This is a genomic window from Ruegeria sp. HU-ET01832 (genome assembly GCF_040371315.1).
In the GTDB taxonomy this organism is placed as follows: domain Bacteria; phylum Pseudomonadota; class Alphaproteobacteria; order Rhodobacterales; family Rhodobacteraceae; genus Ruegeria; species Ruegeria lacuscaerulensis_A.
In genome coordinates this window covers 1-115,343 of the sequence record NZ_BAABWL010000003.1, presented here as the reverse complement: position 1 = coordinate 115,343, position 115,343 = coordinate 1, and the positions used below count along the sequence as shown (strand labels likewise).

The 115,343-nt window shown below is 57.4% G+C and carries 96 protein-coding genes and 1 pseudogene (1 of these 97 running past the window's edge); 71 read left to right on the top strand and 26 right to left on the bottom strand.

The features are described 5' to 3' along the window. Positions 1 to 2,280: the 5' portion of a response regulator gene (locus tag ABWV79_RS10535; protein ID WP_353391819.1), read on the bottom strand. 747 nt of this gene lie to the left of the window's left edge; 2,280 of the gene's 3,027 nt are visible here — the first part of the coding sequence; the start codon lies at positions 2,278 to 2,280; the stop codon falls past the left edge of the window. A 259-nt stretch (positions 2,281 to 2,539) separates the two neighbouring features. Next, a complete protein-coding gene (locus ABWV79_RS10530; RefSeq protein ID WP_170754403.1) occupies positions 2,540 to 3,313 on the bottom strand; it encodes an IclR family transcriptional regulator in 774 nt (257 codons plus the stop codon). Positions 3,314 to 3,586: 273 nt separating this feature from the next. On the opposite strand from ABWV79_RS10530, the gene ABWV79_RS10525 reads away from it, so the two are divergent. From ABWV79_RS10525 to ABWV79_RS10495, 7 genes are all read left to right on the top strand, one after another. Beyond that, a complete protein-coding gene (locus ABWV79_RS10525) occupies positions 3,587 to 4,336 on the top strand; it encodes an SDR family oxidoreductase (RefSeq protein ID WP_170754405.1) in 750 nt (249 codons plus the stop codon). Positions 4,337 to 4,352: 16 nt separating this feature from the next. Then, on the top strand, positions 4,353 to 5,198 hold the full coding sequence (locus tag ABWV79_RS10520; protein WP_353391818.1) for a fumarylacetoacetate hydrolase family protein: 846 nt from the start codon (positions 4,353 to 4,355) through the stop codon (positions 5,196 to 5,198). Next, positions 5,195 to 5,878: an enolase-like domain-containing protein gene (locus tag ABWV79_RS10515; RefSeq protein WP_353391817.1), complete on the top strand. Its 684-nt coding sequence runs from the start codon at positions 5,195 to 5,197 to the stop codon at positions 5,876 to 5,878. Before ABWV79_RS10520 ends, ABWV79_RS10515 begins: the two co-directional genes overlap by 4 nt. After that, positions 5,842 to 6,477: an enolase C-terminal domain-like protein gene (locus tag ABWV79_RS10510; RefSeq protein ID WP_353391816.1), complete on the top strand. Its 636-nt coding sequence runs from the start codon at positions 5,842 to 5,844 to the stop codon at positions 6,475 to 6,477. The genes ABWV79_RS10515 and ABWV79_RS10510 overlap by 37 nt, the downstream gene beginning before the upstream one ends. A gap of 67 nt (positions 6,478 to 6,544) precedes the next feature. Beyond that, positions 6,545 to 7,519, top strand: a complete 975-nt coding sequence (locus ABWV79_RS10505; protein ID WP_353391815.1) for a sialic acid TRAP transporter substrate-binding protein SiaP — start codon at positions 6,545 to 6,547, stop codon at positions 7,517 to 7,519. Positions 7,520 to 7,576: 57 nt separating this feature from the next. After that, positions 7,577 to 8,119: a TRAP transporter small permease gene (locus tag ABWV79_RS10500; protein ID WP_209197677.1), complete on the top strand. Its 543-nt coding sequence runs from the start codon at positions 7,577 to 7,579 to the stop codon at positions 8,117 to 8,119. Continuing rightward, positions 8,110 to 9,390 carry a TRAP transporter large permease gene (locus ABWV79_RS10495; protein ID WP_353391814.1) on the top strand — a complete coding sequence of 427 codons (1,281 nt, stop codon included), beginning with the start codon at positions 8,110 to 8,112 and terminating at the stop codon, positions 9,388 to 9,390. Before ABWV79_RS10500 ends, ABWV79_RS10495 begins: the two co-directional genes overlap by 10 nt. Before the next feature lie 57 nt (positions 9,391 to 9,447). Here ABWV79_RS10495 and ABWV79_RS10490 read toward each other — a convergent pair whose 3' ends face one another. Together ABWV79_RS10490 and ABWV79_RS10485 are read right to left on the bottom strand one after the other, a co-directional pair. Further along, positions 9,448 to 11,340 (bottom strand): DEAD/DEAH box helicase, encoded by a 1,893-nt coding sequence (locus tag ABWV79_RS10490; protein ID WP_353391813.1) that lies wholly within the window; start codon positions 11,338 to 11,340, stop codon positions 9,448 to 9,450. Between the two features lie 273 nt (positions 11,341 to 11,613). Further along, positions 11,614 to 12,366, bottom strand: coding sequence for a TetR/AcrR family transcriptional regulator (locus tag ABWV79_RS10485; RefSeq protein ID WP_353391812.1), 753 nt, complete (start codon positions 12,364 to 12,366; stop codon positions 11,614 to 11,616). 139 nt (positions 12,367 to 12,505) lie between these two features. Between ABWV79_RS10485 and ABWV79_RS10480 the strand changes: the two genes are divergently transcribed. The 8 genes from ABWV79_RS10480 to ABWV79_RS10445 all read left to right on the top strand — a co-directional run bounded on the left by ABWV79_RS10480 (position 12,506) and on the right by ABWV79_RS10445 (position 21,873). Beyond that, positions 12,506 to 13,612: a sugar ABC transporter substrate-binding protein gene (locus tag ABWV79_RS10480; protein WP_353391811.1), complete on the top strand. Its 1,107-nt coding sequence runs from the start codon at positions 12,506 to 12,508 to the stop codon at positions 13,610 to 13,612. A gap of 88 nt (positions 13,613 to 13,700) precedes the next feature. Then, on the top strand, positions 13,701 to 14,666 hold the full coding sequence (locus ABWV79_RS10475; protein ID WP_353391809.1) for an ABC transporter permease: 966 nt from the start codon (positions 13,701 to 13,703) through the stop codon (positions 14,664 to 14,666). Positions 14,667 to 14,676: 10 nt separating this feature from the next. Then, the gene (locus ABWV79_RS10470) at positions 14,677 to 16,185 is read left to right on the top strand and encodes a sugar ABC transporter ATP-binding protein (protein ID WP_170356331.1); all 1,509 of its coding nucleotides are present in this window, start codon (positions 14,677 to 14,679) and stop codon (positions 16,183 to 16,185) included. Between the two features lie 10 nt (positions 16,186 to 16,195). Beyond that, the gene (locus ABWV79_RS10465; RefSeq protein WP_170356332.1) at positions 16,196 to 17,137 is read left to right on the top strand and encodes an ABC transporter permease; all 942 of its coding nucleotides are present in this window, start codon (positions 16,196 to 16,198) and stop codon (positions 17,135 to 17,137) included. Further along, a complete protein-coding gene (locus ABWV79_RS10460; RefSeq protein ID WP_170356333.1) occupies positions 17,134 to 18,168 on the top strand; it encodes a zinc-dependent alcohol dehydrogenase in 1,035 nt (344 codons plus the stop codon). The genes ABWV79_RS10465 and ABWV79_RS10460 overlap by 4 nt, the downstream gene beginning before the upstream one ends. A 24-nt stretch (positions 18,169 to 18,192) precedes the next feature. Further along, positions 18,193 to 18,750: a cupin domain-containing protein gene (locus ABWV79_RS10455; protein ID WP_170356334.1), complete on the top strand. Its 558-nt coding sequence runs from the start codon at positions 18,193 to 18,195 to the stop codon at positions 18,748 to 18,750. Between the two features lie 22 nt (positions 18,751 to 18,772). Beyond that, complete coding sequence (locus ABWV79_RS10450) at positions 18,773 to 20,275, top strand: aldehyde dehydrogenase family protein (RefSeq protein ID WP_353391807.1); 1,503 nt, start codon at positions 18,773 to 18,775, stop codon at positions 20,273 to 20,275. Beyond that, positions 20,275 to 21,873 carry a GMC family oxidoreductase gene (locus tag ABWV79_RS10445; RefSeq protein ID WP_353391806.1) on the top strand — a complete coding sequence of 533 codons (1,599 nt, stop codon included), beginning with the start codon at positions 20,275 to 20,277 and terminating at the stop codon, positions 21,871 to 21,873. The genes ABWV79_RS10450 and ABWV79_RS10445 overlap by 1 nt, the downstream gene beginning before the upstream one ends. Before the next feature lie 54 nt (positions 21,874 to 21,927). On the opposite strand, the gene ABWV79_RS10440 is transcribed toward ABWV79_RS10445, so the two are convergent. Then, positions 21,928 to 22,746, bottom strand: coding sequence for an aldo/keto reductase (locus ABWV79_RS10440; protein WP_353391805.1), 819 nt, complete (start codon positions 22,744 to 22,746; stop codon positions 21,928 to 21,930). 146 nt (positions 22,747 to 22,892) lie between these two features. Here ABWV79_RS10440 and ABWV79_RS10435 point away from each other — a divergent pair, with 146 nt between their 5' ends. From ABWV79_RS10435 to ABWV79_RS10425, 3 genes are read left to right on the top strand one after another with little or no spacing between them, the layout of a single operon-like run. Next, a complete protein-coding gene (locus ABWV79_RS10435) occupies positions 22,893 to 24,473 on the top strand; it encodes an acyl CoA:acetate/3-ketoacid CoA transferase (protein ID WP_353391804.1) in 1,581 nt (526 codons plus the stop codon). Further along, positions 24,473 to 25,237 carry an enoyl-CoA hydratase/isomerase family protein gene (locus ABWV79_RS10430; RefSeq protein WP_353391803.1) on the top strand — a complete coding sequence of 255 codons (765 nt, stop codon included), beginning with the start codon at positions 24,473 to 24,475 and terminating at the stop codon, positions 25,235 to 25,237. Before ABWV79_RS10435 ends, ABWV79_RS10430 begins: the two co-directional genes overlap by 1 nt. A gap of 24 nt (positions 25,238 to 25,261) precedes the next feature. Further along, positions 25,262 to 25,573, top strand: a complete 312-nt coding sequence (locus ABWV79_RS10425) for a Dabb family protein (RefSeq protein WP_353391801.1) — start codon at positions 25,262 to 25,264, stop codon at positions 25,571 to 25,573. 20 nt (positions 25,574 to 25,593) lie between these two features. Here the strand turns inward: ABWV79_RS10425 and ABWV79_RS10420 are convergent, their stop codons facing one another. The 4 genes from ABWV79_RS10420 to ABWV79_RS10405 are packed head-to-tail and all read right to left on the bottom strand — an operon-like array spanning position 25,594 to position 29,530. After that, entirely contained in the window at positions 25,594 to 26,454 is an 861-nt protein-coding gene (locus ABWV79_RS10420; RefSeq protein ID WP_353391800.1) for a sugar phosphate isomerase/epimerase family protein, read from the bottom strand. 5 nt (positions 26,455 to 26,459) lie between these two features. Further along, a complete protein-coding gene (locus ABWV79_RS10415) occupies positions 26,460 to 27,608 on the bottom strand; it encodes a dihydrodipicolinate synthase family protein (RefSeq protein ID WP_353391799.1) in 1,149 nt (382 codons plus the stop codon). Between the two features lie 9 nt (positions 27,609 to 27,617). Further along, on the bottom strand, positions 27,618 to 28,388 hold the full coding sequence (locus tag ABWV79_RS10410) for a 3-ketoacyl-ACP reductase (protein ID WP_353391797.1): 771 nt from the start codon (positions 28,386 to 28,388) through the stop codon (positions 27,618 to 27,620). After that, positions 28,385 to 29,530, bottom strand: coding sequence for an acyl-CoA dehydrogenase family protein (locus ABWV79_RS10405; protein WP_353391796.1), 1,146 nt, complete (start codon positions 29,528 to 29,530; stop codon positions 28,385 to 28,387). The genes ABWV79_RS10410 and ABWV79_RS10405 overlap by 4 nt, the downstream gene beginning before the upstream one ends. 158 nt (positions 29,531 to 29,688) lie before the next feature. Here ABWV79_RS10405 and ABWV79_RS10400 point away from each other — a divergent pair, with 158 nt between their 5' ends. The 3 genes from ABWV79_RS10400 to ABWV79_RS10390 are packed head-to-tail and all read left to right on the top strand — an operon-like array spanning position 29,689 to position 31,585. Continuing rightward, positions 29,689 to 30,705 carry an aldo/keto reductase gene (locus ABWV79_RS10400; protein WP_353391794.1) on the top strand — a complete coding sequence of 339 codons (1,017 nt, stop codon included), beginning with the start codon at positions 29,689 to 29,691 and terminating at the stop codon, positions 30,703 to 30,705. Further along, positions 30,702 to 31,154, top strand: coding sequence for a MaoC family dehydratase (locus ABWV79_RS10395; RefSeq protein WP_353391793.1), 453 nt, complete (start codon positions 30,702 to 30,704; stop codon positions 31,152 to 31,154). Before ABWV79_RS10400 ends, ABWV79_RS10395 begins: the two co-directional genes overlap by 4 nt. Before the next feature lie 11 nt (positions 31,155 to 31,165). Further along, positions 31,166 to 31,585 (top strand): GlcG/HbpS family heme-binding protein, encoded by a 420-nt coding sequence (locus tag ABWV79_RS10390; RefSeq protein WP_170527740.1) that lies wholly within the window; start codon positions 31,166 to 31,168, stop codon positions 31,583 to 31,585. 60 nt (positions 31,586 to 31,645) lie between these two features. On the opposite strand, the gene rtcR is transcribed toward ABWV79_RS10390, so the two are convergent. Further along, complete coding sequence (gene rtcR / locus ABWV79_RS10385) at positions 31,646 to 33,214, bottom strand: RNA repair transcriptional activator RtcR (protein ID WP_353391792.1); 1,569 nt, start codon at positions 33,212 to 33,214, stop codon at positions 31,646 to 31,648. Between the two features lie 173 nt (positions 33,215 to 33,387). Here rtcR and ABWV79_RS10380 point away from each other — a divergent pair, with 173 nt between their 5' ends. Continuing rightward, positions 33,388 to 34,944: a vWA domain-containing protein gene (locus ABWV79_RS10380; protein WP_353391790.1), complete on the top strand. Its 1,557-nt coding sequence runs from the start codon at positions 33,388 to 33,390 to the stop codon at positions 34,942 to 34,944. 479 nt (positions 34,945 to 35,423) lie between these two features. Next, positions 35,424 to 36,836: an RtcB family protein gene (locus ABWV79_RS10375; RefSeq protein ID WP_353391789.1), complete on the top strand. Its 1,413-nt coding sequence runs from the start codon at positions 35,424 to 35,426 to the stop codon at positions 36,834 to 36,836. A 155-nt stretch (positions 36,837 to 36,991) separates the two neighbouring features. On the opposite strand, the gene ABWV79_RS10370 is transcribed toward ABWV79_RS10375, so the two are convergent. Continuing rightward, complete coding sequence (locus ABWV79_RS10370; RefSeq protein WP_170356350.1) at positions 36,992 to 37,324, bottom strand: YegP family protein; 333 nt, start codon at positions 37,322 to 37,324, stop codon at positions 36,992 to 36,994. A gap of 144 nt (positions 37,325 to 37,468) precedes the next feature. Continuing rightward, entirely contained in the window at positions 37,469 to 38,092 is a 624-nt protein-coding gene (locus tag ABWV79_RS10365) for a TetR/AcrR family transcriptional regulator (protein WP_170356351.1), read from the bottom strand. Positions 38,093 to 38,220: 128 nt separating this feature from the next. Here ABWV79_RS10365 and ABWV79_RS10360 point away from each other — a divergent pair, with 128 nt between their 5' ends. The 5 genes from ABWV79_RS10360 to ABWV79_RS10340 are packed head-to-tail and all read left to right on the top strand — an operon-like array spanning position 38,221 to position 42,674. Beyond that, on the top strand, positions 38,221 to 39,273 hold the full coding sequence (locus tag ABWV79_RS10360; protein WP_353391788.1) for an extracellular solute-binding protein: 1,053 nt from the start codon (positions 38,221 to 38,223) through the stop codon (positions 39,271 to 39,273). Positions 39,274 to 39,275: 2 nt separating this feature from the next. Continuing rightward, complete coding sequence (locus ABWV79_RS10355; RefSeq protein WP_353391787.1) at positions 39,276 to 40,121, top strand: ABC transporter permease; 846 nt, start codon at positions 39,276 to 39,278, stop codon at positions 40,119 to 40,121. Then, positions 40,118 to 40,891, top strand: coding sequence for an ABC transporter permease (locus ABWV79_RS10350; protein WP_353391786.1), 774 nt, complete (start codon positions 40,118 to 40,120; stop codon positions 40,889 to 40,891). The genes ABWV79_RS10355 and ABWV79_RS10350 overlap by 4 nt, the downstream gene beginning before the upstream one ends. Then, a complete protein-coding gene (locus ABWV79_RS10345) occupies positions 40,888 to 41,937 on the top strand; it encodes an ABC transporter ATP-binding protein (RefSeq protein WP_353391785.1) in 1,050 nt (349 codons plus the stop codon). The genes ABWV79_RS10350 and ABWV79_RS10345 overlap by 4 nt, the downstream gene beginning before the upstream one ends. After that, entirely contained in the window at positions 41,937 to 42,674 is a 738-nt protein-coding gene (locus tag ABWV79_RS10340) for an MBL fold metallo-hydrolase (RefSeq protein ID WP_353391783.1), read from the top strand. Before ABWV79_RS10345 ends, ABWV79_RS10340 begins: the two co-directional genes overlap by 1 nt. 5 nt (positions 42,675 to 42,679) lie before the next feature. Here ABWV79_RS10340 and ABWV79_RS10335 read toward each other — a convergent pair whose 3' ends face one another. Continuing rightward, a complete protein-coding gene (locus tag ABWV79_RS10335; RefSeq protein ID WP_353391782.1) occupies positions 42,680 to 44,338 on the bottom strand; it encodes an amidohydrolase in 1,659 nt (552 codons plus the stop codon). 15 nt (positions 44,339 to 44,353) lie between these two features. Further along, positions 44,354 to 45,136, bottom strand: coding sequence for a carbon-nitrogen hydrolase family protein (locus ABWV79_RS10330; protein WP_353391781.1), 783 nt, complete (start codon positions 45,134 to 45,136; stop codon positions 44,354 to 44,356). On the opposite strand from ABWV79_RS10330, the gene ABWV79_RS10325 reads away from it, so the two are divergent. The 9 genes from ABWV79_RS10325 (at position 45,135) to ABWV79_RS10285 (ending at position 52,747) form a co-directional block, all read left to right on the top strand. Further along, a complete protein-coding gene (locus ABWV79_RS10325; RefSeq protein ID WP_353391780.1) occupies positions 45,135 to 46,175 on the top strand; it encodes a LysR family transcriptional regulator in 1,041 nt (346 codons plus the stop codon). The genes ABWV79_RS10330 and ABWV79_RS10325 overlap by 2 nt on opposite strands. A gap of 93 nt (positions 46,176 to 46,268) precedes the next feature. After that, a complete protein-coding gene (gene speB / locus ABWV79_RS10320; protein ID WP_353391778.1) occupies positions 46,269 to 47,231 on the top strand; it encodes an agmatinase in 963 nt (320 codons plus the stop codon). Between the two features lie 22 nt (positions 47,232 to 47,253). Continuing rightward, positions 47,254 to 48,330: an ABC transporter substrate-binding protein gene (locus ABWV79_RS10315; RefSeq protein ID WP_353391776.1), complete on the top strand. Its 1,077-nt coding sequence runs from the start codon at positions 47,254 to 47,256 to the stop codon at positions 48,328 to 48,330. Positions 48,331 to 48,402: 72 nt separating this feature from the next. Continuing rightward, the gene (locus ABWV79_RS10310) at positions 48,403 to 49,461 is read left to right on the top strand and encodes an ABC transporter ATP-binding protein (protein ID WP_353391774.1); all 1,059 of its coding nucleotides are present in this window, start codon (positions 48,403 to 48,405) and stop codon (positions 49,459 to 49,461) included. 9 nt (positions 49,462 to 49,470) lie between these two features. Beyond that, on the top strand, positions 49,471 to 50,310 hold the full coding sequence (locus ABWV79_RS10305; protein WP_353391773.1) for an ABC transporter permease: 840 nt from the start codon (positions 49,471 to 49,473) through the stop codon (positions 50,308 to 50,310). Next, entirely contained in the window at positions 50,307 to 51,092 is a 786-nt protein-coding gene (locus tag ABWV79_RS10300; protein WP_170755832.1) for an ABC transporter permease, read from the top strand. The genes ABWV79_RS10305 and ABWV79_RS10300 overlap by 4 nt, the downstream gene beginning before the upstream one ends. Before the next feature lie 7 nt (positions 51,093 to 51,099). After that, positions 51,100 to 51,687 (top strand): nitrile hydratase subunit alpha, encoded by a 588-nt coding sequence (gene nthA, locus ABWV79_RS10295; protein WP_353391771.1) that lies wholly within the window; start codon positions 51,100 to 51,102, stop codon positions 51,685 to 51,687. Positions 51,688 to 51,696: 9 nt separating this feature from the next. Continuing rightward, the gene (gene nthB, locus ABWV79_RS10290; RefSeq protein WP_353391770.1) at positions 51,697 to 52,359 is read left to right on the top strand and encodes a nitrile hydratase subunit beta; all 663 of its coding nucleotides are present in this window, start codon (positions 51,697 to 51,699) and stop codon (positions 52,357 to 52,359) included. Beyond that, a complete protein-coding gene (locus tag ABWV79_RS10285; RefSeq protein WP_353392380.1) occupies positions 52,352 to 52,747 on the top strand; it encodes a nitrile hydratase accessory protein in 396 nt (131 codons plus the stop codon). Before nthB ends, ABWV79_RS10285 begins: the two co-directional genes overlap by 8 nt. A gap of 54 nt (positions 52,748 to 52,801) precedes the next feature. Here ABWV79_RS10285 and ABWV79_RS10280 read toward each other — a convergent pair whose 3' ends face one another. Genes ABWV79_RS10280 through ABWV79_RS10260 form a run of 5 tightly spaced genes read right to left on the bottom strand, consistent with a single transcriptional unit; the run spans position 52,802 to position 56,346 of the window. After that, positions 52,802 to 54,178: a DUF4384 domain-containing protein gene (locus tag ABWV79_RS10280; RefSeq protein ID WP_353391768.1), complete on the bottom strand. Its 1,377-nt coding sequence runs from the start codon at positions 54,176 to 54,178 to the stop codon at positions 52,802 to 52,804. Continuing rightward, positions 54,175 to 54,585, bottom strand: coding sequence for an ExbD/TolR family protein (locus ABWV79_RS10275; protein WP_209197571.1), 411 nt, complete (start codon positions 54,583 to 54,585; stop codon positions 54,175 to 54,177). Before ABWV79_RS10275 ends, ABWV79_RS10280 begins: the two co-directional genes overlap by 4 nt. Continuing rightward, entirely contained in the window at positions 54,582 to 55,010 is a 429-nt protein-coding gene (locus tag ABWV79_RS10270) for an ExbD/TolR family protein (RefSeq protein ID WP_170356370.1), read from the bottom strand. The genes ABWV79_RS10275 and ABWV79_RS10270 overlap by 4 nt, the downstream gene beginning before the upstream one ends. 10 nt (positions 55,011 to 55,020) lie before the next feature. Further along, positions 55,021 to 55,641 carry a MotA/TolQ/ExbB proton channel family protein gene (locus tag ABWV79_RS10265; RefSeq protein ID WP_170356371.1) on the bottom strand — a complete coding sequence of 207 codons (621 nt, stop codon included), beginning with the start codon at positions 55,639 to 55,641 and terminating at the stop codon, positions 55,021 to 55,023. 3 nt (positions 55,642 to 55,644) lie between these two features. Continuing rightward, the gene (locus ABWV79_RS10260) at positions 55,645 to 56,346 is read right to left on the bottom strand and encodes a hypothetical protein (protein WP_353391766.1); all 702 of its coding nucleotides are present in this window, start codon (positions 56,344 to 56,346) and stop codon (positions 55,645 to 55,647) included. A gap of 97 nt (positions 56,347 to 56,443) precedes the next feature. Between ABWV79_RS10260 and tssA the strand changes: the two genes are divergently transcribed. The 22 genes and pseudogenes from tssA (at position 56,444) to ABWV79_RS10150 (ending at position 85,645) form a co-directional block, all read left to right on the top strand. Further along, positions 56,444 to 57,490, top strand: coding sequence for a type VI secretion system protein TssA (gene tssA, locus ABWV79_RS10255; protein ID WP_353391765.1), 1,047 nt, complete (start codon positions 56,444 to 56,446; stop codon positions 57,488 to 57,490). A gap of 67 nt (positions 57,491 to 57,557) precedes the next feature. After that, positions 57,558 to 58,073 carry a type VI secretion system contractile sheath small subunit gene (tssB, locus tag ABWV79_RS10250; protein WP_353391764.1) on the top strand — a complete coding sequence of 172 codons (516 nt, stop codon included), beginning with the start codon at positions 57,558 to 57,560 and terminating at the stop codon, positions 58,071 to 58,073. A gap of 3 nt (positions 58,074 to 58,076) precedes the next feature. Further along, positions 58,077 to 59,573, top strand: coding sequence for a type VI secretion system contractile sheath large subunit (gene tssC, locus ABWV79_RS10245; protein ID WP_170356374.1), 1,497 nt, complete (start codon positions 58,077 to 58,079; stop codon positions 59,571 to 59,573). A gap of 96 nt (positions 59,574 to 59,669) precedes the next feature. Continuing rightward, complete coding sequence (locus ABWV79_RS10240; protein WP_353391763.1) at positions 59,670 to 60,164, top strand: Hcp family type VI secretion system effector; 495 nt, start codon at positions 59,670 to 59,672, stop codon at positions 60,162 to 60,164. 79 nt (positions 60,165 to 60,243) lie between these two features. Next, positions 60,244 to 61,065: a type VI secretion system accessory protein TagJ gene (locus ABWV79_RS10235; RefSeq protein ID WP_353391761.1), complete on the top strand. Its 822-nt coding sequence runs from the start codon at positions 60,244 to 60,246 to the stop codon at positions 61,063 to 61,065. Further along, complete coding sequence (tssE, locus tag ABWV79_RS10230; protein WP_170356377.1) at positions 61,058 to 61,552, top strand: type VI secretion system baseplate subunit TssE; 495 nt, start codon at positions 61,058 to 61,060, stop codon at positions 61,550 to 61,552. The genes ABWV79_RS10235 and tssE overlap by 8 nt, the downstream gene beginning before the upstream one ends. A gap of 4 nt (positions 61,553 to 61,556) precedes the next feature. Beyond that, on the top strand, positions 61,557 to 63,434 hold the full coding sequence (gene tssF / locus ABWV79_RS10225; RefSeq protein ID WP_353391759.1) for a type VI secretion system baseplate subunit TssF: 1,878 nt from the start codon (positions 61,557 to 61,559) through the stop codon (positions 63,432 to 63,434). Further along, entirely contained in the window at positions 63,398 to 64,465 is a 1,068-nt protein-coding gene (tssG, locus tag ABWV79_RS10220) for a type VI secretion system baseplate subunit TssG (protein ID WP_353391758.1), read from the top strand. Before tssF ends, tssG begins: the two co-directional genes overlap by 37 nt. Positions 64,466 to 64,470: 5 nt before the next feature. Further along, entirely contained in the window at positions 64,471 to 67,188 is a 2,718-nt protein-coding gene (gene tssH, locus ABWV79_RS10215; RefSeq protein ID WP_353392378.1) for a type VI secretion system ATPase TssH, read from the top strand. 62 nt (positions 67,189 to 67,250) lie between these two features. Next, entirely contained in the window at positions 67,251 to 68,486 is a 1,236-nt protein-coding gene (locus tag ABWV79_RS10210) for a hypothetical protein (RefSeq protein ID WP_170356380.1), read from the top strand. A 67-nt stretch (positions 68,487 to 68,553) separates the two neighbouring features. Continuing rightward, positions 68,554 to 69,408: an ion transporter gene (locus ABWV79_RS10205; protein ID WP_170356381.1), complete on the top strand. Its 855-nt coding sequence runs from the start codon at positions 68,554 to 68,556 to the stop codon at positions 69,406 to 69,408. Further along, a pseudogene (gene tssB, locus ABWV79_RS10200) lies at positions 69,401 to 69,877 on the top strand (type VI secretion system contractile sheath small subunit); the annotation flags it as partial. The gene ABWV79_RS10205 and the pseudogene tssB (ABWV79_RS10200), both read left to right, overlap by 8 nt. A 51-nt stretch (positions 69,878 to 69,928) precedes the next feature. Continuing rightward, positions 69,929 to 73,219 (top strand): type VI secretion system contractile sheath domain-containing protein, encoded by a 3,291-nt coding sequence (locus ABWV79_RS10195; protein WP_353392376.1) that lies wholly within the window; start codon positions 69,929 to 69,931, stop codon positions 73,217 to 73,219. A gap of 34 nt (positions 73,220 to 73,253) precedes the next feature. After that, positions 73,254 to 75,383, top strand: coding sequence for a type VI secretion system Vgr family protein (locus ABWV79_RS10190; RefSeq protein ID WP_353391757.1), 2,130 nt, complete (start codon positions 73,254 to 73,256; stop codon positions 75,381 to 75,383). 11 nt (positions 75,384 to 75,394) lie between these two features. Next, positions 75,395 to 75,985 carry a DUF6931 family protein gene (locus ABWV79_RS10185; RefSeq protein ID WP_353391756.1) on the top strand — a complete coding sequence of 197 codons (591 nt, stop codon included), beginning with the start codon at positions 75,395 to 75,397 and terminating at the stop codon, positions 75,983 to 75,985. 2 nt (positions 75,986 to 75,987) lie between these two features. Next, the gene (locus tag ABWV79_RS10180) at positions 75,988 to 76,293 is read left to right on the top strand and encodes a PAAR domain-containing protein (protein WP_170356385.1); all 306 of its coding nucleotides are present in this window, start codon (positions 75,988 to 75,990) and stop codon (positions 76,291 to 76,293) included. Between the two features lie 10 nt (positions 76,294 to 76,303). Beyond that, positions 76,304 to 77,767 carry a type VI secretion system-associated FHA domain protein TagH gene (gene tagH, locus ABWV79_RS10175; protein ID WP_353391755.1) on the top strand — a complete coding sequence of 488 codons (1,464 nt, stop codon included), beginning with the start codon at positions 76,304 to 76,306 and terminating at the stop codon, positions 77,765 to 77,767. A gap of 36 nt (positions 77,768 to 77,803) precedes the next feature. After that, the gene (gene tssK, locus ABWV79_RS10170; protein WP_170356387.1) at positions 77,804 to 79,144 is read left to right on the top strand and encodes a type VI secretion system baseplate subunit TssK; all 1,341 of its coding nucleotides are present in this window, start codon (positions 77,804 to 77,806) and stop codon (positions 79,142 to 79,144) included. Between the two features lie 93 nt (positions 79,145 to 79,237). Continuing rightward, on the top strand, positions 79,238 to 80,671 hold the full coding sequence (tssL, locus tag ABWV79_RS10165) for a type VI secretion system protein TssL, long form (RefSeq protein ID WP_353391754.1): 1,434 nt from the start codon (positions 79,238 to 79,240) through the stop codon (positions 80,669 to 80,671). Then, positions 80,668 to 84,240, top strand: coding sequence for a type VI secretion system membrane subunit TssM (gene tssM / locus ABWV79_RS10160; RefSeq protein ID WP_353391753.1), 3,573 nt, complete (start codon positions 80,668 to 80,670; stop codon positions 84,238 to 84,240). Before tssL ends, tssM begins: the two co-directional genes overlap by 4 nt. Then, positions 84,240 to 84,926, top strand: a complete 687-nt coding sequence (gene tagF / locus ABWV79_RS10155) for a type VI secretion system-associated protein TagF (RefSeq protein WP_353391752.1) — start codon at positions 84,240 to 84,242, stop codon at positions 84,924 to 84,926. Before tssM ends, tagF begins: the two co-directional genes overlap by 1 nt. Continuing rightward, positions 84,923 to 85,645: a PP2C family protein-serine/threonine phosphatase gene (locus tag ABWV79_RS10150; RefSeq protein ID WP_170356391.1), complete on the top strand. Its 723-nt coding sequence runs from the start codon at positions 84,923 to 84,925 to the stop codon at positions 85,643 to 85,645. The genes tagF and ABWV79_RS10150 overlap by 4 nt, the downstream gene beginning before the upstream one ends. An 8-nt stretch (positions 85,646 to 85,653) precedes the next feature. Here ABWV79_RS10150 and ABWV79_RS10145 read toward each other — a convergent pair whose 3' ends face one another. Both ABWV79_RS10145 and ABWV79_RS10140 read right to left on the bottom strand, forming a co-directional pair. Continuing rightward, positions 85,654 to 87,837 carry a serine/threonine protein kinase gene (locus tag ABWV79_RS10145; RefSeq protein ID WP_353391751.1) on the bottom strand — a complete coding sequence of 728 codons (2,184 nt, stop codon included), beginning with the start codon at positions 87,835 to 87,837 and terminating at the stop codon, positions 85,654 to 85,656. A 36-nt stretch (positions 87,838 to 87,873) separates the two neighbouring features. Further along, the gene (locus ABWV79_RS10140; RefSeq protein WP_209197444.1) at positions 87,874 to 88,449 is read right to left on the bottom strand and encodes an OmpA family protein; all 576 of its coding nucleotides are present in this window, start codon (positions 88,447 to 88,449) and stop codon (positions 87,874 to 87,876) included. A 205-nt stretch (positions 88,450 to 88,654) separates the two neighbouring features. Between ABWV79_RS10140 and ABWV79_RS10135 the strand changes: the two genes are divergently transcribed. The 4 genes from ABWV79_RS10135 to ABWV79_RS10120 all read left to right on the top strand — a co-directional run bounded on the left by ABWV79_RS10135 (position 88,655) and on the right by ABWV79_RS10120 (position 96,861). Further along, the gene (locus tag ABWV79_RS10135; protein WP_353391750.1) at positions 88,655 to 89,455 is read left to right on the top strand and encodes a M15 family metallopeptidase; all 801 of its coding nucleotides are present in this window, start codon (positions 88,655 to 88,657) and stop codon (positions 89,453 to 89,455) included. Between the two features lie 174 nt (positions 89,456 to 89,629). Continuing rightward, the gene (locus tag ABWV79_RS10130; protein WP_170356395.1) at positions 89,630 to 91,369 is read left to right on the top strand and encodes a ShlB/FhaC/HecB family hemolysin secretion/activation protein; all 1,740 of its coding nucleotides are present in this window, start codon (positions 89,630 to 89,632) and stop codon (positions 91,367 to 91,369) included. Continuing rightward, complete coding sequence (locus ABWV79_RS10125; protein WP_353391749.1) at positions 91,296 to 94,907, top strand: two-partner secretion domain-containing protein; 3,612 nt, start codon at positions 91,296 to 91,298, stop codon at positions 94,905 to 94,907. The genes ABWV79_RS10130 and ABWV79_RS10125 overlap by 74 nt, the downstream gene beginning before the upstream one ends. Before the next feature lie 19 nt (positions 94,908 to 94,926). Continuing rightward, positions 94,927 to 96,861 (top strand): caspase family protein, encoded by a 1,935-nt coding sequence (locus ABWV79_RS10120; protein ID WP_353391747.1) that lies wholly within the window; start codon positions 94,927 to 94,929, stop codon positions 96,859 to 96,861. 5 nt (positions 96,862 to 96,866) lie between these two features. Here the strand turns inward: ABWV79_RS10120 and ABWV79_RS10115 are convergent, their stop codons facing one another. Beyond that, complete coding sequence (locus ABWV79_RS10115) at positions 96,867 to 97,922, bottom strand: OmpA family protein (protein WP_353391745.1); 1,056 nt, start codon at positions 97,920 to 97,922, stop codon at positions 96,867 to 96,869. A gap of 150 nt (positions 97,923 to 98,072) precedes the next feature. On the opposite strand from ABWV79_RS10115, the gene ABWV79_RS10110 reads away from it, so the two are divergent. Next, positions 98,073 to 99,536: a caspase family protein gene (locus ABWV79_RS10110; protein WP_353391744.1), complete on the top strand. Its 1,464-nt coding sequence runs from the start codon at positions 98,073 to 98,075 to the stop codon at positions 99,534 to 99,536. Positions 99,537 to 99,540: 4 nt separating this feature from the next. On the opposite strand, the gene ABWV79_RS10105 is transcribed toward ABWV79_RS10110, so the two are convergent. The 4 genes from ABWV79_RS10105 to ABWV79_RS10090 all read right to left on the bottom strand — a co-directional run bounded on the left by ABWV79_RS10105 (position 99,541) and on the right by ABWV79_RS10090 (position 103,372). Then, positions 99,541 to 99,945 (bottom strand): hypothetical protein, encoded by a 405-nt coding sequence (locus ABWV79_RS10105; RefSeq protein ID WP_353391743.1) that lies wholly within the window; start codon positions 99,943 to 99,945, stop codon positions 99,541 to 99,543. An 11-nt stretch (positions 99,946 to 99,956) separates the two neighbouring features. After that, positions 99,957 to 100,658, bottom strand: a complete 702-nt coding sequence (locus ABWV79_RS10100; protein WP_353391742.1) for a hypothetical protein — start codon at positions 100,656 to 100,658, stop codon at positions 99,957 to 99,959. Next, entirely contained in the window at positions 100,628 to 102,187 is a 1,560-nt protein-coding gene (locus tag ABWV79_RS10095; RefSeq protein ID WP_353391741.1) for a caspase family protein, read from the bottom strand. Before ABWV79_RS10095 ends, ABWV79_RS10100 begins: the two co-directional genes overlap by 31 nt. A gap of 294 nt (positions 102,188 to 102,481) precedes the next feature. Next, a complete protein-coding gene (locus ABWV79_RS10090) occupies positions 102,482 to 103,372 on the bottom strand; it encodes a LysR family transcriptional regulator (protein ID WP_353391740.1) in 891 nt (296 codons plus the stop codon). A 286-nt stretch (positions 103,373 to 103,658) separates the two neighbouring features. On the opposite strand from ABWV79_RS10090, the gene ABWV79_RS10085 reads away from it, so the two are divergent. The 7 genes from ABWV79_RS10085 to ABWV79_RS10055 all read left to right on the top strand — a co-directional run bounded on the left by ABWV79_RS10085 (position 103,659) and on the right by ABWV79_RS10055 (position 115,336). Then, positions 103,659 to 105,284, top strand: a complete 1,626-nt coding sequence (locus ABWV79_RS10085) for an AMP-binding protein (RefSeq protein ID WP_353391739.1) — start codon at positions 103,659 to 103,661, stop codon at positions 105,282 to 105,284. Between the two features lie 195 nt (positions 105,285 to 105,479). Next, a complete protein-coding gene (locus tag ABWV79_RS10080; RefSeq protein ID WP_170356405.1) occupies positions 105,480 to 107,135 on the top strand; it encodes a BCCT family transporter in 1,656 nt (551 codons plus the stop codon). Between the two features lie 116 nt (positions 107,136 to 107,251). Further along, positions 107,252 to 108,058: a crotonase/enoyl-CoA hydratase family protein gene (locus tag ABWV79_RS10075; RefSeq protein ID WP_353391737.1), complete on the top strand. Its 807-nt coding sequence runs from the start codon at positions 107,252 to 107,254 to the stop codon at positions 108,056 to 108,058. A 198-nt stretch (positions 108,059 to 108,256) separates the two neighbouring features. After that, a complete protein-coding gene (locus ABWV79_RS10070) occupies positions 108,257 to 109,756 on the top strand; it encodes a CoA-acylating methylmalonate-semialdehyde dehydrogenase (RefSeq protein ID WP_353391736.1) in 1,500 nt (499 codons plus the stop codon). A gap of 16 nt (positions 109,757 to 109,772) precedes the next feature. Continuing rightward, positions 109,773 to 111,428: a GMC family oxidoreductase gene (locus tag ABWV79_RS10065; protein WP_353391735.1), complete on the top strand. Its 1,656-nt coding sequence runs from the start codon at positions 109,773 to 109,775 to the stop codon at positions 111,426 to 111,428. Between the two features lie 100 nt (positions 111,429 to 111,528). After that, positions 111,529 to 114,042 (top strand): CoA transferase, encoded by a 2,514-nt coding sequence (locus tag ABWV79_RS10060; RefSeq protein ID WP_353391734.1) that lies wholly within the window; start codon positions 111,529 to 111,531, stop codon positions 114,040 to 114,042. 592 nt (positions 114,043 to 114,634) lie between these two features. Beyond that, entirely contained in the window at positions 114,635 to 115,336 is a 702-nt protein-coding gene (locus tag ABWV79_RS10055) for a response regulator (protein ID WP_353391733.1), read from the top strand. Positions 115,337 to 115,343 lie beyond the last annotated feature (7 nt).

Below are 115,343 nucleotides of genomic sequence, written 5' to 3'. Positions count from 1 at the left end.
CGGAGCGTTCGGATCAATGTTCGGATCGTTTTGGGAGAAGTCCGAGACCTTTAGCCGATCAATTGACGGATCTTGGCAGATGCGCGGCAGTCTAATTGTAAAAGTGGAGCCTTCGCCCAAAGCGCTGGTACAATGAACGTCGCCCCCCAACTGTTCACAGAACACCTTGGTAATCGACAAGCCCAAACCAGTCCCGCCATAGTTTCGTGTCGTTGAAGAGTCCGCTTGGGTGAATGCCTCAAAAACCCGGTCGACTTGCTCTGGCGTTATTCCGATCCCGTGGTCAATAACTGAAAACTCAATTAAATCAGCCTCGCTCGACGGTGTAACCGACAACACGACGTCTCCGTTCTCGGTGAATTTGCAGGCATTGGACAACAGATTGAGAAGCGCCTGACGTATCTTAGTCAGGTCGCAGACCATGTCACCTATGCCTTCGGAGCATTGAATTTTCAGCGTATTTCGGTTTTTTTCGGCCAGCGGTTGCATAGTAGTGCCGACATCATTGACCATCTGGGCGACGTCGAAGGATTCGAGATTGAATTCCATCTTCCCAGCTTCGATTTTGGACAAATCAAGGATGTCGTTGATCAATGCGAGCAAGTGTTTGCCAGCCGACTGAATCTTACGAAGATCGCTCAGGTTTGCTTCGTCATTCTGGTCGATGGCTTCTTCCAGCATCAATTCGCTATAGCCGATAATCGCGTTCAGCGGCGTGCGAAGCTCGTGGCTCATATTTGCAAGAAAGGTGCTTTTGGTTTTGTTGGCAGTTTCCGCGATGTCACGGGCCACACGCAACTCACGTTCCGCTTGCTTTTGGGTGGTTATGTCACGGCCATAAATGTTTGCGTACCCGCCTTCCGCAATGGGCCACAGCAGAAGGGAATAGATGAGGCCGCCCGCTTCATACTCGAAGTCTTGTCGTTCATCATATTGCAAACCCTTGCTAACGCGTTTGCGCCAGCCGGTCCCTACGCGATCCCCGACTTTTAGTTGCAATGCGTTGATCAAAGGGGCGCTTGCTTTGTTTGCATAGATTAACTGACCCTGACTGCTGATGCGCAGTACAGGATTTGGATTTTCTTCCGGGATACGCGCCAATTCTCGCATCCGGTTTTCGGCTTGCTTCAGTTGCGTGACATCCCGGCCATACAGATTGACGTGTTCAGCGTCGGGAACCGGCCAGAGCAGCAAGGTATAGACCATACCGCCTGCTTGGTATTCAAAGTCTTGCCGTTCATTTTCTCGCAGGCCCATTTCAACACGCTGCATCCAATCCGGGCCAACCTTCGTTCCCACTTTCAGGCTTAGCGCGTCCAACATCGGCTTGCTGGCTCTGTTGGCGTATATCAAAGTACCATCGCTACCGATGCACATCACCGGGTTGGGGTTTTCCTCGGGTATCTGTGCCAGCTCGGCATTGCGTGCTTCGACTTTTTTTAGCTCGGACACGTCGCTGTAAATCGCGACTGTGGCGTTGTCGCGGGTTTTGCGTTCGCTTATTTTTATCCACCCCCCGGATGTTCGGCTTTGCATCTGGGTGCCTTCGGGATTGGCGTGGCGTTTCAAGCGTTGCACCAGCCATTCTTCTTCGCGCCCGACCGCATCAGCAATCACGTTGAGCGAAAGAGCTTTTCGAACAACCTGTTCAAAGCTCATACCTGGTTTGACCAGATCTTCATGCCCTGGATACAGCATCTTTCGATAGGTCTTGTTCGCAAGCACCAACCGGTCTAGGGAATCGTACAGAGCGAAACCTTCTGGAATTGTGTTTATTGCATCGACGAGTCCGTCCAGTTGTTGATCTGGTCGCGAAACACGTAATTGTCGGTCAAGAAACGCCGTTGCACAAAGGATCGCAGCGCTGTGTGCGACGTTTGTGTCGGTCTCACTGAATTCGGTCGCCCGCTCGCCTTTAAGCAGGATGGCGCCAATAACTCGTCCAAGAGATTTGACAGGCAACACCATCGTGGCGACGGAGGTCTTGCTGTCATTTGCGCTATCTCGCTCTGGTGAAGCAAAGTGTACTTGTCGGTTGCCGGTAGTCAGCGCGTTGCCGATAAAGTCTTCGGCGATTGGGATTTGCTCAGAGCTCCAGACAATCCAATCCTTGTTGGCTTGTGCGGTAGTGCCTTCCAAATAGAAATCACCACCTGGACTGAGCAAAGCGAACGCGCATTCGTCCATGACCAACAAGGTCTTCAGCTTGAGTGCGACTTGAAAAAGAAGGTGATCGGGATCAGGTGTTCTTTCAACTATGGACGCAATCTCTTCCAACATGGCTTGTCTGGCAGCGTCTGATTGATGTTCATGACGGCTTTTGGACTGATTCATGTCGCGCTCTCCATTTGGCGAGATCAGCGCATCACCGAAACACTGTTCTTCAGGTTTCCAAACTCGAAAACAGTTGAACGGAAGTCGGAAAGCAAAACAAGGTTGATTTCGCTTTGTTCTGGTGCGGGCGGAACGTCCGAGGCTGTCGCTGTAGCTTGGCGGCGTAGGACCGGCGGCAGGGGAATTTGGCGGTAGGCGTTACTATTCAACGACCCGAGAAATAGGCCGAAAGCTCTTTAGATAAGTCGAGGAATAGCTGATGCACCTCGTCTATCGAAGGTACGTCCAACTGATCGATGCGTTCGACATACGGGCAGTTAATGGCGCAAATAGCGGTGCCTTCGTGATCGAAGACAGGATAGGCTAGATTGGTAACACCAACTGCAGTTGCGGATGGCATCCTTTCGTAGCCAACTTCTCTGATGCGGGCTACATGTTCCATGAACTCGCCCCGGTCAAGTTGTGGTTCGCCTCGCGCTAGCCGATGGATGTCCAGAAGAGCCTCAATCTGTTGATCGGTGCGAAAGGCGGCCATGACCCGACCTGTCCCGGTGTTGCCCAACCCCATAACGGTACCCACGCGCAACGAAAACACCCAGTCACCTGGTGCCGCAACCGAGGCCACCACAACGATGTCACCATTGCTTTCCATACTCAGGTGGCAGGATTGCCAGGCGCGTCGTGTCGTCACGCGCATTTTGGGTGTGGCAACTTCCAACAACCGCTCGACCGGTGGGTGGCGTTGCGACAGCGCAAACATCTTTAGGCTCAACGAATACAGGTCGTCGTCTTTGGAACGAATGACGTAACCGCGCCGGACCAGGGTGGACAGCATTCGGTAGATTTCGCTTTGCGACCGATCTAGAGCGCGGGCGATATCACCTTGTGTCAGTCCATCCCCGTGGAGTGACAAAAGCTCAATAATATCAATGCCTTTTTCGAGTGCTGGCGCACGATACTTTTCGGTTTGTTCCACCACGTCTTCCTCCTAGGGCGAATGCATAAAGCATCGTTTTGCCGACTGCAAAATGTCAATGTTGATTTATTAATGAATACCTGATTTAAATATGAACATAGGTGGAGGAATCAAGCGCGTCGGAGTTTTAGGAGGCCCGGCGCCTGCCAAGCCTGAGATTGCGAAATATTGCTGACCCAATGAGGTTAGAAGCCGTATGGCTGAGAGTTGGCTAAGCAATTGCGCGTTTTGGGGAATGTGCCTTGTTGCATGACTAAAATTTTGGGACCGAGGAAAATGAAGCCAAGAAAAGGCCGCCTGGCCGGAAAAAAAGCGCTTGTTACTGCGGCGGGGCAGGGGATCGGCCGCGCAAGTGTTGAACAATACGTGGCCGAAGGCGCTGAAGTTATTGCTTGCGACATCAACGAGGATACGCTGGCCGAACTTGAGGCTATCGAACGCGTCTCGGTGGTCAATCTGGATGTAACGGATGCTGACGCGGTGGCCGAAGCAATTGCATCTGCGGGTGAAGTGGATGTTCTGTTCAACTGTGCTGGATTTGTGGGCTCCGGAAACATTCTGGAATGCGACGACGCACAATGGGATTTCAGTTTTGATCTGAACGTCAAGGCAATGTTCCGGCTGGCCAAGCTGGTTATCCCCGGAATGGTTGCCAGGGGCGGTGGTTCAATCGTCAACATGTCGTCGGTGGCGTCTTCGATCAAAGGGGTGCCAAACAGGTTTTCCTACTGTGCGTCCAAGGCCGCAGTGATCGGGCTGACCAAATCAATCGCGGCGGACTTCATTACAGACGGCATTCGTTGCAACGCGATTTGCCCCGGCACCGTAGACAGCCCCAGCTTGCACGATCGCCTGCGCGCGATGGGTGATTACGATCAGGCGTTGAAGGATTTCGTCGCGCGGCAACCTATGGGCCGGATTGGCCATGCAGACGAGATTGCAGCATTGGCGACCTATCTGGCCAGCGATGAAAGCGGATTTACTACAGGGCAGACTTTCGCCATCGACGGCGGCTGGACTGTGTGAGCAAGGAGAGACTTAGATGAAACTGCTGCGCTACGGACCCACGGGTCAAGAAAAACCGGGGTTGATGGATGGAAACGGCGCGATCCGTGATTTGTCGGGCGAAGTCGGTGATATCGCAGGCGCCGCGCTGAGTGATGACAGCCTCGCACGTCTGCGCGCGATCGACCCTGCAACCCTGCCGCTGGTCGAGGGCGACCCGCGCATCGGCGCCTGTGTGGGCCAGGTTGGCAAGTTCATTTGCATTGGCCTCAACTATGCCGATCACGCGGCTGAATCGGGCATGGACCTGCCCGCCGAGCCGGTGATTTTCTTCAAGGCCACATCCGCCATTATCGGCCCCAATGACACGGTCGAAATCCCCCGCAACTCGGTCAAGACCGATTGGGAGGTCGAGCTGGGCGTGGTGATCGGAAAAGAGGCCAAATACGTCTCGGAAGAGGACGCTCTGGACCATGTGGCGGGCTATTGCGTGGTCAACGATCTGTCCGAGCGTGACTTTCAGCTGCACCGCTCGGGGCAATGGGTCAAGGGCAAGTCGGCGGATACGTTCGGCCCCATCGGCCCGTGGCTGGTCACACGTGACGAGGTCGCGGACCCGCAAAACCTGCCGATGTATCTTGAGGTCAACGGACACCGCTATCAGGACGGCTCGACCAAGACGATGCATTTCGGTGTGGCGACTGTGATCTCGCACCTGTCGCAGTTCATGTCGCTGCAGCCGGGGGATGTGATCTCGACCGGGACGCCTCCGGGCGTGGGCATGGGGCAAGACCCGCAAACCTATCTGAAACCCGGCGACAAGATGGAACTGGGGATCGAGGGACTGGGCGTGCAGCGGCAGGATGTAAAGGCCAGCGCATGACCCGCATCACCGGCATCCGAACCGAAGACCTGCGCTTTCCGACCTCGGACAGTCTGGACGGATCGGATGCGATGAACCCCGATCCCGACTATTCCGCCGCGTATGTGGTGCTGGAAACGGATGGTGCGCATGAGGGCCACGGCCTCACGTTCACCATTGGGCGCGGCAATGAGATCTGCGTGGCCGCGATCAAAGCGCTTGGCGCGTTGGTCAAGGGGTTGGAACTGGATTGGATCACCGAAGATATGGGCCGCTTCTGGCGTCATATCACCGGAGACAGCCAGCTGCGCTGGATCGGGCCGGACAAGGGTGCGATCCATCTGGCGACTGGCGCGGTGGTGAATGCCGCGTGGGATTTATGGGGGAAAGAGGCGGGGAAACCCGTCTGGCAGCTGGTGGGTGACATGTCCCCCGAAGATATCGTGCGCCTGATCGACTTTCGCTATCTGACCGATGCGATCACCCAAGACGAGGCGCTGGCCATGCTGCGCGCAGCCGCGCCGGGCAAGGCCGACCGCATCGCCAAGCTGAAAGCTATCCCTGCTACACGACTTCGGCCGGTTGGCTGGGCTATCCCGACGACAAGCTGCGCCGCCTGTGTCAGGAGGCCAAGGACGCAGGTTTTACTCACACCAAATTCAAGGTGGGCCGCGACATTGACGATGACATCCGTCGTTTGACCATCGCCCGCGAGGTTCTGGGCGAAGACATGAACATCATGATCGACGCCAATCAGGTGTGGGAAGTGGATCAGGCCGTCGAATGGGTCAAGGCCCTGTCCTTTGCGCGCCCGTACTTCATCGAAGAACCCACCAGCCCCGATGATGTATCTGGCCACAAGGCGATCCGCGAAGGGGTCGCGCCGGTCAAGGTGGCGACGGGCGAGATGTGCCAGAACCGCATCATCTTCAAACAGTTCATCAAGGAAGGCGCGATCGACATTGTTCAGATCGACAGCTGCCGGATGGGCGGGCTGAACGAGGTTCTGGCCGTCATGCTGATGGCCGCGAAATACAACTTGCCCGTCTGGCCCCATGCCGGGGGTGTGGGTCTGTGTGAATACGTCCAGCATATGTCCATGATCGATTACATCGCGATCTCGGGTGAGAAAGACAGCAAGCGGATCGAATATGTTGATCACCTGCACGAGCATTTCGTCGATCCCTGTGTGGTGAGGAACGGGGCCTATATGGCGCCGGAAAAGCCAGGGTTCTCGATCGAAATAAAACCCGAAACCATCGAAGACTTCCGCTTTTCAGAGGAACTGGCGGCGGAATGAAACAACAGCCTGACCGGGCTGAAGAAACCGGCGGGCATCTTAAATCAACCTGGAGGAACTACCCTAAATGTTTAACTTTGGAAAAACGGCCTTTGGGGCCGCCTGTATTTTTGCGCTTAGCGCAACGGCTGGTCTGGCACAAGAGACCCTGCGGTTTGGCCACGTCTATGAAGCTTCGACGCCTTATCACGCAGCAGCTGTACGTGCGGCCGAGCTGTTGGAAGAAAAGACCGACGGACGCTACAAGATGGAGGTCTTCCCGGCTTCGCAACTGGGCAAAGAGGCCGCGCTGAACGAGGCGCTGTCGCTGGGTACGGTTGACGCGATCTATACCGGCGTGGCGTTTCTGGGTCAGTCCTATGGCCCGATCAGCATCTCGGACTATCCGTTCACCATGCGGTCCTATGATCACTGGAAAGCTTATGTGAACTCGGATCTGTTCAATGAAATGGCGGCAGAATACAAAAACATTTCGGGCAATACCGTTGCCGCGATGACCTATTACGGCGCGCGTCACGTGACCTCCAACAAGCCGATCCTGGCGCCCGCAGATATGGACGGGCTGAAAATCCGTACTCCGAACGCGCCTGCCTATCAGATGTTCCCCACGGCCACCGGCGCAAACCCGACACCCATGGCCTTTGCCGAAGTCTATCTGGCCCTGCAGCAAGGTGTTGTAGACGCACAGGAAAACCCGCTGCCCACCATTCAGTTCAAAAAGTTCTACGAGGTGCAGTCGAACATCAACCTGACCGGACATATCACCAACTCGCTTGCGGTTGTGGTGTCACCTGTGACGCTGGGCAAGATGGGCAATGACGGGCAGGCGCTGCTTGACGCATTGGCCGAAGCGGCCTCGAACACATCGGATGAAATTGTTCAGTCCGAGGCTGAACTGGCTGATTGGTTCCGTGAACAGGGTGTAACCGTGAACGAGGTGGATCGCGCAACTTTCATGGCCGCCGTCGCGCCGCTGTTGACGGGCAATGACGTGCCTTGGGATGCTGAGACGTTCGAACGTCTTCAGGCAATCCAGGACTAATCAAGACTGTGCCCGGCCTCGCGCCGGGCGCATTCTGACCGCACAAGGTGGCCCCGAATGACCCAGACCGAAACCCCGCCCGAGATCGACTTTGACGCGCTGGCCGCCGAAGACGACGCTCATTTCCAGAATTTCCGCATCACAATCGGAGACTACGGACTACTGGCCCTGTTCGGGTTGCTGTTTGGTGTGGTCTTTTTGCAGTTTTTCACGCGCTATGTGCTGAACGATTCAGTCGCGTGGACGGAAGAGGCCGCGCGATATCTGCTGATCCTTCTGGGCTTCGCTGGGGCGATCCGGTGTCAGGTTGTCGGCAGCCACATCGTTCTTGAATTTGTCGACAAATACTATGGGTTCCGCCTGCGTTGGGTCCATATCTTTGCGCTGGCGGCAACCTTCGTTTTGTTTGCCGTGATCATGTGGTCCGCGTGGGAGCTGATCCAGAGGACATCGTTCCAGCAAATGGTCTCATTGCCTTTCCCGAAATACTACCTGCACGCATGCGTCATGGCCTTAGCCGGGGCAAACCTGTGCGTCGTCGCCTGGCAGATTGTCTCGCGTTTGAAGCAGATTGCAAAAGGTGAAGACAAATGGGTCTGACTATTCTGTTCGTTTCGCTGTTTGGCCTGATGCTGCTGCGGGTGCCGATCGCGTTCTCGCTCGCGCTGTCCTCGTTTGCTTACATTCTGTATTCTGGCCTGCCACCGGTTCTGTTGATGCATAACATGGTCAATGGCATGGACAGCTTCCCGCTGCTTGCCATTCCTTTCTTTATCCTCGCGGGCGCATTGATGAACTCGGCGGGGATCACCGCGCGGATCTTCGGTTTTGCCCGTGCCATCGTCGGCTGGATGCATGGCGGGCTGGGCCACGTGAATGTGGGCGCCAGCATCATCTTTGCGGGCATGTCCGGCGCGGCTGTCGCAGATGCGGGTGGGATTGGCGCGATCGAGATCAAGGCCATGCGTGAGGCCGGCTATGATGACGATTTCAGCGTCGGTGTCACTGCCGCTTCGTCGACCATCGGGCCGATCATCCCGCCGTCCTTGCCGCTGGTGATCTTTGGCGTCATGGCGTCGGTGTCGATCGGCAAGCTGTTCGTGGCCGGGATCGTTCCGGGGTTGTTGATGGCAGCGGCGCTGTCGGCGATGATCTGGTGGATGTCGCGCACACGCAACTATCCGCGTGATGTCAGCTTTAGCCGCTCGGTCATCGCCACCCGGTTTCGGGCCGCGTTCCTGCCGCTGATGACCCCGGTCATCATTGTGGGCGGCATCGTCTCGGGGGCGTTCACCCCGACCGAGGCCGCTATCGGGGCTGCCGCCTATGCGCTGTTTCTGGGCACCATCGTCTATCGCACCCTGACTCCGCGCAAGCTGGCGGTGATCTCGCTGGAAACCATCGAGACGACGGCTGCGATCATGATGATCGTCGGCGCCGCCTCGGTGTTCGCATGGATCCTGACCGCCAATCAGGTCGCCGCGCATTTCGCAGAATTTGTGCTGTCCTTTACCGACAGCAAGGCCGTTGTGCTGCTGTTGATCATGGCGGTTGTGCTGGTCGTGGGCCTGTTCATGGAGACCATCGCGGCGATTTCGATCCTCGTGCCGGTGCTGATGCCGGTGGCGGCGCAGTTCGGGATTGATCCAGTGCATCTGGGCATCATCGTCATACTGAACCTGATGCTGGGTCTGCTGACCCCGCCGGTGGGCATGGTGTTGTTCGTGCTGTCGCGCGTCTCGAAGGTGCCATTCGAACAATGTGTCCGCGCCACGTTACCGTTTCTGGTGCCGTTGTTGGCGGTCTTGCTGTTGCTGACCTTCGTACCTTCGCTGGTTCTGTGGTTGCCAAACCTTTTGTACGGCTCGTAGGGAACGTTCAGGCGTTTGAGCAAGTTTCGAGCCGGTCATTGGTTGCCGGCTCGAACTTTACTTGGACCGCCTTGGCATCGCATTGCCGCCTTTTGCCGCTGCAGCGCGCGCGCGATTTTTCTTGCTGCTCGGTTTGCCCTTTGGTGGCGGCGGGCCTTTTGGGCGACGCGGAGGTTTGGCCGCCTGATCGCCAGCCTTGCCAGAGTCGCGCTTGGGTTTAGCGTCGGTTTTCGGCGTGTCAAAGGTTTTTCGCTCGGGCTTTTTCCAGGCTTTGGCCGGTTTAGGCTCGACGCTGCGCGGGGGCTTTTTGCCGGTTTTGGCAAATCCCTTCTTGTTCTTTTCGCCTCGCTTTAGGCCGGGTTTGCCCGTTGCGTGGAAATCGGGGGCGGCGTTCAGCTGAACGATTGCCTTTGTACCCTCAATCGTCATCTCGGGACCGATTGCCTCCAGAAAACCCGCAACGCTGCTTTCGCGGATTTCGATATATGTCTCGGTCTCAGCGATGCGGATCGCTCCGACGTCCGATTTGGTAATGTTTCCAGCTTTGCAGATCATCGGCAGCAGGTATCTTGGAGACGCGTTTTCGTTGCGTCCCTCGGATAATGCAAACCAGACGCTCGGGCCGAACGGAGCGCTTGGTTTGGGTCCGGCTTCTTTGACTTCGTTTAGTTCCTCGGGTGCAGAATGCTGTCGCGCGTATTGACGGACATAAGCCGCGGCAAGTTGTTCTGGTGAGAACTTCGACAGCAATTCATCCACGGAGTTACGTTCAGAGTCGGAGATGTCCAATTGCCAGTCGTCTGAGTTGAACATTCTCTGCAGGTCTTGTGCGTTCACCTCTTCGGCGGAGGGTGCGGCGCCCCATTCAGCTGTCAGCTTGGCGAATTTGAGCAGACGCTGAGCCTTTTTAAATGCAGCCGGGGGCACGATTAGTGCGCTGACGCCTTTGCGCCCCGCACGCCCGGTCCGGCCAGAACGGTGCAATAGGGTTTCATGACTGTTTGGCAGTTCAGCATGGATCACCAGATCCAGGTTCGGCAGATCAATCCCGCGCGCGGCAACATCTGTGGCGACGCAAACACGGGCGCGTCCGTCGCGCATGGCTTGCAGGGCATTGGACCGTTCACTCTGTGTCAACTCGCCTGACAGCGCGACTACGGGGAACCCGCGGTTCGACAATCTGGCGGTCAGACGGCTAACCATGGCACGCGTGTTGCAAAAGACGATTGCGTTAGGGGCTTCGTGATACCGCAGCACGTTAATGATGGCGTTTTCGCCGTCGCGTGGGGCGACGCTCATGGCTTTGTATTCGATATCGGCGTGTTGTGTACGCTCGCTGACGGTGCTGACACGCTGAGCGTCTTGTTGGTATCGTGTTGCCAAGCTAACGATGGCGCGTGGCACGGTCGCAGAGAACAAAAGGGTCTGACGGTCGGTTGGGGTTTGCTCGAGAATGAACTCCAGATCTTCGCGGAACCCGAGGTCCAGCATCTCGTCAGCTTCGTCCAGAACTACGGCGCGGACGCTCGTTAGATCTATCGAGCCGCGCATGATGTGGTCCCGCAAGCGCCCCGGTGTCGCCACCACGATATGCGCGCCTCGGGACAGGGCCCGGCGTTCATCCCGCATATCCATGCCGCCAACGCAGGACGTGATGTAGGCACCGGCATCCGCGTAAAGCCACCCCAGCTCTCGCTTAACCTGCATTGCAAGTTCTCGGGTCGGTGCGATGACCAATGCCAGGGGCGTATCCGCTGTGTCAAACGCCTGCGCATCGCCCAGAATGGTTGGGGCAATCGCCAAACCGAATCCGATGGTTTTACCCGATCCGGTCTGTGCCGATACCAACATATCTCGCATCTGCAGTTCGGGCGCCGTGACGGCCTGTTGGACGGGGGTCAGAGTGTCGTATCCCTTGCGCTTCAGCGCAGTTTCTAGCGTTTGTTTCATGGTTCAGCTTTCCTGGGTGATGCTGTCACCCTCAGAGCGTCCAACACACGGATCATAATCGAAGCGCTGCTCATACCGACAGAAGCTGAGGATGTATAGAGCGGAAAACGTACGGCCCGACCGCTTGCGAACCTCCGAGCCTGTTTGCACAACAGGTGGGTTTTCGCAGTCACAGCGGGTTGGTCACTTTTCAAAGTGATTGGCAAGAACCTGTTTCTTCCAGGCCGCACTGCAAAAGATTTAAGGCCGAAAGCGACTAGTCAAAAGCGGTTCTCAATTCCCCTGTGAGTCAGCTCGAACCAATCTCAAAACAGTTTCAATGTTGAAGGCCAAACGTTCGTCCAGCGCCTTTTCTTCCATAAGATCGCGCCCGAACAGAAACGAGCCCGTATGCCGGTTTGTCAGGTAATAATAGCCGATCGCCGCGATCGTGATATTCAACTGAGCAGCGTCGATGCCGCTTCTGAATTCACCTGTAGCCTGTCCCTTGACCAGGATTTCGTCCACCATTCCAACCAGACCGCGCATGGTTTCTGGCAGGTTATCAAGCGACTTTATGTGTCGCGCGCCATGCAGGTTTTCGCTGTTAATCAGTGTAATAAATTCAGGATTATCAAGGTAATACTGCCAAGTGAACCGCACCAGGGTTTCCAGTGCATCAGTCGGGGACAAATCTTCGAGGTTCAATTCCCGCTCGGCCTTGCGGATATCCAGGTAGGCTTCCTCCAGTACGGTTCGAAACAGGTCTTCCTTACTGCCAAAGTAGTGGTACAGCATGCGTTTGTTGGCTTCCGCCAGTTCGGCGATTTCATCAACGCGTGCGCCACCCAGACCCCGTTTGGCAAACTCACTCTTTGCGGCCATCAGGATTCTGGACTTGGTCGCCTCGGCGTCTCTTTTCTTTTTTGTTTTCGGTATTTCGGCCACGGCTAAACCCTTCTGATGAACCTTTCTATTACTCTGATGAGCCGCAGAGGTGTAGCCACATCTGTTTTGAATGAGCGATTGCCCCCTGTTTTCCATCATTCTTAACGCTTGACACATCATTTCGTAAAGAAGTAACTAGTTAGTGCATTAAAGACGTGCATAGCCGCGATCAATGCCGCGCGTCCGAACCGGGTCATCAATCGCGGACCCAAGGTGCAGATCGTAATGGGAGGAAAATATGTCGTTCATCAAAAACTATATCGCGCAGGAAACGATAACCCGTCGTAACCTGTTGCTGGCATCAGCGTATGGTGTTGGCGGTGCAGCAATCTCTAGCATGTTGGGTGGTATGGCGCGTGCTGCCATCACGGACCCAACTGTTGCTTGGTCTTATCGCAATCGCACGAACCCATATTGGAATGAGATCGTGTCCGGCGGCGAGGCTTTTGTCGAAAGCCTGGGTAAACCCAAGGATTTCCTGACGCACCTGATCAACGAAGGCTCATCTGAGAAATCGCTAGCGGATGTAAAAGCGCTTTTGTCCAAGACAAATGGCGAACTCGCGTTGGCCATCGACACCAATGATGCTCCGAATGCGCGTCCGGTTGTGGAATCCTGTGTCGAAGCAGGGGCCTATGTTTCGACCCTGTGGAACAAGACCGACGACCTGCACCCCTGGGATTTCGGCGACAACTATGTCAGCCACATGAGCTGGTCCGACGAAGGCCCGGCCGAGCAAACCGCGCGCATTCTATTGGATGCCATGGGCGGTTCCGGTGGCGTTGTTCATCTGGGCGGTATCGCCTCGAATAACCCAGCGATCGAGCGGCTGGCCGGTCTGAAGAACGCGTTGAAAGACTACCCGAATGCCGAGTTGCTGGCGGCAGAGCCCGCCGACTGGGATACGCAGAAAGCCAATCAGGTCATGAGCGCGTTCCTCACCCGGTATGGGGATGACATCAAGGGTGTTCATTGCGCCAATGACACCATTGCTTACGGCGTGCTCGAGGCCCTGCGCGCGGAAGGCATCGAAGATATGCCCATCGTATCCTATGATGGTAACCCGCAGGCGGTTGAGCTGGTGGGCGAGGGCAAGATCCTGGCCACCGTCTTCACCAACCCGCACTGGGGTGGTGGTATCACGGCGGCATTGGCGTATTACGCGGCCACGGGTCACTTCAAACCCTCTGACGAACCAAACGAGCACCGCGAATTCTATGGCCCGACCATCATGGTCCGCCCAGAAGACGCCCAAACGTTCAAGGCCGAGTATCTGGACAGTGTACCGACCTATGACTGGAAAGATTTCTGGTCCACGTCGAACGGTCAAATTCAATACAAATAATGTGATTGCGAGCCGGTCTCAGAGCCGGCTCGTACATTCAGGTCCGACTTGATCGACCACCACCAGTTCACTCAGTGGGAGGAAGCACGTGAGCAATGTGCTGACACGGGATGTTCTGATCAAATGGGCGCCCCTGATCGTCCTTTTGGTTTTGGTCCTGTTCTTTACGGCGATGGAACCGCGCTTTTTTTCACTGCGCAACTTTGCGCGGATCGGAATTTCTTCGGCGCCGGCGCTGATGGTAGCTATTGGCGTGACATTCATCATCATCATGGGATCGATCGACTTGTCGATGGAAGGCACGGTTTCGGTTTGTGCCGTGGTGTTTGCTTTTGCTTTCATTGCTTTGGGTGGCACGTTGGCGTCCTGGGCGTGGCTTGCCATCCCTCTGGCCTTGCTTGTCGGCGGGGCAATCGGGTTAGTGAACGGGCTTGTGCATGTCTTGCTGAAGATACCATCGTTTATGGCGTCTCTGGCAATGGGTTTCGTCGGCACTGGTTTCGCGCTGCTGCTGACAGGGGGCGACCGCATCCGAGTGGAGGACGACCTGTTCCGTTCGCTGCTGACCGAGCGTTGGTTCGGATTTCCCATCATGTGCTTTGTCGCACTTCTGTTTCTACTGATCGCTTGGTTCATCCAGTCCCGCACGACACTGGGCCGTAACTTCTATGCTGTTGGCGGGGGCGAGGAACTGGCTCATGCTTCGGGCCTAAACGTCAACCGCGTGCGGATCATGGGATTTGCACTGGCCGGAGTGTTCTATGCGGTGGGTGCACTGTTGGCTGTTGGCCGGATCGGGATTGCGGAAACGGCGACGGGGTCGAATTTCATGTTCGTGTCGATCACCTCGGTTGTGGTGGGTGGAACTGCTCTGTGGGGCGGGATCGGCGGTGTCTGGAATACGCTGATCGGTGTGTTGATCGTGAATGTCATTAACAACGGCATGGTTGTGATCGGGTTGCCCGGCTACGTGCAAGACGGTGTTCTGGGCATATTGGTCATCGCCGCGGTGGTTCTGTCGACCGACCGCAAATCCGTAACCTTCGTGAAATAGGGGCGGGCAGATGTACGAACTGATCAATGTCGACAAGAAATTCCCCGGCGTCCATGCTCTGAAATCCGTGGACTTCAAGATCGGGCGTGGCGAGATCGTGGGCCTCGTTGGCGAAAACGGTGCGGGCAAATCCACCCTGATGAAGGTCATCTATGGGGCATACCAACCCGACGGCGGCGACATCACCATCGACGGCACTAAGGTTCGGTTCCAGAACCCGCGTCAGGCGATGGATCACGGTATCGGCATGGTGTTTCAGGAACAATCGCTGATAACCAACTTGACCGTGATGGAGAACATCTTTCTGGGGTTCGAGCAGCAATTCGTGAGCTACGGCGTTATCAACTGGAAAGCCATGGCAGAGGCCGCGCGCAAGCAACTGGCTAAGGTCAAACTGGACATCGATCCGGCGATGACAACGTCGAAACTATCCTTTGCACAGCGCCAGCTGGTGGAACTGGCCAAGGTGCTGACCCTTGAAGAACGGATCGACGGCGATCTGGTCATCCTGCTGGACGAACCAACCTCAGTTTTGGCAAAGGAAGAGGTCGAGTTGTTGTTCTCGCTTGTGCGTGAGCTGACAAAACGGGCGTCGTTCATCTTTGTCAGCCACCGAATGGACGAGGTTCTGGACCTGTCCGACCGTATTTATGTGATGAAAGACGGCGAAGTTGTAGACGTCGTCGCCCATGACGATGCGAATGTTGATGCGATCCAACACAAGATGGTCGGGCGCGATGTCGACAAGGAATATTACCGCGAGCAGAAGCAAAAACCTTATCAGGTTGAGGAACAGCCGCTGGTTGCCTTCCAGAACGTGACTGCAACGGGAAAGTACTCGGACATTTCATTCGATCTGCGCCCCGGCGAGGTTTTGTGTCTGGTCGGTACCGAAGGCTCGGGACGCGAGGCGATCTTGCGCACGATCTTTGGGCTCGAAACTCCATCTACCGGTGCCGTAAGCATCAAGGGCGTGCCCGTCAGCAAATTCAACGCGCAAGTCGGGGTCGCAAACGGCGTTGGTTACATCCCTCGCGAACGCAAGGTTGAAGGGATCGTCGCAGGAATGAGTGTTTACGAAAACATGACGCTCAGCCAGATGGGAAACTATGCCAATTCGGGCGTGTTGCGGATTGGTGAGGAAAAAACGCTGGCTCGCCAATGGATCGATCGTTTGGCGATCAAGACACCAGATGTCTACAAGGATTGTGGCGGGTTGTCGGGCGGCAACCAGCAAAAGGTTGTGCTGGCCAAATGGCGCTCGGCCGGGTCCGATATCATCCTGCTGGATCACCCGACGCGCGGTCTGGATATCGGCGCCAAAGAAGATGTCTATGACATGGTACGCGAGATGTCGGATGACGGCGTCGGCATCATTCTGGTCGCTGACACTTTGGAAGAGGCCATTGGCCTCAGCCACACGATCATCGTCCTGAAGGACGGTATCGCCCAGAAACGTTTCGATTGCAGCCCAGGGGACAAACCGTCGCTGTATGACCTTGTCCATCACATGATCTGAGGGCGAACACATGAGTTTTGAACGTATCAAACCGCATTTGCCCTGGATCACTCTGTTGGTTCTGGTTCTGGTTGTCGGGGCTGCAGATTCCAACTTTTTGCGCCCTTCCAACTTGATTTCGATGGCGGCGGATATCGTGCCGCTGTTCATCATGGCGCTTGGCATGACGTTCGCGATCTATATCGGCGGGATAGATTTGTCTGCGCAGTCGGTTGCCAACATGACCACAGTCGTGGCCACGATTGCCTTGCCAACCTTTGGCATTGGTGCCGCGTTGATCTGCATTCTAGCCGGTGTGGTTCTGGGCGGGGTTTCGGGCTTTGTCACGACGCGTCTATTTGTGCCGTCCTTTATCTCGACCCTTGCGGTTGGCGGCATCGCCTTTTCCGCCGCACAATACATGTCAGGGCAGCGCGCGCTGTTCATGGACGCTTCGCTTCGGGATTCGACCTTTGGTTGGATGACCGGATCGCTGGCGGGCATCCCCAGCGAATTGTTCATCGCCGCCGCGTTGGTTCTGGGTGCATGGTTCCTGCAATCACGCACCACCTTTGGCCGTGCGCTCAAGGCTGTGGGGGCGGGGGAACCTGCCGCCGTGGCCTCGGGCCTGAATGTCAATCGCATCAAGATCATGGCGTTCGCTCTGTCCGGTGGACTGGCGGCGATTGCGGGCTTGCTGTTTGCGGTGAAATTGTCCGGAGGCTCTCCCACTCTGGCAAACGGGTTCCTGCTGCCTGCGATCGTCGCGGTTTTGGTGGGTGGGACACCGCTGACAGGTGGTGTGGGCGGAGTGATCAACACCCTGATTGGCACTCTGATCGTGGCTGTGATCCGGTCTTCGATGCTTTATTTTGAGGTCGACGCGACGCAACAGCAGATGGTGTTTGGCCTTATTCTGATTGTGGCCATCGCACTGACCATCGACCGAACCAAGCTGAGGGTTGTGAAATGACCCCGACCATGCGAGCGGCGGTGCTGACCGAACCCGGTCGGTTCGAGGTCACTGACGTCGCACGCCCCAACCCAGGCCGGGGTGAAGTTCTGGTTCGCATCATACGGGTCGGGATTTGCGGGACCGACATGCATATCTTTAACGGCCACTACGCGGCCGACAGCCTGCCCCTGATACCCGGTCATGAATTTACGGGCACAATTGCCGAGTTGGGCGAAGGCGTAGCCGGCCTGACGGTTGGTGCGCCGGTTGTGGTCGATATGAATATCGGTTGCGGCACATGCTATTGGTGCCGCCGGAATGAAATCCTGAACTGCCCCGAGATGCAGCAGATGGGTATCACCATGGATGGCGCCTTTGCCGAATACATCTGCGTCCCCGCGCGCCTTGTTATTCCAGCTCCGCAGGACACAGCTGCCGAAGTGTTGGCGTTGACCGAACCTTTGGCCTGTGTTGTGCGCTGTGCTCGTAAAGCCAACATCACATTCGGCCAGTCGGTCGTGGTGCTGGGCGCGGGCCCCATCGGTAACCTGCACGTACAACTCTTGCGCACGATCGGGGCGGCGCCGATCATCGTTGCGGATTTGTCCAAGGCGCGTGTGAACATGGCGCTCGAGGTCGGAGCGGATGTTGGTGTCACCGATCCAGACCAACTGGAACAGGTGGTCAGGGATCATACGGATGGGCGCGGTGCTGATGTGGTGATCGAAAGCGTTGGCCTGCCTGCTCTTTATAAACAGGCCACCAAACTGGCTCGAAAAGGGGGTCATATCGCGGCCTTTGGACTGACTGGTGCAGGAGAGACCCTGCCTGTCGATATCCTGCAAACCATCCTGCAAGAGAATTCGATCAAAGGTTCTGTCGCTGGGATGGGGCAGGATATGCATGACGCGCTGACCCTGTTGACCCACGGTCGGATAAAAACTGAACGCTTTATCCAAGCGATTTATCCGCTGGATCGCATTCAGGAAGCCTTCGACAGTTTCCAGGATCGTCCGACTGATCTGAAAACCCAAATAACGATGACGTAAACGCCAGAGAGGGAGGAGCTCAGCATGACCGTCGAAGTCTATACATCCAAACCAGAAGGCATGATCCCAAACAGCCGTTTTCCCCTGCTGATCCATCGAGGAGCGATCCCAGGTGGCGGCGTGGATGCCGTCAAGGCCCGGTTCCGCGCAAATGGCTGGGGCAACAACTGGGAATACCCGGGCGTTTACGAGTACCCGCATTTCCATTCGACATCTCATGAATGTCTGGGATGTGCGCAAGGCTGGATGGAGTTTAACCTATCTGTGGAAGGTTGGACTCGGGTCCGGATCGAGGCTGGCGATGTTATCGTCATGCCTGCGGGTGTCAGTCATGAGATGGTCGGACGATCCGACGACATCATGATGTGTGGCGGTTACGCCGGGGGCCGCGACTGGGACAATATTCAAGAGGCTTTTTTGACTCCGGAAATGTTCCAGGCGGCCGCCAAACGGATCATGATGCTGCCGATTCCGGATAAAGACCCTGCGACCGGTGAAATTCTGCACCAATGGCATGACGCGCCGTCCTCGGTGGATGGTGGGTGGAACGATTTCCGCGATGGCCTGGACGCCTCAGCCTGACGCATTTTTCGGAGCCCCAACAATGGACCAAAACGCACAGATACTTACACCGCCTTCCGAGCCCCGTGAATTTGGGTTCTTCATGGACGGCAAATGGGTTCCCGCCGGTGATCGCGACGTGTTCGAGCGGTCCTCGCCGGGTCATGGCGTGCCGGTCACGCGCATCCCGCGCTGTACCGAGGATGATCTGAACGAGATCGTCGCATTGGCGCGCACGGCGTTCGATGATCGCCGCTGGTGCGGGTTGTCCGGGTCGGACCGCGCGGCTGTTTTATTGAAAGCGGCCGATCTGATCCGCCAGCGCACCGATGAGATCGCCTATTGGGAAACGTTGGAGAACGGCAAGCCCATCGCGCAGGCGCGGGGCGAGATTGGCGGTTGCGTTGGTATGTTCGAATTCGCTGCCGGTCTGGCGCGAGCTTTGCATGGGGAGAGTTTCAACAACAGCGGCGATGGCGCGTTGGGCATTGTCACCCGTGAGCCGGTTGGCGTTGTCGGTCTGATCACGCCTTGGAACTTCCCTTTCCTCATCCTGTGCGAGCGGGTGCCGTATATTCTGGCCTCTGGTTGCACCATTGTCGCAAAACCCTCTGAAGTGACAAGCGCAACGACTCTGCTGTTGGCCGAAATCCTGTCCGAGGCGGGCTTGCCGGATGGTGTGTTCAATGTGGTCACCGGATCAGGCAGCGTGATCGGCCAGAAGCTGGCGGAACACATGGATGTGGATATGCTGTCCTTTACCGGCTCGACCGCTGTTGGCCGCTCGGTCGTTGCGGCGGCGGGGCAGAGCAATTTTAAAAAGCTGGGGTTGGAACTGGGCGGTAAGAACCCGCAGATTGTCTTTGCTGATGCGGACCTTGAAGATGCAGCCGATGGTGTGGCCTTCGGCATCGCGTTCAACACCGGCCAGTGTTGCGTTTCCGGTGCGCGCCTTTTGGTCGAACGCTCGATTGCAGAAAAGTTTGCAGGCATGGTCGCTGACAAACTGCGCAAGGTTCGCGTGGGCGATCCGTTGGACGAGCGCACCCAGGCGGGCGCGATCACGACAGACGCGCAGAACCGCACCATTCTGTCCTACATCGCCAAGGGTCAGGAAGAGGGCGCGACCCTGCTGATCGGGGGCGGAACGCCCGAAATCTCGGGCGGGCAATATATCGACCCGGTGGTATTCACTGATGTGACCAACGGCATGGCCATAGCGCGCGAAGAGATTTTCGGCCCGGTTCTGGTTGTGATCCCGTTTGATACGATTGACGAAGCGATCTCGATTGCCAACGATACTGAATACGGTCTGGCGGCAAGTGTTTGGACCAAGAATATCGACAAGGCACTGACCATCTCTCGTCGCGTTCAGGCCGGACGGTTCTGGGTCAACACAACTTTGGCTGGGGGGCCCGAACTGCCGATTGGCGGGTTCAAAGCATCTGGTTGGGGCCGAGAGGCTGGGATGCACGGCGTTGAGGAATATACGCAGATCAAGTCGATCCATGTCGAGATCGGCAAGCGGTCGCATTGGGTAGAGTAATGGCAAACGGATTTGACTATATCATCGTTGGCGGCGGATCAGCGGGCTGTGTTTTGGCCAATCGCCTGACCGAAGACGGCGCCGTCAGGGTGCTGCTGCTGGAGGCCGGCGGAAAGGACAATCACCCGTTGATCCACATGCCTGTGGGCTTTGCCAAGATGACGGACGGGCCGCATACGTGGGGTTTTAACACCGTCCCGCAAGTCAACGCCAATAACCGCGAGATCCCCTATGCTCAGGGCCGGGTGATCGGTGGTGGAAGCTCGATCAATGCCGAGGTGTTCACGCGCGGCAACCCGGTCGACTATGACCGTTGGGCCAATGAGGAAGGGTGCGAAGGCTGGGCCTTCAAGGACATCCAGAAGTACTTCATTCGGTCCGAACGCAATGCAATCCTGTCCGGAGACTGGCACGGGACCGAAGGGCTTTTGGGTGTGTCCAACATCCCGGACCCGCAAGAGATGACCCGCGCCTTTGTACGCTCGTGCCAAGAGGCAGGCATCCCGTATAACCCCGACTTCAACGGGGCGGTTCAGGAAGGTGCAGGCGTTTACCAGACGACCACTTGGAATGCTAAACGATGCTCGGCTGCTGTGGGATATCTGAAACCGGCGATGTCGCGCGGGAACCTGACGGTCAAGACAGGATGTCAGGTGCATCGGATTGTCATCGAAAATGGGCGGGCGACCGGAGTGGAATTTGATCAGGGCGGACAGGTTGAAACCGCATCGGCGGATCAGGAGGTGCTGGTCACTTCGGGCGCGATCGGAACACCCAAGCTGATGATGCTGTCGGGTGTCGGCCCCGCCGTGCATCTGCGCGAGCACGGGATCGAGGTTAAACAAGATTTGCCCGGAGTGGGTGAGAACTTGAATGACCATTTCGGCATCGATATCGTGGCCGAACTAAACGGGCATTATAGTCTGGACAGGTACAACAAGCCTCATTGGGCGGCTTGGGCAGGAATACAGTATTACCTGTTCGGATCGGGGCCAGTGGCCTCGAACGTGGTTGAGGGCGGGGCGTTTTGGTATGGCGACGACACGGCCCCCGTGCCGGATTTGCAATTTCATTTCCTTGCAGGTGCCGGTGCCGAGGCCGGGGTGCCCAGTGTGCCCAAGGGCAGCTCAGGCATCACGCTGAACTCATACACTGTGCGTCCCAAGGCCCGTGGGACAGTGCGCCTGCGGTCAAACAAGGTCGAGGATATGCCGCTGGTCGATCCCAATTTCCTGGGTCACCCGGATGATCTGAAAATCTCGGTCGAAGGGGTGAAACACAGTGTCGAGATTTTCCGGCAGAAGAGTCTGCAAAACTATATTCGTAAGATCCACTTCCCGGATGACACTGTGAAAACACAGGCCGAGTACGAGGCCTATGCCCGCCAATATGGCCGGACGTCTTATCACCCGACATGTACCTGTAAAATGGGTGTGGATGAGATGGCTGTCGTTGACCCGCAAATGCGGGTGCGCGGGATTGACGGGCTGCGGATCTGCGACAGTTCAGCTATGCCCAGCCTGATTGGGTCTAACACGAACGCACCGACGATCATGATGGCCGAAAAAGCGGCGGACATGATCCGGGGCAATCACTGAAATCGATTTACCTCCCCGAACTGGCGGCGCCTTGAATGGGCGCCGCTTTTTTCTTTAGTCCCAATCGGGGGCCCAAGGCACCAAGTCCTCGGTGACGATCCGATAACCTACCTGGGTCATGGCGTCGATCCGATCCATATCGACGTTGGACAAGATGAAATCCATCACGTCAAAATTGGCCTGAATGTTGGCGCGTTTTGTAGACATGGTGTTGATCGGAACACCCTTTTGCAAAATCCAACGCAACACGACTTGTCCGGCGGTTTTTCCGTAGCCTTGACCGATCTCGGCAAAAATCGGGTGCTTGAAAACCTCTCCACGCGCCACTGAGCAATAGGACGACAAAGGGATGCCCGTTTCAGAGGCGGCTGCCAGAAGCACATCTTGGTTCAGCAGCGGGTGAAATTCGACCTGATTGGACACGATCGGTGTTTCGATTATCTTGACTGCGTCTCGCATCATCTGCGCGGTATAGTTTGAGACGCCGATGTTCTTTGCCAGACCCTTTGCATGAGCCTGTTCAAGCAATTTCAAAGATGGCGCGATGTCACCCCCTATAGGTGGCCAGTGCAGCAGCAGGACGTCCACGTAATCAAGGCGAAGCTTCTTCAAGCTTTCTTCCACGGATGGCAGGAACGCGTCGTCACTGAAATTGTCCGGATGCACTTTGGTCGTGACGCACATTTCATCTCGTTTCAGGCTAATTTCGGCCAGCGCGTCACCGGTTTCCTTTTCATTTTCATACATTTGAGCGGTGTCAAAGGACCGATACCCGATCTCGGCTGCAATCGCCATCGAATCGCGAAGTTCTGCTCCGGTCAGGGGGAATGTGCCGAAGGTACGCTGATAAGTGTTTTGAAAATAGATGTTCACGGTGATCCTCCCAAAGAACAAACTCAGTAAGTAACTTATTAGTTACTTGAGGTTCGGTCAATTCCCTTGTTTTGGTTATTTTTGTTGCTTTTCGGTGCACCTGAAGGCATAACTTATAACCAATTAGTTACTTTCGTGAGGATCGCATGAGCAAGCAGATGACGGCACGCGAAGCGGCAAATCTTGTACCCGATGGTGCGACGGTCGCGGTGAATTCTTCAAGTGGTTTGTGTTGTCCGGATGCAGTTCTGAAAGGCCTTGGCGAGCGCTTTGATGAAGAGGGTGCGCCAACAAATCTGACGACCATTCATCCCATAGCTGCAGGTGACTTTTTTGGCACGAAGGGGGTAGATCATATTGCCAAACCGGGTCTGCTAAGTCGGATCATTGGTGGTTCTTACCCATCGGGGCCGAGCAATGCGGAACCGCCGCTTGTCTGGCAGATGATCACGGGCGAACAGGTGCGCGCGTATAACGTACCGTCGGGTATTATCTTTGATATGCTGCGCGAGGCTGCCGCCAAACGTCCGGGTGTCCTGACCAAAGTTGGTATGGAAACCTTTGTTGACCCCGAGATCGAGGGCTGCGCAATGAACGCCGCTGCCCGTGCCGAGCCCATCGTGAAACGGATGGAGTTCGAAGGCGAAGACTGGCTGTATTTCAAATCAATGGCGCCGAATGTGGCGATTATTCGGGCTACCACAGCCGATGAAAAAGGTAACCTGAGTTTCGAACACGAGGGGGCCTATCTGGGCGCGATGGAGATGGCCCTGGCGGCGCGCAACAACGGTGGCGTGGTGATTGCTCAGGCCAAACGCATCGCGGCGGCAAGAAGTATCCGACCACATGACGTGCACGTACCCGGTATTTTGATCGACGCGATTGTCGAAGCGCCCGACCAGTTACAGACCACGGCTACGGAATACGACCCGGCAATTTCGGGCGAATTGACCCGCCCGATCGAAAGCTTTCGAACGGCCGATTTCAATGTCGGGAAAGTCATAGCGCGCCGCGTTGCGAAAGAGTTGAAGGATGGTTGGGCCGTAAATATCGGGTTCGGCATCTCGGCCAACGTTCCGCGTATTCTGGTCGAAGAGGGTTTGCATGGCTCGGTCACATGGATGATCGAGCAGGGCGCGGTTGGCGGGGTTCCATTGTTGGATTTCAAATTTGGCTGTTCCGCCAATGCCGAGGCCTTTGTGCCGTCGCCACATCAATTCTGTTATTTCCAGGCGGGCGGGTTTGATGCCTCGCTGCTGTCTTTCCTCGAGGTGGACAAACACGGCTCGGTCAACGTCTCGCGTCTGTCAGCCATTCCGCACCGGACCGCCGGAGCAGGAGGGTTCGTGGATATCACAGCGCGGGCGCGCAAGATCGTTTTTTCTGGCAACTTCAACGCAGGAGCCAAGATGACAATTGAGGATGGTCAGCTGAAAATTCTGAAAGAGGGGAAAGTGGCCAAGTTTGTGGATGAGGTCGATCAAATCTCATTTTCAGGTAAGCGGGCACAGATGCAGGGGCAGGACGTGACATACGTGACCGAGCGCTGCGTGATCAAGCTGACCGAAAAGGGCCTCATGGTGACCGAGATCGCGCCCGGGCTGGACCTGCAACGCGATATTCTGGATCAGGCGGCGACACCCTTGTTAGTTTCAGATGACCTTGTCCGGATGGACGCGGCCCTGTTTGACCCGGCCCTGATGGGCCTGCAACTCGCGGCGGGCTAATGGAGCATTTCCTTCTGGATATTCGGGACGGCATCGCGCGGTTGACCCTTAACCGCCCCGAGCGCCTGAACGCCATGGATGAGGCGATGATGGATGCGCTCATGGCGCTGTGCCGTCAGATCGAACACACCCAGGACGCGCATGTTGTGATCCTGACCGGTGCGGGAAAGGCGTTTTGCGCAGGGGGCGATATCGACGCGTGGTCCAGCCAATCGGCGGACACCTTCGGCCGCCATTGGCTCCGCGATGGGCATCAGGCGCTGGATGCCCTGACGCGGCTGCGACAGCCTGTGATTGCGGTGTTGAACGGGCATGTTTTGGGCGGTGGTCTGGAACTTGCGGCGTGCGCCGATTACCGCATTGCCGAGGATCACATTCAGATCGGACAGCCTGAACCGGGGCTGGGGATCATTCCCGGCTGGTCCGGCACTCAGCGCGCGGTCCGGCGGTTCGGTGCCCAGCTTGTCCGGCGCATGGCGCTGTTCGGCGAGCAGCTCTCGGCCCATGATGCGTTGACCGCGGGGATTGTGGATCAGGTCGTCGAAAAAGGGCACGGCCTTTCCGCTGCGGATGAGCTGGCCAACCGGATGCGCCATCGAGGGCCGGTGGCGACAGAGCTTGTAAAAATGCTGATCAACGCCGCTGAGGGCGAGGAACGTGAGCGTGTTTTCGAAGCGCTGGCAGGTCGGATCGCCGCCGTCCAACCCGAGTTGAAAACCGGTTTGGCCGCGTTCAAGGATCGCAAAAAACCTGATTTCTGGTAAGCATCAAATCATGAGGGCCTAAATATGATACGTCACCTTGTTCACCTGCGCTTTGAGGACGACGTGTCCGACGAAGAAAAGGCCACGCTCTATCGGGATCTGGCCGGTCTTTCGGGTCATATCGAGGGCATTCTGGATTTTCAAAGCCGAAGCAATGTGTCGGTCGAGACCGATCTGGTGCGGGGCTTCAATGACATGTTCTGGTTTGACTTCCGCGACGAGTCCGTGCGCGATGTTTATCTGGTCGACCCTGCGCATCAGGAGGTCGGAGGCCGGATCGTGGCCAAAACAGTCAATGGCCCGGACGGTGTATTCGTGTGTGATATCGAGGTGTAGAAGACGCGGCTAAACCAAGGTCAGCAACAGGTGCGGAACCGGTCCACGATTACGTCCAATACCTCGTTTGGGTCGCGTTTCCACCAGTTGCCGGCCGAGAAGATCTCGACTTCGCACAACCCTTTGTAGCCTGCGTGTTCTACAGCGGAGCGTAGGGCCCGAAGATCCGCGACACCGTCGCCCATCATGCCGCGATCCAGCAGGATATCCGTGGTATCGGCCAGCCAGTCACACAGGTGATAGCCCAGAATGCGCCCGTTCGCGCGTCGCGCCAATGTATCGGCCAGTGTGGTGTCCCACCAGACATGATAAACGTCGACGGCAATGCCCACATTCGGTGCGCCTATCGCATCGCAGACATTCAAAGCATCTGCTGCTGTCATCAGGCAAGTGCGGTTGCCCGCGGTGGCGGGGTTCAGCGGCTCAAGCGCCAGGTTTACGCCGCGGTCGGCCGCATAAGCTGCGGCCCGTGCGACGCGGTCCGCCAGGATTTTCTGGCTGTCCAGAACGCCCTTGGTGCCAGGCTCTGGTCCGCCCGTGACAATGGTTAGGACATCCGTGCCAAGCCCTGCGGCCTGATCGATGGAGAGGTAAAAGTCATCCATGATCTGCTGGTCCGAGGGCAGCGCCAGTGGTCCGGTCAGGAACGGAGTCCGGCATAGGCCAACCACTTGCAGCCCGGCAGCGCGGACCCTGTCGCCGATCTCGGCCTCGCGTCCGCCCAGTTCTCGCCGCCAGAAGGTGATGCCTCCATACCCACGCGCGGCACAGGCGTCGATGATCTGCTCGGGTGACCATCCCGCACCAAACCCGTCCAGATTATGGCCCAGCGTCGCGGTATTCAGCGCGAGTGCAGAATGATCCTGCGAGAAATCGCGCATCTGGATCAGACCCCGTAGAGTTTCAGCATGTGGCGCATCCGTTCGACTGCCAGATCGGGATCGCGCAGCAAACCGCATTCGTCAGCCATTTTAAAACAGTCAGTAAAATAGGGCAGAGACCGCGTTGCCTGCGCCCCATTCAGCATGATGAAGTGATCCTGAAACCCGTTCAGCCAGGCCAAGAATACTACGCCCGTTTTATAATATTGTGTGGGTGCCCGAAAGATATGACGCGCTAGCGGCACAGTGGGGTCCAGCGTGGCGCGAAAGGTTGCCGCGTCACCTTCGCTCAGTTTGCTGACCGCATAGGCGGCCGCTGGGGCAAGTGGATCGAAGATTCCAAGCAAGGCATGAGAATATCCCTGATCATCACCTTCGATCAGTTCGGGGTAATTGAAATCGTCGCCGGTATACATCCGAACGCCAGCGGGAAGGCGGCGACGCATGATGACCTCTTTTTCAGCGTCTAGCAGCGAGATTTTGATCCCGTCCACCTTGTCTGCATTTGCGCTGATAACGGTCAAAGTGGTGTTCATCGCATCTTCAAACGCGTCGGAACCCCAGTACCCGGTCAGTTGTGGATCAAACATCTCTCCCAACCAGTGCAGGATGACCGGTTCGTCACAGGCGGCCAGAACATCGCTGTAGACCGAGATATAGTCCTCTGCACCCCTGGCAACCCTGGCCAGCGCACGCGATGCCATCAGGATAATGCGACCGCCAATCTTTTGGATAGCTTCGACCTGCTGCAGGTAGGCGCGGCGCACGTCGTCCAACGTCTTGGCATCTGCAGGATCAAGGTGGTCGGTGCCGCACCCATTCCCAACCAAGGCATCCGGCAGTTCCTCTTTGGTGCGCCGGATCAGTTCCAATGCGCCTGTCCAGTCCAGACCCATGCCGCGTTGGGCGGTATCCATCGCTTCGGCAATGCCCATCCCCATATCTGCAAGATAGCGTCTGAACTCCAACGTCTTTTCCCAGTCCACATGGGCTGGACCCGTGGGGTCGTGGTCGCCGAACGGGTCTGCAACCACATGCGCCGCAGAATACAGCACCCGTGCGGAATTCGGCGTCAGTTTCGAGGGCGCAACCGGCGTGCCTGTCAGGTGATAGTCCTGCAAAGCGCCGGTTGTATCGGGAAGCTGAATTTTCATCGAAACACCTTAGAACCGAGGGACCAGCATACCGGCATCCGCCGAGATCGCCTGTCCGGTTGTGTAGGGAAGCTTGCCGCTGGCCAAAGAGGCTATGATGCGCCCCATATCTTCGGGCTGGCCGACGCGGGGAAACAGGGTCAGGCCATCTTTGGCGCGCTGATCATACATCTCGATCACCGGTGCGGTCATATCGGTTGAGATCAGCCCGGGCTGCACGTCATAGACCGCGATATTCTCTTGGCCCAATCGCACTGCAAAGGTTTTCGAGATCATCGCAGCGGCTGCTTTCGAGGCGCAGTATTCCGCACGCGGGGCCGCCACCGCCACGGCGTTGGATGAGGTGACATTAACGATGCTGTGGAACGCGTCGGCGTCACGCGTGCGGCTTAGCAGCCGCTTGGCGAAGGCTTGCGACAGAAAGAACATCGCTTTGGTATTCACAGCCATGCAGCGATCATAGCTTTCTTCGGTCACTTCAAGAAGATCACCGCGTTGCATAACACCAACGCCTGCATTGTTTACCAAGGTCGTAAGCGGGCCGATTTCTGCCTCGATATCCGCCAGCTTGCTATCGTGCAAGCCGATATCGGACACGTCGAAAGGTGCCGTGACGACCGGTACGCCCATGGCGCGAATGGTTTCTGCGGCAGCTGCAAGTTCGTCATCCGCCACGGGGCTGTTCAGGGCGATCGAGAACCCCTCCTGCGCCAGTGCAACCGTAGCGGCCAAACCGATCCCACGGGACGACCCGGTCACAAGTGCGGCCTGAGGTGTCATGCTGCGGCCCCTTTCGCCAATAGCTCTCGTGCGATGATCATACGCTGAATTTGATTTGTGCCTTCGTAAATTTGCGTGATCTTGGCGTCCCGGTAAAGGCGCTCGACTTCGAACCCCCGGATATAACCTGATCCGCCAAACACCTGCACCGCGTCCGACGATCGTTGCACGGCCATATCCCCAGCAAAACACTTGGCCATCGAGCACGCCTTGGTCGCATCCAGCCCAGCGTCGATCTTGTAAGCAGCTGAATGTACCAGCAGCCGGGCCGCTTCAACATCTTTGGCAATATCGGCCAACAGCCATTGAACGCCTTGGAAATCCGCAATTTGCTTGCCGAATTGCTTGCGTTGTTGGGCATAATCAGTGGCGGCCTCCAAGCCAGCCTGACCAATCCCAACGGCCAACGCAGCTATGCCGACGCGACCCTTGTCCAGCACGCTCATCATCATGTGGAACCCGCGCCCCTCAGTGCCCAACAATGCGTCGGCGGGTAGTCGGACATCGTCAAAGGACAAGGGGCCAACCTGACTGGCGCGCTGGCCCATCTTGATCTCTTTCGGTCCCCGCGTCACACCTGCTGCGTGAAGATCGACGACAAAGATCGACATGCCGCGATGACCGGCTTCGGGATCCGTTCTTGCAAGGACAAAGCCCAGATCAGCCACGGGCGCGTTGTGAATCCAGATTTTACCGCCATTCAGAACCCAGCTGTCCCCAGTGCGTACGGCGGTTGTTCGGATGCCGGACACATCCGTGCCAGCCTCCGGTTCCGTGATACAGTAAGCGGGGCGCAATTTGGCAGTCAGCAGGTCAGCCAACCACTTACCCTGTTGGTCCGCGGTGCCGTGGCGCACCAGCAAGGTGGTGACCAGCTCCAGCAATCCACACTGATCCGCAATGGACGCATAGCCGCGCGAAAGCTCTTCCATCACCAGTGCGTAGGTGATCGTGTCAAAGCCGGGTCCGCCCATTTCTTCTGGAACGCAGATTCCAAACAGGCCCAGCTCGGCCATTTGGTCGTAGATTTCGGCTGGAAAGCGGGAATCCCGATCCAGCTCTTCGGCCAGTGGTCGGATCACATTGTCGGCGAACTGGCGGGTCATGTCCCGGACCTGAATGTGGGTTTCCGTGAGAAACATAGTTGCGCCCCATAATGTAACTAATCAGTTACTAATATGCGTTGCACCCCTGCTGCGTCAAGTGGGTTGATCGCGTCAGTCGATTGCGATAAATAACCAAACAGTTACTTATTTGAAGTGCAGTTGGGCGGGCGTAGGCTTGCTTTAAGGAGGCTTGCATGAATCCGTACACAAAAAACAAATTTGGCCGCGTCGATCTGGAGGTTACCGCATTTGGCTTTGGTACCGCGCCCATCGGGAACATCTTTCGTGAGATCGACGAAGAGACTTCGGATGCGATGATCCAGCATTCGTGGGACAAAGGCGTTCGGTATTTCGACACCGCGCCAATGTATGGCCACGGACTTTCGGAGTTGCGAACAGGCCAAAGCCTGCGCTGGAAGAACCGGGACGATTATGTGTTGTCATCCAAAGTTGGCCGCGTTCTGAAACCGGCCAAACGCAGTGATATCAATTTTGAACCGTGGACCAATGCGGCCCCATTCACGATGCATTTCGATTATACCTATGACGGTGTCATGCGATCCTTCGAGGACAGCCTGCAGCGCATGGCGCTGGAGCGGATGGATATTTGCTTCATCCACGATATCGACGTCTTTACCCGCGGCGACGAACAGCCTGAGGTGTTCAGACAGGCGATGGATGGGGCTTGGAAAGCACTGGATTCTTTGCGCGATCAGGGTGTCGTCAAAGCCATTGGCGTTGGGGTGAATGAATGGGAGGTCTGCCACGCCGCACTCGAGCAGCGAGACTTTGACTGTTTCCTGTTGGCCGGGCGCTACACGCTGCTAGAACAGGATGCATTGGATAAGTTCCTGCCTTTGTGTGAACAACGTGGCGCTGCCGTGGTTGTAGGCGGTGGTTTCAACTCGGGCATTCTGGCAACGGGCGCCAAAGACGGGGCCAAATATAACTACGCTCCAGCCCCGGTCGAGATTATGGAAAAAGTTCGCAAGATCGAGGCGGTCTGTGCAGACTACGACGTGCCATTGCCCGCCGCTGCATTGCAATTTGTTGTAGCGCACCCGGCAGTTCCCACCTTTATGGCAGGCACCCGCACGGTCGAACAACTGGACCAGAATCTCAACTGGTTCAGCCACAACATTCCGGCTGCCTTCTGGGCGGATCTGAAAGCCAAAGGGTTGTTGCGCGAGGACGCGCCTGTTCCACAATGACCAAAGGGCTTTCAGCGGGGCAATACGGGTATAACGACCTAAAGGTCGGCGACGTGATGAAAACCGGTTCTGCGACTATCACGACGGACTTGATATCGTCCTTTGCTGACCTGACCGGAGACAGATACGCCTTGCACATCGACGACGACGTGGCGCGCGGGCTTGGGTATAAGGCCCGCGTTGCTCATGGGCTGTTGGTGCTATCGGTTGTCGATGGGCTCAAGTTTCAATCGGATGCGAAGCCGGCAGGTCTGGCGTCGCTTGGGTGGAACTGGCGTTTTGAGCAGCCTGTTTTTGCCGGAGATGAAATCAGAGCCGAGTTGACTGTAACCGCGAAACGCCTGACGTCATCGCAAAGCCGTGGCATCATCACGTTTCAGTTCAGTGTGTTCAATCAGCACGATCAAATAGTGCAATCGGGCACCAATGATCTGATTTTTGACCTGTAGGTGGAGGCGATATGGTTGTTTCGATCCCTAGGCGCGTAATTTCCCAGATGGCGGCAAATAAGGCTGTCCAAACGGCCTTGGCGTTTGCTGATGAAAACGGGTGGAATGTCGCTGCGATCGTGGTCGACCTGAACGGGGATATGATCGCGGCGGGCCGCATGGACAAAACCCCCGCAGCCGTTATGGCTTTCGCAATGGATAAGGCCCGAACAGCTGTGTTGGGGAAACCCACAACCGAATTCGCCAAGCGTATGTTGTCCAGCGCCGAATTGAACCTTGGCATGGTCAACCGTCCGGGTCTATGTGCTTGGGACGGTGGCTTGCCGATCCGCGAGGATGGCGAGTTGATAGGTGCAATCGGTGTGTCGGGGGCGGCCGGACCTGACGATGTTAAATGCGCCACAGCGGGCTTGGCGTCTATTGGGCTATAATTCGGCAGTGTTTGCACGCAGGACATTCACGAACAAAAGAGTCACGGGCACGTCTGTCTTTCACGCCGATAATGCGTCCCATTCCAAACCGAACTTTTGCAGGTATTTGCGTAAACGATCTGCGTCGTTTTGGGTTGTCCTCTTTTGACGGGATACGGCAAATAGTGTGCGGCCTGCCGCGCTGAGGCTAGGCGAATTGCGGCATGTTTGAATTACCTTGGCCAGTTGGGCCAGATCGAACGGATCGATATCGTCGACCGCCGGTCCCAGAAGATCCCTGACCAATGCAAACTCGGCATCCTGCGCCGAGGCGCGCCAGTCAGATTGCAGGGTCCGGATTTCCTCGGTCACCATGGAACGCGTTATGCGCCCTCTGGGCGCTAGGGTGCACAACCGTTTCACTGAACTGCTAAAATCGCGGAAGTTTCCCGGCCACGGAGTCGCGGGGTTGGTGGCGAACCGGACGAAAGCGTCGCGTGCGTCGACATTGAAGCCGACCTGAGTACCCATTGACCGTTCAGCCCGCCCCAGTTCGAAAGCAAGATTGGCCTCGACATCTTCGCGGCGGTCGCGCAACGCAGGCAACGTGAAGCTCCACATATTCAGACGAGCCAGCAAGTCAGAGCGAAAAGCGCCTTCGGCGGACAACCCTCGCAGATCTCGGCTTGCGCCTGCTATGACCTGAAACCGGGTGGACACCTCGTGATCCGAGCCCAAAGGATAGAACCGCCCCGTTTCAATTGCATGCAACAGGATTGATTGTTCGTTCCATCCAAGTTCGTCAATCTCATCCAGAAACAGAACACCCCCATCCGCTTCACGCAATAGCCCGCTGCGTTCTGTTCCTGCCTGACCCGTAAAACTGCGCCGCTGCCCAAACAGTGTTGCCATGGCATCGGGGCCATTCAATGTGGCGCAATTGACGTGAACCATCCGGCCCTTGACCCGCCGCCGATCCAATTTGAGGTTATAGATCCGCTGGGCCAGTTCTGTCTTTCCGGTGCCGGTTTCTCCTAGCAACAGGATGGGTTCGTTCGAGTTGCTGGCGATCAGCTCTATCCGGTCAATCAGCGCGTTATATCGCGGATTGCACGTTTCAATTCCGCCCTTCAATTGGTCGCTGTATTCGCGTGACAATTGGTCGAAGCGCTGCTGCAGGGCGTTGTACCTGCTGAGGTCAAGGTCAATGATGTCGAACTTAGGGATGGCGTCATCCGGTCCGGGTGGCCCGGTCTGGATCAGTCGCGCGGGGATATGGCGACTTTCAGTAAGCAAAAACCAACAGATTTGTGCCACGTGGGTGCCGGTGGTCAGATGGACGTGATACTGCTCGCGATCTTCGTCGAACCCATAGGCGCGGGCAAAGTCGAAAAGCTTGCCGTAGACCTCCTGAAAATCCCAAGGATCGGCCAGGTCCATACGACGCAACAGAACCTCGGTTTGGGGTGACAGCTCTTCGATCTCGCGTTTTACCTGATGGGCGAGGCGATTGAACTTGTGGTCGTGCAGCAACTCAAGCCGATCGACGTTGAATTGGTCATGGATGGTCAAGCTGGGCGTCGGTTTCCAGCGCCGCTTCTTGCCCATGTCCAGCTGCGTTCCTAGGAATCCAATGACAACGTTTTTCATAGTCTATCTAAATTTATATCTTACGATCTTGTTGTATCGTAACGCTGGTTGTCTATTTCATCAATAGTCATAAATATTAATTAAAAACAATAAGATACGACGTTTTTCTTTTCTTTTCTTATCGTGAGCCGTTCCGTGCCAAAACATCCTCACAAACCAATGAGGATAAGGAAATGGCGAACAAATCCGTGTTTGCATCGTTGAAGGGCCGGTTGCTGCCAAAGGCAACTGCAGTGAACGCTCATGGCGCTCCGGCTTATGCGTATTCCGATGCCCATGCTCTGGCACAGGTCGCCGTGACCGGGACCTTCGGAGGCATGTTCTATCAGTCGCCGCAGGAAGAACTGGAATACGTTCTGGATGTGGCTGTAACCGTTGAGCCAAAGTACCTGGCGCAGGCTGCGATCTATGCCCGTCAGTCGGGATATATGAAGGACATGCCCGCTGTCTTGCTGGCTGTTCTGGCCCGGCGTGATCCGGTTCTGTTTCGGGCAGCTTTCGCTCGTGTGGTCGATAACGGCAAGATGCTGCGCACGTTCGTGCAAGTTATCCGGTCGGGTCAAACGGGGCGTAAATCTCTGGGGTCGGCACCGAAAGCGATGGTGCAGACCTGGTTGAACACAGCGTCTGACCGAGCGCTGCTGAATGCCAATATCGGGAATGACCCGTCTTTGGCGGACGTGATCAAAATGGTGCACCCGAAACCGGCCTCGGCCGAGCGGGAGGCGCTGTTTGCCTGGATCGTCGGGCGGCCGTGCAATCTGGCACGGCTGCCGCAGGCCCTGAGGGATTGGATCGCGTTTCGGGAAACCGGCAAGGGTCCGTTGCCGGATGTGCCGTTTCAGATGTTGACGCAACTGGAGCTGACGCAGGCCCAATGGGCGCGGATTGCGCGCAAGGGCTCGTGGCAGATGGTGCGGCAGAACCTGAACACGTTCCAGCGTCACGGCGTTTTCGACGTGGCCCTCAACGTGGATCACGTGGTTGCTTTGTTGCGCGACCCAAAAGCCATCGCCAAGGCACGGGCCTTTCCGTACCAATTGATGGTGGCCTCGCAAAACGTGGTGCCGGAAATGCCGCGCCTGATCGCGGACGCGCTGCACGACGCGATGGAGATCGCCGTGCAGAACGTGCCGCAGGTTGCGGGGCAGGTGGTTGTGTGCCCGGACGTGTCGGGTTCGATGACGTGGTCCGTGACTGGGTATCGTCCGGGGGCGACCTCGGCCGTGCGGCATGTGGATGTGGCGGCGCTGGTGGCGGCGTCCTTCCAACGGATGAACCGCGGGTGTCAGGTGTTGCCGTTCGATTTCGACGTGCGTGATGTGCGTCTGGAGCCGCGCGACACGATCTTGACCAATGCCGAGCGTCTGGCCGCACTGGCCGGAGGTGGGACGAACTGTTCCGCGCCGCTGGCCTGGCTGAACAAGCGTGGTCGCGCACCGAACCTGGTGGTGTTCGTGTCTGACAACCAGTCGTGGGTGGATGCCCGCGCTGGTGGTCAGGCCACGCCGATGTTGAAGGAGTGGGAGGTGATCAAGCGTCGCAACCCGAAGGCAAAGCTGGTCTGCATCGACATCGCCCCATACGGGACCACGCAGGCGCAGACGCGTGCCGATGTGTTGAATATCGGCGGGTTCTCGGATGCGGTCTATGGACAGATCGCGGCTTTTGCCAGCGGTCAAAGCGGCACGGATCATTGGGTCGCTGAGATCGAAAAGATCGACATATAAACAAGGCTCGGGCAGTGCGCTGCCCCGGCCATCAGAACAACATCAGGCAGAATGCCGGTGGGACTACATCGCTGTTACCGATCCGCGCCCGTTGAGGGCGCTGTCTCACCACCCCTTGTCTGTCTGACCCGAACAAATGGACGTGTCTCGGCGAATGCCGGTGGAACTACAGATTATGAATCTCCAGGTCGCGGGTTCGAATCCCGCTCGTCCGAGCCCCACGGGGGACGGACGGTAGCTCAGTCGGGTAGAGCAGGGCGTTTCACCAAACTCTTGTCGTCGAGACCCAAAACGAAAGGACACCCTCGGCGAATGCCGAAGGAACTACATGGCTCTAACCAGGGATAGGTCGAGTGGGTTCAACTCCCCTCCGTGCCGGCGCCCAGACGGCAAACGCATCTGCCCATTCAGATGCGGGGCGGGCCTCCCGAACTGTTTCTTCCCCACTTGTCGCCGGGGCCTGAATTTGAGTGAATATGATGATGGAAAACACATTTGATCCCGTAACGGGCGAACACCTGAAAGACTGGGGACATCGCCCGAGCAAGCAATTCCCCGCCCTGCTGGCGCGCGCGAATGAGATGCGGGCCGAAGGCTTCGGTCTGGTGCGCATCCGGCAGGAGCTGGAGGGCGAGATCCCTCCGATCCCGCCAACTATGGACCTGCGCGCGCCCGGTGAGGTGCAGTTTCACGAGAATATCGACGCCAGTGACCCGGATGAGGAAGACAATGTCGACAAAGTCCGCGAAACGATGACCGCGCTGATGCGGACCCCGACGATTGAGGCCGGGGCGATTATGCCCGATGCCTGTCCGGCCGGTCCGATCGGCACGATCCCGGTTGGCGGCGTCGCGGCGTCGCGCAATGCGATCCATCCCGGGATGCATTCGGCCGACATTTGCTGCTCGGTCATGATCACCGATCTGGGGAATGCTGACCCAAAGGCCGTGCTGGATGCGGCGCAGTCAGTGACGCATTTCGGACCAGGCGGTCGACCGCAGGGCAAGCGCTTCACAACCTCGCTAAAGCTGCTGGATGCGTTCCGTGAAAATCCGTTTCTGGACAACCCGAAATCGCTGCGCATGGCGCAGGAGCATATGGGGACGCAAGGCGACGGGAACCATTTCCTGTTTGTCGGCCGGTCGCGCAAAACCGGGCGGACGGCGATTGTGACCCATCACGGCTCGCGCGGGCCGGGGGCAGTTCTGTATAAGAACGGCATGGCCGCCGCGCATCGCTTCCGCAAGGAGCTGTCGCCGGGTACGCCGAAGCAAAACGCCTGGATTCCGGCTGACACGCAGGAAGGGCGCGACTATTGGGATGCCCTGCAACTGATCCGCAAATGGACCAAAGCCAACCACAACGCGATCCATCAAGCAACGGTTGAGGTCGCGCGTGTGGGCGATGTCGGGGACCGGTATTGGAACGAACACAACTTCGTCTTCAAACGGGGCGATCTGTTCTATCATGGCAAGGGCGCAACCCCAGCGTGGGGTGATTATGCCGCCGATGCGACCGGGCTGACACTGATCCCGCTGAACATGTCCGAGCCGGTGCTGGTCGTGCGCGGCAAGGATGCGGGTCACGGTCTGGGCTTCAGCCCACATGGGGCGGGGCGGAATTTCTCGCGTTCCGAACATAAGCGCCGGATGGGGTCCGTCACGCCGGATGAGATGCTGAAGGCGGAAACCGAAGGTCTGGATATTCGCTTCCATGCCGGCGGTGTGGATGCCTCGGAACTGCCGTCCAGCTATAAAAGCGCGGACAGCGTTGTGGCCCAGATCAAATCCTATGATCTGGCCGAGATCGAGGACTATATCGACCCCTACGGCTGTATCATGGCTGGTGATGTGCCGCCTTTCTGGATGAACAGGAAGAAAGGCCGCAGGTAGCTGCGGCCTTCGTCATTTGTACGCGTTGGTCGGGATTTTGATGAAGCCCTCATTTGTATCTAGCTCGGTCGTTCCCGAAAGCTCTAGTCAGCTATGCTTAGCCAGCTGGTTGGGGTAATAACCAGCCCGGCCAACGTCTGCGGGTCGCAGTTGATTTAGGTTAAATCCTCAACCCGTGCGTCAGGTGCATTTCGTTTAACGGATTCGATCCCGTTGTCGCGTGCAGAGGTGGTTGTGTAGCTTTCGCTTGTGCCGATTACCTGACCATTGCTGGCTTTCAGATTGAACATATGGCCACCGGATTTGGTTTCCTTGCGTTCGAATCTTTCGTCGCTTGGTGCGTTTGTCTTGACGGATGAAATACCGTTCTCGGCGCTTGCTTTCTGGACATAGCCTTCGCTGGCCAGAATGATCTCACCGTTTCCGGCTTTCAGCCGAAACCTGAACTCTCCAGCCTTGTCTTTGTAAATCTCAAATTTGCCAGCCATGTGATATCCCTTAATACTATTGCAATCCTTGCTTGCGATGTTGCTACGTTTGCAACGCGGCAACAAGAGTTTTCAGGATATTCAGGGTTTGCACGTGACTAGAGCCGAGATTCATCAAAGACGAGCCGCGATTGCATTGCCCGTCTAATCAGAATTTACCGCAATCAAATGAGCGATTGGTAGGATTTGCGCCGCGATTTGATCTCTGAGTTGCGCGAGTGTCATATCGTCATTCTTGACGAACTCGACGAAAGCCTGATTCAGGGCATTGAAGATCAGCGCACCCAAGTCCGACGCAACAAGGCTTTGGCGCACTTGGCCCCGGTCTTGCAGGGCGGCGATCAACTCGGTCACTTGTGCCGCGAGGCGGCGATCCTGCTCGGCATAGCGCCGACCGCTTGGCGTATTGGGGTGCTCGATTGAGTGCGCGATCGCCGTACGCCACATCTCTTTCGAGAGATATTCGAGGGAGTGGTCGTAATACTGGTAAATCAGACCTAGGATCGCGTCCTCGACGCGTAAAGGTGGATTCGCCAGGATCGGCGCGCCCGCTGTGATGACCTCTTCGACCTCCATGGCGACCGTGGCGATCAGGATGTCCCCTTTGGTTTCATAGTAGTTGTAAACAGTGCCGACCGAGACCTCGGCCATCTCAGCCAGATCTTCGATTTTCACGGACCGATACCCGTGTGACCGGAATTTCGCAGACGCAGCTTCCAGGATGCGCCGCTCGCGCGCCGCCTTTTGCCGCTCTCTTAATCCTGCCATTTGGAAAAACGACCTCGTTTGGCATAAATCTAAGTTTAGAGTTGACTACAAAGGTGAGGCTGTTCAAGTTTTTTGTGACAGACCCGGAAAAAAACAGGGCAAACCGAAATCAACAGGAGATGAAACGAATGCAAATTGGACGTAAAATCCTTGGTGCGTCGGCGCTGGCCCTGATGGCTGGTACGGCCTGGGCCGAAGGCGAACTGAATGCTCTGGTGTGGTGCGACCATACCGATCCCGAACTGATCGCTCCGTTTGAGGCGACGCACAACGTCAAGGTCAATCTGCGGGAATACGAGGGAACGGGGGCGGCACTTGCGCTGCTGGAGCAATCCAGACCCGGCGACTGGGACGTGCTTGTGGTCGACGGGATCGATGTGTTCCGCGCAGTCGAGGCCGGTGTTCTGGCCCCGCTGCCCGAGGGCGCGGTCTCGACTGCGGATTACTTCCCCGAAGTTGTCATGGCCGAAAACAACACAGTTGACGGCGTGACCTATGCCGTGACTGAGAAATTTGGCTACAACACGATCTCGTACAACTCGGCCAAGGTCGATCCCGCAGATATGGAAAGCCTGAGCACTGTCTGGTCCGAGAAATATGACGGGCGGATTTCGATCTATGACTACTACCTGCCCGTGATGGGGCTGGCCGCCATTGCCGAAGGCATTGCAACGGACGCAATTGGCGCGGGAGATTTGGCAAAGATCGATGGTGTCCTTTCAACCATGCGAAGCCGAGCTGCCTCGGTCGCGGGGGTGGTTGCGGCGCAAACGGCACTGGCGACAGGCGAAGTAGATATCGTTGTGGGTGGGGGTGAGTGGCTGACGGCCGTGCTCGCCTCGGAACAGCCGGAACTGACATGGACCATCCCCAAGGAGGGCGCGGTTCGCTGGGCGCAATCCATCGGCGTGGTCGAGGGGGCCAGTAACCCCGATCTGGCGGTTGAGTTCATCAAGTACATCACCAGCCCCGAAGGGCAGGCCCGTCTGGCGACGTCTTCGTGCTTTTGGGGAATGCCCGCAAATGCCAAGGCCGGAGACGTTCTGACCGACGCACAAAAAGACATCCTGCGCTGGGATCAACAGCCTGACTATCTGGCGTTGACACAGCTTTACCCTGCACCGGATGCAGATCTGGACATCGAAATGCAGGATCTGTGGCTGGAAACTCTGCAGCAGTGAACATGTCCAAGGACCAGGTCCGCGGCTGGGGCTTTGTAACCCCGGCCCTGCTGTGGACCATCGCCTTTTTCATCGTGCCTTTCGTTGTGATGGGCGCGATGAGCCTTGCTTCGCTTGAAGGGCGAACGCTTGTTTGGGATCTGTCACTGGCCAACTACGCCATGCTGCTTGAAAAGAAATATCTATGGCGGGCGATCCTGGTTTCGCTGGAAATCACACTGACGGTGACGGTGATCTCGGTCGTGCTGGCATATCCGCTAGCCTGGATCATTGCCTTTCGTGTGTCACCGCGCTGGCAGCGTCTTGCCCTGCTGCTGGCAATCCTGCCGTTCTGGACATCTTATGTGGTGCGATCCTATGCGTGGCTGCTGGTACTGGCACGTGAGGGTGTGGTGAACGAAACGCTGATGTGGATCGGAGCCATCGCCGAGCCGATCACGCTGGCCAATACGCGCTTTGCTACGGTGACTGGCTTTGTACATTTCTTTGTCATGCTTCTGACCCTGACGATCTATGCCAACCTGATCCAGCTGTCCCCGAACTATCGCCGGGCGGCAATGGACCTTGGCGCCAACGCGTTTCAAACCTTCCGGCATGTGATTTTGCCGCTGACCCTGCCCGGTATCGTCACCGGAGCATTCTTGACCTTTGTCCTGTGTATCGGCGACTACGTCACGCCGCAGATTCTGGGCGGCAATACCGAATTGACCGTGCCACAGGTCATCATGGTGCAACTGGGACGGCGTGCGGATTTCCCGCTGGCTTCGGCGCTGGCCATTGTCTTGATGAGCATCGTTGCGCTGGCCTATCTGCTGTCCGCCCGCTGGTTAAGGCTTGACCGGTTATGATGCGCTTTCTGCCCTGGGCGTACCTGATCGCCGCTTTTGTCTTTATCTACCTTCCGGTGGGCGTGCTGGTCCTGTTCTCGCTTCAGGAAGGATCGCTGCCTGTGCCACCGTTCAACGGGCCGTCCCTGCAGTGGTACCAGACCATTCTTGGGGACGAGGATTTGATGGCAGCGCTGCGCAATTCGATCCTTGTCGCGTTCGGGTCGTCTGCGGTTGCCGTAGCGCTTGGGTTTCTGGCGGCATACGGGCTTGCGCGGCACGTTCTGCCGGGATCGGCCCTGATCCGAGGACTGCTGATCGCCCCCCTGACGGTCAGTTACCTGATCGTCGGGCTGGGCCTGCTGATCGTTCTGACGCGCTCGGGTTTTGGCGTTTCGCTTTGGACCGCAGCGATCGGGCATGTGGTCATCAACTTGCCGCTGGCTTTCGCCATCATCTATGCCTCGATGGGAGCGCAACAGCAAAACGCCGAACGCGCCGCCCGTGATCTGGGCGCGTCCGAGCCCAAGGTGATCGCGTTGGTGACAATACCGATGTTACTGCCCTCGATTGCGGCAGCCTTTTTCTTGTCGGTCACACTGAGCTGGGATGAGTTTATTATCTCCTTCCTTCTGACCCGTTTTGACGTCACCTTGCCGGTTGAAATCTGGTCGCTGCTCAGGTCGGGCCTGTCGCCGCAACTGAACGCAATCGGCAGCTTTGTCTTCTTGATTTCAGTTGCGGTTGTGCTGCTGCTGGAACTCACCATCTTTCGGAAAGGCTGCCAATGACCGCGTCTGTCACGTTTTCGCGTCTCAATCACTGGTTCGGTCAGTTTCACGCGCTGTCCGGGATCGACCTGCAGATCGAGGCCGGTGAATACGTGACTCTGCTGGGCCCGTCCGGCTGCGGTAAGACCACTCTTTTGTCGATCCTAGGGGGGTTTCTTGAGCCTACCCAGGGCCGCGTGCTGATCGGCGGTCAGGATATGACCCGTGTAGCGCCGGTCAAACGTCCCACGACCACGGTGTTTCAGGATTATGCCCTGTTTCCGCACATGTCCTTGCGCGACAATGTTGGCTTTGGCCTGCGTATGAGCGGTATGGGTCGGAAAGACCGCCACGCACGCGCCGAACAGATGCTGGATCTGGTTGGCCTGAAGGATGCGGCGCTCAAACGTCCGCATGCCCTGTCCGGTGGGCAACGACAGCGCGTCGCCCTAGCGCGGGCGCTGGCCGTCAACCCGGACGTTCTGCTGCTTGACGAACCGCTGGGCGCGCTGGACCTTAAGCTGCGGCGATCCATGCAGGATGAGTTGAAAAGCATTCAGCAACAGATCGGCACAACTTTTGTCCATGTTACCCACGATCAGGAGGAAGCCATGGCGATTGCCGACCGGATCGTGGTCATGAGCCGGGGCCGGATCGAAGATCACGGTACCCCGGACCGGGTCTACCGCTATCCGGCAACCCTGTTCACGGCGGATTTCATGGGCGAAAATAACCACATTTCAGGTGTGAAATCCGGGGCGGGTGTAGAAACACCGTTTGGACTTTTGCCAACCCTGAACGCCCCGGCCTCGACCAAAGCCGCAATCTGCCTGCGCCCCGAGGATATCCGCGCCGACGATCAAGGCTCGTTCCCGATAGGGCAGGCTACGGTGACGGCGGCGGCGTTTTTCGGAACCTATTGCCGGGCGCATCTGTCGCCGGCCTGTGCCCCTGACCTGAGCCTGACGGCCTATCTGGCCCCTGACCGCCCTTGGGCGCAGGGCGATGTGGTGTCGTTGTCCGCAGATGTCGAGAATTTTCGCCTGTTCGAACCGGAGACCCCCTGATGCAACGCGCGCAACCGCAGGATTGGTACCGCACCACCCGCAAAGGTGAAGACGTCACCTTGATCGATGAGCCTTTCATCACGCCTTTCTATCGTTGCAACATGTGGCATGTGCGCGGGCGCGACCGCGATATACTGGTCGATAGCGGCATGGGCGTTGTGTCACTGCGGACATGGGTGCCTCTGGTGACCGAACGTGCGTTGACGGCGGTCGCAAGCCACACCCATTTCGACCATATCGGCTGTCATCATGAGTTCGAGGATCGCGCGGTCCACAGGGCCGAGGCCGATATTCTGGCCAACCCGACGCGCGTCGCTACGCTGGCCGACCCCTACGTGACGGACGAGATTTTCGACTGCCTGCCGCCCTTGCCCTACCGATCCGACACATATGCGGTCAGCGGTGCGCAGGCGACGCGACTGCTGGACGATGGCGATATCGTCGATCTTGGGGACAGGCATTTCGAGGTGATCCACACGCCGGGTCATTCGCCGGGCGGAATTGCCTTGTGGGAGGCCGCGACGGGCATCCTGTTCTCGGGCGATATTGTCTATGATGGCGAGTTGATCGAAGACACCTATCACAGCAATGCCCAGGACTACTACCGCTCGATGGTGCGCTTGTATGATTTGCCGGTGGAAACCGTGCATGGGGGTCACTTCCCCAGCTATGGTCGAGACCGCCACCGCGAAATCATTCGCGCGTGGTTGGATGGAAAGAACGCGACGACGGCGTAAGGCTTTCAGTTTTTCGCCATGTAGGTCACGACCCCGTTGCAGATCGTAGCCTCAACGGCGGTGTCGCCTGCGTTTCTATCCGTCAGCACCCGGTCCAGAACTACGATATCAGCTAGCATGCCGGGGGCCAGACGCCCGAACTGATCATCGCGGCGGCAGGCATACGCCCCTTCGCTGGTATAGGCGGCTAGGGTATCTTCAAAACTCAGTCGCTCGTCCTTTTGATCGGCGTCCCAGACCTGCCGGGTTAGGGCGATGTCAATGCCGGTCAGAGGTGGCAGGGCGGCAATCGGCCAATCGCTTGAGAAACAGACCCGCGCACCCGCCTCTTTGAGCGTCCGCCACACATAGGCGTCAGGCCATTGGTCCCAGCCGATGATCGAGGCCAGAGGCTCTAGCGGGAAATCCCCGCATCCCGGCGGATGCGGCGGCATGAACGAGGCGACCACATCAAGCGCGGCAAAGCGGGGCCGGTCTGCAGGGTCTAGCAACTCGATATGTTCTATCCGGTGCCGATTGCCCTGCGGGCCGTTGGCAGAGCGGGCGGCCTCATAACCGTCCAACACCACGCGCACGGCCCCATCCCCAATGGCATGAACCGCGATCTGGAACCCGCGCTTGTCCAGTTCCACCGCCAGATCGGAAAATCGGGCCGGGTCATGCAGCGGCGCACTTTTGTGGCCGGGTGTATCGGGGTAGTCCCGCACCCGGTATCCGGTGTGCGCATCCAGCGTGCCGTCCATGAAAAATTTGACCCGGTTGCACCACAGCATCGGGCTGTCCAGCTTACGCCACATCTGCTCGGCAATCTCGATGTTTTCGACGGGTTCGCCGGGCGTGAAGTGATAGGGCAGCTCAAGCCGGCAACACAGATCGCCCTCGGCCTCGATCTCTTGTAGAAGACTGGCCTGATAAAGGTTGCCGTCCATATTGATGATTGTCGTGATACCGTGCTGGGCGCAGTGTTGCAGCCCTTCGCGCATCAATGCCTTGTCGGCCTCGCGCTGAGCTTGCGTCACTTCTTGGGCCGGTTCGACCCCCTCCAGCCCCAGAACCTCGCGCCCACCATGGCGGCCAAGCGCCTGTATCGTGGCAACGGCCGGAGGCTCAATCAGCGTGCCAGTGGCGATCCCGTCCGCGTCCAATTCAATATGCGAACCCGGTCCCAGATCGCGCCCCCGCAACACATCTGCAGCCTGTAGCGCGGCGGTATTTACCCAGCCGTTGTGAAAATCCGCGCTTTGCAGCAACAGCGGGCGATCGGGGTATATCGCGTCAAGAATATGCCGGTCTGGGTTTTGACCACCGTCAAAACTCGCATAGGCCAGACCCTGTGCCACAAGCAAGCTGTCATCTGGGTTTTGTGCGGCGAACTCCCGAATGGCGCGGGTCAGGGCTGCAGTGCCCGTGATCGCCTCAAGCCGTAATACCTTCAGGGAATAGGCGCCGAAAAACAGATGCATATGGCTTTTGATAAAGCCCGGCAGAACCGTTGCGCCCTCGGCGTCGAGGACCCGAGTTTCGACGGTACATAATGCCTTGATCTCTTCCGTTGATCCAACCGCTGCGACCCGATCCCCCGACACGAATATCGCCTGCTGTCGAGGGCCACCGGGCTCCATCGTGCGCAGATCGGCATTCACGATTGCAAGCGAAGAGGTCATGCGCGCGGCTTTCGACTAAGGGTGGGCAAGGTTCAGTGTCACGGCGTCCGACAAATAGGGGTTCTCGTCGCGCGATTGGGCATAGGCATCTGGATCAATCGAAGCCGAGATCACCTGTCCGCCTTCCCCCGCAAAACCCAGCTGCTGACCGTCCGGGGCCACGATCGAGGACATACCCTGATAGGCATAGTTTTCGTCAGAGCTTGCGTGGTTGGCGTAGACGACAAAAACCTGATTTTCAAAGGCGCGCACCGGCACAACCTGTTGCGTGATGAACGCTCCGGCTGGGCCTTCGGCCATCGCTGTTGGCACAATGATCACCTGCGCCCCGGCATGCGCCAACCGACGCACGTTTTCAGGAAATTCGATATCGTAGCAGATCAGAAAACCAAGGGTCAGACCGGCCATTGTGGTCATCACCAAGGACCGCTCGGGCGTCTGGAAGATACCTTTTTCATAGGGGCCATACAGACAGTTTTTGCGATAGATCAGCGGACTATCAGGGTCATCACGGTTGATGATCAAGGCGCTGATATAGCGGGCGTCGCCATCGGCCTCGGGAAAACCCGCGACAAGGCTGACGCCGCTGTCGCGTACGGCTTGGGTCATCCGTTGCACCCATGGCCCATCCTTCGGTTGCGCCAGATCGCGCAGAACTGCACCTCGCCCGTATCCGGTGATGGCAAGTTCGGGCGCAACCAGCAGATCGGCATCCGAATCGTGCAGGGCCTGTTCGATTTGGGCTAACCGATCCTCGGTGCTGCCTCCGGCTTGCATCTGAAATGCGGCGATCTTCATGGCACTCGTCCCTATGTTCCGGCGCAGTTCGATCAAATTTTCAGCGCCCGCGGTCGCGACCGTATTCAGCGCGCCCGATTTTGCAAATAGTGCGTTGCAAAACGATACATTTCTCTGGCTCAATGCAAGGATGAAAATCACGGGTTCAGATATCCATCTTTTGACCGTTTTCGACAGTGTTGTTCGGAACCGGGGCTTCTCGGCGGCGCAGGTCGAGCTGGGCCTCAGCCAGCCCACGATCTCGAACCACATAACCGCGCTTGAAGAACGTCTGGGCGTGCGTCTGTGCCAGCGCGGGCGGCGCGGGTTTCTGCTGACTGAAAAAGGGCGGATGGTGCATCAGATCGGTCTGGCACTGATGGACTCGCTGGATCAGCATTCGACCCATCTGGCCGAGTTAAAGGGCAATCTGGTTGGGCGTCTAAAACTGGCCGTTGTGGACGCCACCACAACCGATGAGGCATTCAAGCTGCCGCAGGCGATCAAACAGTTCACCGAGGCTGCTCCGGCCGTGCGTATCGACCTTGTGATTTCCGAACCGCAAGATATTCAGCAAGGTGTACTGGACGGTACCTATCATATCGGGTTTGGTAGTTTTGACAATGTAAGCAATGGCTTAAGTCTGACCGACCTGTATCGCGAACATCACGCACTCTATTGTTCGGACACTCATCTGTTGTTTGGGGTTCCGGAACACGCCCTTGGTGATGATGCCATTGCCCAGCAGGCTTGGGTCCACCGCGGGTATTGGAACCAGCAAAGGCAAAAGTCCCAGCATTCCTCGGACCGAGACCTTTTTGCGCAAGAAATCGAAGCGCAGCTGATCCTGATCCTCAGTGGGGCATATATCGGGTTGTTGCCGCTGCATCTGGCCTCGGGTTGGGAAAAGCAGGGGCGGTTGCGGCGCTTGCCCAACAGCAGCCGTGATTATTCTTGTCCCATGCAGATCGTCACACGGTCCGGAGCTGTACCTAAGGTAAATGGACTGTTCATCCAGACCCTTCAACAAATGTATGAGGGGGAATACATTGTTAAATGACAATGTAAGGGTTTGCGCATCGCTATTTTTTGGCCCAACCGAGCCAATTAGGGTCAAAAGGACTTTCGTATGACCTCAGCCGCAGGAACCATAATGCCAGACACGACCGCGCCGCGTTACAACCAGCCTTTGGGTGGCAACGACATGCCCCGTTTCGGAGGCGGCACGACAATGATGCGCCTGCCAGCGCAGGAAACCGCCGCCGGGCTGGACGCTTGTTTCGTGGGCATTCCGATGGATATCGGCACCTCGAACCGGACGGGAACGCGTCACGGGCCACGTGCGATCCGCGCCGAAAGCTGCATGTTGCGGCCCTTCAACATGGCCACGGGCGCGGCACCTTTTGCCAAGATGCAGGTTGCCGATATTGGTGATGTGGCGATCAACACGTTTGATCTGAAGAAAACCATGGACATCATCACCGAGGCCTATGATGAGATACTCAGCCACGATGGGGTTCCGATCACACTGGGCGGTGATCACACGCTGACCTATCCGGTGCTGCGCGCGATCGCCCGCAAACACGGTCCGGTGGCCTTGATCCATGTGGATGCGCATTCGGACACGAATGACGAAATGTTTGGCGAAAAGATCGCCCATGGCACTCCGTTCCGCCGCGCGGTCGAAGATGGGCTGTTGCAGAATGACAAGGTGTTCCAGATCGGTCTGCGGGGGACGGGATACGCGCCCGATGATTTTGACTGGGGCCGTAATCAAGGCTTTACTGTCATTCAGGCCGAGGAGTGCTGGCACAAATCCCTGACCCCCCTGATGCAAGATATCCGCGCGCGGATCGGGGATGTGCCGACCTACCTGACCTTTGATATCGACAGTCTGGACCCGGCCTACGCGCCCGGAACCGGGACGGTCGAAATGGGCGGGCTGACCAATATTCAGGCGCTCGAAATCGTGCGCGGTTGTGCCGGGCTGAACCTTGTCGGAACCGATCTGGTCGAGGTCTCGCCGCAATATGATGTCAGCGGCTGCACTGCGCTGATCGGGGCCAATCTGGCCTATGAAATGCTTTGCGTCCTGCCCAAGAACCGGGCCAACTGAACAAAACCAACAGGAGATCACAATGCCAACCACCCTTTCACGTCGCCGATTTCTAGGTACCGCCGCCGCAACTGGGGCTGCCACGCTAGCTGCGCCGGCCATCGTTCAGGCGGCGCAGCCGCTCAAGGTTGGAACCTATGGTGGGTTCTTTGAAGACAGCTTCAAGCAGTTCATCTTCCCCGAATTCACCAAGGCCACCGGGATCGAAGTGAACTCGGTCGCCGTTCCTACCGGCGAGACATGGCTGGTTCAGATCAAGAACGCTGCCCGCGCGAAGACTGCCCCGGCAGATGTGTCGCTGATGGCGGGTATTCCGCGTAGTCAAGGGGCGGATCAGAAAGTGTTCAAGGCGTTGGACGATTCCAAAATCCCGAACCTTGCCAACATGTCCGACACGTTCCAGGACAGATATGACGACGGAAACCTGTTCGGTGTTGGCGCGGTGTCTTGGTATATCACGCTGTGTACCAATTCGGACGAAATCCCGCAGGCTCCTGACAGCTGGGCCGCGCTATGGGATGAGACATACAAGGATCAGATTGGTCTTCTGGGTCTGGCCTCGAACTCGTACATGCTTGAGGTAACGGCGACGACCTTCTTTGGTGGAACGGACATTCTTGATACCAAAGATGGCATCCAACAAGTGTTCGACAAGCTGTCCGAAGTAGTGCCCAATGTGCGGCTTTGGTACAAGGACGAAGGCGCGTTCCAGCAAGCGCTGCAGGACGGTGAGATTCCGATGGGCCAGTACTATCACGACGTGGCCGGTCTGGCCGCTGCCGAAGGCTTCCCGGTTGTCTCGACTTTCCCGAAAGAGGGTGGGATCGTAGACTCGGGCTATTGGATTGTGCCTGAACACGCCAAACCGTTGGATGAGATCCACGCATTTATCGACTTCATCGCGGCGCCCGAAACGCAAGCTTTGTTGTCGCGCAATGTCGGCACCGCTCCTGTGATCGATCCGAGCCTGACCGATCTGACCGCCGAAGAACTCGCCGCGGTGAGTAGCCCCGAGGCTCCGATCGTTCCGCGGTATGATGTCTACAAAGAGCATGCCAACTGGATTTCCGACACCTGGAACCAGATGATCGCGGGCTAACACCACTCACGACACTGGCCCGCCCCGCGCAGGTGGGGCGGGCCATTTCCCTTGTTGAAAGAAAAGAGCCCAATGCCCGGTTTAAGCATCGAAAACGTCACCAAGAAATTCGGCACTGTGACGGCCGTTAAAGATGTGAACCTTCAGTTCAATACAGGCGAGATGATCTGTTTTCTGGGCCCGTCTGGCTGTGGCAAGACCACTCTCCTACGGATGATCGCCGGGCTGGACGAACCCACGCAAGGCACGATCCGGTTCGAGGATCAAGACCTGACCAGAGTGCCTGTGCATCAGCGCAATATTGGCATGGTGTTTCAATCTTTTGCGCTGTTTCCGCATCTGAATGTGGGTGAAAACATCAGCTATGCGATGCGCATTCGGGGCCATTCCCGGTCGGAATGCGAAGACCGCGCGCGGCAGTTGCTGGATATGGTTCACCTGCCAGGGCTTGAGGACCGCAAGGTCTCGCAATTGTCGGGCGGTCAACGTCAGCGCGTGGCGATCGCGCGGGCCTTGGCGCTGAACCCGCAGGTTTTCTTGTTGGATGAGCCGATGTCGGCGCTTGATGCCAATCTGCGCGAGGTCATGCAGATTGAGCTGCGCAAGCTGCAACAAGAGCTTGGGATCACCACTGTCGTCGTCACTCATGACCAGACCGAGGCGATGACGATGGCCGATCAGATCGTGGTCATGGGAAAGGCGCAGGTGCTGCAGACCGGCACCCCGATGGAGATTTACAAGACCCCGGTCGACAAATTCGTGGCCGGTTTCATCGGCACCAGCAACCTGCTGCCTGCCAAGATGTCAGGGCCTGACCGTGTACATGTGAACGGGGTCAATCTGACGGTGGACGGCAACACTGGAACCTTCACCAAGGGTGATGACGTTCTGCTGATGACCCGCCCCGAAGAGGTGTTCGTGCATCATCCCTCGGACGTGGATGTGGCCAACTCAGTCACCGGCACGGTGACATTCGTGCGCGATATCGGCGCCACGATCGAGATTTTGGTGGATTGCGCCGGGCATGAGGTGATCTCGGTCCTGACACCAAAGGACTGGCCCAATGTGAAAGTCGGCGATCAGGTCCATGTTGAAATGCCTGCTACGGCCTGCAGCGTGTTGGCGGTATAGGAGGGAGAAATGCAGACAAGCGCGCTTTCCCGCTATATCGGGCTGATCCCGTCCTCGGTGATGATCGGGGCGTTTTTTGTGATCCCCTTCGTCCTGATCCTGCTGACCAGTGTGTCCACGCCTACCGATGACGGAGGTTATGCCACCAGCTTTGACCTCCAGCATTTTGAACGATTTCTGACCTGGTTCTATATCGAACGGGCGTTGTTCTCAGCAGGTCTGTGCGCGCTGATCGCAGTGCTGAGCCTGCTGATCGCGTATCCCTTCACCTATTTCCTGACCACTTTCCCTCCGCGCTCGCAGACCCTTTGGTTGATCTACATTCTGGCGCAGCTGTCCCTGTCCGAAGTGCTGATCGCCTTCAGCTGGCAAATCCTTTTGTCCCGCACCGCAGGCGTGGCCAACATACTTGTCTGGATCGGGGTGATTGAGAAAAGCTTTGCCATGACCCCCTCGGCAGGCGCTGTGGTCGCCGCGCTGGTCTATCTGACCGTACCGTTTTCGGTTCTGCTGCTGTTTCCCGCGCTCAGCCGATTGGACAAAAGCTTGATCGAGGCATCGCGCACGCTTGGGGCCTCGCCTTTGCGGACGTTTTTCACGGTGATCATTCCCGTTACGCGGCCTGCGATCATCTCGGGCGGGGTGACGGTGTTCGTGCTGACGCTGGGGGCCATCATTGTGCCGCAGGTTCTGGGTAAGCCCGAACACTGGACGCTGTCGGTGCTGATTACGGATCAGGCGATATTCAATTTCAATATGCCCTTTGCCTCAGCGCTGGCGGTGGTGTTGCTGGTTCTCAGCGCGACGGTGATTTGGCTGGTCACGAAATTCTCGGGGAAAAAGACATGAGGGCGCTGCGCAGTATCTATCTGGCGCTGTTCGCGCTGTATCTGATCGGGCCGATCCTTGTGATTGCGGCCGTTTCGTTCAACGCCAAAAAGTTCCTGGCCTTCCCGCCGCGCGGCTTTTCTTTCCGCTGGTATGCCGAGGTTTTCGTGGCAAATGACTGGTTCACGGCGCTGAAAAACTCTTTGTTCATCGCCTTCGCCTCGGCCAGCCTTTCGGTTCTGATCGCGATGCCGGTGGCCTATTTCGCATGGCGCTATGGGCTGCGCTATGCCAAGGCGCTGCTGGCGCTTGGGGTGGCACCGTTCATCCTGCCGCCCGTCATCATGGCGCTGGCCTTCCTGTTGTTCTTCACCGGGATTGGGCTGAACGGGCTGATGATCAACGTCATCATTGCCCATGCGGTTTTCCTGCTGGCGCTGCCTTTGGTCACGATCTCGCTGGGTTTGGAAAGCGTCGATCACGCGCTGATCGAGGCCAGCCAGACCATGGGCGCCTCAAACGCCGTTGTCTTCCGCACGGTGATCCTGCCGATTGCCGCCCCCTTTGCCTTTGCGGGGTTTGCGTTCTGCTTTGTCCTCAGCCTGAATGAATACATCATCGCGCTTATGACCGTGGGCTTCTCGGTCGAGACTCTGCCGATCAAGATTTTCAATGCCCTGCGCTATGGCTACACGCCGGTTATTGCGTCGATTGCGGTGATCTTCATGGTGATAAATATCGTGATTTTCGCCCTGATCGCACGGTTTTCAAACTTGGCTCGTATTCTCGGCGCGATGGAGTAACCGACCCATGCCCCATGATCACGATCCTCTGGAAGAAGGCCCCGCCCTGCGCGTGCGCGCGCTGGAGGAGCTGATGGTGGCCAAGGGGTTGGTCAAACCCGAAACGCTGGACAGCATCGTTGAATATTATGAGCGCGAAACCGGCCCGCGCAACGGCGCGGCTGTGGTGGCGCGTGCGTGGACGGATCCGGAATACAAAGACTGGCTACTGCGCGACGGGTCCGCGGCGATCAATGCGATGGGGTTCAGCGGGTTCCAGGGCGAACATATCCGGGTGGTCGAAAACACGGACGCGGTTCACAACGTCATCGTTTGCACCTTGTGTTCCTGCTATCCGTGGCCGGTTTTGGGCTTGCCGCCCACATGGTATAAAAGCCCCGCCTACCGGTCGCGTGTGGTGCGTGAACCCCGCGCGGTTTTGGCGGAATTTGGTGTCAGCCTGCCTGAAGAGGTGCAGATCAAGGTTTGGGACAGCACGGCCGAGATCCGCTATCTGGTTCTGCCACGCCGCCCCGACGGGACCGAGGGGCTTTCCACTGCAGAACTGGCTGATCGTGTCACCCGCAACGGCATGATCGGCACGGCTTTGGTTTAGGGGCAGGGGATGGATGGCATTCATGATATGGGCGGGATGCACGGGTTTGGCCCGGTTCCCTGCGATCAGGATCGGGCTTTTGACCACGACTGGCAAAAGCGGGCCTTTGCCTTGACCGAGGCTTTGGCGTGGTCGGTGCCTTTCTGCGCCGATGAACACCGCGCCGCAATCGAACGGATTGCCCCCGCGGATTACCTGCGGTTGGATTACTTTGAAAAATGGACCGTGGCCGCGACTGCGCTGGTACAAGCTGCGGGTCTGGTTGACCCGCAGGAAGTCGCGTCGGGTCTGAAACGGTTCGACATCCCGCAGGGTGATCATCCGGCGGTCGGTCCGGCTGACATATTGGCGGCCTCCAAGGCAGGGGCCGAGATGACATTCCCCCCAACCACCGCCACGCCACGCTTTGCCATCGGTCAGTCAGTGCGCGTTCTGGCCAACAGTCCCGTTGGTCACACGAGGGTGCCTCGTTATGTGCGCAACCACGTCGGGAAGGTCATCGCCGATATGGGGGTGTTTCAGTTCGCCGACTCGATGGCAAGCGGGCAAGGCCCTGATCCTCAGCATTGCTATACGGTTGAATTTTCGTCCAAGGATTTGTGGGGCAGTGCTGCAGACGCCAATGGTTGCGTCTGTCTTGATCTTTGGGAGAGTTATCTTGACGATGTGTGACGCCCATGACGTGGCGTTGCAAAACGTCCGCCGCTCGATCCCCGGGCTGGATGAAAACGGCCCTTTGTTCCTTGCTCCATGGCAGACTCGGATATTTGCTCTTGTCGTGGCCATGGTCCAACAAGGGCATTTCCCTTGGACGACGTTCCAATCCCGCCTTTCGGCCCTGATCACTGAAATGGAAAGGCGCAACAGTGCAGGTACGGCACGGGCCGTGGAAACGGCTTACTTCGATTGCTGGCTGCGCGCTGTAGAGGATACCTTGACCAGTGAGGGTTCTCTGAATGCCCCGGAATTGGAAAACAAAATTTTGGATATTCAGCAAACAGTTGCCAAGATCAGAGCGGCACAGTCTGCGGAGATCCAAAGTTCCAGCGTTCAGGATTAGCATCGGGGTAAAGGCAGCAGCTCCTTCTGCTTGGATCACGGATTTGATGCGTCTCTAACGCTCGGCTGTGGTGATAAAGAAATAGACCCACTCTCCTTTGAAGTCGGGGTTAACGGCCCGAGCTTCGGCGACGCGAGATTTGAGGAACTTAAGGTAAGCATCTGCCGGTTCGATTAGTGGGCGATCCTCTTGGTATAGCGGATCTGACGCAGCAAAGGCGACGGCGATTTCCTGTCCGTAAGGTGGACCTATCGTGATGAAAAGGCCGGGATCACCCGGCGCGGCCGCGCCCACGCGCAATGCGGACTTTGCGAGTGTCGGCTGCATTGGGGTCGATGCATTCGGTCGCAAATGGATGACTTGCCCTTGGGCATCAAAGTAGTCGACATAGACGTATGCGTCGTAGTCTGCTCCGGTCAGGTCAAGAACCAGTTGTTGACCGTTCACATACCGAAACGCGCGGGCATGGACATCTTCCCCGATCAATAGTGGATTGGTGATCTGGTCCGTTGATTGCGGCAAGCCAATATCGGCTATTCCGCTGAGTGCGCCGCATTGCGGGCGCGGCAGGATGCGCAACTTGTCCTCGACCTGGATGTTGGTACCCATCTGCGTCTGAAGGGCGGCCAGAACAGGATTGCGCAATCCATCCTCGGGGATATGTCCAATAAGCTGCAAAGTGTTTGTGTCTGGCTGAAACTGAACCTGCAGCCGTGCGCAGGGGACTTGCGCCAATAGTCCATCGATCCCGTCGCGCAGGTTCTCGGCCGATTTTCCGGCATCTTCCGGCTGCATAAAGCTCTGGATTGCGGCTAATGAGACCGGGTCTATCGGTCCGTCGCCAGAGGTGGAAAACACCTCGGATGCGGCAGTTTGCGGGATGTCGGGAACCGTTTGTGTCAGGACGACGGGTTGGAGTTGCACGGATTGTGAGACGTCCGCAGTGGGTTGCGCCGGAGGCACGGTTTGCGCCAGCGGTTGCTTCAATGAGACCGGATTGGCCTGTACCGCGGCAGAGACCAACTGCGAAACGGGTAATGTTGTCGCTTGCAGTGGCTGAGATGTGGCGGAAACGGACTGCGCGGGTTCTAGCTTTGCCTCAGACGCTGACAAAGTATCGGTGTCCGGAATAGTCACTGCAACCAGCTGCTGGGGAAGCTGAGCGGCAGTCGCTGTTGACTGTCGGATCGTGCTTTGGCCCAGCTGCGCGCCCGAAGCGTCCTCGGTTTGAGCGGTTTCTGAGTCTGGTTGGGATTCAACGGCCTCGCTTTGTTTTACCTGGTGGGCCGACAGCTGCATTTGTGTTTCGGGAACCTGCTGTTCAACAACCGGTTCGGGCTCGACGCTCCAAATCAGGGCGATGGCGCCTCCGACATGCAGGGCGAGTGAAACGACCAGCCCGATACCCCATAAGGCGGCACCCCGGATCATTGCGCCGGTCCCGGAGGGGTTACGACCAACACCACATCGCGGGCGCCCATAGCCTCAAACTGAGCAATACGGGGCAGGATTGATCGTAACGTTGCTTCGCGATGCGCATTGATGCGGATCAGAATGTCTGGTTGGGCCACCAGCAATGACTGAACGCGACGCTCGATGTCTTCCGGCGCTACGGTCTCACCGTCCAATGCGATTGTGCCATCTGCTGCTACCGAGATTGTGATGCCGCCTGCGGGCATGTCCGCACCGGTCACCGCGACAGGCGGAGCCACGTCAAAGGGTGCCGTGGCATCCATACGTCCGATCAGCATGAAGAAGACCAGCAAAAAGAAAACAACGTCGATCAGGGCAATGATCGTTTCGGGGTGGTGGCGTGGGGCAGGGCGGGTGATTTTCACGGGCTAGCCTCCAGTCGAACCACGCGCATGTTCACTGTCCCGGCCTGGGTGACTGTATCCATGACCGATACAAGAGATTGTAGCCTGGCCCCTCCGGTAGGCAGCACGATGACCTGAAGACCGGGGTCTCGGCTTAGGCGTCGGGTCAATAGGTCGGACAAATCATCATGAGATACCGCTTGGCCCTGATGAAACGGGGCTCCGTCCGTGCCTATGCGGATCAGTAACGTTTCAGCTGTGCCCTCTCCGGTCGTCCCTTGTGCGGGGCTGTCGCGTTGCGCCAGCGCCGGGATCATGTCGAGGTTCAAATACGTCGACGTAACCATGAAGAACACCAGCAAGATCAACATGACGTCGATCATCGGCACCAGCGAGATCAATGGCCGGGTTGGCTTGCGTCTGTTCAGGCTGAGATCGCTGTCCATCGACACCTTCCTAATGCGCGCCGCGCTCCTCCAATACCATGAGTTGGCCGACTGCGTTTTCGATGGATTGCGCGCCGGCTTCGGCCCGCCCTGACAGTAACGAAGCCCCAATCGCGGCTGGAATGGCGACCACTAACCCTGCTGCAGTCGTCAAAAGTGCTTGCCAGATACCACCTGCCAGAACCGAGGCGTTGGCAGCGCCCTGTGCCAGCTCAAGCTCTTGAAAAGACTGGATCATGCCGGTCACTGTACCTAGCAAACCCAGCAGGGGTGAGATCATTGCAATCAATTCCAGCACGCGAATCCAGCTGTTCATTGTGGCAAATTCCAAATTTCCGCGCCGTGTCAGCTCGGCCATTAAGGCGGGGCCTTTGAAGCCGTCGATAAGCCCCTGCATCGCGTAGGCACACACCCTGTCCGCTGGGGATTTGCCCGCAGCGACAGCCTGATGCGCTGCTTGCCGTTCGCCCTTGGACCATTGAACAAAAGCTGCGTCCCTTACTGGTCCGCCCGAATTGACAGGGGCCAGTTTAATCACTTTGACGACGATTACGGTCAGAGACAGCAGGGATAGCAGCCCCAGAATGGCGATGATTGGGCCTCCGGTGCCCAAGTTTTCCAAGCCCGGCATGACTTATTGCGCCAGATTGGCAGCGGTCTTGCTGTCCAGCGCCAGAAGCGGGAAGCAATCGACAGGGTCGGAATTCTGCGGTTTGCATGCAGGCAGGTCGTGCAGCAGAATTTCAGAAATATCCGAGCACTCAATTTCGGGGATTTCGAACAGTTTCAGAGTGGTCCGCTGAACGGGCAGAGGGGCGGCGTCAATCGACAGAAGCCGGTCTATCACGCCATCTTTATCAAGGATCGCAAGCGACATTTCAAATTCTTCGAAACTATTGTCTGTCTGATTGCGAAAAAGAAAAAATGCGCGGCAGCCTCCTGCTTCGCCGGGTTCGAATTTGTTAAGCTCGATTGAAAGCCTGCTTTCGTCCGCCTGCGCCATTAAAGCTGCACATGAAAGCGCGATGGCTGCAATAAGTCTTGTTCTCATTCTTCTCCCCATTCCCGATTGGCGGCCTTGCGCCGTAGTTCCGAAACACCGCGTCGTCCGACTTTGAGCAATCATTGCAGCATTGAACCGCAGGCAAGAAGAAAAAAATACATTGCAACTACATCTAAATCTGTCAGCCAAAAGAAAAATCGCTGTTGCCCACCGTAGCGGCCAAGCAATGTCGTAAAAAAAACGTATTTTTAAGGTTTGACTTTGTGCCGGGTGTGCGGCTGATTCAACACAATGACTGGGCTTAAAACGTGAAATGTGTGCAAGTTTTGTCACTCTGTGAAATAGTTCATATTGGTAGTCGGGAACATCACGTTAAGCGGTGCCAACAAACGAAAAAGCGGTTCTCAACCGCCACGTTATTGGGGAGAGTATGAATTTATCGTCTTATCTGGAGCCCAGAAACGAAGACCAGCCGAGCGGCGAAAACCTGGAATATGATCCGGCGTTTACCGATCTGGAAATAGCCGCGCAGCCCGGCGAAGAACGGCAAATGGGTGACGAGGTCGTCGCTGCCGAAGAACAGGACTGGGGCGATGTCGAGTCCAAAGCGCTGGCGATCATGGAGCAAAGCCACGACCTGCGTGCCGCAGTTTATCTGGCCGAGGCCGTATTGCACACCAAGGGCCTGCCTGCATTTGCGACCTCTCTGAATTATATCAAATCCCTGCTCGAAGATTTCTGGGAGACATGTCACCCCGAGCTGGACGAAGATGATGGCGATGCGACAATGCGGATCAACGCGGTGCGTGGTCTGGCTTCGTCGGATCGCATGGTAAAAGCGCTGCGTCGCACGGGTCTGACGGACAGCCGTATGTTTGGGCGCATGACTCTGCGTCACTTGGACGTTGTGGATGGTCGGATCAATATGCCCGCCGATCTGGACGACATCCCGGACGCCAACAGCGTTGCTGCAGCTTTCAAAGACACCGATGATGAGGTGCTGTCTGCAAATGCCGATGCGGTTTCGTCAGCGCTAGAGGATGTCAGCGCGATTGACGCTGTGTTCTCGGACAAGACGCCAGGCGAAGGCCCCGATCTGGATCCTTTGATTGTAGCGCTCAAGAGCATCAAGCAAGCACTGGCACAATATGCCGATGTTGGTGAGATTTCTGCCGATGACATGGTAGATGCAAGCGTTTCAGCGCCTTCTGTGGCCCCGACTGGTGGTGCGGCAGCGCCGGCACCTGCGGGCGGTGGTGCGATCAATTCGCCCGACGATGTGACCCGGATGCTGGATCGCATTATGGACTACTATGCGCGGTGCGAGCCATCCAGCCCGCTTCCCATTTTGCTGGAGCGGGCCAAGCGCTTGGTCAATGCCGACTTTCTTACGATCATCGAGGACATGGCCAAGGAAGGTCTGGACGAAGTACGCCAGATTGGCGGCCTGAAAGATGATGATGACGATGGATTTTAATCCGCGCCCGGCAGCGCCGGGGCGGGGACCGAAACAAAAAACTGACGGATGAATCGAGGAGCAACAGATGGCTGACAGTTCACAAAAATTCATAGCTCGGAACAGGGCTCCGAGGGTTCAGATCGAATATGATGTGGAGCTTTACGGAGCCGAGAAAAAGGTGCAGCTGCCCTTCGTTATGGGCGTCATGAGCGATTTGGCCGGTAAGTCCGAGGTGGAACAGCCTGCCGTCGCTGACCGGAAATTCCTGGAGATCGACGTCGACAATTTCGATGACCGGATGAAGTCGATGGCGCCGCGTGCAGCGTTTACCGTGCCGAACACGCTGACCGGTGATGGTAATTTGGCGGTGGATATCACTTTCGAAAGCATGGACGATTTCAGCCCTGCTGCCATCGCCGCCAAGGTTGCTCCGCTGAAAGAGCTGCTGGATGCGCGGACGCAGCTGTCCAACCTGATGACGTACATGGATGGCAAAACCGGGGCCGAGGATCTGATTTCGAAAATCATGCAGGACCCCAGCCTGCTGAAAACGCTTGCAGCCCAGCCCAAACCGGGCGGCGATGCTGCCGAGGAGGAATAAAAGATGGCCGATCAAGAAGCCAATGTAGAAGCCGCCGAAGGCGCAACAGCGTTTGGATCCTCAGAATTCGAAGCGCTGCTGACCAAGGAATTCCGTCCGAAATCGGACCAGGCGAAAACGGCTGTGGAAAGCGCGGTTAAGACGCTGGCCGAACAGGCGCTGGCCAATACCGGCCTGATTTCGGATGACGCTTTGCGCTCGATCGAAGGGATCATTGCCGAGATCGACAAGAAACTGACCGAACAGGTCAACCTGATCTTGCACCACGAAGAATTCCAACAGATGGAAAGCGCGTGGCGCGGCCTGCATTATCTGGTGAACAACACCGAAACCGACGAGATGCTGAAAATCCGCGTGATGAACATCTCGAAGAAAGACATGCACAAAACCCTGCGCAAGTTCAAAGGTACCGCATGGGATCAGTCGCCGATCTTCAAGAAACTCTATGAAGAAGAATTCGGCCAGTTCGGGGGCGAACCCTATGGCTCGCTGGTGGCGGATTACCATTTCGACCACAGCCCGCAGGATATTGAGCTGCTGGGCGAGATGTCCAAGATCGCCGCCGCAGCCCATGCCCCTCTGATCACCGGGGCCAAGCCCAGCCTGTTCCAGATGGACAGCTGGTCGGAACTGGCCAACCCGCGCGATCTGACCAAGATCTTCCAGACGCCGGAATACGCCGCATGGCGCTCCTTGCGGGAAAGCGAGGATTCCAAATATGTCGGTCTGGCGATGCCGCGCTTCTTGGGGCGTTTGCCTTACGGTTCCAAAACCGAACCGGTCGAGGCATTTGCGTTTGAGGAAGACACAAGCGGTGCCAACAGCGACAGCTATAGCTGGGTGAACGCGGCCTATGGCATGGCGGTCAACATCAACCGGTCGTTCAAGGAATATGGCTGGTGCTCGCGTATTCGCGGGGTGGAAAGCGGCGGTACGGTCGAAGGCCTGCCCGCGCATACCTTCCCAACCGACGATGGCGGCGTGGATATGAAGTGCCCGACCGAGATTGCAATCTCGGACCGTCGCGAGGCTGAACTGGCCAAAAACGGCATGATGCCCCTGATCCACCGTAAGAACAGCGACTCGGCGACGTTTATCGGCGCGCAATCGCTGCACAAGCCTGCGGAATACGATGATCCGGATGCAAGCGCCAACGCAAACCTTGCCGCGCGCCTGCCGTATCTGTTCGCGACCTGCCGTTTTGCGCATTACCTGAAATGTATGGTGCGCGACAAAGTCGGGTCGTTCAAAAGCCGTCAGGACATGGAAAGCTGGTTGCAGGACTGGATCAACCAATATGTTGACTTCAACGCCGACATTTCCGCTGAAGCAGAAAAAGCGCGCAAGCCACTGGCCTCGGCCGAGGTTGTGGTCGAAGACGTGGAAGGAAACCCCGGATATTACACGTCCAAGTTCTTCTTGCGTCCCCATTACCAGCTGGAAGGTCTGTCCGTATCCCTTCGACTGGTATCCAAGCTACCGTCTGAAAAAGCTGGCTAAAATTGAGAAAGATCGGCGGCGAGTGAAGTGCTTCACTGCCGCCGATCCAAACCTCAAATATCTCAGTGCTATCTCTAATCTCCAAAGGAAACGAAAATGGAAAACATCTTTATCAAAATGGACTTCCCGGGTGAAGCCCGCGAAAAACAGCACACTGACTGGATCGCTTGTAAAGAGGTCAGCTGGGAAGTTTCGCGCACATTGGACATGGGCGACATGGGCACCACCCAACGCGGCTATGCGAATGCAAACTTCGGCAAGGTTTCTCTGCAAACCGAACTCAGCAAAGCGTCTGCCAAGTTGATGACTTATGCTGCATCGGGCAAAGCCAATGGTGAAATGACCATTCACCTGTGCCGCTCGGGCGATGACGAAAAGAAAGGCATGGAGCCTTATCTGATTTTCACTCTGCGGGACGCCATTGTGGACAGCTACTCGGTTACGGGCGGTGAGGAAACGATCCCGTCGGAAAACTGGACCGTCGCCTATCGGGGTATCTCGATCAAGTACAAGATCGCCGATTTCAAATCCGGCAAGCTCAGCGATTGCAACGAGTTCAAGTGGAACTTGGAAACCGGCGACGTCAGCTGATTTTCACCACGATCCGGGCTTTGGCGGCGCATGTCGCCCAAGCCCTCTTTAACTATTATCCTGACGACGCGAGGCCCGCATGACGCCGGAAGACCATCTAAGAACAGGCGATCTGACTGCCACGCTTACTGCGCTGCAAGACAAAATCCGCGCCAATCCCGCAGATGCCAAACTGCGGATTTTCCTGTTTCAGCTTTTGTGCGTTATGGGCGACTGGAAACGCGCAATCACGCAGTTGAAACTGAGCGCCGAAATGGATGAGGCGGCCACGATGATGGCCAAGACCTACCGCGAGGCGATCATCTGCGAAGTGTACCGCGAAAAGGTCTTTGCAGCCGAAAAGACTCCCATGGTTTTCGGCGAGCCCGAAGAGTGGCTGGCCCATCTGATCGAAGCGCAGAAACTGACTGCCGGAGGTAATTTCGAGCAAGCTGCCGAAATGCGGGCGAAAGCCTTTGATGCAGCCCCTGCAACTTCGGGAACTGTCAACGGTGAGGCATTTGAATGGATCGCTGATGCAGATATGCGTCTGGGTCCGGTTCTGGAAGTTATTGTAAACGGTCGTTATTTCTGGCTCCCGTTTTCTCAAGTTGCCCGGTTAGAGATCGAAGCCCCCAGTGATCTGCGCGATGCCGTCTGGACGGCGTGCACATTGACTGTCGCCAGCGGCGGAGAAGTCGCTGCGCTGATCCCGACACGGTATCCCGGTACAACCCAGCAGGGTGATGATGCAGCACGTTTGGCGCGGGCGACAAGTTGGATGGATGCGGGCTCTGATACATTTGTGGGCGTGGGTCAGCGTCTGCTGACAACAGATCAATCCGATGTCGCCTTGTTGGATGTGCGCGAACTGGTACTGAACGTGGCCACCGAGGCCGGGGAAACGGCAGGAGATGGCTGAGAAGACCCTTGCCGAACGCCTGCAGCCTTCGCTTCTTGATCGGCTGACGGACGATGCGCCGGACCAGCAAAAAGAGGGTCGCGACGCACGTGTGATCGACGTCGGAAGGCTTAGGGAAATCATCCAGCGCGATTTGTCTTTGCTTCTGAACACCACTGATCAGTCCGATCTGATCGATGAAGACGTTTACCCGCACGCGGCGAAATCTGTCCTCAACTATGGCATTCGCGAGACGTCGGGCGCCTTTTCCACATTGCGGCAAGCGCAACGTATTCAGCGTTCGATTTCCGATTCCATCGAGGTTTTTGAGCCACGGATCGTTAAGGGTTCAGTTGCAGTGGATTTGCGTTCTGAAAAAGGCTCGGGTGAAATGCATGTTGAATATGACATCCGTGCCGTCATGTGGGCGCAACCGATGCCCTTGGAACTCTATTTGCGCAGCCGTGTAGATATAACGACCGGCGAAGTCGCAATCGAGCGGAGTTGACGTAATGGACACCCGTTTGCTTAAGCACTACGAAACCGAACTGGCCTTTCTGCGCGAAATGGGGGCCGAGTTTGCGGCCGCTTACCCCAAGATCGCGTCGCGTCTGGGCATGGAGGGGATTGAGGTCGTCGATCCCTATGTAGAACGGTTGCTGGAAGGCAGCGCCTTTCTGGCGGCCCGGGTTCAGTTGGAACTGGACATGCAGTTCCCAGCCTTTACCTCGAACCTTCTCGAAATCGTGTATCCGCATTATCTGGCCCCTACGCCCTCGATGATGATTGCCCAATTCGAGCCTGACATTGGCAATGCTGCGTTAAAAGAAGGTTATGAAATTCCGCGTGGTACGACGCTGCGTTCGCATTTGGCCGAAGGCGAACAGACAGCATGTGAGTTCACGACCTCAGCCGATATGACGCTGTGGCCCATCGAGATTACCGAGGCCGAGTATATCGACGGTCGAGGTGAACTGGTCGCAGCAGGGGTCGCAAAAGAAACTGACGCACGGGCTGGTATAAGGCTTCGTCTCAATCGGACCGATGGCGAGCCCATGTCAGAGCTGGCGTTGGACAGGCTTGTACTGCATCTGGACACTCAAAGCGGCAAAGCTTGGGCGCTGCACGAACTTCTGGCGACACAATGTGTCGGTTTGACAGGACGGTCGACGGATCGACGTGCTGACTGGACCGTTCGCTTGACTGGAGCGGATACGGTTCCCAAAGGGTTTGAACGGGAAGAGGCCCTTTTGCCGACGCCGCGCCAATCCTTTGATGGCTACCGGTTGCTTCAAGAATATTTTTCAATGCCTGAACGGTTTCTGTTCGTAGAGCTGACAGAGTTGCGACCAGCGTTGCGGCAATCAACGGGTACCGATGTCGACATCTACGTTCTGTTGCGCGACGGGATGCGTGATGTTGCTCCGGCGGTCGCACCTGCAGCGTTCGCGTTGAATGCTGTTCCTGCCGTCAACTTGTTCCGTCGCAGATGCGACCGGGTGCACATTACCCAAATGGATATCGAACATCACGTCGTTCCTAACCGAACAGCAGGGCTGGACTTTGAGATTTTCGCGATAGACCGGGTAACTGGAATTCAGTCTGACGAGGAAGGGGACATCCCGTTTCGTGCCTTCTACAGCGAAACTGATTTGACGGCTGCGGGCGATAATCATTCGGCCTACTACACGATCAAACGCCGTATGCGTCAGCGCAATGAAAAAGAACGTCTGCGCGGCGTGCGCACCTCGTATCTTGGATCCGAGGTGTATCTGTCGCTGGTAGACCGGGCCGAAGCACCTTATCCGGGAACGCTGGATCAGTTGGCGGTCGAGGCTTTGTGTTCGAACCGCGATCTTCCTATGCTTCTGGCAGCAGGTGGCGCGGATGTTTTCCACTTACCCGAAGGGGGCCCAGTCAAATCCGTACGCACTCCGGTGACGCCCACACGCCCTCATGCAACGCTGGCACAAGGCGATGCGGCCTGGAAACTGATCAGCCATCTGAGCCTGAACTACCTGTCCATCGCCGGCGACGGCAAGGAAGGCGGCGCTGGGGCGCTGCGCGAATTGTTGGGAATTTACGCCCCTCTGGGCAACCGCGTGACGGAAAAGCAACTAGAAGGTGTTGTATCCGTTAGCAGCCGTCCGATTGTACGGCGCATGAGCGACGAAGTTCTCAGTACTGCCGTTCGCGGGCTTGAGATCACATTGGGCTTTGACGAGAGCTTTTATGAGGGCACCAGTGTTTATGTTCTGGGCGCGGTACTGGAACGGTTTTTTCGAAAGTACACAACCATCAACAGCTTTACGGAAACTGTTCTTAAGACAGAAAGACGAGGAGAGATTGCCAGATGGCGACCAGCGGCGGGCCTGGGCAGGGTCATTTGAACCTGCTTGCCGCTCTGGCGGCACATCCTGAAAGGCATCACGTCTTTCAGGCGCTTCGCGTGATCGAGGCGCATTACGCCGACGCACCGCGTCTGGGTGAATCCCGCCGTCCGCACGAAGACAAGGTGCGACTGGGTCAGGACGTGTCGTTGGCCTTTCCGCCCACCACGCTGACCCGGTTCGAACCGGCAACGGACAGCGCACCCGGTAAGCTGAGCAATTTGTTTTTTGGCTATTTCGGCCCGCAAGGGCCTTTACCGCTGCATCTGACGGAATTCGCTCGCGACCGGTTGCGTAACCACCGAGATCCGACCTTTGTCGCCTTTACCGACATGCTGACGCATCGAATGATGAGTTTGCTTTATCGGGCATGGTCGGCTGCTGAACCAGCCCCCAGTTTTGACCGTGGGGATGATCCCTTCGAACAACGCGTTGCCGCTTTGGCCGGGTTCAAGGGAGACGGGTTCGATGACCGGGACGAAATGCCAGACATGTTGCGCCGGTTTTTCGCCGGACATCTGGGATCAGGAACCAAGACCGTCGAAGGGCTTATCGCGATTCTGTCTGATTATTTCGGCGTCGAGGCTCATGTGCAACAATTCGTCGGCAGCTGGCTTGAACTTGAACCCGACGATACATGGCAGTTGGGTGGACCCGCGCGTCTGGGGCAGTCCACAAGTATTGGCAACCGGGTCTGGTCGCGCTCTGCCAAGTTTCGCATTCGACTAGGGCCGGTCTCTTTCGAGGATTACAAACGCCTTCTGCCCGGAGGTTTGTCGCAAAAACGGCTCGAGTCCATTCTTCGCACGTATGTCGGTGATACACTGGATTGGGAGGTCAATCTGGTGTTGGCCGGTGACGAAGTCCCACGCGCCTCGCTAGGCGGTACAACGCAGCTGGGCCATACAAGCTGGATCAGAACCCGCGACGACCCGGATGAAATGCGTCCGGATGTCGACGATCTGATCCTCTACCCCGGATATATGAACCAAGAATTTGAGGCCGCTGAACCGGTCCATAACGAGAGGTAATGAAGATGACGGAAATCAGCCGCGTGTCGCTGTTCGGCAAGCTGAACAAGCTGGGCTATCAGGCGATTGAAGGGGCCACGGTGTTCTGCAAGATGCGGGGCAACCCTTATGTCGAAATCCAGCACTGGCTGCATCAGATCCTGAACGGTCGGGACAGCGATATTCACCGCATCATCCAGCACTATGATTTGGATCCCGGCAAGATCGCGTCCGAACTGACCCGTTCGCTGGATATGTTGCCGCGTGGGGCGTCCTCGATCTCGGACCTAAGCGATCATCTGATGGACGCGATGGAGCGCGGCTGGGTCTGGGGCTCGCTTCTGTATTCCGACAGCAAGGTGCGCACCGGCTATCTGATCCTTGGTATGCTGAAGACGCCTGCGTTGCGCAACATTCTGGCCAGCATGTCGCCAGAACTGGCCAAGATCGGTGCCGATGATCTGGCCGACAAGTTTGCCGAAGCCACCGATGGCTCGCCCGAGGATACGCTGGGCGCGCAGGATGGTTCAAACGTCGGTGGCGGGGCCGAGCCCGGCGAGGCCAGCGGCGCGATGGCCCCCGGTGCCATGGGCAAGGGTGAGGCGCTGGAGCAGTTCTGCACCGACCTGACCGAACAGGCTCGCAACGGTGAGATTGATCCGATCGTGGGTCGTGACGAAGAAATTCGACAGATCGTCGATGTGCTGATGCGCCGCCGTCAGAACAACCCGATCCTGACGGGTGAGGCTGGAGTAGGTAAGACCGCCGTGGTCGAAGGGTTCGCTCTGCGGATTGCGCGCGGCGACGTGCCGCCCGCGTTGAAAGATGTACGCCTGTTGGTGCTGGATGTGGGCCTGTTGCAGGCCGGTGCCTCCATGAAAGGCGAGTTTGAAAACCGTCTGCGTCAGGTGATTGACGAGGTTCAGGCCAGCCCGACGCCCATCGTGATGTTTGTCGATGAAACCCACACCTTAGTCGGGGCAGGGGGTGCTGCAGGAACTGGCGACGCGGCCAACTTGCTGAAACCGGCACTGGCGCGCGGTACGCTGCGCACCATTGGCGCGACCACATGGGCCGAATACAAGAAATACATCGAAAAAGACCCGGCACTGACCCGGCGATTCCAAGTTGTGCACGTCGAAGAGCCCGATATCCCCAAGGCGGTTCTGATGATGCGCGGAATTGCCTCGATGCTGGAAAAACACCACCGCGTGCAGGTTTTGGATGAGGGGATCGAAGCGGCGGTGACTCTGTCCGCCCGCTATATCCCCGCGCGGCAATTGCCTGACAAGTCGGTCAGCCTGCTGGACACGGCTTGTGCGCGGGTCGCGGTGTCTCAGCACGCGGTGCCTGCCGAGGTGGATGACAGCCAACGCCGGATTGAGGCCCTGACCACCGAGTTGGAGATCATCGAACGGGATGAAACCGCCGGATATGACGTGGCCGACCGGCGCGAGGCGGTGAATGCCGCAAAAGAGGCGGAAGAGGCGCGGTTGGCCGAACTCAACGGGCGTTGGGAGGCTGAGAAGAAAGTGGTCGAGGAAATCCTCGACCTGCGAGCTAAGCTGCGCGCAGGCGGGCAGGAGGTCGAAGGCTCCGGCACCGCAGACGGCGAAGCCGCGACCGAAGAAGCGCCGGATGCACAACCCATCGACCGCGATGCGCTGCTGGCGGAGCTAAAAGCCAAGAACACCGAGTTGGAAGATCTGCAGGGCGACAGCCCCCTGATCTTGCCCATCGTTGATCATCAGGCGGTGGCGAGTGTCGTTGGCGATTGGACCGGCATCCCCGTGGGTCGAATGGTCAAGGATGAGATCGAGACGATCCTGAACCTTGAAACCCGTCTGGCCCAACGCGTCATCGGTCAGGACCACGCGATGAAGATGATCGCCAAGCGGGTGCAGACCAGCCGCGCGGGGCTCGACAATCCCAACAAGCCCATCGGTGTCTTTATGCTCGCAGGTACCTCGGGCGTCGGTAAAACCGAAACCGCGTTGGCGCTGGCCGAGGTGCTTTACGGTGGTGAACAGAACGTCATTACCATTAACATGTCCGAATATCAGGAGGCCCATACGGTCAGCAGCCTAAAAGGCGCGCCTCCGGGTTATGTCGGCTATGGCGAGGGTGGCGTTTTGACCGAGGCAGTGCGGCGCAAGCCGTATTCCGTTGTGCTGTTGGATGAGGTCGAAAAGGCCCACCCCGACGTGCACGAGATCTTCTTTCAGGTCTTCGACAAGGGCGTGATGGAGGATGGCGAGGGCCGCGTGATCGACTTCAAAAACACGCTGATCCTGTTGACCTCGAACGTCGGCACCGAAATGATCATGGATATGTGCGCCGATCCCGACCTGATGCCGGAACCTGAAGGCATGGCTAAGGCGCTGCGCGACCCGCTGCTGAAAGTGTTCCCACCTGCGCTGCTGGGACGTCTGGTGACGATCCCATATTATCCGCTCAGCCCCGATATGCTGGGCGAGATCACCAAGCTGCAACTGGGCCGCATTAAGAAACGCGTGCAAGAGGCGCACGGTGTGCCGTTCGAGTACACGGATGCGGTGGTCGAAGAGATCGTCAACCGCTGTCAGGAATTGGACAGCGGAGGGCGTATGATCGACGCGATTGTGACCAACACGATGCTGCCCGATATCTCGGCTGAGTTCCTGAAAAGAATGATGGAAGGCCAAGAAGTTAGCAAAGTCGTGATCAATGTCACAGACGGCGACTTCACTTATGGATTTGACTGAGCGAGACCGCGCTTTTGACGGATCACAAACCAATAGAATTTCGCCAGTGGAGGACCCCCTAGATGGCAAAGACAACAGTCACCAAACATAAGTTTTACGTCGTCGATTTGATCCGATCGAAGCCCAAGCTGGAATACATCGAAATCCCGAAATACCGGGTCGATGTGGCGTTTGAAATCACGAAATCGGGCAAGCTCAAGAAACCCGATCCGGTGCCCTCGACGGCGTTGAAACGTTTGGAAGACGCCGGCCGGCAAGTGCTGGATGATTACGAAAAGACCATCACTCAAGAAGCTATCAAGCTGGACAAGAAGGTCGGCGAATTGATGAAGACGCCTGGGAAAAAGTCCCAGGCTGAAGCTGAAAAGCTAATTCAAGGCGTCAACCAGTCGATCAAGAATGCCATGGCTTCCGCCGAAAGCGCGGCCCAGGTGGCTATTGAAAAAAAGCTGAAAGATGAGGCCAACAAAGACAAGCTGCTGAAAGAAGCGCGCGTCAAAACCACGGTTAAAGTGACCATGGGTGTGGTCAAGATTAGCGGAGCCGTCGCGCGTTTGGTGGCAACTTCAGGTGCGGATGCGATGGCGTATAAGACCATTGCCAAGCAGGTCTATTCCCTGGGCAAAGAGCTTCAGCAACAGCTGAAGGGCGAGGAAAAGCTGCGTAAGGATCTGTACAAGGCTATCCAGAACTACATGAAGCTGCGCGAAAGCGTCATCATGCAGGCGGCAGAGCGTCAGGGCATTACGGATACTTCGGGTATTTCTGTGAAAAAGCCTCTGGAAGCGATTAAGAAGTTCACCGCCAAAGCGGTGGCGATGGGTGAGGAAGTCACCAAAGGCAAAGACCCCAAGACAATCGCAAAGAACATGCTGGATTTTGCGGCCAAGGCAGTCAAAGGCAAGGCGGATGACGCCAAGAAAGCCAGAGAGAAATATCGCGAACACACGACGAAGACGCGGCATAAAGTTGATGACCTGGGCGCATCTGCAGACAAGCTTATGAAGGCTGCCCGAGGGTCGAAAACCCTGAAGGAGGGTATCAAACTGGGCGCGGAGTGTATGAATGTTAAACGCTCGGCCAGTGAGTTGTCGAAAAAGCTGGAAGATCGGGAAAATTTCCTGACCGAAATGAACACTCTGATGGAAGGTAACGGACTAAAGGTGGATGACACAGCGATCATCGACAAGATCAAGGCGCTGGACAAGAAAACGATCGCGACAGAAGCCAAGAACATGTTCACCAACATCAAGACCGTGAAAGGTATGATCGACAATATCAGTGATGCTGTAGGATGATCGACATCTAAAAAGGCCGGGCGCATCACACGAGCGCTCGGCACCAGCAAGACGACAGGAGGCAAGGGTGGAAGACGGTATCGAGAAGAGCGAAACGCTCCGCGAAACCGTGCGCGCGTTCGTCGAACGCAAGGCGGTAACCAACACAATACTGGGTGTGATCATTTTCAACGCAATCACGTTGGGACTGTCCACCTCACCTTCGGTTCAGGCCAATGTTGGTCATGTCCTTCGGGTTATCGATACTGTCGTGTTGGGAATTTTTGTGGCTGAATTGCTGCTCAAATTCTACGCTTACCGTCTGAGCTTCTTTAATAACGCCTGGAATATTTTCGATCTTGTGGTTGTAACGCTCGGCCTGCTGCCTAACCGTGATGGGTTGTCGGCGCTTCGGGGGTTGCGCGTTATTCGCGCGATGCGATTGCTGTCAGTCATTCCGCAGATGCGGTCGGTGGTGCAGGCGCTGCTGGACGCGCTGCCGGGGATGGGCGCGGTGATCATCATGATCTCGATCGTGTTCTATGTCTTTGCCGTCATGGCCACGCTGATGTACGGCCCAGATTTCCCCGATTGGTTCGGTACGCTGGGCCGGTCGCTTTACACGCTGTTCCAGGTCATGACGCTGGAAAGCTGGTCGATGGGCATCGTACGTCCGGTGATGGACGTGCATCCGACGGCCTGGATATTCTTTGTCCCCTTCATCGTCATAACTGCCTTTTCGGTATTGAATCTGTTCATTGGCCTTCTGGTCAACACGATGCAGTCGGCGGTTGAAGACGAGTCAGTGGAAGAGTTTTCGCACCTTCGGGACCTTGTTCGCAGTGAAACGGATATCGTGGACGAACACGTGATGGAGCTTATGGTCGAGGTTAAAGCCCTCCGCCGCGAGGTCGCGGAATTGAAAGGACAAGGCAATGGCTGACAACTCGCAAAAGTTCATTGCGCGTAACCGGGCGCCGCGCGTTCAGATCGAATATGACGTGGAATTGTACGGGGCCGAAAAAAAGGTCCAACTTCCGTTTGTGATGGGCGTGCTCAGCGACCTGTCAGGAAAATCCAACGCCGAGACCCCGTCGATTTCCGACCGCAAGTTTCTTGAGATTGACGTCGACAATTTCGATGACCGCATGAAGGCGATGGCCCCGCGCGTCGAATTCGCGGTGCCGAACACGCTGACCGGCGAGGGCAATCTTTCGGTTGATCTGACATTCGAGAAAATGGACGATTTTAGCCCGGCCCAGATCGCCGCCAAGATCGAACCATTGCAGAAGCTGCTGGATGCACGAACGCAGTTGGCTACTCTTATGGCGTATATGGATGGCAAGGCAGGTGCAGAGGCGCTGATCGAGAAGATCTTGGCTGATCCTGCGTTGTTGGCAACGTTGGCCAGCAGTCAGGTTGATCAGCAAGATACACAGACAACACTCGATGCGCTGCGCGAAATGGCCCCAGAGGAACTTTCTGATGATCGCTCGGTCGCCGATGCTTTGGCCTCTCTGCCCGACGCTGAAATTGAAGAGCCCACAGATGACACGTCAGATGTCTTATCAAATCTTTCCGCTGCTGCCCCGCAAGACGCACCGGAAGACAGGTCTGTGGATGACGCCCTAGCTTCTTTGCCCGACGCCGTCGAAACCGACGATCCGCAGGATGAGTTTGCGGATGTGCTTTCAGATTTGGCGGAATCCGCTCCTGACGACGCACAACAGGACCGGTCTGTCGAAGAGGCCTTGTCTTCGGTTCCTGAGGTGACACATGAAGACGTCGAGGATGATACCACGGGTGTTTTGTCTGATCTGGCGGATCGCGCACCGGAAGAAGTTACAGCGGATGATACTCTCGAAGACGCATTATCGTCGTTGCCTGAGGTCGAAGACACAAGTGCGGCCGATCACTCGGATTTCTTGTCAAACCTCGCCGATGCGGCGCCAGAGGATGAGGCGTTGGACACCAGTTTGGATGATTTGCTGGGCGATCTGGCCGACATGGCTCCTGATGAGGACACAGCCGACGAAAGTTCTGCGGCAGAGGCACTGGCGTCGTTGCCCGATGCGGCCGAAGCAGAGGATACCGATGACAGCGACAATGTTCTGTCCGATTTGGCCGATGCAGTTCCTGATGACGGCCCAGAAGACACCAGCCTAGATGATTTGCTGGGCGATCTTGCCGACATGGCTCCTGATGAGGATGCGTCTGACGAAAGCTCTGCGGTAGAGGCTTTGGCGTCATTGCCCGATGTGGCCGAAGTCGAGGATTCCGATGACAGTGACGATATTCTGTCCGATTTGGCCGATGCAGTTCCTGATGACGATCCGGAAGACACCAGTTTAGATGACTTGCTGGGCGATCTTGCCGACATGGCTCCCGATGAGGACACGTCTGACGAAAGCTCTGCGGCAGAGGCTCTGGCGTCGTTGCCCGATGTGGCCGAGTTTGACGATGAGGACTCTGATCTTGATGACCTTTTGGCTGATCTTGCCGAGGCTCCCTCTGAGCAGGTTGACGCAAGTGATGACACCGATGACGTCCTGGCGTCCCTGCCTGACATTGACGAGGATGAGGACGCAGACAGTTTAGATGACGTTCTCGGCGATCTTGCCGAAGCTGCCCCGGATGAGGACGCGGAGGATGACGATGATCTTGACGCGCTGCTGAACGATTTGGCTGAAACCGCTACTGAGCCGGACAGTTCGGACGACATAGACTTGGATGAGCTTCTGGGCGATTTGAGTGCTGATGACACCGAAAGCGACGGCGAGGCGCAAGAGCCCGACTTGGATGACCTCGATTTGGACAGCTTGTTGGCAGAAGACGAGACTGAAACCGAGGAAAGCAGCGAAGTTGACTTGGATGATCTGGATCTGGACGACCTGTTGGGGGATTTGGATGACGTATCCGAAGCCGAAGAACAGGGCGATGCCGATTTGGATGACTTGCTTTCAGGCGATGACGAATTGGATGACGCATCCGTTTCCCAAGAGGTCAAGACGGATGGCGAACCGGTGCTGGCCTTTGGCCGCATGAGCGCCGACCGGCCCGAGCCGGAACAGTTGAAACGCAGCCGGTTCCGCATTGCAATCTTCGGTGATTTCTCGGGCCGTGCGGCGCGGGGGCAGATGGAAACTGGCGATGCGCTGGCTGCGCGCGCGCCGATTCTGCTGGACGCCGATACAGTCGAAGATGTGATTTCAAGCTTTGCCACCAACTTGGTTCTGCCCATCGGTAAGGACGGCGCGGGGATTGAGGTCAAGCTGACCGAACAGGACGATCTGCACCCCGACGAGCTGTATGAAAAGGTCGCGCTATTCGAAGGGCTGTCGGGCCTGAAAGGCCAGCTTGGGGCCGGGGCAACCGCCGATCACGCGGCGAAACAGTTGACCGCATGGGGCGAGGAATTCGGGCAGGCCGTGGTGCCGCCGCGCAAAACGTCGGGTGGCAATACCGTGCGGGCTGATCTGAAACTCAGTGATTTTCAGAAGCTCATCGGAGATACGAGCGGAGAGCTGGCGCAGCCTTCTCCGGTGGATGATCTACTGAAACGGGTGGTCGGGCCGCATATTCGCAAACTGCCCAGCCCGGACGTAGCGGCGATGAAAACAGCGGTGGATGAGGCGCTGAGTACGGCGATGCGCATGGTTCTGCATCATCCCGAATTCCAGTCGATCGAGGCGCAGTGGCGCAGTCTGGACCTGATTGCGCGCAGCGTTGAGGATGACGATACGCTGGACGTGATCCTCTATGATGTTTCGGCCGAGGAGATTGCGGCCGATCTGGCGTCGGAAGAGGATCTGGCCCAGACTGGGTTGGTTCGTCTTCTGACCGAGGAACCCTTGGACGAGGAAAACGGGCGCGGCGGCTATTCCGCCCTGATCGGGCTTTATACGTTCGAGGAAACCCCGCCCCATGCCGAGTTGCTGGGACGTATTGGCCGGGTCGCGGCCCATGTGGATGCGCCTTTCATTAGCGCGATCACCCCCGCCTATCTGGACATCAAGAAAGAGGATCGCCACCCGCTGGTGGTTAAAGCCTGGGATACGTTCCGCGCGATGCCCGAGGCCGGGCATGTCGGGCTTGCCTCACCCCGCTTTATGCTGCGACGGCCCTATGGGGCCAAGTCCGAGCCGATATATGAGTTCGACTTTGAGGAATTCACCGAAGCTGAAGGTCTGCGTGGTATGCTGTGGGCCAATCCGGCGGTGTTGGTGACAATCCTGTTGGCGCAGTCCTTTAAGCAAAATGGCAAGGCGATGAATCTGGGGTCCGTCATGAGCCTTGGTGGGGTGCCCTATCATTTCGTCAACGACCGATACGGTGACCAGGTGGCGCTGCCCTGTACCGAACGCAACCTGACAATGGACAAGCACGAACACTCGGTTCAGCGGGGCTATATGCCGGTGCTGTCCGTCAAGGGACGGGATGAGATCCGGCTGGGCTCGTTCAACTCGGTCGCCGGGCAAGAGCTTCTGGGGCCATGGTCGGGTGTTCCAGCCCCGGCGCCTTCGGCAGATGTTCCTGATGAGCCCGAAGTCGACGAAATCGAGATGGTAGCATCTCAGCCCGAGGATGACTTTGATCTGGATGATCTGGATGATCTGGGGCTGGAGGACGATACCGGTTCTGGTGACTCGGGCGATTTGGATGATTTCCTTGCTTCCTTCGATGACGATGCGGAAGAAGACGAGGATGACGATGAAATGGACCCGGAATTGGCCGCATTATTGGCTGATCTGTAACGGCGTATCCAACGCGATTTGGAAGGATTAGGAAATGTCTGACAGTCTGCAAAGTAAGGAATGGCCGCTTCGGATCACGGGCAGTTACAAATATAAGGAAGACGAGCTTGTCATTCGTCGCGCGATCATCACCGAGAAGATGGGTGAACTGACTGAGATCCAGGTCGAGATGCTGTCGCCCGACAAAACCATCAAGCTGGAAGAGCTGCTGGGTAAAATTCTTACAATCCATATGGCTGCGGCTGAGGGGGAAGAACGCAAGTTCACGGGTACGATTGTGCGCGTTGAACGGCTGGCGCTGCGGGATGGGTTCGTGCATCTGCTGGCCGAGCTGCGCCCGTGGTTTTGGATGCTGCAACAGACCACCAACAGCCGCATCTTCCAGAACATGACGGTCGACAAGATCATCGAAGATGTTTTCAAAGGGCACGGGTTCTCGGATTTCCAGAAGAAGCTGAGCGGAACCTATGAACAGCGGGAATATTGCGTTCAGTACCGGGAAACCGATTTCGACTTTGTCTCCCGCCTGATGCAGGAAGAGGGCATCTATTACTTCTTCGACTATGCGAAGGCGAATAACAAATATGAAACGTTGGTCCTGTGTGACGGGCTGTCGGGACACACGCCGCTGACCGGGAGTTCAGACCTGTTTTACCGGGCGGGCGACGATTATGAACAGCGCCTGCCCGACAGCGTGACCGAATGGGCCAGCGCGCAGCAAATCGTTCCTGGTGTCGTTGCTTTAGGAGATTTCAATTTTGAGACACCCAGTGCCAAAATGGCCTCGGTGTCGAAAACCATCCTTTCGCCCGATCACAAGCACAACAAGTACGAGCTGTATGACACGCCGGGTCATTATATTGACGCCAACAAGGGCAAGCCCCGCGCGCAGGTTCGGATGGAGGCTGAAGAAACCGAATATGACCGCCGCCGGGGCCGTGCCTCGGTCCGGGCGATGGAGGTGGGCAAGACCTTCACCCTGAAGGAACATCCCGACAAAGATCAGAACCAGGAATATCTGGTCACGGCGGCTACCTTCTATCTACAGACGACCGAAGGCTACGGTTTTGAAAAGAACTCCAAAGACCTGGATACAGGCGCGTTGGAATTTCCCGAAGACAATAGCGAAATGTATATGGTTGAATTCGACGTTCAGCCCAAAAAGGTTCAATATCGTAACGCCCGCACTACGCCCTGGCCCGAGATTGCAGGGCTTCACACGGCCATCGTCACCGGCCCTGCGGGCAAGGAAATCCACACTGACAAATATGGCCGGATCAAAGTTCAGTTCCATTGGGATCGTGTGGGCAAGAAGGACGAGAAGACGTCTTGCTGGGTGCGTGTTGTCACCCCGTGGTCCGGTAAGAACTGGGGCATGATCCATATCCCCCGGATTGGGCAAGAGGTCGTCATCCAGTTTGAAGAGGGCGATCCCGACAGACCCATCTGCACCGGCATGTTGTATAATGCTGAAACGATGCCGCCCTATGATCTGCCGGCAAACCAGACGCAGTCCGGGATCAGGACCCGGTCGTCTGAAAAGGGCAAACCCGACACGTTCAACGAGCTGATGTTCGAAGACAAGAAGGATGCGGAACTGGTGCGCTTTCAGGCGCAAAAGGATCATGAGAAGCTCGTCAAGAACAAGTCTACGGTCACTATAGGCTACGACAAGCTGGACACGGGCGGCAACGGCGGCGACGGTTGCCTGAGCCAGGTGGTGAAGAAAGACGTGAATGAAACGATCAAGGAAGGGGATCATACCTTCACGATTGAAACCGGCAGCCAGAAGGTCAGCATCAAGACTGACCAGACTGAAACGATCGAGGGCAAATCCACCCGCACCGTTACCGGCAACGACACCGAAACGATCAAGCAAGGCAACATGGTCACTTCGGTCGATTCCGGTAACAAAACGACGACTGTGAAACTGGGGAACATTCAGGTCGATGCCAAGGCGGGCAAGATCACCATGACAGCCATGCAGTCAATCGAGCTGAAAGTCGGGACCTCGTCAATTAAGCTGGATCCGACCTCGGTGACGATCAAAAGCACAATGATCAATGTGCAGGCGACCGCCAAGATGGACGCAAAAAGCCCACTGACGACGGTCAGTGGCGATGCTATGCTGACCCTTAAGGGTGGCGTGACGATGATTAACTAAGGGGCGAACGGATGAGCGAACGATTTGCCAATTTGACCAAGACACCCCAGATGCCTGCCGCCCGGATGCTGGCGGATGCCAATGCGCGGCTGGGCACCAAGCTGGATGCACCGGCCAGTGCGCCTCTGGACGTTGTTCTGGCCGAGCTTGAAGAAAAAGGTGCACCGATTGACATGTTGCGGTTGCTGGGCGTGGCTCTGCCGCCGCGCGAACGGGTCTGGTGGTCGTGTCTGGCTGCGCGCGACTATATCGGAGCCGCGCCCGATCACAACACGCCATCTCTGGCGGCGTCTGAGGCTTGGGTGTTTCGCCCGACGCAGGAAAATCGCGAAAAGGCCGAGCATACGATTGATCTGGCCGAGCCCGATGATGAGACCATAAATTGCGCCATGGGCGTGCTCTATGCCGACGGCACGCTTGGCACGGGCGAGCTTGCGTCGATGCCGGCCCCGCATGGCGCAGCCGAAGCGCTGGCATTCGCGATGAATGTCACAGCGATGGGCTATCATGAGGGCGATTTCGACGCTTATGTGCAATTGCTGATCGACCGTGGCCTTGATATCGCTCGTGGTGGAAACGGCAATCTTGAGGCGAAGGAATAGACATGGGATTTCCACAAGCCCGCGTCGCGGATCTACACACCTGTACGTTTCTGGCCCCGCCGCCTGCGCCTCCCGCGCCGGTGCCTGCGCCGATGCCGATCCTGCCGCCCTGCTGCCCCACGGTGTTGGTGGGCAAGATGCCTGCCGCTCGCATTTTTGACATGGCCACACCCGCCTTTCCGCACCCGATCATCAAAGGCTCGGCGACGGTACTGATTGGCAAGATGCCAGCTGCGCGGGTGATGGATACCTGCGCCTGTGGCGGACCTATCGTCAAAGGTGAATTTACCGTGCTGGTCGGAGGATGAAGACAGAAGAATGACGGTCACGCTCAAATTCCAATCCACTGGCGTCGTGCCGGGCGACGGGCGTCCTGTATCGATGCAGGGGGGATCGCTGACTGTAGGGCGTGGTCCGGCCAATGATCTTGTACTGCCCGACCCCGAGCGGACGCTCAGCAAGAACCATTTCGTGATCGAGGATCACAATGGCAACGTGGTGATCGTGGACCTGTCGACCAACGGGACCTTTCTGAACTATTCAAAGATTGCTTTGGGTCGAACGCCGACACCGCTGAACAATGGCGATGTGTTGACGGCGGGCGGTTATGAGATGGTGGTCGAGATCGGCGCCGATTTGCCCTCGTTCGAAGAGAAGATCCCGCAGCCGATGCAGCAGGGCAATGTCTCGCCCGGACAGTCGCAAAACGCGCCGGACCCGCTGGATTTGCTGGACGCGTCCTCGCCGGGAGGGGATTTTCTGGATGACCTGCTGGGCGGTGAAGCCCCTAAAGGACCGGGTCAGATCGCAACACCTGATCCCATGGACGAACTGCTGCCACCGCTCGGTGATGATGACCCGTTCTTTGCCAAACCTGCCGATGCGCATCAGGGCTTGGGGGCGAGCGACCCCATGCACAACCCCTCGGCCACGGATGCGTTTTCAGCACCCGCCAGTGGCGGCGGCGCGAACCTGATCCCCGACGATTGGGATGACGATTTCTTGTCGCCGCAAGAGCCGTCCTCTTCGGACCCGTTTGCTGCGCCACCGCCGGAACTGGCCGCTCCACCGCCCAAGCCAACACCGGGCGGGCGTGCGGCGCCACCTCCGCCGTCGGAACCAGTGGCTCCGGCCCCTGCGCCCGAGCCTGCGAATGAGCCCACAGTGGTCGAAACGTCTGCGCCTGCTGCTTCAAGCGGCGATCAATCCGCCGCCCGCGCGCTGCTTGAGGCGCTTGAGGTGGACGATCTGCGCATCGACGATGCGGACCTGCCTGCCACGATGGGCCGGATGGGGCGCGTGTTACGGGCAATGATCACGGGTCTGCGCGAAATTCTGATGACGCGTACCTCGATCAAGTCTGAATTCCGCATTGACCAGACGATGATCAGCGCTGGTGGAAACAACCCGCTGAAATTCTCGATCAGCGCCGAACAGGCGATCGAGGCGTTGGTGAAACCGCGGGTCAAAGGCTACCTCGCTTCTGAGGAGGCCACCGCCGAGGCGTTGAACGATATCAAGGCCCATGAGGTCGCCATGGTCACAGGGATGGAGGCCGCGCTCAAAGGCGTGTTGTCGCGGCTCGACCCCGAGGTGCTGGCCGGGAAAATCGAAGGCTCCGGCAAACTTGGGTCACTTTTCAAGGGTAAGAAGGCCCAATATTGGGAAGTGTATGAAAAGATGTATGCGGAAATTTCGGATCAGGCCGAGAATGATTTTCACGATCTCTTCAGCCGGGAATTCGCGCGTGCGTATAAGGAACAGCTGGAAAAGCTGAAGTAACGCCCCATCGGGCGCAATAACAAGGGAGGGCAGCCATTGTCCTGGGACAGCAAGGTGCTTTGGACCGAAGGGTTGTTTTTGCAGCCCCACCATTTCCAGCAGGCCGACCGGTATACCGAGGCGCTGGTGGCCGGGCTTGCGCGCCGGGTGACACCCTATGCCTGGGGGCTGAGTGCGCTTGAGCTGGATGACGAGGTACTCAAGGTCGGGCAGATTGCGCTGAAATCCTGTTCAGGGCTGACGCCGGACGGGCAGGTGTTTCGCGTACCGCAGGCCGAAGACCATCCGCCCGCGCTGGAAGTGCCCGAAACGATCAAGGATTGCGTTGTTTACCTGACCGTGCCGCAGCGGCGGCAAGGCGCGTCCGAGGTAGATCTGAGCGGGGCGGAGCAATCCGTCAGCCGCCTGCGTCCCGCCGAACAGGAAATCACCGACGTGATGAGCCAGCAGAAAAAGCCGGTGACGCTGGGCGTTGGCAAGCTACGGCTGCAATTTGCGCTGGCGGTAGACGATCTGGCCGACAAGCTGGCCATTCCGATTGCCCGCATCATCGAAGTGCGTCCGGACAAAGAGATTGTCCTGGATCGCGGCTTTGTGCCCTCGGTCTTGGATGTGCGCGCAGCCCCGGCATTGGCGGGGTTCATAAACGAGCTTGAGGGGATGCTGTCGCACCGGATGCAGGCATTGGCCGGGCGGTTGTCCGAAGGTGGACCCGCCAAGGGTGCTGCCGAGATTTCGGATTTCCTGCTGTTGATGGTGATCAACCGCAACCTGCCGCTGGTGCGCCATTTCGCCAATATCGAAAACGTGCACCCCGAACACGCCTACCGCGTTTGCGTTGCACTGGCTGGCGAGTTGGCCACCTTCATGAGTGCCGAGAAAGAGGCCGTGCAATTCCCCGCCTATCAGCACGATAACCTGACCGAAAGCTTTGCCCCAGTAATCCGAGTGCTGCGCCAATATCTCAGCTCGGTTCTGGAACAGACGGCGATCTCGATCCCGTTGGAGCCGCGCAAATACGGCATCAGCGTCGGTGTGATTGCTGATCGCAAGCTGATCGGCTCGGCCGGATTTGTGCTGGCAGTTAATGCGGATATCCCCGCCGAAGACGTGCGGCGGCACTTCGCGGGTCAGGCCAAGACCGGCCCGGTTGAGGAAATCCGCCAATTGGTGAATTCGGCCCTGCCGGGCATCACTTTGCGCCCGCTGCCGGTCGCGCCGCGCCAGATCCCGTACCATTCGGGCGTGGTCTATTTCGAACTGGACGCAGCCAGCCCATATTGGAGCAAGATGACCACTTCGGGCGGGATCGCGGTGCATGTGTCGGGGCAATATCCCGGATTGCAGATGGAGCTTTGGGCGATCCGCAATCAGTAGCCGTCCGGGCCGTTGATTGGTACGAAACAAATTGATGGGGCTGCCTGCGTGGACCACTGGACCATGCGGGCGCTGTGAGGAAGCAGGTAGATCATGTCCGACAACGATCCTTTCGCCGAACCGGACGATACAGATAAGACGGTCATTCGCCCCAACCCGGGTGGACGACGTCAGGCCGGGACCATGCCGCAACAACCCGCCGCGCCTCAGCAACCGGCGGGTTACCCCGAGCCGATGGAAGCGCCTCAGCCGCAGCCCGCTGCGGCAGGGGACGGATATGGCGTACCTCCGGCGCAGGCCCCACAGTCGCGTCCGCCACAAGGCGGTGGGGAACAGGTGGCCGCAACCGGGATGAACCGGTTGAACGGCTGCGCCGCGCCTTTGTTTTCGCTGATCAGCCGCATCCGCAACCGCGCGCAGCACATGGACCCGGACAAGCTGCGCCAAAGCGTGGTCGCCGAGGTGCGCAGCTTTGAAAATTCCGCCCTACAGGCGGGCATCCCGGCGCAATCGGTCAAAGTGGCGCGTTATGCCCTATGTGCGACGCTGGATGATGTCGTGCTGAACACTCCGTGGGGCGGCCAGTCCAGTTGGGCGACGCAATCACTTGTTGGCACCTTCCACCGCGAGACGGTGGGCGGGGACCGTTTCTACGACCTTCTGGCGCGGCTGGAACAGGAGCCTGCGAACAATATCGAGCTGTTGGAATTCGTCTACATGTGCCTGTCGCTGGGCTTTGAAGGCCGCTTGCGGGTCGAACAAGGCGGACCGGACAAGCATCTGCAAATCCGGCAGGGTCTGGCTCGGGTCATCCGGGCGCAGCGCGGTCCCGTTGAGCATGATCTGGCCCCGCATTGGGAAGGTGTGGACAAGCCATACCGTGCGCTTAGCATGTGGAAACCGGTCTGGATCGCGCTTGGCGTGACGGCGCTTTTGCTGGTGATTGAATTCAGTGGTCTGTCTTATGTCCTGTCTAACAAGACGGAAAATCTTGTGGGTCAGATGTCGGTGATCGACGCGGGCCCCGTGACCGAGTTGCAGCGCCGGGCGCCTCCGCCTCCGCCGCCACCTCCGCAACAGCAACCTCAGATCGCGAAGGTCGTCGAATTCCTTCAACCCGAGATTGATGAGGGGCTGGTCGAGGTTTTTGAGAAAGGCAATACGCTGGTCATCCGCATCAAGGGGTCGGGCATGTTCGGTTCAGGCTCGGACAGTCTGCAAGACAAATTCCAAGAGCCGGTGCGCCGGGTTGCCGTGGCGTTGAATGCCGAGCCGGGCACGGTGATCGTGACCGGGCATTCGGACAATGTACCAATCCGGTCGGCGCGCTTTCCGTCCAACCTCGCCTTGTCGCTGGCGCGCGCAAAATCGGTGATGAATAAGATGTCACCCGAATTGACCGACCCCAATCGCCTCAGCGCTGAGGGCCGGGCCGACAGTGACCCGATTGCCGACAATTCCACCCGTGAAGGCCGCGCCACCAACCGCCGGATCGAAGTCCTGTTGGTGCAGGAGGATACTCAATGACCGCCCGTAGAATCCTGAGATTCATCTTCTTGTCGATTTACACCGTGCTGTTTTTTACGGCGACGGCGTTGTCCTTGTGCCTTTATTTTTTCGGACCACTTATTGGGTCGGATGAATGGCGTCCTTTGGATGGGATGACGGCGCGGTTGATCTGGTGCGGTGTGATTTATGCGTTTTTCCTGATCATTGCGCTAACCATCTTCTTTGTTCGTCGTCGTCGCGAAAAGAAGCTGACCGAAGAAATCACCGAAGCCGTCAGCGACGGCGGCGACATGATCGACAGCGAAATCTCGGAACTGCGCGGCAAGTTGAAAACCGCTATGGCAGAGCTGCGCAAGTCCAAGAACGGACGGCGGCATCTGAATGAGCTGCCGTGGTACGTGATGATCGGCCCGCCGGGCGCGGGCAAGACCACTGCCATTGTGAATTCCGGCCTGAACTTTCCGCTGGCCGATGAGATGGGTAAAACCGCGATTGGCGGTGTTGGCGGCACGCGCAACTGCGATTGGTGGTTCACCGAAAACGCCGTTCTGATCGATACGGCCGGGCGGTACACGACGCAGGAAAGCGACGCTCAGATCGATAACGCGGCGTGGATTGGGTTCCTTGGGCTGCTCAAGAAATACCGCAAGCGCCAGCCGATCAACGGGGCGATGATCGCGATCTCGTTGTCGGATCTGTCTTTGCAGGATGAGATCACCCAGAAAGAACACGCCAAGGCCGTGCGTCGTCGTCTGGAAGAGTTGCGCGAAAAACTGGGCGTGCGCTTTCCAGTCTATATCCTGTTCACCAAGGCCGACCTGATTGCCGGGTTTGCCGAGTTCTATGACAATCTGGGTAAGGAAGATCGCGAACAGGTTTGGGGTTTTACCTTGCCATTGGACAAGTCCCGGTCTGAACAATCCCCGGTCGCCGCCTTTGACGAAGAATTCGCGTTGCTGCTGGGCCGTTTGAACGCCCAATCGCTGGAGCGGATGCAGACCGAGACCGACCCCCAGCGCCGCGCCTTGGTTGCGGGCTTCCCGATGCAGGTGGCCTCATTCCGAAAAGTGGCGCATGAATTCCTGACCGAGGTGTTTCAGGACAGCCGCTATCAACACCGCCACATGCTGCGCGGGGTCTATTTCACATCCGGCACCCAAGAAGGCACTCCGATTGACCGGCTGATGTTGGGCATGGCGCGTACCTTCGGGATCGGACGTCAGGCGATTGGTTCGGGTCAGGGCTCGGGCCGGTCGTATTTCCTGACCCGCCTGTTTGATCAGGTGATCTTCCGCGAGGCCGGTCTGGTCAGCGCCGATGACAAGGTTGAGCGGCGCTATAAGATCACCAAATGGGCCTCGGTCGCGGCGACGCTGATTGCCGCTGTTGCAGTGGGTGCCCTGCTGGTTCGCAGCTTTTCGGGCAACTCAGAACTGATCGCTGAGGCGCAAGAGGGCGTATCCGCCTATCAGGCTGCAGCGGCGACGCTGCCACCCAGCCCGGTGGGCGATACCGATCTGGTGCCTGTGGTGCAGGCGCTGAACACGCTGCGCGATCTGCCCGCGAACCCGACCCTGTCCGACCCGGACCCTGAAACGCGCCTGACCTATGGCCTGTATCAGGGGGATGTGATTGGCACGCAGGCGGCGCAGACCTACCGCGCGGCGCTGAACCAGCGCCTTCTACCGCGGCTGCTGTTGCGTCTCGAAGAACAGATGAGCGCCAATATCAACAACCCCGATGTGCTGTATGAGGCGTTAAAGGTTTATCTGATGTTGGGTCTTCAAGGTCCGATGAACCAGAATCTGGTCAAGGAATGGATGAATATCGACTGGACGGTGTCCTTCCCGGGCCCATCGCGCGAGGAATTTCGCGCTGATCTGAACGACCATCTTGAGGCATTGCTGAGCCAGCCGATGCAGGCCGTTGCGTTGAACGGGCCCATGGTCGAGCAGATACAGGGCCTGCTGTCGGAACTGCCGCTGGCGCAGCGCGTGTATAACGGGATCATCTCAAGTCCGTCCGCGACGGCTCTGCCTGAATGGCGGATCACCGAGGTCGGCGGCCCAGCGGTTGCGCGCGTTTTGGTGCGGTCCTCGGGCAAACCGTTGAATGACGGGATCGAGGGGATCTTTACCTACCGCGGTTTCAACGACGTATTTGTCGGCGAAGCAGTTGGCGTAGCCAAACGGGTGCAAAAGGAAAGCTGGGTTCTGGGCCCGCGCGGCGAGGCGGAACAGACCGAACTGGCGCTGGCCGCGCTCAGCCGCGATGTGCTGGACCTGTATTACAACGACTACATTGCGCGCTATGACGCGATGCTGGGCGATATCGACATCGTGCCGATGGAAAGCCTCAGCCACGCTGTCGAAGTGACCAATGTGCTGTCCGGCCCGACCTCGCCTATCGTCAACATCCTGAACTCGATCTCGGACGAGACGAAGCTGACCGAAAGCCGATCGGTTCTGCCCAATTCGGATGCTCTGGGTGAAGGGCTGTCCAGCGCGGCCAGCCTCGAGTTGCAGTCGGCGACCTCGGTCCAGACGCAAATCCTGCTTGAGGCCTTGGCCAAATCCAGCGGCGCGACTGCGTCACAGCCGGTGCAAGAGCCGGGCCAATATGTCGAGGATCGGTTTGCCTGGCTGCACCAGCTTGTTGACCGGCCCGAGGGGCAGCCCTCGCAATTGGATCAGTTGATGGGGTCGTTGACGGGCGTCTATCAAGAGCTGAACAAGATGTCCTTCAGCGGCACCTCGGGCGGCGAGTCCGGGCAGGCGCTGCAGCAGTTTCAGCAAGAAGCGGCTCGCATTCCCGGCCCAATGGAACGCTGGGCGGTGCAGATCATCGACGGATCGTCGGGGATCACGTCTGACAGTACACGGGCCTCGCTGAACGCACGCTGGCAGGCCAATGTGCTGCCCTTCTGCGAGCAGGTCGTCACTGACCGCTATCCGTTCAGTCGTAGATCCGGGGCAGATGTGGCGATGGGTGATTTCAGCCGGTTGTTCGGCCCGCAAGGTCTGATCGACACCTTCTTCACCGACAACCTCGCCAAACACGTGGACATGCGCACGCGCCCGTGGAGTTGGAAAAGCAGCGTAAACGAGGCCGATCTGGGCATTAGTCAGGCCGTTCTGACCCAATTCCAGAACGCCGCCGAAATCCGTGAGGCTTTCTTTGCCGCGGGCCCACAACCCCAGATTCAGTTCCAGATCATGCCCGAGGCGCTGGACCCCAAGGCAAAGGGCGTCACGCTTGAAATTGACGGACAATCGCTGGAATTCCGCCATCGCGGCGGGCTGCCTTCGCCCATGGCGGTCACGTGGCCAGGGCAGGTTGGATTGGCGCGGGTCACGTTCCAGCCCGACAAACGCAACATCGAAAGTGTGTTGTCCAAGGATGGCCCATGGGCGTGGTTCCGTCTGTTGGACGCGGCAGAGGTGCGGCGGACCAATGTATCGGACCGCAAGAAGGTGATCTTCAACGTCGGTGGCCGCATTGCGATCTTCCAGTTGCAATCTGGCTCGGTCATCAATCCCTTTGCCCTTCCGGCGCTGCAAAAGTTCAGCTGCCCTAAATCGTTCTGATGCAGCGGACTGGGTTTGGCGCGTTTGGTAAGATGCCTTCGGTCGGAGATTTTTTTCGGCTGGGGGTTTCACAGGATTTCGTACAGCCCTGGGATACCTGGATTCAGCACAGCATGTTAAACGCGGCTGAAGCTCTGGGACCTGTGTGGGACGCGCATTACATGTCCGCACCCATTTGGCGGTTTTGTCTGGCTCCGGGATTGGCAGGCCCGCAAAAGATGTTGGGCGTTTTGATGCCATCAGTGGATCGGGTCGGACGAAGGTTTCCTCTGACTTTGGTATCGGGCGTCTCTAATGAAGGTTCGGCAATTCTGTCTCACTTCCGGGCCGAGGCGACATACCGCCAGCTTGAAGACTTGGCTTTGGCTGCGCTTGAGGATGACATGACGCGGGACAAACTGGCCGAGGGATTGGGGGCGCTGGTGGTTCCATTACAAGAGCCGACTTCTCCGGTTCGGGCCGAGGGAAACACGCTGGTTCTGACGCGCGGGGAAGTCGCTGACAGTCTGTTGCCCGACCTCGCGGCGGGGTTAGTCGCGCATCGCTATCGGTCGCCGACAATCTGGAGCACTGACATCGGCGGCGTCCCTCGGATGATGGTCTGCGAAGGTTTACCGCAAGGATCAAACATGCAAGGTTTGTTTAATCTTCACGCTGCAGTCTGGACCGAGGCAAGGCCACTATGAATTCAAGTCACCGCGTTCGGTACAGCGCCCGCAGCCATGTCGGCCTCAAGCGCAAGCTAAATGAAGATGCCGTTTTGGCCCTGCCCGAGGAAAGCCTTTGGATGGTCGCGGACGGTATGGGAGGCCACGAAGGGGGCGACTACGCCAGCCGTCTTGTTGCTGACATGGTCGCGGCAATCCCGCCGGGACTGCCACCAGCGGATCGACTGGTGAAGTTGCGGGATGTGTTACAGCAAGCGCATTCGGCAATCCGTCAAGAGGCTGAGACCCGTGGCGGTAAAACCATGGGCACGACCGTTGCCTGTATGATGCTGGCCAACGGCCATTTCGTCGGTTTGTGGGCGGGCGACAGCCGCATCTATTTGCTGCGTGACAACCAGATTCAAATGCTGACCACCGATCACTCGGTTGTGGCCGATCTGGTGTTGGCGGGCCAGATGAGCTGGGATGAAGCGGAACAGCATCCCCAATCAAATGCGATCAATCGTGCGGTTGGTGTCGGGGATGTGCTGGAACTGGACAAGATCCGGGGCGAGGTTCAGCCGGGCGATCGGTTTCTGATCTGCTCGGACGGGCTGAGCAAATACGCGACCTTCCCGATGCTGGAAAAGGCTCTGTCAGAGATGCCGATTGAAACCGTCGCCGATCAGTTGATCCAGATCGCGCTGGACGGGGGCGGGGCAGATAATATCTCGGTGATCGTGGTCGATATTCCCTGAACCCCGCGCTATTGCGCGAGGGTGGTCAGGATACGGCTGTCCAGTGACAAAATCTGCGTTTCCACGTTGCGATCCTGTTCGCGCAGCGCCTCGGCGTATCCGGCGGCGGATTCCGTGGTGGGGCGCAGTGTGTCGAACAGTTGATTGTCGGTATGCAGCACGATTACCTTGCTTTTGCCCAAGGTGCTGTCATCAACCTGAAAGGCAATGCCGCCGTTTTCCTGACTTTCGGGGATGGAATACGCCACACGAACCGACAATGGCCCACTTTCTCCATCCCGCAGCGCGGCAATCCCGTTTTCTTGACGTGTCACGTTTGGCAGTAAGTGGAACACGTTACCAGACACATCGAGAACCGAGACAGACAGGAACCCGTCTTGCACATCCTGCGGTAAGTCCACGTCAATCACCGGGTTCTGTCCTACGACAAAATCTCCGGTTGGGTTCGGGGCGTCGTTTTGTTCACCGTTGAAAAACGCGATAGAGATGTCGCTGGCCGGAGCACTGGGTAGGTAGTTCTCGATCAGGCATAATGTCGGGTTCAACACGTTCACACCGTCCAGATCAATCGGCCGCTCACCGACCAGTGCGGTCAAAGCGGTATTCAGCCCAACCAAACTGTCCTGAGACGCCAGAGTGCCACTGACCTGAACAGGGGTCTCAGGGCCGTACCCGGCGGTGGGGGCGTTTTCCAGTTTCAGTGCGCCGCAATCGGCTAGACCGGCAAGGATCGGGCGGATATCGGCAGCGGGCAGGAACAGTGGCTCAAGCTCTAGTTCGACTGAGCCCTGCAACCCGGCGGGCAGTCCTGCTGAATAAAGCTGTTCCAGCTTGTCATGCAGCGCCTGATCCGTGGTTTGTCCGGTCAATTGAGCATCGTTTCCGTTCACGACCAGCCGCCATTCATCCAGCTCCATCACTGTTTCGATGACGTCACTGACCGCAGCGCCCCAGCTTTCCGAGATTTCCCCAGACGCCAACGTCAGATCAACCGTCCCACCCTGATCGGTGATCTCGCGTGTCATCGTGTCCCGTGTGTCTTCCGAAGGAACAAAACCGACGGCGCGTGGCGGCAGGCCCTCGCGCTTGTCCGCCACCAACGTATAGGGTGCGGCTACGGGATATTGGGGCCCAGTAAAGCTGTCGAATGCGCCGCTGAAATAGGCACCTGCGCCACCGCCGACAATGACCAGCGCGCCAAGGGCGGCAACCAGCCCGGTGCGCGATTTCTCGGGCGTTTCGACCGGAGGTGCAGCGGGTGCTGCGACGGCCTGGGTAGGCTGCGCAGGGGCCGCAGGTTTGCTTTTGGGTACGATTATGGTTGCGTCGTCATCGGTTTCGGCAGGGGGGGATTCCGCCTGTCCCGACCGGGCCGAGGACAAAGCCCTCAATACGTCGCTGGTCGACTGATACCGGTCATCGGGGTCCGGCGCTGTCATCTTGTCCAGCACGGTTTTCAGAGGCTCGGGCACATCTGTAGTATCCAGCGGTTGTTTTTTACTTTCCACAACCTCCAGCAAGTTACGCCCGGAATTGGCCTTTTCGCCCCGGAAGTTCGCCAGCAGCAGCGCGCCCAGGGAATAGATGTCGGTACGCTGGTCAGTCTTTCCCGACAGCTGCTCGGGTGCGGCATAGGCGTATTTGCCAGCGAACTCTCCGCCCACGATGGTTTCTGCGCCGGGGTTGGTATCCTTGGCGATGCCAAAGTCGATGATTACTGCCTGCGCAGGATCACCGTCACGCAGGATGATGTTGTCGGGGCTCAGGTCACGGTGGACGATGTTGCGCGCATGCGCGGCCTCGAGCCCCTCGCAGACGCGCTTGCAGATGGTCAGAATATCGTCTGCCGACATGGGACCATCAGCCAGTTTCCGGTCCAACCCCGGCCCGTCGACATAGTCCATCACCAGATAGACATGTCCGTCGGCAGTACGGTTGTTTTCGGAATAGCGCACCACCGCATCATGGCGGATGTCGCGGATTTCTTCCTCACGGGTCAACAGAACGAGGTAATCGTCGTTGCTGGAAAATTCGGCCTTCAGAACCTTAAGCGCGGCCAGACGCCCCGATATCTCGGAGCGCGCACGATAAACGTCAGAGGTACCACCCCGCCCAAGGATTGCCTCGATCCGATATGTATTGTTCACCAGATCGCCCGGCTGAAACAGGTCGCCTGCGCGGGATTCAGTCATGCTGCCCTCGAAATTGTGTTTTATGAGGAGACTAAATCAGCCGAGCGCCTGAAATTCAACGCGGCGGTTTTCGTCAGCACGCGGATCGTCTTTGTTCAGAGGTTCGGCTTCACCTACGCCCAGTACTTCCAGTCGCCCTTCGGCGATACCGCAATCGCTGACCAGAAAGCGTTTGACTTCTTTCGCGCGCAGCAGAGACAGATTTTGATTGTAGTCCGCAGATCCTGCGCTGTCAGTGTGGCCGATGATCTGAAAGACGTTAACGTCGACGTTTTTCATCGCTTGGCACAAGGAGGACAGCTTGGGTTTTTGATCATCGCGCAAGGCGGCCGAGGCGAAGTCGAACCGAACCTGTATATTAACCTGATCTTCCGAGGCCACCGGTTGATATTCGGCCGGGGCGGCAGCAACTGTGGTTTCCACAGCTTCGTCGGTTGCTTCAGTCGCGGATGTTGAAGGTACGATCACCAAGCCGCGCGTTTTTTGCTTGTTGAATGCATCGGTGATTTCGTCGGCTGTTAGTTCATTGGATTGGGCCAAAGCGAATTGTGTCGTGCAAACGAGGGCCACGGCCGAAGCCCCAAAAAATTTAAGTCGAGAAAAAGTAATCATTACCGGAGTCCTTCCCTGTTTGGGACAAAGAGTACCCGTGCCTCAGGTGTGCGACAATGAAGAAAGTCACATTTGTGATTAAGAAATAAAGCCGAGCACGTGACATCTTGCGCGGCGACTTTTAGATTTGGGCGCAATTGAATTGAGATACAGGTAAACACATCAGATGCGCATAGTTCCGGCAGTAATTCTTGGGGTTTCGATTATGTTGGCCCCTGTTATCTGGTATGTTTTCCCACTGATCGTTCCAATGGAAAGTGATTTTGAGGGGCCGGCAATCGATTCAGGCGCGCGGATCGAAATCGAAATGCTGAGCCAGCAAGTTGAAGATATGCGCAACGAGATTGAGAGGCTGTCGCTGGAGATATCGCGATCCCAAAGCGACGGTTCGGCCGTGTTGCAAGGCGCAGACGGGGCGGACGACTATGGATATGACAGCACCAGCCCAAACGAGATCATTGATGCTTACGCTCAGGTTGTCCTTATCGCCAACCGCAACGACGTTAATCAAGAACTCAAACTGGCGAGTTCGTCGTTTCTGAAAGAGAAATTCGGGCTGCCGCGCGAAGACTTAACAGACAATTGTCAGTCCATGACCAACCCGCGGTTAGAAGAAAACCTTGTATTAGAAGAAGTCGGCCCGGTACGGGTACGCATGTTGAAACCGGCAATAGACTCTCTGCGCGTTGTTTTCGAAAACATCCGTCGCACGGACCCCGACCTCTTTGCACGTATCAATACAGCCGGGTCCTTGTGTGTGCGGCGGATTCGTGGCGCGACCTCATCCGCATCGGCCCATGCCTATGGCCTGGCTGTTGACTTGAATATCGACGGAGTGTTGGACACGCTAGGCGATGGTAAAACCCAGCTGGGCCTGACTATTCTGGCCGACTTCTTCCGGCAGGAGGGCTGGGTATGGGGTGCGGCCTGGGGTCGAGAAGACTCGATGCATTTCGAGGTTAGCCGCAACAAGATCGAAGAATGGTTGGAGCAGGGACTTTTGTAAAATCGTCGAATGATACGACGCTCTGTGAACTAGGACACGGACAGTCTCGGAACCAATCGTGATATGGATGACCTCAATCCAGACGGGTATCCTGTATTGGGAAATACAATCTTGCTTTGGCCTGCGGGCTGGGCTTTGCTAGGTTCTGTTTTAAAGTTTCACTAAGGGTTACGAATGCCAAAGACTCTACCTCAGGCGATCATGCGGATTCCGCGTCTCAGCATGATATTTGCTCTTGCAACCGGTGGCAGTCTTGTCCTTTCGGACGCGGTGCTGGCCCAAAGCGCATCGAATTTGGCGCCGTCAACATTTCAGCCGCAAAATCAACGCAATACGGGCCCTGTTACTGTCGCCAGAGACCCTGGCGCGCCGGTTCCCGAAGGTGCGGACAGATTGTTTGTGACAGTCGGGCGCGTGGATATTGAAGGCGCTCTGCCGCAAATGGAGGCCGCCAACGCTGCCTTTATTGAACGACTGACGGGAAAGCGTGTTGCTGCCTCTGAAATTTTTGCGGCCACAAATCGCCTTGAAAGCGCATATAGCAATGCCGGTTTTGTTCTGAGTCGGGTCGTTCTGCCGCAGCAAACTTTGCGGGATGGAGGAACGTTACGGATCGTTGTAGTCGACGGGTTCGTCGAGCGTATTGACGCAACAAAAGTTCCGGAAGAGGTCCGGGACCGCGTGGTCAAGATTACCCAGCCGTTAATCGGCAAGCGTGGCATCAAACTGCAGCAGATCGAGCGCGCCTTGCTGCTTGCAGGTGATACGTTCGGAGTTCGCTTGGCGTCGACCTTGTCGGCAGGTGACAGCAATGGCGGCACCGTTCTGACCTTGGATGGAGAGTTCAAGGAATTTACCGGCTCATATGGGTTCGACAATACGCTGTCGGACGATCTTGGTCCGTTGAATCTGAGCCTTGGACTTGAGTTCAATGGCCTGCTGGATCTGGGTGAGACATTCTATTTTAACCTGGGTGGGTCTCCGACGCGATTTTTCTCGGGTGACCCTGAGTATCGGATTTTGGCTGCAGGTGCGGTATTCCCGATCGGGTATGATGGCTTTACGATTAACGCCGAGGTGACCTCTAGCGAAGCGCGCCCCGACACGGATTTTTTACCTAACGAAAGCGAGTTCGAACGGTTTTCGCTGCGGCTCTATTATCCGTGGATTAGATCCAGGAAGGTTAATCTTTCATCGCAACTGATCCTGGATCGTATCAGCGATACGCAGAACCTGTTGGTCGGTCCCTTTGAGATTCCGGTCTTTGACGACGATATCAGCGTGCTGCGCGCCACTTTGGATGGCACACGCGCCTATGATAATGGTGGCTTCCTGCGCGGGAGTGTTGTGCTTTCAAGGGGTTTGGACATCCTCGGCGCGCGAACCTCGGTCGGCCCCGGAGAAACTCCATTCTCGCGCCAGGGCGCTGAACCGGAATTTACGAAACTCGTTCTGTCTGGCCAGTATCAGCGTCCTCTGAATGCCAACTGGTCGTTGGCTTTGAACGGCCGAATTCAAACCAGCTTCGGGGACGCTCTGGTGACGTCCGAGCAATTCAGTATCGCAAGCACCAGCGAATTGTCGACCTTTGATGCGGGTTCGTTGCGTGGCGATGACGGATGGGTCGTGCGGTCCGAAGTGGGTCGATCGCAGCGGGTCGAAGTGGCTGGGTTGCCGCTGATCCTGAAGCCTTATGTGTTTGGTGCTTACGGCGAATTGGGAATAGAACAACCTACAGTTTTTGAGCAAAGCACGACTACGGCCTACGCCTATGGGATCGGTGCTGATTTGATTGCAATTGAAGACTCGACCTACAAGTCGGGATCGTTACGAGTTGAATATGGGAGGGGTGAACGCGATGACCTGGGGGCAGACGAAAACCGCTTCACTATTGTTGCAAGTCGCAGATTTTAGGGCTCGCGCCACAGTGATCCGCGGCGCAATTTTGACAGCCACGGCAACGCTATGGGGCACGACAGCTCTGGCACAAACGCTGCCCAATGGCGGAACCGTGGCGGCGGGAACTGTTACGATTGCGCAACCCAGCGGCAACCAGCTGGACATTACGCAGGGGTCGGGCGCGGCCGTAGTGAATTGGAACGGGTTTTCGATCGGTTCTGGCTCGACAGTTAATTTCTTCCAGCCCGGGCAAGAAAGCGTGATTTTGAACCGAGTGACAGGGGATGCGACCAGCGCAATTCTCGGCCAGTTGAATGCCAATGGTCAGGTGTTTCTGGTTAACCCTAACGGTATCTTTATTGGCCCCAACGGCGCAGTCAATGCGGGTGGCTTCGTGGCCTCGACTCTGGATGTAACGGATGAAGATTTCCTTAACGGGCGCTATCGCTTTGCCGGAAATGGTAGTTCAGCCGCAGTGGAAAACGCGGGAACAATCTCGATTGTTCCGGGCGGGTATGCAGCGCTAATTGGTGGGCAAGTTTCCAATTCGGGCTTGATCCGTGTGCCTCTTGGCAAGGTGGGGCTTGGTGCGGGTGAACAAGTAACACTGGATATTTCTGGCGATGGCTTTTTGCAGGTCGCTGTTCCTTCGGATAGCGATGACGCCATGATGGAGGCGTTGATTACCAATTCAGGGCGGATCGAAGCCAATGGCGGTTCTGTTCACCTCAAAGCGGCCAGTGCTCGGAATGCGGCGCGACAGGTAATCAACATGTCTGGCGTGATCGAGGCCCAATCGGTTGGCGGAGTATCCGGAGCTGTCGTTTTGGGTGGCAGCGGCGGCGGCGTTCGGGTCAGTGGCACGATCGATACGTCGGCTCAGGAAACACTTGTCGAAACGTCGCTTCGGCCAAAGGTGCGTACTCAGAACGGTGGGTCTATTACCATAACTGGTGAGGCGATCACGCTGGCAGGGGCCACGCTGACATCCGACGGGGCGGGTGGCGGAGATGGTGGAGCCATTCTGGTCGGCGGCGATTTTCAGGGTGGTGGCACGCTGCCTACGGCGCAGACAACCTTCGTAGATGCGAGCACCAGTATCTCAGCCGACGGCGGAGACGAAGGCAATGGCGGTCGCGTTATTATCTGGTCCGATGACCTGACCGAGTTCCACGGCCAGATATCGGCCCGTGGCGGGGATACTGCGGGCGATGGCGGCTTTGTCGAGGTCTCGGGGCAGATCGATCTGGTGTATCGCGGTTTTACCGACCTGCGCGCTCCGAATGGGGAAACCGGAGATCTGTTGATCGATCCGGTGAACATAACGATTCCGGGCACGTTTACCGAAGCGGGTCTGGAAGCCCAGCTTGAATCTGCGGATGTGTTTCTGACTACGTCTGTGACCGGCACAGATGACGGCAATATCACGATCAACGCTGATATCGACTGGATGGCGGCAAATACGTTGTTCCTGATCGCGGATAACATGATCACGATCAACGGTGCGATCAACGCTGTCAACGGTGGGTTGTTGCTGAATGCAATGGGGGCGGTCGACGGAGTAGGCCGGATCACCACCGGCCCCGGCGGTAGCATAAGTGTGGCCACGTTCAACTTGGTTGCAGGATTCTGGGATCAGGTTTCGGCCACGCTGCCCAGCTTTTTCGCGGGCGATTTCATCGTCTCGCCAAACGCCACATTCCTGCGCGCCACGGGCGGCAACGGGTCGGGCGCGAACCCGTTCCAGTTAACCGATATCTATGGTTTGCAGGGTCTCAACGGCTCTAGCCAATCCTTTGCGCTGGTCAACGACATCGATGCCTCGCCCACGTCCAGCTGGTCATTTGGTTTTGTCCCTGCAGATTTTTCAGGAACGCTTGAAGGTAACAGGTTTTCTATCAACAACCTGTTCATAGACAACGACTTCACCTTCGGCGGCCTTTTCGGCACTCTGGACGGTACAGTGCGTAACCTGAGTATCAGGAATGCGGATATTACCGCTCAAGGTGGTGGCATACTTGCCGGTGAAAACCTTGGGACAATCTCGGGCGTTAGTGTGTCGGGCAGCTTCACCGGCAGTGACGACGTGACCGGCGGGCTGGTTGGCATTAACGATGGCGGTACAATCAGTGACAGTTTCTCGACTGCCAGTGTCACGGTTGATCCGATCGAGGCTGATTTCGTTTTGGTCGGTGGCTTGGTTGGAGAGAATTCTGGGGTCATTCAGCGTTCGTTCAGTAGTGGTTCGGTGACCGGACTTGGCTTTGGCGAGTTTATCATGGGCGGATTGGTCGGCGAGAACTTCGGTTCGATCGTTGACTCGTATTCTAACTCGGACGTCCGGGGTGTAAGCCAGTTTTCCAGCCCGATGGATACCGTAGCCGTCGGTGGCTTGGTCGGAATAAACGACGGTGGTTCGGTCACACGCAGCTATTCGAACGGCAGTGTGGATTTCTCCGGCAGCGACACTCCGATGTTAGGCGGATTGATCGGCAGTAATTCCGGGACCGTCACCGCATCTTTCTGGGACACGCAGAGTTCCGGGCAGAATACCAGCGCCGGTGGCACGGGACTGTCCACGTTCCAACTGAACGACACAGTGACGTTCTTCAACCTTGCTTCGGCACAAGGCTGGGACTTTGAAAACACCTGGGCTCCGGGATCGGGTGGGACAGGCCCGGCAAATTACACGACCTCGCCGGTAGTGTTTGCTATTCCAGACGATATCGCGGTTGTTGAGGGCGAACAGCCGCCCAATGCGACGACGGGCACGATTTTTGGTGGGCCTTCCGTTTACCTGTTTGGTCCCCCATCTGATTCTTTGGATACGTCCACAGTATTTGAGGGGTTGAACTTCATCGAAAACGACGATGGCACCACGACATTTACGCTGTCGACCTCGTTTTTGCTCAGCTCAGCCGAAATAGGATATCAAATTGTGTCTTTGCCCGGTTCGGTTGTGACAGTAGTGGAGCCGATACCCGTTCCGCCCACACCCGAGGTAGAAGTTACTCCGACCGTTGATACCACTATAACCGGAGGCGGCGGAGGTGGTGGCACTGCTGTGACAACAGTCGCCGAGGCTGAAGCAACACTTGGGACTGTTGAAAACGTATCCGAGGAATTCGGAGGCGAGATCGCATCCTGCGCCAGCAGCGGTGAGAATGTCAGTGAATACCTGGCCTGTCTTGCCGAAGCGATGGATGACTACGCGTCCGAACTTGACGGTATCGTGAAGGGTTTGCCACCGGGGCTCGAATCCGTCGGTGACATCATTCGCGGCGCCAGCGCGGGTATCCGCGAGGCGGGTGACGAAGCCAATCGTCGCCTGTCGCTGGCCACTACCGCCGAAGAGCGCAACGCGATCCGCCGCGAGGCGGTACAGCAGGCGCGGCGGCAAATCCGTCAGGCCCAGCGTGAGATCCGCAAGGCCATCACATTGATTAGAGCAACCGATCCCGAGCTTGCCATCGTTCAGAACCAACAGGTAGAAACGATTGTGGCAGCGGTCGGTCAGGCGGATATCGGACTGACCCGCGCCATCGGCCTTTGATACGTCGGAGAGTAGACCATTGGCTCTGAAACGGTGCTTCGCAGCGCTTTTCCTGATGCTGTTCAGTGCGACCATCGCTCTGGCGGACAAACGGGTTGCGCTGATTATCGGCAATTCCGACTACGTGTCTGTCAGCCCGCTGGACAACCCGATCAACGATGCCTCTGATCTCGCCATCGCTTTGGAGGGGTTGGGGTTCGAGGTGTTTCTGGGCACCGACCTGACACGGGACGAGATGCTGTCGCTGGCGGAATCCTATGGCACGACTGCTGCGGATTCCGACGTATCGCTGCTGTTTTATGCCGGGCACGGGTTTCAGGTGAACGGGCGCAACTATTTGGTTCCTGTCGATGCGCAGATCACCAAGCCCGAAGACATCCCCGAGCAGACAGTCCAGATGGAGGAATTCGTCAACCGGATGGAACGCTCGGACGGTATCCGTCTGGTGTTTCTGGATGCCTGTCGCGACAACCCGTTCGAAGGAACGGGTCTTGAGGTTGGTGGCGAGGGGTTGGCACGGGTTGGCAGCGCGGCGGATTTCATGTTTGCCTATGCGACTCAGCCGGACAACGTGGCCTATGACGGCACCGGCCGGAACAGCTTTTTCACCGAGGCGCTGCTGAGCCATATCTATACGCCGGGTCAGGACATTTCGGACCTGATGATCTCGGTGCGCAAAGACGTGCTGGCCTCGACCGGGGGACGGCAGATTCCGTGGGACAACTCATCCCTGACGCGGCAGTTCCGGTTCGACAACAGCCCCGTGACTGCGTCCGAGGAGACGCTGCTGTGGCAGGTGGCAGCGAACGCGCAGGATGCGTCCCTGATGCAGCTTTATATGGACCGCTACCCGCAGGGTGCGCATGTGAATGAGGTCGTGGCCTTTCTGGATCGGGCCGGGCAGGGGCAGACACTGACCCGCGCGGTGGCGGTCGAGGACAAAGACGAACAGGCTGAGCGTCTTTGGAAGCTGGCACAGCGCAGCCGGATGCGCCCGTTGCTGGAGTTCTACCTTGAGCAATATCCCGACGGTGCCCATGCGGCACAGGCGCAGCGTCTGATCGCATCCATCCCGCGCCCCGAGGACAGCACGCCCGGCGGTATCTGCGAACGTCTGGCAACGCATCCACGCGACCGCACGGCCAGCATCCCCGGCGTGCCCTTTAGCCGTCTTCAGGAAAATGCCCTGACGGCCATTCAGGCGTGCAGCGCTGCAGCGGCGCAAACGCCTGATTTGACGCACTACGTGGCACTGTTGGCGCGAGCGACGATTGCCGCCGGTGACGTGGATCGGGCGGTAACGCTTTACAAGCAAGCGGCCGAAGCCGGGGACCTGCGGGCCATGGTCTCGCTGGCACAGCTGCATGAGGGCGGCACAGGCGTGTCGCAGGATCAAGCCAAAGCGCTATCTTTGTATGAACAAGCCGCCCAAGGGGGCAGCTTTGATGCGATGATCAATATTGCCGTAACTCTGTTTGAAGGTCAGATCGTCCCCAAGGACGAAGCGCGCGCAATCGCGCTGTTGCAACAGGCAGCAAATGGGGGGTCAGCCAAGGCGACTTTCAATCTGGGCGTTCTGGCGCAGGATGGAATTACAGGCTCGCCCGATCAGGCACTTGGCTATTTCCAGCGCGCCGCACGTGAAGGCGAATATCAGGGCTATTTGGCAGCGGCGATCCTGCTGGACGAAGGGCGCGGCGTGCCCCGCGATCCGCTTGAGGCCGCGCGCATGTTGCTGCGTGGCGCGGCTGAGGATGACGGGGCGATCGTGAACCAACTGTCGCTGGCCTCGGACCAGTGGACGCGCGAGACGGTGATTGAAGTGCAAAAGCTGCTGCAAAAGGCCGGGTACTACAACAGCACCATCGACGGTGTGCCGGGGCCGAATTTCATCTCGGCCCTGCAACAATGGCGCAGCGGCGGGTTCGATCCGATCATCCTGGCGGCGAACTGACGCCTCTAGTTCACCGGCACAAATTCGATCCGGCGGTTGCGGCGTTTGCCCTCTGCCGTGTCGTTCGAGGTCACGGGGCGGCTTTCGCCATAGCCCACGGTTACAAGACGTTCCGGCGCAATCCCCTGATCGACCAGATAGGCGTTCACCGCCTGCGCCCGCCGTTCGCTGAGCACCCGGTTGGCCGCATCTGATCCATCACTATCCGTATGCCCACCGATCTCGATCGTCAGGTCCGGGCAGCGGTTCACGATGTCATGCAGGTTGGTTAGCAGCGGGATCGAGGCGTCGGACAAGCGCGCGCTGCCCGAGTTGAAATAGATATTGCCGGTGCGGGACAGGATCTCCATCCGGCCTTCGCAAGCCTCGCGGTCCAGATTGCCTTTGGTCTCAAGCGCCGCAGCGCCGGGGGTGGTCGAGGCCGCGACCAGTTGCGGCGGCGTGCCCGCCTGCGCGCGGTCGAACACGAAGCCAAAGCTGACAAAACCGAAGGGCAGGATATCAACGCCCGCGGCCTCTTGAAGCTTGCCGCGGCCTTCTTCCAAGTTGAAATCGGGCAGGGCGATGGCAATCGGTGTGGTGTTGGCCACGGCCACGCGGTCGTTGTCGACCAGAGTGATCGCAACCTGCGCAACGCCGTCCTTGGTCACACCGTGTAGCGACAGAGAATAGGGAAGGTCGATGATCTTATGCCGCGCCTGATGCAGGTCGACCAATTTTTCGGGGGGAAGCTGGGCGGTGATGATGGCTTCGGGGTACTTGAAGGTTTCAAAGAACAAAAACCGCATCCGCACGTTGCGCAGGTCGATCTTGGTGTCCACGCTGTCCATCTGCACCCGTATCTCGGCGGCACCATCGGGGCCGATCACGCCCGACAGGCTGGCGAAACCGCTGTTCTCTGCGACCGAGCTTTTCTTGACGGATAGAAATTGTAATTCCGAGGCGCCTGCATCCAACGTCCAGCCATGTTCAAACGGATCCGCGCTTTGGGCCCATGCTGCGTTAGACAGCAAAATGACGGTTATGGCACAAATGCTTCGCATCAAGTTTGAGCCTGGCATGTGTGAACCTCTTCCTATGCTTGCTGGTCAATTCGGGATATGTCAGGCGATGGCCACAATAAAGTCAAATGACATATTTAAATATAATCAGGCTTACGTGATGCCATGGCGTCACGGGCGTGATAAAGGACCCGAAACAAAGGACCCGACGTGCTTCGCATTTTTTACTTTCTGATTGCGATGATTTCGATCTCGTGGGCCGCGCCGGCGATGGCCGAGCCGCGGATCGCATTGGTTATTGGCAATTCGGCTTATGCGTCGGTGTCGCCATTGGACAATCCGGTCAATGACGCCACGCTGATCTCGCGGAAACTTAAGGGCCTTGGGTTCGACGTTCGCAATTTGACTGACAGCACGCAGATCGAGATGAAGCGCGCCATTGCCCAGTTTGGCCGCGATCTGCGGCAGGGTGGCGAGGATGCGGTTGGGTTGTTCTACTATGCGGGCCACGGGGTGCAGTCCTTTGGGTCGAACTATTTGCTACCTGTCGATATCTCGCTGAGCGACCCCGCTGATCTTGATTTAATGGCGGTCGAGGCGCGTTCGGTCCTGCACCAGATGGCCTCGGCGCATAACAAGACCAATATCGTCATTCTGGATGCCTGCCGGAACAACCCGTTCGAAAATCTGGCCGATATGGATGACAACGGCCTGGCCGAGATGAAAGCCCCCACAGGTACATTTCTAGCCTACGCCACGGATCCCGGCGGCGTCGCACTGGATGGTGAGAAGGGCAACAGCCCGTTTACGTTGAGCTTGGCCGAACACATTGAAACGCCGGGAATGGCTATCGAGCACTTGTTCAAGAAAGTCCGCGTGGATGTTTTGGATCAGACCCGAGGGTTGCAAACGCCTTGGGATACCTCGTCCCTGACACAGGATTTTGCCTTCTCATCGCAGGTTCAGACGCCCACCGTCCAGACCCGAAGCGAAGAGGAGCTTTGGCAGGAGGCAACGACTTCGCGTGATCCGGTTCAGATCATGCTGTTTATGCGCGCCTTTCCAGACAGCGCTTATGCTACCGAAGCAAGCGATCTTTTGCAGACCGTTCTAGCCGAATCCTTTGGAACCGCGCCGCAACCCAAAGTGCCGGAGCAAACGGTGATCGAAGCAAATGAAACCGAACGCCTGATGTACGAACTGGCGTTGGCTGATGACACAGTCCACGCATATGAGGTCTATCTGCAAAGTTTCCCTGAAGGGGTGTTCTCGGGCAAAGCAGCCGAACGTTTGGCTGCCTTGAAATACGGTGAGGAAACCGTGACCCGTAAGACCGAGGCGGATGGTGATTTGTCAGAAACAGGACCACAGGGCAACACCCCGATGACGCTCGATTCTGTATTGGATTTCGGCAACGACCATGTACGCGGGCAAACGATTAACCAACTGGTAGCAGGCGCGCCACTGTTCCCTCCGATCGAAGGTTTGCCGGATGAGTTGTGGAAAGACCAGTCCTGTTCGAATTGCCACCAGTGGACGCCCGAGGACCTGTGCAATCAGGCCCAGACCTATGTCAACCGCCCCGAGGCCGGGAATGTCGCCAAGCAACACCCCTTTGGCGGCGGTTTGAAAGTCAACCTGCGCCGTTGGGCATTGGGCGGATGTCAGGGCTAAACGTTTAGCCCGACAGTTTTGCTAAATCGGCGCTGAGTGCGCGCGCGTCCGAGATGCTTTTTTGCAGGGCCGTCAGTCTGGCTTCCGGCGTAGCACCTCCAGGCGTGTCGTTCAAAATACGGTCGATGCGAGCCGCCGTTGCTGCGTCGCCTCCGCTGGTCGCGTCACGTTGTTGTAGAATTTTGAGCTTGAGCTTGGCCAGTTCAGATTCCGACGATCGAATTTGCGCAGCAAGCGCATCATTTCGTGCCTGCGCCGTGGCCACATCCCCTTCGGCTGCGGTGATACGATCGTCGTAGGCACCGGTAGTAATTCCAGAAACACCGGCGAAGAACCCACCGTCTGCAGGATCAGTCGTGGTTTGGCACGCAGTAAGAAACAGGCAGGCTAGGGCGGCAAAGCGGATCATTCGTGCACCCTTCACAACGACGATGCCAGATCACTGGCGATCCCGCGCATCTGAGTGATCTGGTTCGACAAAGCCGTAAGATCCGCATCTATTGGTGAAGTTGTCTGTCCGCGGGCAATTGTAAGAGAGCGGGCCTCGGTGAATTCGGCCTGTCGTTTGGCGGCACCGTCAATGGCCAGTTCCATCTGGGTCAAGTTTCCGTTGGCTTCGGCCAGTTCTCTTTCGATCTGCGATGGGTCGGCCGTGCCTGCGGCGATGCTTGCGTTCAGTGCATCCAGTTCGGCTTTCTGTGCAGCCAGAACCTGGTTCATAACGGTTAGTGTCGTCTGCATTTCAGTTGTGTTGCGATCCAGGTCTTTCTTGATCTGTCGCAAACGCGCCTCGCGCCCTGCATAGCTGCGCTGGACGAAGGCGACGTAAGTCCCTGCTAAAGCCCCGGCGCCAAAACCGATCGAGATGCCTGTGCCCACATCATCACTGCCACCCAGACCAAAGCCGATCCCTCCGCCTACCGCGCTACCGGCGACTGCGCCCTGCAGGATCGTTTTTTGCATGGCTGCGGCCTGTTTGACCAAATCGGCCTCGGCTTGTGTCATGCCCGAGGGGGTGGTTGCTGGAGCCGACGTCTGAGTGCTGTCGCCACAGGCCGCCAGGACTAAGGTCGCAACAACAAGGCTTGCACCTATTCGGGAGGGATAAGATCGGCCAGCCATTGGTAACTTCCTTTTCTGCTATCATCTGCTTGCGATACATGCCGTAGGAACAAGCCCGCGTCCTGCGTCAGTTGCGCATTGGCAAAATCGAGATCACGTGACCCTGATGCAGCATTGACAATCGAAGCATCAATGTCGGGTGGAAAAAAAGTAACAGCGCGGGCCAGTACCTCATCATAATAACTGCGGCTCTGGTCCAGACGGCGCAGGATAATCCCGCGTGACCGGTAGATGTCGTAGATATCACTGCGTGCCTGTTGCAAAACCGGCAATGCGTCTGCATTTGAACGGGCGATGTCTTCTATTTGCTTCAAAGCATCTTCGGCAATGGTCAGCGTGCGCTCGACGCTGCGAAGGGCTATAATGTCGGTGCGCAGCCTTTGCATCGTTGTTACCGCCAGATACACCGAAACCTGAGCCGCGTCTTCAAATAGCCGGTCCGGCGTGGCTGTTTCCGCAGCTGGCAAACCCCTCCTATACCTGTCCAGTGCAGGGCCAAGGTCAGGTGACTGCGGTTCCTTGAGATGCCCCAATGCCATCAAGGCGGTCGCAAGCTTCTGAGGATCGGCCTGTGTGAATGTGGCACTGACCGGTGTCAGCGGAGTCGCCGCCGGCGTTTCAAGGGATGCCAGCTGTTCACGGGCAAATGAGGCAAACAACCCATCGGGATAGGTTTTCAGGTAAGTCTCGAATTCCCGGCTGTCCGAACTGGAGGAGATACGTCTCCAATGTTCCAGATCGGCAGTGATTTCGTCTTTGGGCGAACTTTTGGGCAGGCCGGGTGCAAAGCTGTGTTCGTCCAGCACAGATTCCTCGACCCAAGGGATCTGGCGCCCACCGGTTTCCAAAACCACTTGCTGGCGGACACGACCCAACATCAGTCGAACGTCCAGGTCCGGTGTCGCAATATGGTCTAGTAGCCCATTGGTGAAAACGCTGTTCTTACCTTGCCCGTCATACGCCACGTTTCCTGGGTCTGTCGCGTAGGCTATCAACAAACCCGCTCCGCCACGCATTCTGACAAGGCCATGTTCGACGAGGCCCTTGTCGGAAAACGGATTGTTACGGCATGCATCCAAAAGCAGGACGCCGACATCGGGCCCGGCCTTGGTCATAACGTCTCGCACTCGGTCCAAGGTGATCGAACTGCGTTTCAGTGCCTGCAGGCTATTTCCGTTGAAATCGGTGCCGATCAGGTAATTTGCCCCGCCGATCTGTACCCCATGCCCGGCATAGAAGAACACGGCCATCTTAGCGCCTTTTGAGATAGCACCAAACTTGTCTACCGCCTCTTGCATGGTTCGTGCGTTTTGGTTTGTGGCCTGAATGACTGTGAAACCAAGCTCTTGCAACGTGTTGCCCAAAGCTTCGACATCGTTGCCGGGATTGCGCAGTGACATTTCCTGCGTGGCATAGTCCGAATTGCCAATCAATAATGCGACGCGATCGGCTGCGTAGGATTGTGCCGCACTCAAAGCCAAACACAGTAGAATGATGGGTATTCCGATGGTCATGCGGGTCTGGCACATGATTTCACGATAGCCCAACAGATGAACAGATAACAATCTGATTTGGGACGCTCAGTCGCCGGGGTTCGGTTAGGCGTTTTTGTTCGGGCAGTGTTTGTTGAGAGCAGCCGAGAGGGTTCGCTGAAAGCCGTGCGTCAATAATATGCGCGCGTCCTGTTGCATCATTTTATTGGCCGGCATTTAGGGCTGTAGCGGCAGATTTGCAAAACATAGACTATGTCGACTTGTACAGACATTGATCCTGCAGAAAAGTTACGTTCTCCAATAGTAGTGTTGGGAACCACTATCCAGTCCTTAGTCGGTTTCTGGAGCGAGGGCATCGTAGATTTTCTGACCTTCTTCGGATTGAAAAAAACCTTTGCGACCCAAAAGCCAATATCCACTGGAGGAGGTAGCCTCGTACTGGGAAAGTTGAACAAGACTGCCGGCGTTCAGGTGGCCTTGTAAAACGCCGTGCCATCCCAGTGCGATCCCTGATCCTGCCAGCGCCAGATGTAGCGCCATACCATGATCGTTTACGATGATCCGGTTGTCCAAGAAGTTCCAGTTCTCGGAACTGGCTCCAAGCCAGGATTGCCAGTCCAACCAGCGGTGCTCGGTGTCTTCCAGCTCGATGAAGGGAACGCCTCCGGTTTCAACCCGGTCCTTCAATTTAAGAATCTGCCGGGCGACGCTGGGCGACGCGACCGGGAAAACACGTTCCCGGATCAACAGGCGGGCCTCGAACCCGGGCCAGTATCCGTCCCCGAATGCAATCCAGCAATTTGCCTCTTCTCGAAACAAGTCAGCATCCGTTACTAGCGTTACGACTTTGGTGCGCACGTTTAGGTGTTTGGACAGTGCCGGTAGGCGGGGTGATACCCAATGCGCGGCGACACCGGCATATGTCGCGATCGTCCAGACCTGCTTTTGATCGGCACGTCGAATCCGGGCCGATGTCTCGCGGATTCCATCAAAAGCTCGTGAAACCGAGTGAAACAAATCATGCGCTGGCGGCGTGGGCTCAAGCTTGCTGTTTTTTCGCAGGAAAAGACGAGTCCCCAAGTCTTCTTCTAACTGTTTGATTTGATAACTTATTGCTGGCTGTTGGACGTTCAGGGCATCGGCGGCCCTAGTAAAGTTACCCAGAATGTAGACTTCTTCGAAGGCGCGCAGGCCTTTGAGTGTCGGTGTACGTCGTGACATTGAAAAATTCGATACCCCTTAAAAATTTTTCCATATTTTACAGAATCCGCATTCTAATTAAACAACGCGGACCAGAAATTAGTCAGACAGAAAAAGACACAATGCGCCAGAAGTGATCCGGGTTGGTTTCCAAAAAGTTAACTACGTCTTCTCGTGGCGTGTGGTGGCTTGACGGGTTCCTGTTTCGGCGCTGACAGTGCCATTGAGCTTTCTTCCTGAACGTTCTGAGCCGCCAACAGTTGGTGGCAAACTAAAAAACTGATCTGGTCGTTTGGGAGGAAAGGCCATGCAGCACAACTATGACGCATTGGCGCAAAATGCAGCGAACTTTGTACCGCTTTCACCGCTTTCGTTTTTGTCGCGGGCAAACTCGGTCCATCGAGACCGTGTCGCGGTTATCTATGGGGATGTTCGCCGCAATTGGAGCGATATAGCCGCTCGGGCGAGTGCTTTTGCAAGCGGCCTGAAGGCGTTGGGTTTGTCCAAGGGCGACACAATTTCGATCCTAAGCCCGAACATCCCGGAATTGTTCGAGCTTCATTTCGCCATCCCGCTGATGGGCGCGGTTCTCAACACGCTCAATACACGGTTGGAAGCCGAAACGATCGCTTACATTCTGGATCATGCAGATACCAAACTGGTGATTGTTGATCGTGAGTTCGTTCCCCTCCTGTCGCAGGCTTTCGAGCGGCTTGGCCGCACGGTCCCAGTGGTCGAGATCAACGATGTGAATGCGCCAAGGTTCGACACGTTGGGTGGCAGAAACTACGAGGACCTCGCCGCTGCTCCTGTCGATCCTGATCTGTTGGTCTCGCCAGCCAGTGAATGGGATGCGATCGCTCTGAATTACACGTCGGGCACATCGGGGCGCCCGAAGGGCGTCGTGTATCACCACCGCGGTGCGTATCTGATGGCTTTGGGTACTGTTGCCGCTTGGGAAATGCCGCACTATCCGATCTATCTGTCTGTGGTCCCGATGTTCCATTGTAATGGCTGGGGCCATCCGTGGATGATGGCTATTCTGGGCGGAACCAAGGTTTTCACGCGGACGCCCGCAGCAGACAAAGTTCTGGACGCGATCCGGACCCATGGTGTCACCCATTTGGGAGCGGCGCCTATCGTACTTCAGATGATCGCGGAGCACGAAGATACCGATGCCGCGCCGTTTGATCCCGCAATTCGTGTCCTTACCGCTGGTGCGCCGCCGCCGCCTTCTGTCTTGGAAAAGACCAAGGCGATGGGTCTGGACGTCATGCAGGTTTACGGCCTGACCGAAACATATGGCCATATCTCGCAGTGCTTGTGGCAGGAAGAATGGGATCACAAGCACCCCGAGGAGCAAGCCCAGTTGCAAGCCCAGCAGGGTATCGCTTTCCCAATGGTCGAAGATGTGACGGTTCTGGATAGCGAGACCGGGCAAGAAGTTCCGCGCGACGGCGAAACGCAAGGCGAGATTGCAATTAGGGGCAACACGGTGATGAAGGGGTACTACAAAGATCCCGAAGCCACGGCCAAGGCGTTCAAGGATGGATGGTTCTGGTCTGGTGATGCCGCCGTTATTCAACCGGACGGCTATATCCAAATCCGCGACCGGTTAAAGGATGTGATTATTTCGGGGGGCGAAAACATCTCGTCGGTCGAGGTTGAGGCCGTGTTATTCCGCCACCCGGCAGTTCAAGCAGCGGCGGTTGTTGCGAAGGCTGACCCGAAATGGGGGGAAGTGCCATGTGCATTTGTTGAACTGCGCCCGGGTCATGAGGCTGACGAAGCAGAAATCATCAGCTTTTGTCGCGCAAATCTGGCTGGGTTCAAGACCCCTAAATCGGTGATCTTCGCTGAGTTGCCCAAGACATCGACCGGAAAGATCCAGAAATTCCAGCTGCGGGAAACCGCCAAAGCCGCAAAGGAGTAGATGGATACAGTCACACCAGAAGCACGTTTGCGCGATCAACGCTCTGAGGCGCGAAAAACGGGTTTAGGGTGAGAGACACTCGAACACAAAACACCGCTCGATACACAAGACGGAGACCTAGGTGCCGGGCGGATCGTGCTTAATGACCATCTATTTTAAGTGCGAGTTTTACGAAATCACGGAGGAGAAACATAAATGGCAAAAGAACCACCACTGATGGAGTTGCCCATCGAAGTCAGCGAAGGCGGCTTTTATGATGGCTTCAGCAAAGACGTCACCATCGCGTCAAAAATCCTAGTCGGTGCGCTGATCTTCTGGGCGATTGCCTTCCCAGAGAACGCATCGAGTGTTTTGGGCGCAATGAACAGCTTCCTGCTGTCTAACTTTGCGGCCTGGTACACGTGGGTCGTGGCGTTCTTCATCATCGTCTGTGTGGTGCTGGCGCTGATCCCGTCGACTGGCCGTCTGAAAATGGGCCTGCCCGGTGACAAACCTGAGTTTTCAAGCTTTTCTTGGTTCTCGATGATGTTCGGGGCGGGGATTGGCATCGGAATGCTGACGTTTGCAACCGCAGAGCCTATGTACCACTTTGCCAATAACCCCGAGGTTATTCAGGGTCTGGCAGAAGGGTCGTCGGCTGATAACGTTCGCAATGCCTATAAGTGGTCGTTCCTGCATTGGGGCTTCTCGGCTTGGGCGTGCTATGCGCTGGTTGGCTTGTCGCTGGGGTATTTCTCGTACCGCCGCAACCTGCCGCTGACCATCCGCTCGGGTCTGGCACCGCTGTTCGGCAGTGCGCTGTCGGGTAAGCTGGGTCACGCGATCGACATCGTTGCCGTTGTTGCCACCATTCTAGGCGTCGCGCAGACGCTGGGCTTTGGCGTTGAACAGTTCGTCGCCGGTCTGCACCGGATTGGTGTTGGCGATTGGTTGTTGAATGAAGATGGCAAAGCCACCACTGCTGCCATCGTTGTTGCTCTGCTGGTCATCATGGGTGCGTCCACCTTGTCTGCTCTGTCGGGCGTCGGCAAAGGCATCAAATGGCTGTCGAACATCAACATGGGCCTCAGCTTCTTCCTGCTGGCGTTCTTCTTGATCTTCGGCTCGGCTCTGTTCGGCCTGCAAGCACTGTTTGTCGGCTTGTTCGACTATATCGTGGCGTTGCCGGGTATGCTGTTCAACGTCTGGAAAGCTGATGGTACCGAAACCGGCGATGCGCTGGCCAGCTGGCAGGGCGGATGGTCCGTCTTCTACTGGGCCTGGTGGATCGCATTTGCACCATTCGTGGGTGTGTTCCTGGCGCGTATCTCGCGCGGGCGGACCGTTCGTGAATACGTGCTGGGTGCGATCATCATCCCCTCGATGATGTGCTTCGTCTGGTTCACCATCGTTGGTGGCACCGCCATCGACCTGACCCTGAACGGCACCGCTGGTGACGCGATTTCGGGTGCCGGTCAGCAGGCACAGCTGTTTGCGATGCTGGACGTGATCCTGTCGTCTGGCTTTGCCTGGGTAATGGCGGTAATTGTTGTGATCCTGCTGCTGACCTATCTGGTCACTTCGGCAGACTCGGCTGTTCTGATCGTGAACACCATCAACTCGGGTGGTGACGAAGGCCCCAAAGGCCGTCCGCACATCATCTTCTGGGGCACGGCTCTGGCGTTGGTTGTGGGTGCCTTGTTGATCATCGGTGGACTGGGCGCGATCCAGACCGCAATGGTGATCGGAGCGCTGCCGTTCAGCCTGGTGATGGCGCTGATGGGTGTTGCACTGATCAAGGGCATCATCCGTGACAGTCGCCGTGAAAAGCTGGGCGTGACCAGCGTTCACGCCGCTGAACCGGCCGAGTAAGGTCTGAAAATCGGGGCGGGCGCGTAAAAACGCCCGCCCTTTTTTTGTGCCCGCCCTTTCGCGGGACCCAGAATTCGTTAGATGTTTGACCCAGAAAAAAAGTCATAGGATAGACGATGCTGAACCTCGACCAACTGAGTGAACTGAAGAATCTGGTCGTTGAGCGACACGAAGATGGCGTCTGGATTGTGCGACTGAACCGCCCGAACAAACGCAACGCGTTGGATATTGCCACGATTGATGAACTGGTTGACCTGTTCAGCAGCGCGCCTCGACTTGGCGCCGCGGCGATTGTCCTAACAGGCGAAGGCGATCACTTTTGCGCTGGCCTCGATCTGGTCGAGCACCATCAGGCCGATCGTAGTCCTGCTGATTTCATGCATGTCTGCCTGCGTTGGCATGAAGCGTTCAATAAAATGGAATATGGCGGCGTTCCCGTGATCGCCGCCCTTACTGGCGCTGTTGTGGGCGGCGGATTGGAACTGGCCAGTGCGGCGCATATCCGTGTCGCCGACGCCAGCACTTATTTCGCTCTACCCGAGGGCCAGCGTGGGCTGTTCACCGGCGGAGGGGCCACTATTCGGGTGGCTGATCTTGTTGGCAAGGCCCGCATGGTCGACATGATGCTGACGGGCCGCGTTTATCAGGGGCAGGAGGCAGTTGAAATCGGTCTGGCGCAATACCGTGTCGAGGGGTCCAGCTTTGACAAAGCGTTGGACCTTGCGCGCCGCGCGGCTGAGAACCTGCCGTTGACTAACTTTGCCATCTGCTCTGCGATCAGCCACATGCAGAACATGTCTCCTTTGGACGCGGCCTATGCCGAATCGGTCGTTGCCGGTGTGGTGAATACTCAAACTGATGCCCGCGCGCGACTTGAGGCGTTTGCCAACAAGACGGCCGCGCGTATTCGACCCGACAGTTAGTGCATCGAGCGTCACCTTTGGGCGCTGAGGGAGTCATAATCTACTCGTTTTCCCGTAAATTAATTTTTTAAAAACAAGTTATTAGACGCTTTCTGTCGGTTCTATATTAACGCTGCTTATATCACTTGGTATTATTAGTCATTGGATTTGTTTTGTTTGGATTTGGCAGATTGAGGTCAACCCAAGGAGGAGGCATCCATGACGACGACTGCAATCGGCCACTATATCAATGGCGAGGTTTATGGTGGTGCGCGCACCAACACTCAGGACGTGTTCAACCCGGCGACGGGGGCTCTGTCGGGGCAGGTTGATCTGGCCTCGGTTGGGGATGTGGACAAGGCGGTTGCGGCGGCCAAGTCGGCGTTTCCGGCGTGGTCGAACATGCCTCCGATCCGCCGCGCGCGGTTGATGAACAAGTTCCTGAACCTGCTGAACGAGCACAAGGACGAGCTGGCCCGCGCCATCACCGCCGAGCATGGCAAGGTCTTCACCGACGCCCGCGGCGAGGTTGAGCGCGGCATCGATATCGTCGAGTTCGCCTGCGGCATCCCGCAGCTGCTCAAGGGCGATTTCACCGATCAGGTTTCGACCGGCATCGACAACTGGACCCTGCGCCAGCCGTTGGGTGTGGTGGCGGGCGTGACCCCGTTCAACTTCCCGGTGATGGTGCCGATGTGGATGTTCCCGGTAGCGATTGCGGCGGGCAACACGTTTGTCCTGAAGCCTTCGCCAACCGATCCGACGCCGTCGCTGATGTATGCGGAACTGATGAAAGAGGCCGGCTTCCCCGATGGTGTCTTCAACGTGGTGCAGGGCGACAAGGTGGCCGTGGACGCGCTGCTGGAGCACCCCGACGTGCAGGCGATTTCCTTCGTCGGTTCGACCCCGATTGCGAATTACATCTACGAGACCGGCGCCCGTCACGGCAAGCGCGTGCAGGCTCTGGGTGGGGCCAAGAACCACATGCTGGTGATGCCCGACGCCGATCTGGACAAGGCTGTCGATGCGCTGATGGGCGCGGCCTATGGCTCGGCCGGCGAGCGCTGCATGGCGATCTCGGTGGCCACGCTGGTGGGCGACGTGGGCGACAAGATCGTGCCGATGATTGCGGAACGTCTGGCCTCGCTGAAGGTCAAGAACGGGGTCGAGATGGACGCCGAAATGGGCCCGATCGTCACCAAGGCTGCGCATGAGCGGATCACCGGCTACATCGCCAAAGGTGTCGAAGAAGGCGCTGATCTGGTGGTCGATGGCCGTGGCTACACGGTTGAAGGTCACGAGGATGGCTATTGGATGGGCGGCACGCTGTTCGACAATGTCACCAAGGACATGACGATCTACAAAGAGGAAATCTTTGGTCCGGTTCTGTCCTGTATCCGCGTCGACAGCTTTGCCGAGGGTGTGCAGCTGATCAACGACCACGAGTTCGGCAACGGCGTCAGCATCTTCACCCGCGACGGCAACGCCGCGCGCGAGTTCGGGCGTCAGATTCAGGTGGGCATGGTTGGTGTGAACGTGCCGATCCCGGTGCCGATGGCCTGGCACGGTTTCGGCGGTTGGAAGAAGAGCCTGTTCGGCGACACCCACGCCTATGGCGAAGAGGGCGTCCGCTTCTACACCAAGCAGAAGTCCATCATGCAGCGCTGGCCTGAAAGCATCTCAAAAGGCGCTGAGTTCACTATGCCCGTCGCGCGCTGAGATCGGAGCACTGACCATGGAAACCTTTGACTATATCGTCGTGGGGGCCGGCACCGCCGGCTGCCTGCTGGCCAATCGTCTCAGCAAGGATCCGTCGAAACGTGTCCTGCTGCTGGAAGCTGGTAAGAAAGACAATTACCCGTGGATTCACATCCCCGTCGGGTATCTGTACTGCATTGGCAACCCCCGCACCGACTGGTTGTACCAGACCGAGCCCGACAAGGGCCTGAACGGTCGAACGCTGCGCTATCCACGTGGCAAGACGCTGGGGGGCTGCTCTTCGATCAACGGCATGATCTACATGCGGGGTCAAGCGCGTGACTTTGACAATTGGGCAAAGCTGAGCGGCGAAGAGGATTGGAGCTGGCAGAACTCTCTGCCCGACTTCAAGGCGCATGAAAACCACTACAAGCTGGATGGCGGGGCGGACCCGGCGACCGGCGACAACAGCCGCTTTTCCGACCTGCATGGTCATGGCGGTGAGTGGCGTGTCGAAAAGCAGCGCCTGCAATGGGACGTGCTGGATTCCTTTGCCAAGGCCGCGAATGAGGCGGGCATTGAATCGACCGACGATTTCAACTCGGGCGACAATGCCGGGGTCGGTTACTTTGACGTCAACCAGAAATCGGGCTGGCGCTGGAACACCTCCAAAGGATTCCTGCGTCCGGCGAAGGACCGTCAGAACCTGACCATCTGGACCGAAGCGCAGGTCGAGCGTCTGACCTTTGACACCACCGATGACGGCGCGACCCGCTGTTCCGGTGCGGTTGTCCGCCGTGCGGGCCAGCCGGTGACCGTCAAGGCGCAGGCCGAGGTCATTCTGTCCGCCGGGGCCATCAACTCGCCGCAGATTCTGCAGCTGTCGGGCATCGGGGACGGTGAATTCCTGAAATCGCAGGGCATCGACGTGGTGCTGGACGCGCCCGCCGTGGGTGAGAACCTGCAGGATCACCTGCAGATCCGCGCCGTGTTCAAGGTGGACGGAGCCAAGACCCTGAACACGCTGGCCAACAGCCTGGTGGGCAAGGCCAAGATCGGCTTGCAATATGCGCTGCAGCGCTCGGGCCCGATGAGCATGTCGCCCAGCCAGCTGGGCGCATTCACCCGGTCGGACCCCAGCCGCACCCATGCCAATCTGGAATATCACGTCCAGCCGCTGAGCCTTGAGGCCTTTGGCGAAGACCTGCATGACTTCCCGGCGATTACGGTCAGCGTGTGCAACCTGAACCCCACCAGCCGTGGCCATGTGCGCATCCGGTCGGGCAAATATACTGACGCGCCAATGATCGCGCCGAACTATCTGGACACCGAGGATGACCGCAAGGTCGCCGCCGACAGCCTGCGTCAGGTGCGTGAAATCATGGCGAAACCGGCCATGAAGCGCTATAACCCGCAGGAATGGAAACCGGGCATCCAGTACCAGTCCGATGAGGAACTGGCCAAGCTGGCGGGCGATATCGCCAACACGATCTTCCATCCCGTCGGCACTGCCAAGATGGGTAGCGCGGATGATCCGACGGCCGTGGTTGACCCTCAGCTCAAGGTCAAGGGGATCAAGGGATTGCGCGTGGTCGATGCCTCGATCATGCCCGAGATCACCAGTGGCAATACCAACGCTCCGACCCTGATGATCGCGGAAAAGGCGGCGCGGTGGATTCAGGCGGGCCGCTAACGCGGCGCTCATAAAAATCTGGCCTCGGGTTCATGGGCGGACCCGGGGCTTTTCACGTCATATCGGGCTGCGGGTCCGACATTTTGCAGGGATAATGCACATGACACGTCACACGTCCACGGAGCTGCCGCTTGCCGGTGTCAAGGTGATCGATTTTGGTCAATATATCGCTGGCCCGGCCGTTGCCATGGTGCTGGCCGATTTCGGCGCGACCGTGATCCGGGTGGAAATCCCCGGTGGTCCGCTGTGGGAGAGCCCGGCCAATGCGACGCTGAATCGCAACAAACAGATTGTGACGCTGGACCTGAAAACCGACGAAGGTATGGATCAGGTCCGCCGGTTGATCGCCGAGGCTGATATTCTGGTCGAAAGCTTCCGTCCAGGCACCATGACCCGCATGGGTCTGGATTTCGCCGAGATGCGTAAAGCCCGCCCTGAACTGATCACTCTGTCGATCCCCGGTTTTGCCTCGAATGACGAGCTGCGCCGCGAATGGCGGGCCTATGAAAGCGTCATCGCTGCGTCTTCGGGCGTGTTCACCGATATGGGCCTGAACCGGGTGCTGATGGGGATCAACCCCTCCTTTTCGCCGCTGCCGCTGGCTTCGGCCTATGGCACGATGCTGGCCGCGTCTTCGGTGGTGCTGGCGCTGCAATCGCGCGAGCGTACCGGGTACGGCGACCAGATCGAGGTGCCGCTGGCCTCGGCCGTGATGGAAGGGCTCAGCTACAACTCGATCAAGATCGAGGACTATCCCGACCGCTACAAGACCCAGCGCGAGCTTGAGATCGAGCGGCGCCGAGTCGAAGGTCTGCCGATGAATGTCAGCTACGAAGACCTGCAGGAATTGCTGGACCCGTTCTACCGGTCCTACAAGTGTAAAGACGGGCGGATGTTCTATGTGGTCTGCCCTAGCCACAAGGACCACGCCAAGCGCTGCCTCAAGAAGCTTGGCATCTATGATGAGCTGGTCGAGGAAGGGCTGACCGAGGAAGAAGACACCTATCTGCCCATGTCCGAGTGGAAGAACGACGTGTCGCTGGGCGTCTATCCGCTGCCAAAGGAATGGGCCGACAAGATCGCCGAGCGGATGAAAGAAGTGTTCCTGACACGGACCTCAAAGGAATGGGAGCGGATTTTCGGCCGCGGCAAATTCCCCGGCGCGCCCCAGCGCTGGTTGCAGGAGTGGATTCACGATGACCACGCCGAAACCGCCGGACTGATGGTCGAGGTCGAAGACCCGGAGTTTGGCACCATGATCCAGCCCGGCCCGATGGTCTGGCTTGAGGAAAGCGGCGAAGAAATGCTCGAACCGCGCGGCCGGGAATGGGTGGATTTCGACACGGCTCTGGCCTCGCTGCGCGCGCATGAAACAGCGGTGCCCGACCCGGTGCCCGAAGAAGAGAAAACCGGCTGGCTGGACGGCGTCCGCATTCTGGACTTGTGCAATGTGATTGCCGGGCCGCATTCCGTGTCCTATCTGGCCCGTTTCGGGGCCGAGGTGATCAAGCTGGACCCGGCCAAGCCGTTTTATGACTGCTGGAACACGGTGATTTTCAGCCTGACACATGGTTCGGGCAAACGCTCGGTTCTGGCGGATATGAAATCGCCCGAAGGTCGCGCGATCTTTGAGAAACTGGTGAAATCCGTCGATGTCATCGTTTGGAATGCGACCGACGCGCAGGTGCAGTCGATGGGTCTGGACCGCGAAAACCTGGCCAGAATGAACCCCGATGCGATCTTCTGCAAGATGGATTGCTTTGGCGGCGTCCGCCGGGGGCCGCGGTCGAACTATCTGGGCTATGACGATCTGGTGCAGGCCACCACAGGCATCATGCTGCGCTTTGGCGGCTCGATGGAGACGCCCGAGGAACACGCGCATGTGGGCACCATTGACGTCATGTGCGGCTTTGGCGGCTCGCTTGGTGTGGCGACGGCGCTGTACCAAAAGCTTAAAACCGGTCAGGTCGGGCGTCCGCGCACCTCGCTGGCGGCGCTCAGCGGTCTGGCGCAGATCCCCTATTGCTATGACCATGAACGCCGGGGGCTGTTTGACGAACCGGCGGGCCGTGAGTTCAACGGCTATGACGCGCTGACCCGCTTTTACTATACCTCGTCCGACCGTTTCATCCTCCTGAGCGCCTATGAACACGATGTGCCCCGTCTGGCTTCGGTCGAGGGGTTGGAAGGGTTCGAAGAAGTCGCCCCCGAGGATCGCGACGCCTTTTTGGCCAACGCCTTTTATCAGGCTCGCGCCAGCGACTGGGCGGAACGTCTGCAGGCGGCGGATGTGGGTGGAACGATCTGCGAAAACATCGAATCGCTGCGCTATTACAACGCGCGGCCTGCGGATGGCACGCCGGGGATCGACCGGGGCAGCTATTCCTTCTCGGTGCGCGAAGATCACCCCAGCGGCCACACGGTCACGCAGCTGGACCCCTTTGCCATCCGCCCTGTGCGCGGAACGGTCTATGCGCTGGACCCGGCCGAGAAATTCGGCACTTCCACGCGGGCGGTTCTGCAGGAACTGGGCTATGACGACGCAGCCATTGACGGAATGTTAAACGATGGCACGGTCAGCGAGAGCTGGAGCAGGGAATACCTGCCCAGTTAATAAAAAGACCTAAGCGGTATCTTGATCCCAAGGTGCCACTTAGGTTCGCGCGCCGATGTTCGGTTATTCCTTAGCGGCACTGACCGGTGATCGTCTATCGAAAGAAAACCATAACCCAAACCATGGATGCTGGAGGTTCCGTTCATGTCTGGGACTGCTCTTGTTTTTCGAGGAACCGGACTTGTCGGCAGAGCACTGGTCGACTTGCTAATACGTGACGAACGCTAGGAACGCGTTGTTTGTGTCGATCGCAAGCCAATTAGGTACGAAGGACATAAGGTTGTCCAGGTTCTGGCGGACAAGGGTTCTATCGAAGCGGTCGCCGCGCGCCTTTGTGCGGACACAGTGTTTTCTTGCCTTGGAACAACTCAGAAAGTGGCCGGGGTCGTGAGGCATTCCGCGAGATCGACCATGACTATGTACTGCATTGCGCCCAAATTGCGTATCGAAAGGGGGCCACGCGGTTTCTTTTAGTGTCTTCAATGGGAGCAAGGATCGGGTCTACCAGTTACTATGTACATGTCAAAGGCGAGACAGAACGTGACCTCGCCAGGATTGGGTATCCTTCTGTCGATATACTTAGCCAGACAACATGCAAGCCAAGCAAATCCTGATCGTCGAGGATGATCCGACCAGCCTTGAGGCGATGGCAGGATATTATGAAGTCGAAGGCTACCGAGTCGTCCGTGCCCACGACAGCGACGAAATGGAGCGCGAACTTAAGCGGCACGTGATTGATATGGTTGTCCTGGATATTCGCCTGCCCGGAAAGGACGGGCTGACCCTTTTGCGTGAATTGCGGGCAGAATCGGATGTACCTGTAATTGTCGCCAGCGCGCGCGGCGAGGACGTGGACAGGATCGTCGCGTTGGAGATTGGTGCTGATGACTATTTGCACAAACCCGTCAACCTGCGCGAATTGTTGGTGCGGACAAAGAACATACTGCACAGGGTCGCAATGCCGGCCGTTCCTCATTCGGAACAGGATGAGGTGCTCGAGTTCAACGGGCTTACTCTTGATCGCGGCGCACGCACGTTGACAGCAGCAAATGGAGAAGACGTTCACCTCACGCGAGGCGAGTTTGAATTGCTCAGCTATCTCGCCCAACGCCCCAAGCGCGTGCTGCAACGAGATCAGTTGCTGGACTGTCTATCAGGTCGCGACTGGCAACCCTTTGATCGCACCGTAGATGTGATCATTGGACGGCTGCGGAACAAAATTGAAGTGAATTCAAAAGCGCCCGAAATTCTTGTGACCGTTCACGGGGTAGGTTACGTGTTCATGGGGGCTTAGCCATTAG

Bases quoted from the DNA above. Each gene is read 5' to 3' on its own strand.
- ABWV79_RS10180 (WP_170356385.1), top strand. From the start codon at position 75,988: ATGGGATTTCCACAAGCCCGCGTCGCGGATCTACACACCTGTACGTTT.
- ABWV79_RS10135 (WP_353391750.1), top strand. From the start codon at position 88,655: ATGTTGGCCCCTGTTATCTGGTATGTTTTCCCACTGATCGTTCCAATG.
- tagF (WP_353391752.1), top strand. From the start codon at position 84,240: ATGCAGCGGACTGGGTTTGGCGCGTTTGGTAAGATGCCTTCGGTCGGA.
- tssB (WP_353391764.1), top strand. From the start codon at position 57,558: ATGGCTGACAGTTCACAAAAATTCATAGCTCGGAACAGGGCTCCGAGG.
- tssC (WP_170356374.1), top strand. From the start codon at position 58,077: ATGGCCGATCAAGAAGCCAATGTAGAAGCCGCCGAAGGCGCAACAGCG.
- ABWV79_RS10355 (WP_353391787.1), top strand. From the start codon at position 39,276: ATGTCCAAGGACCAGGTCCGCGGCTGGGGCTTTGTAACCCCGGCCCTG.
- ABWV79_RS10060 (WP_353391734.1), top strand. From the start codon at position 111,529: ATGACACGTCACACGTCCACGGAGCTGCCGCTTGCCGGTGTCAAGGTG.
- ABWV79_RS10420 (WP_353391800.1), bottom strand. From the start codon at position 26,454: ATGCGCGATTTCTCGCAGGATCATTCTGCACTCGCGCTGAATACCGCG.
- ABWV79_RS10145 (WP_353391751.1), bottom strand. From the start codon at position 87,837: ATGACTGAATCCCGCGCAGGCGACCTGTTTCAGCCGGGCGATCTGGTG.
- ABWV79_RS10130 (WP_170356395.1), top strand. From the start codon at position 89,630: ATGCCAAAGACTCTACCTCAGGCGATCATGCGGATTCCGCGTCTCAGC.
- ABWV79_RS10280 (WP_353391768.1), bottom strand. From the start codon at position 54,178: ATGATCCGGGGTGCCGCCTTATGGGGTATCGGGCTGGTCGTTTCACTC.
- ABWV79_RS10465 (WP_170356332.1), top strand. From the start codon at position 16,196: ATGAGTTTTGAACGTATCAAACCGCATTTGCCCTGGATCACTCTGTTG.
- nthA (WP_353391771.1), top strand. From the start codon at position 51,100: ATGCCCCATGATCACGATCCTCTGGAAGAAGGCCCCGCCCTGCGCGTG.
- ABWV79_RS10100 (WP_353391742.1), bottom strand. From the start codon at position 100,658: ATGGCTGGCCGATCTTATCCCTCCCGAATAGGTGCAAGCCTTGTTGTT.
- ABWV79_RS10080 (WP_170356405.1), top strand. From the start codon at position 105,480: ATGGCAAAAGAACCACCACTGATGGAGTTGCCCATCGAAGTCAGCGAA.
- ABWV79_RS10065 (WP_353391735.1), top strand. From the start codon at position 109,773: ATGGAAACCTTTGACTATATCGTCGTGGGGGCCGGCACCGCCGGCTGC.
- ABWV79_RS10500 (WP_209197677.1), top strand. From the start codon at position 7,577: ATGACCCAGACCGAAACCCCGCCCGAGATCGACTTTGACGCGCTGGCC.
- ABWV79_RS10300 (WP_170755832.1), top strand. From the start codon at position 50,307: ATGAGGGCGCTGCGCAGTATCTATCTGGCGCTGTTCGCGCTGTATCTG.
- ABWV79_RS10240 (WP_353391763.1), top strand. From the start codon at position 59,670: ATGGAAAACATCTTTATCAAAATGGACTTCCCGGGTGAAGCCCGCGAA.
- ABWV79_RS10185 (WP_353391756.1), top strand. From the start codon at position 75,395: ATGAGCGAACGATTTGCCAATTTGACCAAGACACCCCAGATGCCTGCC.
- ABWV79_RS10190 (WP_353391757.1), top strand. From the start codon at position 73,254: ATGTCTGACAGTCTGCAAAGTAAGGAATGGCCGCTTCGGATCACGGGC.
- ABWV79_RS10070 (WP_353391736.1), top strand. From the start codon at position 108,257: ATGACGACGACTGCAATCGGCCACTATATCAATGGCGAGGTTTATGGT.
- ABWV79_RS10090 (WP_353391740.1), bottom strand. From the start codon at position 103,372: ATGTCACGACGTACACCGACACTCAAAGGCCTGCGCGCCTTCGAAGAA.
- ABWV79_RS10095 (WP_353391741.1), bottom strand. From the start codon at position 102,187: ATGTGCCAGACCCGCATGACCATCGGAATACCCATCATTCTACTGTGT.
- ABWV79_RS10515 (WP_353391817.1), top strand. From the start codon at position 5,195: ATGACCCGCATCACCGGCATCCGAACCGAAGACCTGCGCTTTCCGACC.
- ABWV79_RS10425 (WP_353391801.1), top strand. From the start codon at position 25,262: ATGATACGTCACCTTGTTCACCTGCGCTTTGAGGACGACGTGTCCGAC.
- ABWV79_RS10055 (WP_353391733.1), top strand. From the start codon at position 114,635: ATGCAAGCCAAGCAAATCCTGATCGTCGAGGATGATCCGACCAGCCTT.
- tssG (WP_353391758.1), top strand. From the start codon at position 63,398: ATGGCGACCAGCGGCGGGCCTGGGCAGGGTCATTTGAACCTGCTTGCC.
- tagH (WP_353391755.1), top strand. From the start codon at position 76,304: ATGACGGTCACGCTCAAATTCCAATCCACTGGCGTCGTGCCGGGCGAC.
- ABWV79_RS10325 (WP_353391780.1), top strand. From the start codon at position 45,135: ATGGCACTCGTCCCTATGTTCCGGCGCAGTTCGATCAAATTTTCAGCG.
- nthB (WP_353391770.1), top strand. From the start codon at position 51,697: ATGGATGGCATTCATGATATGGGCGGGATGCACGGGTTTGGCCCGGTT.
- ABWV79_RS10400 (WP_353391794.1), top strand. From the start codon at position 29,689: ATGAATCCGTACACAAAAAACAAATTTGGCCGCGTCGATCTGGAGGTT.
- ABWV79_RS10450 (WP_353391807.1), top strand. From the start codon at position 18,773: ATGGACCAAAACGCACAGATACTTACACCGCCTTCCGAGCCCCGTGAA.
- ABWV79_RS10470 (WP_170356331.1), top strand. From the start codon at position 14,677: ATGTACGAACTGATCAATGTCGACAAGAAATTCCCCGGCGTCCATGCT.
- tssH (WP_353392378.1), top strand. From the start codon at position 64,471: ATGACGGAAATCAGCCGCGTGTCGCTGTTCGGCAAGCTGAACAAGCTG.
- ABWV79_RS10105 (WP_353391743.1), bottom strand. From the start codon at position 99,945: ATGATCCGCTTTGCCGCCCTAGCCTGCCTGTTTCTTACTGCGTGCCAA.
- ABWV79_RS10075 (WP_353391737.1), top strand. From the start codon at position 107,252: ATGCTGAACCTCGACCAACTGAGTGAACTGAAGAATCTGGTCGTTGAG.
- ABWV79_RS10345 (WP_353391785.1), top strand. From the start codon at position 40,888: ATGACCGCGTCTGTCACGTTTTCGCGTCTCAATCACTGGTTCGGTCAG.
- ABWV79_RS10235 (WP_353391761.1), top strand. From the start codon at position 60,244: ATGACGCCGGAAGACCATCTAAGAACAGGCGATCTGACTGCCACGCTT.
- ABWV79_RS10455 (WP_170356334.1), top strand. From the start codon at position 18,193: ATGACCGTCGAAGTCTATACATCCAAACCAGAAGGCATGATCCCAAAC.
- tssE (WP_170356377.1), top strand. From the start codon at position 61,058: ATGGCTGAGAAGACCCTTGCCGAACGCCTGCAGCCTTCGCTTCTTGAT.
- ABWV79_RS10285 (WP_353392380.1), top strand. From the start codon at position 52,352: ATGTGTGACGCCCATGACGTGGCGTTGCAAAACGTCCGCCGCTCGATC.
- ABWV79_RS10310 (WP_353391774.1), top strand. From the start codon at position 48,403: ATGCCCGGTTTAAGCATCGAAAACGTCACCAAGAAATTCGGCACTGTG.
- ABWV79_RS10415 (WP_353391799.1), bottom strand. From the start codon at position 27,608: ATGAAAATTCAGCTTCCCGATACAACCGGCGCTTTGCAGGACTATCAC.
- ABWV79_RS10435 (WP_353391804.1), top strand. From the start codon at position 22,893: ATGAGCAAGCAGATGACGGCACGCGAAGCGGCAAATCTTGTACCCGAT.
- ABWV79_RS10115 (WP_353391745.1), bottom strand. From the start codon at position 97,922: ATGCCAGGCTCAAACTTGATGCGAAGCATTTGTGCCATAACCGTCATT.
- ABWV79_RS10195 (WP_353392376.1), top strand. From the start codon at position 69,929: ATGGCCCCAGAGGAACTTTCTGATGATCGCTCGGTCGCCGATGCTTTG.
- ABWV79_RS10125 (WP_353391749.1), top strand. From the start codon at position 91,296: ATGGGAGGGGTGAACGCGATGACCTGGGGGCAGACGAAAACCGCTTCA.
- ABWV79_RS10525 (WP_170754405.1), top strand. From the start codon at position 3,587: ATGAAGCCAAGAAAAGGCCGCCTGGCCGGAAAAAAAGCGCTTGTTACT.
- ABWV79_RS10350 (WP_353391786.1), top strand. From the start codon at position 40,118: ATGATGCGCTTTCTGCCCTGGGCGTACCTGATCGCCGCTTTTGTCTTT.
- ABWV79_RS10490 (WP_353391813.1), bottom strand. From the start codon at position 11,340: ATGAAACAAACGCTAGAAACTGCGCTGAAGCGCAAGGGATACGACACT.
- ABWV79_RS10330 (WP_353391781.1), bottom strand. From the start codon at position 45,136: ATGAAGATCGCCGCATTTCAGATGCAAGCCGGAGGCAGCACCGAGGAT.
- ABWV79_RS10150 (WP_170356391.1), top strand. From the start codon at position 84,923: ATGAATTCAAGTCACCGCGTTCGGTACAGCGCCCGCAGCCATGTCGGC.
- ABWV79_RS10495 (WP_353391814.1), top strand. From the start codon at position 8,110: ATGGGTCTGACTATTCTGTTCGTTTCGCTGTTTGGCCTGATGCTGCTG.
- speB (WP_353391778.1), top strand. From the start codon at position 46,269: ATGCCAGACACGACCGCGCCGCGTTACAACCAGCCTTTGGGTGGCAAC.
- ABWV79_RS10445 (WP_353391806.1), top strand. From the start codon at position 20,275: ATGGCAAACGGATTTGACTATATCATCGTTGGCGGCGGATCAGCGGGC.
- ABWV79_RS10140 (WP_209197444.1), bottom strand. From the start codon at position 88,449: ATGATTACTTTTTCTCGACTTAAATTTTTTGGGGCTTCGGCCGTGGCC.
- rtcR (WP_353391792.1), bottom strand. From the start codon at position 33,214: ATGAAAAACGTTGTCATTGGATTCCTAGGAACGCAGCTGGACATGGGC.
- ABWV79_RS10210 (WP_170356380.1), top strand. From the start codon at position 67,251: ATGGCAAAGACAACAGTCACCAAACATAAGTTTTACGTCGTCGATTTG.
- ABWV79_RS10430 (WP_353391803.1), top strand. From the start codon at position 24,473: ATGGAGCATTTCCTTCTGGATATTCGGGACGGCATCGCGCGGTTGACC.
- ABWV79_RS10315 (WP_353391776.1), top strand. From the start codon at position 47,254: ATGCCAACCACCCTTTCACGTCGCCGATTTCTAGGTACCGCCGCCGCA.
- ABWV79_RS10305 (WP_353391773.1), top strand. From the start codon at position 49,471: ATGCAGACAAGCGCGCTTTCCCGCTATATCGGGCTGATCCCGTCCTCG.
- tssL (WP_353391754.1), top strand. From the start codon at position 79,238: ATGTCCGACAACGATCCTTTCGCCGAACCGGACGATACAGATAAGACG.
- ABWV79_RS10410 (WP_353391797.1), bottom strand. From the start codon at position 28,388: ATGACACCTCAGGCCGCACTTGTGACCGGGTCGTCCCGTGGGATCGGT.
- ABWV79_RS10485 (WP_353391812.1), bottom strand. From the start codon at position 12,366: ATGATGGAAAACAGGGGGCAATCGCTCATTCAAAACAGATGTGGCTAC.
- ABWV79_RS10395 (WP_353391793.1), top strand. From the start codon at position 30,702: ATGACCAAAGGGCTTTCAGCGGGGCAATACGGGTATAACGACCTAAAG.
- ABWV79_RS10480 (WP_353391811.1), top strand. From the start codon at position 12,506: ATGTCGTTCATCAAAAACTATATCGCGCAGGAAACGATAACCCGTCGT.
- tssF (WP_353391759.1), top strand. From the start codon at position 61,557: ATGGACACCCGTTTGCTTAAGCACTACGAAACCGAACTGGCCTTTCTG.
- ABWV79_RS10390 (WP_170527740.1), top strand. From the start codon at position 31,166: ATGGTTGTTTCGATCCCTAGGCGCGTAATTTCCCAGATGGCGGCAAAT.
- ABWV79_RS10360 (WP_353391788.1), top strand. From the start codon at position 38,221: ATGCAAATTGGACGTAAAATCCTTGGTGCGTCGGCGCTGGCCCTGATG.
- ABWV79_RS10375 (WP_353391789.1), top strand. From the start codon at position 35,424: ATGATGGAAAACACATTTGATCCCGTAACGGGCGAACACCTGAAAGAC.
- ABWV79_RS10085 (WP_353391739.1), top strand. From the start codon at position 103,659: ATGCAGCACAACTATGACGCATTGGCGCAAAATGCAGCGAACTTTGTA.
- tssA (WP_353391765.1), top strand. From the start codon at position 56,444: ATGAATTTATCGTCTTATCTGGAGCCCAGAAACGAAGACCAGCCGAGC.
- tssM (WP_353391753.1), top strand. From the start codon at position 80,668: ATGACCGCCCGTAGAATCCTGAGATTCATCTTCTTGTCGATTTACACC.
- ABWV79_RS10380 (WP_353391790.1), top strand. From the start codon at position 33,388: ATGGCGAACAAATCCGTGTTTGCATCGTTGAAGGGCCGGTTGCTGCCA.
- ABWV79_RS10405 (WP_353391796.1), bottom strand. From the start codon at position 29,530: ATGTTTCTCACGGAAACCCACATTCAGGTCCGGGACATGACCCGCCAG.
- ABWV79_RS10520 (WP_353391818.1), top strand. From the start codon at position 4,353: ATGAAACTGCTGCGCTACGGACCCACGGGTCAAGAAAAACCGGGGTTG.
- ABWV79_RS10365 (WP_170356351.1), bottom strand. From the start codon at position 38,092: ATGGCAGGATTAAGAGAGCGGCAAAAGGCGGCGCGCGAGCGGCGCATC.
- ABWV79_RS10505 (WP_353391815.1), top strand. From the start codon at position 6,545: ATGTTTAACTTTGGAAAAACGGCCTTTGGGGCCGCCTGTATTTTTGCG.
- ABWV79_RS10270 (WP_170356370.1), bottom strand. From the start codon at position 55,010: ATGGACAGCGATCTCAGCCTGAACAGACGCAAGCCAACCCGGCCATTG.
- ABWV79_RS10335 (WP_353391782.1), bottom strand. From the start codon at position 44,338: ATGACCTCTTCGCTTGCAATCGTGAATGCCGATCTGCGCACGATGGAG.
- ABWV79_RS10265 (WP_170356371.1), bottom strand. From the start codon at position 55,641: ATGCCGGGCTTGGAAAACTTGGGCACCGGAGGCCCAATCATCGCCATT.
- ABWV79_RS10370 (WP_170356350.1), bottom strand. From the start codon at position 37,324: ATGGCTGGCAAATTTGAGATTTACAAAGACAAGGCTGGAGAGTTCAGG.
- ABWV79_RS10460 (WP_170356333.1), top strand. From the start codon at position 17,134: ATGACCCCGACCATGCGAGCGGCGGTGCTGACCGAACCCGGTCGGTTC.
- ABWV79_RS10340 (WP_353391783.1), top strand. From the start codon at position 41,937: ATGCAACGCGCGCAACCGCAGGATTGGTACCGCACCACCCGCAAAGGT.